75 protein-coding genes (1 of these 75 only partly in view) are annotated in these 97,153 nt (G+C 74.2%); 33 read left to right on the top strand and 42 right to left on the bottom strand.

The features are described 5' to 3' along the window. Both IE329_RS03465 and IE329_RS41990 read right to left on the bottom strand, forming a co-directional pair. A protein-coding gene (locus tag IE329_RS03465; protein ID WP_190209259.1) for a nitrite/sulfite reductase crosses the window boundary here: on the bottom strand, nucleotides 1-312 show its 5' end (the start). The gene continues 1,413 nt to the left of window position 1, outside the view; 312 of the gene's 1,725 nt are visible here — the first part of the coding sequence; its start codon is at nucleotides 310-312; its stop codon lies off the left edge, out of view. Nucleotides 313-520: 208 nt separating this feature from the next. Then, nucleotides 521-604 (bottom strand): putative leader peptide, encoded by an 84-nt coding sequence (locus tag IE329_RS41990; RefSeq protein WP_310593185.1) that lies wholly within the window; start codon nucleotides 602-604, stop codon nucleotides 521-523. Between the two features lie 308 nt (nucleotides 605-912). Between IE329_RS41990 and IE329_RS03470 the strand changes: the two genes are divergently transcribed. After that, nucleotides 913-2,250 (top strand): YihY/virulence factor BrkB family protein, encoded by a 1,338-nt coding sequence (locus IE329_RS03470; protein WP_190209260.1) that lies wholly within the window; start codon nucleotides 913-915, stop codon nucleotides 2,248-2,250. A gap of 28 nt (nucleotides 2,251-2,278) precedes the next feature. Here IE329_RS03470 and IE329_RS03475 read toward each other — a convergent pair whose 3' ends face one another. Further along, complete coding sequence (locus IE329_RS03475) at nucleotides 2,279-3,145, bottom strand: AraC family transcriptional regulator (protein WP_190209261.1); 867 nt, start codon at nucleotides 3,143-3,145, stop codon at nucleotides 2,279-2,281. Nucleotides 3,146-3,319: 174 nt separating this feature from the next. Further along, nucleotides 3,320-3,946 carry a TetR/AcrR family transcriptional regulator gene (locus IE329_RS03480; protein ID WP_190209262.1) on the bottom strand — a complete coding sequence of 209 codons (627 nt, stop codon included), beginning with the start codon at nucleotides 3,944-3,946 and terminating at the stop codon, nucleotides 3,320-3,322. A 75-nt stretch (nucleotides 3,947-4,021) separates the two neighbouring features. On the opposite strand from IE329_RS03480, the gene IE329_RS03485 reads away from it, so the two are divergent. Further along, nucleotides 4,022-5,464, top strand: a complete 1,443-nt coding sequence (locus tag IE329_RS03485) for an MFS transporter (RefSeq protein WP_190209263.1) — start codon at nucleotides 4,022-4,024, stop codon at nucleotides 5,462-5,464. Between the two features lie 388 nt (nucleotides 5,465-5,852). After that, nucleotides 5,853-6,998 (top strand): ribosome small subunit-dependent GTPase A, encoded by a 1,146-nt coding sequence (rsgA, locus tag IE329_RS03490; protein WP_229927133.1) that lies wholly within the window; start codon nucleotides 5,853-5,855, stop codon nucleotides 6,996-6,998. A 96-nt stretch (nucleotides 6,999-7,094) separates the two neighbouring features. Here the strand turns inward: rsgA and IE329_RS03495 are convergent, their stop codons facing one another. From IE329_RS03495 to IE329_RS03510, 4 genes are all read right to left on the bottom strand, one after another. Continuing rightward, the gene (locus IE329_RS03495) at nucleotides 7,095-8,558 is read right to left on the bottom strand and encodes a GH1 family beta-glucosidase (protein WP_190209265.1); all 1,464 of its coding nucleotides are present in this window, start codon (nucleotides 8,556-8,558) and stop codon (nucleotides 7,095-7,097) included. A gap of 190 nt (nucleotides 8,559-8,748) precedes the next feature. Next, complete coding sequence (locus tag IE329_RS03500; protein WP_190209266.1) at nucleotides 8,749-9,624, bottom strand: carbohydrate ABC transporter permease; 876 nt, start codon at nucleotides 9,622-9,624, stop codon at nucleotides 8,749-8,751. 5 nt (nucleotides 9,625-9,629) lie between these two features. After that, nucleotides 9,630-10,583: a carbohydrate ABC transporter permease gene (locus tag IE329_RS03505; protein ID WP_190209267.1), complete on the bottom strand. Its 954-nt coding sequence runs from the start codon at nucleotides 10,581-10,583 to the stop codon at nucleotides 9,630-9,632. A gap of 62 nt (nucleotides 10,584-10,645) precedes the next feature. Then, nucleotides 10,646-11,953 (bottom strand): ABC transporter substrate-binding protein, encoded by a 1,308-nt coding sequence (locus IE329_RS03510; RefSeq protein ID WP_190209268.1) that lies wholly within the window; start codon nucleotides 11,951-11,953, stop codon nucleotides 10,646-10,648. A 329-nt stretch (nucleotides 11,954-12,282) separates the two neighbouring features. Here IE329_RS03510 and IE329_RS03515 point away from each other — a divergent pair, with 329 nt between their 5' ends. Further along, nucleotides 12,283-15,198 carry a glycosyl hydrolase gene (locus IE329_RS03515; RefSeq protein ID WP_190209269.1) on the top strand — a complete coding sequence of 972 codons (2,916 nt, stop codon included), beginning with the start codon at nucleotides 12,283-12,285 and terminating at the stop codon, nucleotides 15,196-15,198. A 210-nt stretch (nucleotides 15,199-15,408) separates the two neighbouring features. Here the strand turns inward: IE329_RS03515 and IE329_RS03520 are convergent, their stop codons facing one another. Beyond that, nucleotides 15,409-16,452, bottom strand: a complete 1,044-nt coding sequence (locus IE329_RS03520; RefSeq protein ID WP_190209270.1) for a LacI family DNA-binding transcriptional regulator — start codon at nucleotides 16,450-16,452, stop codon at nucleotides 15,409-15,411. A 175-nt stretch (nucleotides 16,453-16,627) separates the two neighbouring features. Here IE329_RS03520 and IE329_RS03525 point away from each other — a divergent pair, with 175 nt between their 5' ends. Beyond that, entirely contained in the window at nucleotides 16,628-18,247 is a 1,620-nt protein-coding gene (locus tag IE329_RS03525) for a DNA-3-methyladenine glycosylase 2 family protein (protein WP_190209271.1), read from the top strand. Next, complete coding sequence (locus IE329_RS03530) at nucleotides 18,244-18,747, top strand: methylated-DNA--[protein]-cysteine S-methyltransferase (RefSeq protein WP_190209272.1); 504 nt, start codon at nucleotides 18,244-18,246, stop codon at nucleotides 18,745-18,747. Before IE329_RS03525 ends, IE329_RS03530 begins: the two co-directional genes overlap by 4 nt. 929 nt (nucleotides 18,748-19,676) lie before the next feature. On the opposite strand, the gene IE329_RS03535 is transcribed toward IE329_RS03530, so the two are convergent. The 3 genes from IE329_RS03535 to IE329_RS41775 form a co-directional block, all read right to left on the bottom strand. Then, nucleotides 19,677-28,103: a DNRLRE domain-containing protein gene (locus IE329_RS03535; protein WP_190209273.1), complete on the bottom strand. Its 8,427-nt coding sequence runs from the start codon at nucleotides 28,101-28,103 to the stop codon at nucleotides 19,677-19,679. A 578-nt stretch (nucleotides 28,104-28,681) separates the two neighbouring features. Then, a complete protein-coding gene (locus IE329_RS03540; RefSeq protein ID WP_190209359.1) occupies nucleotides 28,682-29,611 on the bottom strand; it encodes an aminoglycoside phosphotransferase family protein in 930 nt (309 codons plus the stop codon). 61 nt (nucleotides 29,612-29,672) lie between these two features. After that, nucleotides 29,673-30,401 carry a MarR family winged helix-turn-helix transcriptional regulator gene (locus IE329_RS41775; protein WP_308438327.1) on the bottom strand — a complete coding sequence of 243 codons (729 nt, stop codon included), beginning with the start codon at nucleotides 30,399-30,401 and terminating at the stop codon, nucleotides 29,673-29,675. A 137-nt stretch (nucleotides 30,402-30,538) separates the two neighbouring features. Here IE329_RS41775 and IE329_RS03550 point away from each other — a divergent pair, with 137 nt between their 5' ends. Further along, nucleotides 30,539-32,062 (top strand): MFS transporter, encoded by a 1,524-nt coding sequence (locus tag IE329_RS03550; protein WP_190209274.1) that lies wholly within the window; start codon nucleotides 30,539-30,541, stop codon nucleotides 32,060-32,062. Between the two features lie 137 nt (nucleotides 32,063-32,199). Here the strand turns inward: IE329_RS03550 and IE329_RS03555 are convergent, their stop codons facing one another. The 3 genes from IE329_RS03555 to IE329_RS03565 all read right to left on the bottom strand — a co-directional run bounded on the left by IE329_RS03555 (nucleotide 32,200) and on the right by IE329_RS03565 (nucleotide 34,324). Next, nucleotides 32,200-32,820, bottom strand: a complete 621-nt coding sequence (locus tag IE329_RS03555; protein WP_380357995.1) for a DUF305 domain-containing protein — start codon at nucleotides 32,818-32,820, stop codon at nucleotides 32,200-32,202. A gap of 113 nt (nucleotides 32,821-32,933) precedes the next feature. Continuing rightward, nucleotides 32,934-33,617 (bottom strand): DUF3105 domain-containing protein, encoded by a 684-nt coding sequence (locus tag IE329_RS03560; protein ID WP_190209275.1) that lies wholly within the window; start codon nucleotides 33,615-33,617, stop codon nucleotides 32,934-32,936. A 116-nt stretch (nucleotides 33,618-33,733) separates the two neighbouring features. Beyond that, on the bottom strand, nucleotides 33,734-34,324 hold the full coding sequence (locus IE329_RS03565; protein ID WP_190209276.1) for a hypothetical protein: 591 nt from the start codon (nucleotides 34,322-34,324) through the stop codon (nucleotides 33,734-33,736). A gap of 1,649 nt (nucleotides 34,325-35,973) precedes the next feature. Here IE329_RS03565 and IE329_RS03570 point away from each other — a divergent pair. After that, a complete protein-coding gene (locus tag IE329_RS03570; protein WP_190209277.1) occupies nucleotides 35,974-36,927 on the top strand; it encodes a protein phosphatase 2C domain-containing protein in 954 nt (317 codons plus the stop codon). 102 nt (nucleotides 36,928-37,029) lie between these two features. On the opposite strand, the gene IE329_RS03575 is transcribed toward IE329_RS03570, so the two are convergent. After that, nucleotides 37,030-37,632 carry a TetR/AcrR family transcriptional regulator gene (locus IE329_RS03575; RefSeq protein ID WP_190209278.1) on the bottom strand — a complete coding sequence of 201 codons (603 nt, stop codon included), beginning with the start codon at nucleotides 37,630-37,632 and terminating at the stop codon, nucleotides 37,030-37,032. Nucleotides 37,633-37,792: 160 nt separating this feature from the next. On the opposite strand from IE329_RS03575, the gene IE329_RS03580 reads away from it, so the two are divergent. Together IE329_RS03580 and IE329_RS03585 are read left to right on the top strand one after the other, a co-directional pair. Next, nucleotides 37,793-38,017 carry a hypothetical protein gene (locus IE329_RS03580; protein WP_190209279.1) on the top strand — a complete coding sequence of 75 codons (225 nt, stop codon included), beginning with the start codon at nucleotides 37,793-37,795 and terminating at the stop codon, nucleotides 38,015-38,017. Nucleotides 38,018-38,162: 145 nt separating this feature from the next. Further along, nucleotides 38,163-38,345, top strand: a complete 183-nt coding sequence (locus tag IE329_RS03585; RefSeq protein ID WP_190209280.1) for a hypothetical protein — start codon at nucleotides 38,163-38,165, stop codon at nucleotides 38,343-38,345. 146 nt (nucleotides 38,346-38,491) lie between these two features. Here IE329_RS03585 and IE329_RS03590 read toward each other — a convergent pair whose 3' ends face one another. Next, nucleotides 38,492-39,112, bottom strand: a complete 621-nt coding sequence (locus IE329_RS03590) for a flavoprotein (RefSeq protein WP_190209281.1) — start codon at nucleotides 39,110-39,112, stop codon at nucleotides 38,492-38,494. 293 nt (nucleotides 39,113-39,405) lie between these two features. Between IE329_RS03590 and IE329_RS40295 the strand changes: the two genes are divergently transcribed. Further along, on the top strand, nucleotides 39,406-40,761 hold the full coding sequence (locus tag IE329_RS40295) for a glycosyl hydrolase family 28-related protein (protein WP_308438328.1): 1,356 nt from the start codon (nucleotides 39,406-39,408) through the stop codon (nucleotides 40,759-40,761). A 58-nt stretch (nucleotides 40,762-40,819) separates the two neighbouring features. Here the strand turns inward: IE329_RS40295 and IE329_RS03600 are convergent, their stop codons facing one another. From IE329_RS03600 to IE329_RS03620, 5 genes are all read right to left on the bottom strand, one after another. Then, nucleotides 40,820-41,455 carry a hypothetical protein gene (locus IE329_RS03600; protein WP_190209282.1) on the bottom strand — a complete coding sequence of 212 codons (636 nt, stop codon included), beginning with the start codon at nucleotides 41,453-41,455 and terminating at the stop codon, nucleotides 40,820-40,822. 458 nt (nucleotides 41,456-41,913) lie between these two features. Beyond that, nucleotides 41,914-42,390 carry a hypothetical protein gene (locus IE329_RS03605; RefSeq protein WP_190209283.1) on the bottom strand — a complete coding sequence of 159 codons (477 nt, stop codon included), beginning with the start codon at nucleotides 42,388-42,390 and terminating at the stop codon, nucleotides 41,914-41,916. 621 nt (nucleotides 42,391-43,011) lie between these two features. Further along, the gene (locus IE329_RS03610) at nucleotides 43,012-44,049 is read right to left on the bottom strand and encodes an agmatine deiminase family protein (protein WP_190209284.1); all 1,038 of its coding nucleotides are present in this window, start codon (nucleotides 44,047-44,049) and stop codon (nucleotides 43,012-43,014) included. A 154-nt stretch (nucleotides 44,050-44,203) separates the two neighbouring features. Next, nucleotides 44,204-45,925 carry an urease subunit alpha gene (locus IE329_RS03615; protein WP_373311053.1) on the bottom strand — a complete coding sequence of 574 codons (1,722 nt, stop codon included), beginning with the start codon at nucleotides 45,923-45,925 and terminating at the stop codon, nucleotides 44,204-44,206. Beyond that, a complete protein-coding gene (locus IE329_RS03620; RefSeq protein ID WP_190209285.1) occupies nucleotides 45,922-46,632 on the bottom strand; it encodes an urease subunit gamma in 711 nt (236 codons plus the stop codon). The genes IE329_RS03615 and IE329_RS03620 overlap by 4 nt, the downstream gene beginning before the upstream one ends. Before the next feature lie 885 nt (nucleotides 46,633-47,517). Between IE329_RS03620 and IE329_RS03625 the strand changes: the two genes are divergently transcribed. Further along, entirely contained in the window at nucleotides 47,518-47,982 is a 465-nt protein-coding gene (locus IE329_RS03625; protein ID WP_308438329.1) for an ATP-binding protein, read from the top strand. Nucleotides 47,983-48,421: 439 nt separating this feature from the next. Then, nucleotides 48,422-50,515: a SpoIIE family protein phosphatase gene (locus tag IE329_RS03630; protein ID WP_190209286.1), complete on the top strand. Its 2,094-nt coding sequence runs from the start codon at nucleotides 48,422-48,424 to the stop codon at nucleotides 50,513-50,515. A 126-nt stretch (nucleotides 50,516-50,641) separates the two neighbouring features. Here the strand turns inward: IE329_RS03630 and IE329_RS03635 are convergent, their stop codons facing one another. The 4 genes from IE329_RS03635 to IE329_RS03650 form a co-directional block, all read right to left on the bottom strand. Then, nucleotides 50,642-51,703: a DUF2637 domain-containing protein gene (locus IE329_RS03635; protein ID WP_190209287.1), complete on the bottom strand. Its 1,062-nt coding sequence runs from the start codon at nucleotides 51,701-51,703 to the stop codon at nucleotides 50,642-50,644. Nucleotides 51,704-51,892: 189 nt separating this feature from the next. Next, a complete protein-coding gene (locus tag IE329_RS03640) occupies nucleotides 51,893-52,750 on the bottom strand; it encodes a (2Fe-2S)-binding protein (RefSeq protein ID WP_190209288.1) in 858 nt (285 codons plus the stop codon). 99 nt (nucleotides 52,751-52,849) lie between these two features. After that, on the bottom strand, nucleotides 52,850-53,668 hold the full coding sequence (locus tag IE329_RS03645) for a hypothetical protein (RefSeq protein ID WP_190209364.1): 819 nt from the start codon (nucleotides 53,666-53,668) through the stop codon (nucleotides 52,850-52,852). Between the two features lie 211 nt (nucleotides 53,669-53,879). Next, nucleotides 53,880-54,728 carry a hypothetical protein gene (locus IE329_RS03650; protein ID WP_229927134.1) on the bottom strand — a complete coding sequence of 283 codons (849 nt, stop codon included), beginning with the start codon at nucleotides 54,726-54,728 and terminating at the stop codon, nucleotides 53,880-53,882. 358 nt (nucleotides 54,729-55,086) lie between these two features. On the opposite strand from IE329_RS03650, the gene IE329_RS03655 reads away from it, so the two are divergent. Then, nucleotides 55,087-56,715, top strand: a complete 1,629-nt coding sequence (locus IE329_RS03655) for a sigma-70 family RNA polymerase sigma factor (RefSeq protein ID WP_190209289.1) — start codon at nucleotides 55,087-55,089, stop codon at nucleotides 56,713-56,715. A 123-nt stretch (nucleotides 56,716-56,838) separates the two neighbouring features. On the opposite strand, the gene IE329_RS03660 is transcribed toward IE329_RS03655, so the two are convergent. The 3 genes from IE329_RS03660 to IE329_RS03670 all read right to left on the bottom strand — a co-directional run bounded on the left by IE329_RS03660 (nucleotide 56,839) and on the right by IE329_RS03670 (nucleotide 59,317). Next, complete coding sequence (locus IE329_RS03660; protein WP_190209290.1) at nucleotides 56,839-57,729, bottom strand: CAP domain-containing protein; 891 nt, start codon at nucleotides 57,727-57,729, stop codon at nucleotides 56,839-56,841. Nucleotides 57,730-57,930: 201 nt separating this feature from the next. Continuing rightward, nucleotides 57,931-58,338, bottom strand: a complete 408-nt coding sequence (locus IE329_RS03665) for an NUDIX hydrolase (protein ID WP_190209291.1) — start codon at nucleotides 58,336-58,338, stop codon at nucleotides 57,931-57,933. A gap of 370 nt (nucleotides 58,339-58,708) precedes the next feature. After that, nucleotides 58,709-59,317 (bottom strand): nucleotidyltransferase family protein, encoded by a 609-nt coding sequence (locus IE329_RS03670; RefSeq protein WP_190209292.1) that lies wholly within the window; start codon nucleotides 59,315-59,317, stop codon nucleotides 58,709-58,711. A gap of 129 nt (nucleotides 59,318-59,446) precedes the next feature. Here IE329_RS03670 and moaA point away from each other — a divergent pair, with 129 nt between their 5' ends. Then, entirely contained in the window at nucleotides 59,447-60,442 is a 996-nt protein-coding gene (moaA, locus tag IE329_RS03675) for a GTP 3',8-cyclase MoaA (RefSeq protein WP_190209293.1), read from the top strand. 138 nt (nucleotides 60,443-60,580) lie between these two features. Here the strand turns inward: moaA and IE329_RS03680 are convergent, their stop codons facing one another. After that, the gene (locus IE329_RS03680; RefSeq protein ID WP_190209294.1) at nucleotides 60,581-61,534 is read right to left on the bottom strand and encodes a GlxA family transcriptional regulator; all 954 of its coding nucleotides are present in this window, start codon (nucleotides 61,532-61,534) and stop codon (nucleotides 60,581-60,583) included. 196 nt (nucleotides 61,535-61,730) lie between these two features. Here IE329_RS03680 and IE329_RS03685 point away from each other — a divergent pair, with 196 nt between their 5' ends. Continuing rightward, nucleotides 61,731-62,663, top strand: coding sequence for an NAD-dependent epimerase/dehydratase family protein (locus IE329_RS03685; RefSeq protein WP_190209295.1), 933 nt, complete (start codon nucleotides 61,731-61,733; stop codon nucleotides 62,661-62,663). Between the two features lie 221 nt (nucleotides 62,664-62,884). Then, nucleotides 62,885-63,634 carry an HNH endonuclease family protein gene (locus IE329_RS03690; protein ID WP_190209296.1) on the top strand — a complete coding sequence of 250 codons (750 nt, stop codon included), beginning with the start codon at nucleotides 62,885-62,887 and terminating at the stop codon, nucleotides 63,632-63,634. A gap of 42 nt (nucleotides 63,635-63,676) precedes the next feature. Here the strand turns inward: IE329_RS03690 and IE329_RS03695 are convergent, their stop codons facing one another. The 3 genes from IE329_RS03695 to IE329_RS03705 form a co-directional block, all read right to left on the bottom strand. Further along, nucleotides 63,677-64,513, bottom strand: coding sequence for a pentapeptide repeat-containing protein (locus IE329_RS03695; RefSeq protein ID WP_190209297.1), 837 nt, complete (start codon nucleotides 64,511-64,513; stop codon nucleotides 63,677-63,679). Nucleotides 64,514-64,661: 148 nt separating this feature from the next. After that, a complete protein-coding gene (locus IE329_RS03700) occupies nucleotides 64,662-67,076 on the bottom strand; it encodes an ArnT family glycosyltransferase (protein ID WP_190209298.1) in 2,415 nt (804 codons plus the stop codon). 198 nt (nucleotides 67,077-67,274) lie between these two features. Then, nucleotides 67,275-68,399: an alpha/beta hydrolase gene (locus IE329_RS03705; protein WP_229927135.1), complete on the bottom strand. Its 1,125-nt coding sequence runs from the start codon at nucleotides 68,397-68,399 to the stop codon at nucleotides 67,275-67,277. 167 nt (nucleotides 68,400-68,566) lie between these two features. Between IE329_RS03705 and IE329_RS03710 the strand changes: the two genes are divergently transcribed. After that, nucleotides 68,567-69,643: a hypothetical protein gene (locus IE329_RS03710; RefSeq protein WP_190209299.1), complete on the top strand. Its 1,077-nt coding sequence runs from the start codon at nucleotides 68,567-68,569 to the stop codon at nucleotides 69,641-69,643. 113 nt (nucleotides 69,644-69,756) lie between these two features. Here the strand turns inward: IE329_RS03710 and IE329_RS03715 are convergent, their stop codons facing one another. From IE329_RS03715 to IE329_RS03725, 3 genes are all read right to left on the bottom strand, one after another. Next, entirely contained in the window at nucleotides 69,757-71,808 is a 2,052-nt protein-coding gene (locus IE329_RS03715) for a CocE/NonD family hydrolase (RefSeq protein WP_190209300.1), read from the bottom strand. A gap of 240 nt (nucleotides 71,809-72,048) precedes the next feature. Beyond that, on the bottom strand, nucleotides 72,049-73,515 hold the full coding sequence (gene rox / locus IE329_RS03720) for a rifampin monooxygenase (RefSeq protein WP_190209301.1): 1,467 nt from the start codon (nucleotides 73,513-73,515) through the stop codon (nucleotides 72,049-72,051). A gap of 287 nt (nucleotides 73,516-73,802) precedes the next feature. Further along, nucleotides 73,803-74,786 (bottom strand): hydrolase, encoded by a 984-nt coding sequence (locus IE329_RS03725; protein WP_373311055.1) that lies wholly within the window; start codon nucleotides 74,784-74,786, stop codon nucleotides 73,803-73,805. A 258-nt stretch (nucleotides 74,787-75,044) separates the two neighbouring features. On the opposite strand from IE329_RS03725, the gene nicT reads away from it, so the two are divergent. The 3 genes from nicT (at nucleotide 75,045) to IE329_RS03740 (ending at nucleotide 79,750) form a co-directional block, all read left to right on the top strand. Then, nucleotides 75,045-76,178: a Nickel transporter NicT gene (nicT, locus tag IE329_RS03730; protein WP_190209302.1), complete on the top strand. Its 1,134-nt coding sequence runs from the start codon at nucleotides 75,045-75,047 to the stop codon at nucleotides 76,176-76,178. A 403-nt stretch (nucleotides 76,179-76,581) separates the two neighbouring features. After that, a complete protein-coding gene (locus tag IE329_RS03735) occupies nucleotides 76,582-76,887 on the top strand; it encodes a hypothetical protein (RefSeq protein WP_190209303.1) in 306 nt (101 codons plus the stop codon). A gap of 427 nt (nucleotides 76,888-77,314) precedes the next feature. Next, the gene (locus tag IE329_RS03740) at nucleotides 77,315-79,750 is read left to right on the top strand and encodes a lamin tail domain-containing protein (protein ID WP_190209304.1); all 2,436 of its coding nucleotides are present in this window, start codon (nucleotides 77,315-77,317) and stop codon (nucleotides 79,748-79,750) included. Nucleotides 79,751-79,822: 72 nt separating this feature from the next. Here the strand turns inward: IE329_RS03740 and IE329_RS03745 are convergent, their stop codons facing one another. Further along, on the bottom strand, nucleotides 79,823-80,740 hold the full coding sequence (locus tag IE329_RS03745) for an SGNH/GDSL hydrolase family protein (protein ID WP_190209305.1): 918 nt from the start codon (nucleotides 80,738-80,740) through the stop codon (nucleotides 79,823-79,825). Nucleotides 80,741-81,118: 378 nt separating this feature from the next. Between IE329_RS03745 and IE329_RS03750 the strand changes: the two genes are divergently transcribed. The 4 genes from IE329_RS03750 (at nucleotide 81,119) to IE329_RS03765 (ending at nucleotide 85,158) form a co-directional block, all read left to right on the top strand. After that, nucleotides 81,119-82,774, top strand: coding sequence for an FAD-binding dehydrogenase (locus IE329_RS03750; RefSeq protein WP_190209306.1), 1,656 nt, complete (start codon nucleotides 81,119-81,121; stop codon nucleotides 82,772-82,774). A 137-nt stretch (nucleotides 82,775-82,911) separates the two neighbouring features. Beyond that, complete coding sequence (locus IE329_RS03755; RefSeq protein ID WP_190209307.1) at nucleotides 82,912-83,229, top strand: type VII secretion target; 318 nt, start codon at nucleotides 82,912-82,914, stop codon at nucleotides 83,227-83,229. Further along, a complete protein-coding gene (locus tag IE329_RS03760; protein ID WP_190209308.1) occupies nucleotides 83,229-84,557 on the top strand; it encodes a hypothetical protein in 1,329 nt (442 codons plus the stop codon). Before IE329_RS03755 ends, IE329_RS03760 begins: the two co-directional genes overlap by 1 nt. A 4-nt stretch (nucleotides 84,558-84,561) precedes the next feature. Beyond that, nucleotides 84,562-85,158 (top strand): hypothetical protein, encoded by a 597-nt coding sequence (locus IE329_RS03765; RefSeq protein WP_190209309.1) that lies wholly within the window; start codon nucleotides 84,562-84,564, stop codon nucleotides 85,156-85,158. Nucleotides 85,159-85,219: 61 nt separating this feature from the next. Here the strand turns inward: IE329_RS03765 and IE329_RS03770 are convergent, their stop codons facing one another. Further along, nucleotides 85,220-85,795: a GNAT family N-acetyltransferase gene (locus IE329_RS03770; RefSeq protein ID WP_229927136.1), complete on the bottom strand. Its 576-nt coding sequence runs from the start codon at nucleotides 85,793-85,795 to the stop codon at nucleotides 85,220-85,222. A gap of 182 nt (nucleotides 85,796-85,977) precedes the next feature. Between IE329_RS03770 and IE329_RS03775 the strand changes: the two genes are divergently transcribed. Further along, the gene (locus tag IE329_RS03775) at nucleotides 85,978-87,162 is read left to right on the top strand and encodes a serine hydrolase domain-containing protein (protein WP_190209310.1); all 1,185 of its coding nucleotides are present in this window, start codon (nucleotides 85,978-85,980) and stop codon (nucleotides 87,160-87,162) included. A 71-nt stretch (nucleotides 87,163-87,233) separates the two neighbouring features. On the opposite strand, the gene IE329_RS03780 is transcribed toward IE329_RS03775, so the two are convergent. Then, nucleotides 87,234-88,181, bottom strand: a complete 948-nt coding sequence (locus IE329_RS03780) for a LysR family transcriptional regulator (protein ID WP_190209311.1) — start codon at nucleotides 88,179-88,181, stop codon at nucleotides 87,234-87,236. 88 nt (nucleotides 88,182-88,269) lie between these two features. Here IE329_RS03780 and IE329_RS03785 point away from each other — a divergent pair, with 88 nt between their 5' ends. Further along, entirely contained in the window at nucleotides 88,270-88,641 is a 372-nt protein-coding gene (locus IE329_RS03785) for a YybH family protein (protein ID WP_190209312.1), read from the top strand. A 213-nt stretch (nucleotides 88,642-88,854) separates the two neighbouring features. Here IE329_RS03785 and IE329_RS03790 read toward each other — a convergent pair whose 3' ends face one another. After that, on the bottom strand, nucleotides 88,855-89,223 hold the full coding sequence (locus IE329_RS03790) for an ArsR/SmtB family transcription factor (RefSeq protein WP_190209313.1): 369 nt from the start codon (nucleotides 89,221-89,223) through the stop codon (nucleotides 88,855-88,857). 105 nt (nucleotides 89,224-89,328) lie between these two features. Between IE329_RS03790 and IE329_RS03795 the strand changes: the two genes are divergently transcribed. The 3 genes from IE329_RS03795 (at nucleotide 89,329) to IE329_RS03805 (ending at nucleotide 92,320) form a co-directional block, all read left to right on the top strand. Further along, nucleotides 89,329-91,476, top strand: a complete 2,148-nt coding sequence (locus IE329_RS03795; protein WP_190209314.1) for a heavy metal translocating P-type ATPase — start codon at nucleotides 89,329-89,331, stop codon at nucleotides 91,474-91,476. Continuing rightward, on the top strand, nucleotides 91,473-91,877 hold the full coding sequence (locus tag IE329_RS03800) for a (2Fe-2S) ferredoxin domain-containing protein (RefSeq protein WP_190209315.1): 405 nt from the start codon (nucleotides 91,473-91,475) through the stop codon (nucleotides 91,875-91,877). Before IE329_RS03795 ends, IE329_RS03800 begins: the two co-directional genes overlap by 4 nt. 185 nt (nucleotides 91,878-92,062) lie before the next feature. After that, entirely contained in the window at nucleotides 92,063-92,320 is a 258-nt protein-coding gene (locus IE329_RS03805) for a hypothetical protein (protein ID WP_190209316.1), read from the top strand. A 95-nt stretch (nucleotides 92,321-92,415) separates the two neighbouring features. On the opposite strand, the gene IE329_RS03810 is transcribed toward IE329_RS03805, so the two are convergent. Both IE329_RS03810 and IE329_RS03815 read right to left on the bottom strand, forming a co-directional pair. Continuing rightward, on the bottom strand, nucleotides 92,416-92,949 hold the full coding sequence (locus tag IE329_RS03810; protein ID WP_190209317.1) for a hypothetical protein: 534 nt from the start codon (nucleotides 92,947-92,949) through the stop codon (nucleotides 92,416-92,418). 147 nt (nucleotides 92,950-93,096) lie between these two features. Next, nucleotides 93,097-93,858: an SDR family NAD(P)-dependent oxidoreductase gene (locus tag IE329_RS03815; protein ID WP_190209318.1), complete on the bottom strand. Its 762-nt coding sequence runs from the start codon at nucleotides 93,856-93,858 to the stop codon at nucleotides 93,097-93,099. A 224-nt stretch (nucleotides 93,859-94,082) separates the two neighbouring features. Here IE329_RS03815 and IE329_RS03820 point away from each other — a divergent pair, with 224 nt between their 5' ends. The 3 genes from IE329_RS03820 (at nucleotide 94,083) to IE329_RS03830 (ending at nucleotide 97,098) form a co-directional block, all read left to right on the top strand. Continuing rightward, nucleotides 94,083-94,658, top strand: a complete 576-nt coding sequence (locus tag IE329_RS03820; protein WP_190209319.1) for a TetR/AcrR family transcriptional regulator — start codon at nucleotides 94,083-94,085, stop codon at nucleotides 94,656-94,658. A 76-nt stretch (nucleotides 94,659-94,734) separates the two neighbouring features. After that, entirely contained in the window at nucleotides 94,735-95,184 is a 450-nt protein-coding gene (locus tag IE329_RS03825) for a VOC family protein (protein ID WP_190209320.1), read from the top strand. Between the two features lie 255 nt (nucleotides 95,185-95,439). Further along, nucleotides 95,440-97,098, top strand: a complete 1,659-nt coding sequence (locus IE329_RS03830) for a purple acid phosphatase family protein (protein WP_190209321.1) — start codon at nucleotides 95,440-95,442, stop codon at nucleotides 97,096-97,098. Nucleotides 97,099-97,153: the final 55 nt, after the last annotated feature.

Consider the following 97,153-nt stretch of genomic DNA (forward strand, 5'->3'; position numbering starts at 1 on the left):
GAGGATCGCGGTCTTGCCGCCGTCGATGCCCTCCTTGCGCTGGGTGTACAGACCCCACCAGCGCATCCGGCCCCGCAGGTCGGCCGGGTCGATCGAGTCGAAGCCCCGCTTGGCGTAGATCGTCTCAATGCGTGTCCGCACGTTGAGACCGTCGTCGTCCTTCTTGAACTGCTCGTTGGCGTTCAGCGGGGTGAAGTGCCCCATGGCCCACTGACCCTCGCCACGGTGGCGGGTCACCTTGCGGGCGGCGGCGGGGCGGGGCGCGGGGGCGCTCGCTTCCTGGGGCTCGACCGGGTCGGGAGTGGTGGCCATGGTGAAGTCCTTACGGGCAGGTGGCTCTGACGCTGGGGGGAGGCGCTGGGCGTTGCTCCGGTGCGGCGCTGCTGTGACCTGCGGTCCTGCACGTGGTGACGTGCCGGATCAGGAACAGTGACCGAGGCCGGGGTGGGCGCCCGCGCATCCGCTTCAGCGAGGATGACGAGGAGGTGGCGCCGGGTGCGGTGGTGGCGGCGGGGTGGGCTCAGGTCACCGGACAGATGGCGCTGGACACACGAAGGAGATCGACGTGGAGTCGACCAACCAGGGTGGTTCCGGCGCTAGGCATGGCAAGAGATTCGCACGCCCGGCGGTTCTCGGTCCACTAACGTCCAAATAATGGACGTAATGGTTTCGCCATGTGAGACGCCGGGGACTTTCCCACGCTCGGAAGGTTACCGCCCTGCGAACCGCCGCGACCCTACCCGCGCTCCGAGCCGCTCGGGAGCCCCCCGTGGGCCCCCCGGAACCCGCCCGGAGGCGTCCCCCGGCTCTCCCGGACGGCCCGCGCCGGGACCACCGCCGACGGCCGGGGGCCCGTAGATCCACCCCGGGCGCCCGGCCCGATACCGTAGAGCTGTGCAACCAGCAGGCGAGATGACGAGACCGAACCCCGAGCGCCCCTCGCGGCGGCGGGGCAAGGGCTCCCGACGCGCGGTCAAGCGGGCCACCTGGCGCAGTACGGCCTGGGCGCTGATCAAGGACACCACCAACACCTGCGTCGAGTACCGGGTCACCGGCCTCGCCGCCGAGGCGGCCTTCTTCACCCTGCTGTCGATCCCGCCGCTGCTGCTCTGCCTGGCCGGCACGCTCGGCTACCTCGACGAGTTCCTCGGCGCCGGCACCATCGACAAGCTGAAACAGGACATCGTCTCAGCCGCTGGGACGGTGCTCTCGCAGTCGTCCGTCCACCAGATCGTCGAACCGCTATTGCACGGCGTCTTCGACGACAAACGGCCCGACCTGATCTCGATCGGCTTCCTGCTCTCCCTGTGGTCCGGCTCCCGGGCGCTCTACATCTTCATCGACACCATCACCGTCATGTACGGCCTCGACGGCAAGCGCGGCATCGTCAAGACCCGCCTGATGTCGCTCGGCCTCTACCTCGGCGCCCTGGTGATCGGCTCCCTGGTGCTGCCCCTGCTGGTGGCCGGCCCCGGACTGGTGGTGGCCGCGTTGCCGAACGCCGCCGGACTGGTCAGCGCGCTCTACTGGCCGGTGGCGATCCTGCTCCTGGTGGTCTTCCTCACCACGCTCTACCACCTGGCCGTGCCCGTCTCCACGCCCTGGCGCGAGGACATCCCCGGCGCCCTGGTCGCCCTGGTCGTCCTGGTGGTCTGCAGCGTGCTGCTCCGGGTCTACCTGGTCAGCTCCGTCGAGGGCCCCTCGGTGTACGGGTCGCTGGCGGCGCCGGTGGCCGTCCTGCTCTGGATCGGCGTGGTCGCGCTCGCGGTGCTGATCGGCGCCGCGATGAACGCCGCCATAGACCGGCGCTGGCCCACCCTGGAGACCGCCGACGCCCGCGCGGAGAACGAGCGTGCCAGCGAGGAGGCGGCCGCGGCCGTCGTCCGCGAGGTCGCCGCCCGGCGGGCCGTGGAGCGCGCCCGGCGGGCCCGCGAGCTGGGCCTGGCCGAGGGCGTCGAGGAGGAGTACGAGGGCGAGGAGGGCGACGACGGCGACGTGCCGTCCGAGTACCCCGAGCGCTGGGCCGACTTCCTGCCCCCGGAGAACCTCAAGGGCCGGCTGGCCGCCCGCGGCCCCCACCACCGTCCCGTCCCGCCCCCGCCGGACAGCGACCGGCCCCTCGGCCCGCCGCCCGGCGCCGAGCCGGAGCAGGAGGGCGGCCCGGACTACGGGCCCGACTTCGGCGACCACCGCTTCCCCGGGGCGCAGCTCCCCGGGCGCCCGCCCCGCCCGCCCTGGGAGCAGGGCTGACCGGACGGGCGCCCGGGCGCCGCCCGGGTCAGGCCGCGCCGCGCTCCACCGGGATCCACAGCTGCGCGTCGGCCTGCGACCCGTCCGGCGACGGCCGGACGCCGAGGATCTCCGGCCCCGGCCTGCTGCGGTAGGGGTTGGACGGGAACCACTGGGTGTAGACGTCCCGCCACAGGTACTGCAGGGCCTGCGGGAACGGCCCGCTGTTCTCGAAGACCGCCCACGTCCCGGCCGGGACGAGCAGCGCGTCCAGGTCCTCCGGCGGGTCGGCCCGGGTCAGCGCCGCGTGCCAGTAGTCGAGCCCGGTGCCCTCGGCCCGGCTCTCGTCCAGGTTGTCGGTCACCGAGACGATGCCGGCCGGCTCCTGGTCCGACAGCCGCGCGATCCGCCGGCTCGTCTCCGGCCCGACGGACCGGATGAACTCCGCGATGGCCGGATTGACCCCTTCGTGCACGAGCGGGACCCGGGCCATGCGCCCCACCACCCGGAACTCCGCCCGCTCCACGATCCGGTACCTCATGCTGCTGCTCCCTTCGACGACGAGCCGGAAGGACATCCGGGGCTGGGAGCGCAGTGCCGCGCCCGTCCGCCTGGCCTCGCCGGGCCCGACGCCGTGCATCGCGCGGAACGCGCGGGCGAACGCCTCGCCCGAGGCGTAGCCGTAGCGGACCGCGATCTCCAGCAGCGTCCCCGGGCCGGCCAGCACCTCGGCGCCCGCGACGGTCAGCCGCCGGCGCCGGACGTACTCCGACAGCGGCATCCCCGCCAGGGCCGAGAACATCCGCCGGAGGTGGTACTCCGACGTCGTCGCGATCCTGGCCAGCTCGGCCACGTCGATCTGCCCGTCCAGCCGGGACTCGATGTGGTCCATGGCCTGATTCAGCCGCTCCAGCACCCCGGTCCCCTTCCTTTTTCCTTGCCCTCACCGTAGGAAGGGGCCGGCCTGCCCCACCCGACATCCTGTGCCCGTTCCGGTCGGGTCCCGGGGACGGTGCCGCGCGGCCCGTCCGGCCCGGGCCCGGCCGCCGGGGAGCGCCGCTGACGCGCCCGCCGCTGACGCGCCCGCCGGTCAGCGCGCCCCGTCGGGCAGCACCAGACCCTCCAGCACCAGCGCGAGGAACCGCGGGCCGCCGTCGCGGCCGGGCCCGGCGTTCTCCCGCACCCAGGCGGCGCCGCTGAGCAGGTCGAACAGCTCGTCCGTGGTGAGGTCGGCGCGGACCCGTCCGGCGCGCTGGGCGGCGCCGAGCAGCTCGGCGCCGCCGCGGTGCATGGCTGCGCACATGGCGTGGGAGGGCGTCCCCTCGTCGTACATGCTCCTGGCCAGGATGCCGACCAGGCCGCGGAAGGTGCTGAAGTGTCGGACGGCCTGACCCATCCACTCCGTCAGGGTCTCCAGGGCGTCCTCGCCGTCGGCCGGCCGCTCCGCCAGGGCGACGAGTTCGGACAGTCCGTCCCTGGTGGCGGCCTCGACCAGGGCGGCCCGGGTGGGGAAGTGCCGGTAGAGCGTCCCGATGGCGACGCCGGCCCGGCCGGCGACGTCCTCCAGGGAGGCGTCGGAGCCGTCGGCCTCGAAGGCCCTGCGGGCGGCCGCCAGGATCGCGTCGTAGTTGCGCTGCCCGTCGGCCCGCTTGGGGCGCTGCGCGATGTAGGGCCCGGTGTCCGCCAATGAATCCTCCTGCTTGACTACCTGAGGCATCCTCAGGTTAACTCTGCCGCACCTAACCTGAGGCTGTCTCACCATAATACTCCGGCTGCTGCCGTGGAGGATCCCATGAGCGTTGACGCTGTTCCCGACGAAGTCCCGGCCCGGGCCGCCGGGTCGCGGGCCCGGGCCCGGGGCCTGACGCTGACGGCGATCGTCGGCGCCGAGTTCATGCTCCAGCTGGACGGCACCGTCGTGAACGTCGCCCTGCCCGCCCTGCAGTCCGACCTGGGCCTCTCGGCGGCCGCCGGGTCGTGGGTGCCGAACGCCTTCCTGCTGGCCTTCGGCGGCCTGCTCCTCCTCGCCGGCCGGCTCGGCGACGCCTTCGGCCACCGCCGGGTCTTCGTCGGCGGCCTCGGCCTGGTCGTGCTGGCCTCCCTGCTGGCCGGCCTGGCCCCCGGCGTCGAGCTGCTGCTGGCCGGCCGGCTGCTCCAGGGCGCCGGCGCCGCCCTCGCCGGACCCAACGGCCTGGCCCTGCTCGCGGTGGTCTTCGAGGGCGAGCGGCGGCAGCGGGCCTTCGGCCTCTACTCGACCGTCACCGGCCTCGGCGCCTCGGCCGGCATGGTGCTGGGCGGCGTGCTCACCTGGGCGGGGGACTGGCGGTGGAGCCTGCTGGTGAACGTCCCGGTGGGCCTGCTGATCATCGTCCTGTCGCTGACGACGCCCGGCCTCGCCGGCGCTGGCACCCGCTCCCGCCCGCTCGGCCTGCTCAGCGCGGCCCTGGTCACCGCGGCCGTCGGCACCGCCGTGTACGGGCTGGTGCACGCCGCCGAGCAGGGCTGGGGGGACGCCGGCACCCTGGTGCCGCTGGCCGGCTCGGCGGCGCTCTGGGTGCTGCTCGCGGTGGTCGACCCGCGCACCTCGGAGCCCCTGCTGCCGGCCGCCGTCCTCGCCGGCCGCGAGCGTGCCGGTGCCTTCGTCGACCTGCTGCTGCTGGCCGCCGTGCTCACCGGCTTCCTGGTCTACCTGGTGCAGTACCTGCGGGGCGTGCTGCACTTCAACGCCCTGCAGAGCGGCCTCGCCGTCCTGCCGTTCGGCCTGGCGCTGCTGCTCTCCACCCAGGTGCTCACCCCGTACGTCTCCGGTGTCGGGCTGAAGACCCGCGCCCTGCTCGGCCTGGGCGTGGTCCTGGCCGGGGTGGCCTGGCTGGCCCGGCTCGACGCGGACAGCTCGTACCTCACCGGGGTGCTCCCGCAGATCGTCCTCGTCGGCCTCGGCGTCGGGGTGGCGATCGTCCCGTTCAACATGATCATCCTCAGCGCGGCCCCGCCCGAGCACGCGGGCGTGGCCGCCGGGGTGCTGCAGACGGCGCTGACCGTGGGCGGCTCGCTCGGCCTGGCCGTCCTGCTGATCCCGTTCACCGGCGGGGACGGCGAGATCGCCGGCACCATCTCGACGGTGTTCCTCTGGGCCGCCGGGGCCACCGTCCTGGCCCTGCTGGTCTCCGTGCTGCTCTGGTACGGGCCGGGCGCCCGGAGGGCCGCCCCGCCGGAGCGGGCGGCCGAGGCCTGACCGCCGGCCCGGGCGGGCCTTCCCGCCCGGGCCGGGCGGGGCCGGGCGGGTCTTCCCGCCGGGCCGGACGGCTCAGGGGGCGGCGGCCGGCGGGCCGGGTGCTCGGACGGTCCGCGAAAAATGACTGGCCCTGCCTGCCGCCCTTGGCTACCGTGGGAGTCGTCCGGAACGGCCCGTCGTGGGCTGTAACCGTCGAAGCCGTGTTTTCTACCGGGAGGTGAGGATCGTGACGACTGTCGCCGCTGTGGGCGCCGTCCGCGTCCAGAAGGTCATCACTCACACCCCCCTGGTCTCCGGCTGACCCGACGTCACCCCTGCGGGACGTCCGTACCTTCCTGTCGCGCCGATCGCGCGCAGCCGGGGCCACCCCTTGAAGGGTCACCCCGTCTTGTCCTCCTTCTCCACCTTTCCCACCTTCTCCACCTCCGACGCCCACCCGCTGTCCGGCTACGGCTGGGACGAGGCGTGGGCCCGCTCCTTCTCCCTGCACACCGCCGTCGGCCTGCTCGCGGGCCGGGTCGTGCGGGTCGACCGGGGCCTGTGCAGCGTCGTCGTCGCCGACGGTGACGCGGTGCGGGTCCTGCGGGCCGACATGGCCGACGTGTCCACACCGGACCCGATGCGCTACGTCTGCACCGGCGACTGGGTCGCCGTCGACGAGATCCCCGGCGGGCGGCCCGCGGTACGGGCCCTGATGCCCCGCCGCACCGCGCTGGTGCGCTCGACCAACTCCAAGCGGTCCGAGGCACAGGTGCTCGCGACCAACGTCGACCAGATCGCGATCTGCGTCTCGCTCGCCTCCGAGGTCGACCTCGGCCGGATCGAGCGCTTCCTCGCCCTGGCCGCCTCCAGCGGCGAGGGCGAGGCCCTGCTGGGCGGCGCCCGGCGGGCCCCCGCCGAGCCGCTGGTCGTCCTCACCAAGGCCGACCTGGTCTCCGACGCCGAGCACATCCGTGCCGACGTCGAGGGCATCGCCCCCGGCGTCACGGTGCTGGTGGTCAGCGCCGAGACCGGCGAGGGGATGGACGTGCTGCGCGCCTGCACCCCCGGCAGCACCGCGCTGATCGGGCAGTCCGGCGCCGGCAAGTCCACCCTCACCAACATGCTGGCCGAGGCCGAGGTGATGACGGTCCAGCAGACCCGCTCGGTCGACGAGAAGGGCCGGCACACCACCACCGCGCGCGAGCTGGTGCCGATGGCGCACGGCGGCGTCCTGATCGACACGCCCGGCCTGCGCGAGGTCGGCCTCTTCGGCGGCGAGGGCCTGGCCCAGGCCTTCTCCGAGGTCGGGGAGCTCGCCGAGGAGTGCCGGTTCCACGACTGCGGCCACCACACCGAGCCCGGCTGCGCCGTCCGGGCGGCACTGGAGGACGGCAGCCTCTCGCAGCGCCGCTGGGAGAGCTACCTCAAGCTGCAGCGCGAGAACGCGTGGATCGCCTCCCGCACGGACGCCCGGCTCGCCGCCGAGCGCCTGAAGAAGTGGAAGTCGATCACCATGTCGCACCGGAACTCGGGCCTGCCGGTCAAGCGCTGACCGGCACCCGGCCGGCGCGCCGGTGAACCGTACGGCCGCCCCGGGGTGTCAGATCCCCGGGGCGGCCGCGGGCCTTTCGGCGGGCACCCGGCGTCCTCAGCGGGCGGGCAGCTGCCCGGTGCGGATCACCTCGGCGTACCAGCGGGCGCTGTCCTTCGGGGTCCGGCGCTGGCTGGCGAAGTCCACGTGCACGATGCCGAACCGCTTGCTGTAGCCGTAGGCCCACTCGAAGTTGTCCAGCAGCGACCAGAGGAAGTAGCCGCGCACCTCGGCGCCGTCGGCCACCGCCCGCCGCACCGCGTCCAGGTGGCCGTGCAGGTAGGCGACCCGCTCGGGGTCGTGCACCGCCCCGGACGGGTCGCTGTAGTCCTCGTACGCCGCGCCGTTCTCGGTGACCAGCAGCGGCACGCCCGGCAGGTCGTCGCGCAGCCGGGTCAGCAGCTCGTACAGGCCGTCGGCGTCCACCGGCCAGTCCATCGCGGTACGGCTGCCCTCGGCGGGAAGGAAGCGGACGCCCCGGTCGGCCGGCCACGGCGAGAGCGAGCTGGCGTGGCCGTCCAGGCGCGGGGCGGGCGCGGCCGGGTCGTCCGCGGCGACCACCGTCGGCGTGTAGTAGTTGATGCCCAGCGAGTCGATCGGGCGGGAGATCTCGGCCAGGTCGCCGTCCCGGACGAAGGACCAGTCGGTGACCTCCGCGGTGTCGGCCAGCACGTCCGCCGGGTAGCTGCCGTGGAACACCGGGTCGAGGAAGATCCGGTTGGCCAGGCCGTCGATCCGGCGGGCCGCGTCCAGGTCGCCGGGCGCCTCCGAGAGCGGGCGCACGGCCGCCAGGTTGAGGGTCAGCGAGACCTGCGCGGTGGCGGGCAGCTCGGCGCGCAGCGCCCCGGTGCCCAGGCCGTGGGCCAGCAGCAGGTGGTGGTGCGCGGTGAGGGCCGCCGCCGGGTCGGTCCGGCCGGGGGCGTGGATGCCGGCGCCGTAGCCGAGGAAGGCGCTGCACCACGGCTCGTTGAGGGTGGTCCAGGCGGGGATCCGGTCGCCCAGCCGGCGGGCGGCCAGCGCCGCGTACTCGGCGAAGCGGTACGCGGTGTCACGCTCGGTCCAGCCGCCCCGGTCCTCCAGGGTCTGCGGGAGGTCCCAGTGGTAGAGCGTGGCGACCGGCGTGATCCCGTGGGCGAGCAGCTCGTCCACCAGCCGGTCGTAGAAGTCCAGGCCCTCCCCGTTCGCCGGGCCCTCGCCGGCCGGCTGGATCCGCGGCCAGGCGAGGGAGAACCGGTAGGCACCCAGGCCGAGTTCGGACATCAGCGCGACGTCGTCGCGGTAGCGGTGGTAGTGGTCCGCCGCGATGTCCCCGGTGTCTCCGTTGCGGACCTTGCCGGGGGTCCGGCTGAAGGTGTCCCAGATCGACGGGCTGCGGCCGCCCTCGCTCGCGGCGCCCTCGATCTGGTAGGCGGCGGTGGCCGCGCCCCAGAGGAAGCCGGGCGGGAAGGCCGGGCCGGCCGGCTGCGCGGCGCCGGTCGCGGGCCGGGCCTGGGCGGGTGTGGGCAGGGCTTCGACGGACATGTCGCCTTCCAGAGATGAGAGTTGGGACGGGGATCGGCGCAGGGCCGCTCGGCCGCGGGGTACCGGCCGCGCGGGCACGGAGGGCCGGGAGTACCGCCTGCCGGGGCACGGACCGCCGGCGGCGGTGGCCGGCCGGGGCCGGGCGGCCCCGGCCGCGGACGCCGGAGCCGGGGCGCCCGGCCGGGGACGCTCAGCCCTTGACGGCGCCCTGCATGATGCCGCCGACGATCTGGCGGCCGAGCAGGGCGAAGACCACCAGCACCGGGAGGGTGCCGATCAGGGTGCCGGCCATCACGATCGACTGGTCCTGGACGTAGCCCTGGCCCAGCGACCGCAGCGCGACCTGCACCGTCGGGTTCTGCGAACTCAGCGCCACGATCGGCCAGAAGAAGTCGTTCCAGGTGGCCATGAAGGTCAGCATCCCGAGCACCGCCATGCCCGGGCGGGCCACCGGCAGCACGATCGACCAGAAGATCCGCAGGGACGAGGCGCCGTCCACCCGGGCGGCCTCGATGAGCTCGTCCGGCAGCGCCTGGATCAGGAACTGCCGCATGAAGAACACCCCGAAGGCGGACACCAGCGAGGGCAGGATCACCGACGGGAGCTTGTTCTGCAGGTCCATCTTCACGATCACCATGAACAGCGGGATGACCCCCAGCTGCGGCGGGATCATCATGGTGCCGACCGTCACGGCCAGCAGCAGGCTGCGGCCCCGGAAGCGCAGTTTCGCGAAGGCGAAGCCGGCCAGCGTGGAGGAGAGCACCACGCCCAGCGTCACGGTGCAGGCCACGATCAGCGAGTTCACCAGCGCGGTGCCGATGGCGGCCTGCTGCAGCGCCTCGCCGATGTTGTGGAAGAGGTTCGGGCCGGGGGTGAGCGCCGGACTGGCCGAGCTCATCTCCGCGTTGGTGCGGCTGGCGCCGACCAGGGTCCAGTAGAACGGGAAGACGAACAGCACGGTGGCGCCGATCAGGACGGCGTACGCGAGCGGGCCGCCCTCCAGCGGCGAGCGCCGGCCCGTCCCCGGGCGGCGTCGCCCCGGCCGCGGAAGCTGAATGGTCGTCATGTCGGTCACCGGTCCGTACGGTTGCGCCGGGCGGCGATCGCCGCGTTGGCCAGGGCCAGCAGCACGATCAGCAGGAACATCACCCAGGCGACCGCGGCCGCCCGGCCGAGGTGGAAGAAGCTCCAGCCCTGCTCGTACATGTAGAGGCCGAGGGTCTGGTACTGGTGCGAGATCCCGCCGCCGGCGTTGCCCTCGTAGAGCAGCGGTTCACCGAACAGCTGGGTCGCGCCGATGGTGGAGACCACCACCGTGAAGATGATGGTGGGCCGCAGGCCGGGGACGGTCACGTGCAGGAACTGCTTCCAGCGCGAGGCGCCGTCCATCGCCGCGGACTCGTACAGCTCGTGCGGGATGGCCTGCATGCCGGCCAGGTAGATCAGCGCGTTGTAGCCCGTCCAGCGCCAGGTGACGACGGCCGAGACGCCGATCTGCGAGGCCCAGGTGTCCGCCTGCCAGTCCACCGGGTTCAGCCCGACGCTGCTCAGCGCCCAGTTCAGCAGCCCGTAGTCGCGGCCGAAGAGCTGCGCGAAGACCAGGGTGGCGGCGGCCACCGAGGTCGCGTACGGCATCAGCATCGCGACCCGGAAGAAGGTGCGCCCGCGCAGCTTGTAGTTCAGCAGGTGGGCCAGGCCGAGCGCCATCACGAGCTGCGGGACGGTGGAGAGCACCCCGATGGTGAAGGTGTTGCGCAGCGCGTTCCAGAAGAACGGGTCCTCCAGCAGGCGGGTGTAGTTCTGGAAACCCACCCAGTCCATCTGCTGGGAGGTCTGCAGTTCCACCCGGTGCAGCGACACGTACGCCGTGTACAGCAGCGGGAAGAGGCCGAAGGCCGCGAACAGGACGAAGAACGGCGCCAGGTAGCCGTACGGCGCGGCGCGGGAGGCCCGGCGGGCGCGGGGCCGGCGCTCGGCCGCGGGGGCGGCCGGACGGGGGCTTCGGGTGGTGGTGGTGATGGCCATGATGGTCCTTCGGTGAGCCGGGCGGCCCGGCCGGTGGGGCCGGGCCGCCCGGTGGTCCGGCGTCAGTTCCCGCTGGCCTTCTTGATGTTGTCCATCGCGTGCTGCCAGGCGGCGTCCGGCGCGGTGCCGGTGCGCTCCACCTCGCCGAGGGCGTCGGTGAACGCCTTGCCGATCACGCCGTCCTCGGTGCCGAGCACCTGCGCGGGCATCGCGCCGGCCGACTCGCTGAAGATCTGGCCGATCGGCGCGTTGTTGAAGTACGGGTCCTGCAGGGCCTTGATCTCACCCTGCGCGGCGGTGCTGGAGGGGAACGAGCCCTGCTTGGTGAAGAGCTTGACCTGCTGCTCCTTCGCGGTCAGCCAGCTGATCAGCTCGGCGGCCTCCTTCTGGTGCTTGGAGGTCTTCGGGATCGCCAGGTAGGAGCCGCCCCAGTTGCCGGTCTTGCCGGGGCCGGCCGCGATGTCCCACTTGCCGGCGAACGCGTCGCCCGCCTGGCCCTTGATGTAGCCGATCATCCAGGCCGGGCAGCTCAGGGTGGCGAACTTGCCGGTGGTGAAGGCCTTGTTCCACTCCGGGGTCCACTGCGGCAGCTTGGCGGACAGGCCGTCGGCGACCAGCTTGGCGGAGTCGGCCCAGGCGCTCTTCACCGCCGGGTTGCTGTCGTAGACCGGCTTGCCGGACTCGTCGGCGTAGCGCACCTTCTGCTGGCCGACCTCGGCGGTGAACATGCCGGCCGCGCTGTCCGTCCAGACGTTGCCGGGCTGCGCCTTGGCGACGTACTCCTTGCCCAGCGCCAGGTAGCCCTCCCAGCTGGACCACTTGGCGGCCAGCTCGGTGCGGTCGGTGGGCAGGCCGGCGGCCTTGAAGAGGTCGGTCCGGTAGCAGATCGCCTCCGGGCCGATGTCGGTGCCGGCGGCCAGCACCTTGCCGTCGGCGCTCTTGACGGCGGCGGCCTTCCACGGCACCAGGCCGTCGTTGACGGCGCCGGCGCCGACGGTCTTGAGGTCGACGAACTTGTCGGCCTGCTTCTGCATCACGCTGGCGACCCGCCCGACCTCCAGGCCCTGGATGTCGGCGAGGCCGCCGCCGCCGGCCAGCTTGGTCTGCAGGGCCTGCCAGTACTGGCCCTCGTCCTGGGTGTCGCTCTGCTTGATCGTGACGTTGGGGTGCGTCTTGCTGTACTCGTCGTAGAGGCCGGTCTCCTTGAACCCGAAGGTGCCGAAGAGGTCCACGGTGAGCGTGACCTTGCCGTCGGCGGCGTCGGCGGAGCCGCCTGAGGAGCCCGAGCTGCAGGCGGTGAGGAGAAGCATGGCGGCGAGGGCTGCGGTGCCGAGGGAGGTGGCGGTGCGGCGGGCTCTGAAGGTGGGCATGGAAGCCTCCTGGCTTCGTCCGGTTCATCGGCGCTGGGTGGGGCATCGTGAGAGCGCTCTCGTTTGAGAGCGCTCTCACGCGCTGCTTCAGGAGATTGCCGGGCCGTGCCGCCCGCCGTCAAGGGCTCGAAATCCGACCGTGACCTTGGGCCTGTGACGGAATCGAGAAGCCTGCGCCGGATTTCCTGCGGGTTTCGGGTCGGTCGCGTCCAGGTCATTGACGGTGTCGCGGCCGCCCGCTACCTTCCGGTTTTTGAGAGCGCTCTCACGCTTGACGCTCCATCACCCCACCGTCCCGGCCTCACCCCCACCCCATGAGGTGCCTCCGAATGAAGCCGCTACGCCAGCTCCGCCGGCCCACCGCCGCGGTGGCCGCGCTCACCCTGGCCGCAGCCGCCGCGCTGACCGCCACCGTCGCCACCGGCAGCGCCTCCGCCGCGACCGTCCCGGTCGGCCTCGGCGGATACCGCGACGCCCGCCCGGCCGGCACCGTCGGCCCGAGCAACTCCGACGGCGCGCCCGTGACCCCCAAGGTCACCGCGAGAATGGCCGGAAAGGCCGCCCCCACCAACGACTGGTGGTCCTCGCTGATCTACCAGCGCTACGCCGGCAACCCGTACAGCGAGAACCTCTACGCCAACCCGTACACCTTCAAGGCGGTCGCCTCCGGGCTGGAGGTCGGCTACCCCACCAACCCGACCGTCACCTCCGACGGCCGGCAGTACGACTTCACCCACACCAAGGACCTCACCCTCGGCGTCGCCGGCCTCAACTCGCCCGACACCAAGGTCGACGGCTGGAGCGACTGGACCGTCACCCCCTACTGGGCGGACGGCGCCCACACCTTCAGCGCCACCATCGGCCACGGCCTGCCCTACGTCTACGCCCACGCCACCGGCGGCGCCGCCCAGATCACCGCGGCCTCCGCCCCCGCCGTCTGGTCCAACCAGGGCAACGTGCTCGGCATCACGGTGGCCGGCCACACCTACGCGCTGTTCGCCCCCACCGGCGTGAACTGGAGCGTCAACGGCAGCACCATCAGCGCCAACCTCGGCGCCAAGGACTACTACTCGGTCGCCGTCCTGCCCAGCCAGGCCGACCTCGCCACCTACAGGACCTACGCCTACAGCTTCGTCACCGACACCAAGGTCGGCTGGGACTACCAGCCCGCGGCCGGGACGCTGCGCACCACCTACACCGCCACCACCACCCCGCAGGAGGGCACCCAGACGGGCACCCTGCAGGCGCTCTACCGGCACCAGTGGCTGACCACCACCGACCCGCTGACCGCGCTCACCTACACCTCGCCCGAGGGCCAGATGAAGGTCCGCGAGGGCGCCTCCTTCAGCACCACGCAGACGGTCAACGGCATCCTCCCCTCACTGCCGGACGCCGGCTCCTACGACCGCGCCAAGCTGGGCGGCTACCTGCGCGACGTGGCCAACCTGCCCGACCCGTTCATGGGCTACAGCGACACCTACTGGGTCGGCAAGGCCCTCGGACAGCTCTCCCAGCTCATCCCGATCGCCGACCAGCTCGGTGACACCGCCACCCGGGACAAGCTGATCGGCCTGGTCAAGGGCAAGCTGCAGACCTGGTTCACCGGCACCAACGCCTCCTCCTTCGCGTACGACAACGTGTGGAAGACCCTGATCGGCTACCCGGCCTCCTACGGCACCGACGCCGAACTCAACGACCACCACTTCCACTACGCGTACTTCATCCAGGCCGCCGCCACCGTCGCGCGCTACGACGCCGCCTGGGCCGCCGACTCGGCCTGGGGCGGCATGGTGAAGATCCTCGCCAAGGACGCCGCCAACGCCGACCGCGCCGACGCGCGCTTCCCGCTGCTGCGCAACTTCGACCCGTACGCGGGCCACGGCTGGGCCTCCGGCCACGCCGGATTCGCGGCCGGCAACAACGAGGAGTCCTCCTCGGAGTCGATGAACTTCTCCTCCGCGCTGGTGCTCTACGGCTCGGCGACGGGGGACACCGCGATGCGCGACCTCGGCGTCTACCTCTACACCACCGAGGCCAAGACGATCGAGCAGTACTGGTTCAACGCGGACAAGCAGGTCTTCCCGGCCGCCTTCCAGCACGGCACGGCCGGCATGGTCTGGGGCAGCGGCGCCGCCTACTCCACCTGGTGGACCGCCGCGCCCGGCATGATCCACGGCATCAACGTCCTCCCGGTCACGGGCGGTTCGCTCTACCTCGGCCGCCGCCAGGACGCCGTCAAGGCCAACCTGGCCGAGCTCAAGGCCAACAACGGCGGCCAGTTCACCGACTGGCGCGACCTGCTCTGGGAGTTCGAGGCCCTCGCCGACCCGGCGGCCGCCAAGGCCGACTGGGACGCGGGCAACGCCGGATACACCCCGGAGGAGGGCGAGTCCAAGGCCCACACCTACCACTGGATCTACAACCTCGCCACGCTCGGCACCCTCGACCCGGCCACCACCGCCGACAGCCCGACGGCCGCCGTCTTCGTCAACGGCTCGACCCGGACCCACGTGGCGCACAACTACACCACCGCGGCCCGCACCGTCCGCTTCTCGGACGGCTTCACCCTGACCGTCCCGGCCAGGTCCACCGCCAGCGAGCGCGGCTCCTTCACCGACGGCGGCACCGGCGGGGTCACCCCGAGCCCGTCCGCCTCCCCGACGGCCACCGCCTCGCCGACCGCGACGGCCTCGCCGACGGCCACCGCCAGCCCGACCGCCAGCCCCACCGCCACGGTTCCGGCCACCACCGGCAGCACCTTCTACCTGCAGCCGGCCGGGTCGCTGACCACCACCACCGGCACGGCCGCGACCACCGCGACCATCGCCGCCGGGGGCGGCGCCAACCACGACGGCACGCCGTACCAGCCGCTGGTGTACCAGGTCGCCAACGTCACCGGCACCCTGAAGTCCGGCGCCGCGACCGACTTCGACCTGTTCGTCGACGCGGCCGGCAGCGTCGGCCTGGCGCAGCAGGTCCGGGTCTCCTACGACCTGACCGGCGACGGCAGCTTCGACCGGGTCGAGACCTTCCGCTACTTCGCCAGCGACCCGGTGACCGGCTGGGAGCGCTACTCGGGCGCCACCGCCGGACTCCAGTCCGCCACCGGCACCCTCGGCAACCTCGCCAAGGGCACCGTGCGGGTCGAGGTCTGGCCCGCCCTGGGCAACGCCACCGCCCAGCTCCGGGTCGGCGCGAGCCAGGCCCAGGGGAGCGTGTCGGTCCTGCGGATCCCGTTCGGCTGACGCCGCCGGCCGACTGGTCCGGCCGCAGGGTCAGGCCACCAGGTCAGGCCGTTCAGGGAGGCGGGCCCGGAGTCGACGACTCCGGGCCCGCCTCCGGCGTGTCCGGGCCGGCCGGTGGTGTCCGCGCGTGGCCCGGTCACGGTCGGTGCGGCGGACTCCCTCGGATCCGGCCGGTCCCGCGGCCTCCGGCGGGCGGCCGGCCCGGGCCGGTCAGGCCGAGGCCCGCCGGACCAGCGTGGTCGGGATGATGATCGAGGTCGGGCCGGGCCCGCCCGTGCCGGCCAGCCGGCGGAGCAGGAGGCGGGCCATCAGCCGGCCCATCTCCTCGATGTCCTGGCGGACGGTGGTGAGCGGCGGGTCGGTCCAGGCGGCGATCGACTCGACGTCGTCGAACCCGACCATCGCGACGTCCTCGGGGACCCGGCGGCCGTGCTCCCGGAGCACCCGCAGGGCGCCGGAGGCCATCGCGTCGGAGGCGGCGAAGACGGCGTCCAGGGTGGGGCGGCGGGCCAGCAGCCGGGCCATCGCGCGGCCGCCGCCGTCGGCGGTGAAGTCGCCCTCGGCGATCAGCTCGGGGTCGCCGTCCGGGAGCAGGTCCCGGTAGCCGTCGAGACGGTCGATCGAGGAGGTCTGGTCGAGCGGGCCGGTGATGGTGGCGATCCGGGCGCGGCCGAGCGAACGCAGGTGCTGGACGGCGAGCCGGGCGCCGCCCCGGTTGTCGCTGTCGACGTAGAGCAGATCGCGGTCGGCCTCGGCGCCCGGCCAGCCGGGGCGTCCGCCGATCACGGTGCGCAGGCCGACCCGGCGGGCCATCTCGGGCAGCGGATCGCTGTGGTGCAGGGAGAAGAGCAGGGCGCCGTCGACGTGGCCGCCGGCCAGGTAGCGGCCGACCCGCTCGTAGTCGTGCTGGTCCTCGACGAGCAGCAGCACCATCTGGTTGTCGGCGGCCGACAGCTCGCGGCTGATCCCGCGCAGGTGCTGGGCGAAGAAGGGGTCGGAGAAGAGCCGGCTCTCCGGCTCCGCCACGACGACCGCGACCGCGCCGTTGCGGCGGGTCACCAGGGTGCGGGCGGCGAGGTTGGGGACGTAGCCGAGTTCGTCCACGGCCTGCTGGACCTTGGCCCGCAGGGACTCGCGGACGCCCTCGCCCCCGTTCACCACGCGTGAGGCGGTGGCCCTGGAGACTCCGGCGCGCTCGGCGACGGACTCCAGGGTGGGGCGCGGCAGTGCGCCGACGGGCTGCTGCTCGGTCACCGGTGGGTCCTCTCGCGTTCCACTGTCCTGAGGATCAGGGTATCCGGTGCGGCGGGTTTTTTGAGAGCGCTCCCAATTACTGCCCCGGACCGTCCCGGCACCGGCCCGCCGGGCTGGGACGGCCACGTCCGATTTCCGCCGGTCCCGAGGCCGGCGGTGCCGCAGACTGGACTGCGTGATTGACGACGACATGCGCTACCGGGCCGTGGACAGCCGGGACTCCCGCTTCGACGGGGTCTTCTTCACGGCCGTCACCACGACCGGCATCTACTGCCGGCCGAGCTGCCCGGCCGTGACGCCGAAACGGGTCAACTGCACCTTCTACCCGACCGCCGCCGCCGCCCAGGGCGCCGGGTTCCGGGCCTGCCGGCGCTGCCGCCCGGACTCCGTGCCCGGCTCGCCGGAGTGGAACCACCGGGCCGACCTGGTCGGCCGGGCCATGCGGCTGATCGGCGACGGGGTGGTCGACCGCGACGGCGTCGCCGGCCTCGCCGGCCGGCTCGGGTACAGCTCCCGCCAGCTCCAGCGCCAGCTCACCGCCGAACTCGGCGCCGGCCCGATCGCGCTGGCCCGGGCCCGCCGCGCGCAGACCGCACGGCTGCTGCTCCAGACCACCGACCTGCCGGTGACCGAGGTCGCCTTCGCGTCCGGCTTCGCCTCCGTCCGGCAGTTCAACGACACCGTGCGCGAGGTCTACGACCGCACCCCCAGCGGACTGCGCGAGGAGGTGGCGGCCGGCCGCCGCACCACCGGACCGGCCGGCGGCCTCACCCTGCGGCTGGCCTACCGGGGCGCGCTCGACAGCGACCACCTGATCGACTTCCTGGCGCTGCGGGCCGTCCCCGGCGTGGAGGAGGTCGTCCCCGGCGGGCGCCCCGGCGTCCGCACCTACCGCCGCACGCTCGCGCTCCCGTACGGGCACGGCATCGCCGAGGTGGACGGGCTCGCCACCGCCGACCCCCGGACCAGGGGCTGGCTCGACTGCCGGCTGCGGCTCACCGACCTGCGGGACCTCACCACCGCCGTCCACCGGCTGCGCGCCCTGTTCGACCTGGACGCCGACCCCGACACGGTGGACGAGCAGCTCGGCGAGGACCCCCTGCTCGGCGCCCACGTCCGGGCCCGGCCGGGCCTGCGCTCGCCCGGCCACGTCGACCCGCACGAGCTGGCCGTCCGGGCCGTGCTCGGCCAGCAGGTCACCGCCGTCGCGGCCCGCACCCTGGCGGCCCGGCTGGCCGCGAAGTACGGCGCCGCGCTGCCCGGACCGAGCGGCGGCCTGGACCGCCTCTTCCCCACGGCCGCCGCCCTCGCGGCCGCCGACCCGGCCGACCTCGCCATGCCCGCCGCCCGCAAGCGCGCCCTCACCGGCCTCTGCGCGGCCCTGGCCGAGGGCACCGTCCGGCTGGACGGCGGCGTCGACCGCGAACAGGCCGCCGCCGAACTGCTGGCCCTGCCCGGCATCGGCCCCTGGACGGTCGGCTACCTGCGGATGCGGGCCCTCGCCGACCCCGACGTCTTCCTGCCCGGCGACGCCGGTGTCCGGCACGGCCTGCTGAGGCTCGGCGCCGCCGGCGACCCGAAGAGCGCCGCGACGATCGCCCAGGCCTGGGCCCCCTGGCGCTCCTACGCCGTGCACCGGCTGTGGGCCGCCTCCTCCGGCGAGGGCACCGCCGGTGCCCCGGACGCCGGCACCGACCCGGGGCGGACGGGCGTTACGAGTAACAGGGCCGGAACGGGCGCGCCGGGTGGCGCGGACCGACCGGCGGCCGAGAAAGCGGAGCGTGAGACGGCATGACCACGGTATTCACCATGATGGACAGCCCCCTGGGCCGGCTGCTGCTCAGCGGCGTCCGGGACGGCGACGGCCCGGCGGCCCTGGCCGCGGTGACCGCCCCCGGCCAGAAGGGCGCCCAGGCCGAGCCCGCCGACGACTGGGAGTACGACCCGGACGCGCTGGCCCCCGCCGTCGACCAGCTCACCGCCTACTTCGCGGGCGAGCGGACCACCTTCGACCTGCCGCTGGCCCCGGTCGGCACCGACTTCCGCCAACGGATCTGGAAGGCCCTCGACGACATCCCGTACGGCACCACGATCACGTACGGACAGCTGGCCGCCGCCGCGGGGGAGTCGCCGCGGGCGGTCCGCGCGGTCGGCGGCGCCGTCGGCGCCAACCCGCTGCTGATCATCCGCCCCTGCCACCGGGTGATGGGCGCGAGCGGCGCCCTGACGGGTTTCGCGGCGGGCGTGGAGCGCAAGCGGTGGCTGCTGGACCTGGAGGGCGGGGCGCTGTTCTGAGACTGCCGGGGCACGGGCCCCCACGGCAGCGCCGGGCTTCAGCCGGCTGCCGCGGAGACCCGTGCCAGGCGCGGGCCGCGTCCCGCGGTGCGGTTCGGAGCAGTTCCTTGAACGGGTGACCCGGTCCGGTCCGGGAGATCACCGCAAGCGCACAGGCCCGCGCGGCATCCTCTGCTGCGACGGCGTCCGCCGGATCGGGGTTGCGATCCTCCATCAGGGGGCGTGTCGCTCCAGCGCGGCTGTGTCGTTTCTCAGATCTCACGCGTCCTGCGCCATCACACTGACCTCAAGACCGGCACCGGCCGCCGACGACCCAGCAGCCCGATCGCGGACCTGAGCTCACCACAGGCATCGCCCCAGCGACTGGGCCAACTCGCCTGGTCAGGGTGGACCATCGAAACCGGCTCGACGTTGTCCGCGACACCACCTTCGTAGCCGAGGAAGCATCGCGAGTACCGAAAGGTCAGCGGCTGTCAAGGTCGCCTCAGTAACCCCCGAACCCAATTCTTAGATCACGGTCCGCGCGACACAGCAGCCCCCATTTCAGCAGGATTGAAATAACCCTCAGTTCGGCTTCATCCAGGCCATGGAGATCGATTCGCTCAATCTCTCTCACCATGGAATCAACCGCCTCCGACTTTAGCTTCTGGCTTCGGTAGGGTTCGAGTCCAGCCAGAGTCGGGAGGCGATGAGGTCCAACCCGCTGGATGGCAGAACTCAACTCGCCTTCATCGACATAGCGTTCAAGCATGCCCACCTTGGGCTGCGCGCCAGGAGCTCTTCCTGTACGAGCCTTGGGCTGACCTCGCCTCAATTCGATTATGAACCCCATTTTTACTCCGATCGATTGATTCGCGATGTTCGTCCGCATGTCCGGGCCGGGGCGGCTGACGCCAGTCAGCCGCCCCGGCCCGGGTCGGTAAGCCTTCCTACGGCACTACCTTGCCGGCGATGCGAATGGGATAGGCAGATACCACCCGCCGCCGATGGACTGTGACCTTCAGTGCAGTTGCCTCCTTGCCGTGCCTGTCAACCCCAATCACCCGACCAAAGTCGTGAATGTGAGTATGCCCAGGTCGGCCTTCGGTATTGGCCGCCCGCTTGCCGTTTTTGAGAGTCGTATTGATGAGCTTCCTTGCAGTGGTAACACTGCTGGTACGGAATTTGCTCACCCCGCCCCACCGCCCGATGGGGAAGTGTCGGCTAACGATGTGATGCCAATCTATTCCCGGGACGTGCCCACTGCAGTTGTGGACGACGTAATCGGTGCCCTCACTGCTTACGACACTGAATGTGTGAAGATCTCCTACATTGAGGTTGACGACCATCTGTTCCGGAACATTACCCAGATCGGTAACCGAGGACACTACAGACGTCTGGTGGGAACTGGAGAGGAGCAGGTCGCCCACCTTGATCTGGCCTGCATCCGTCCAACCCTTGCCCACAACCCAGAACGGGTGGTTGAAGGTCGCTGCCACAGCAGTCGCAGACGGGTTGGAACCGACGCCGACCTCAACGAGGTGCCGAGTGCCGTAGCCGGTGATGACGTCAAGAACCGGCTCCAACGCGGTCTCGCCCGTCCCGGGATCGGTGGCCAGCACCTGGTCACCCACCTGCACGGTGCCAATCGAGGCGTATGTCCCGTCTGCCATCAGCACCTGCGTATCGGGGGTGAAGGAGTTCCCAATCGTGCAGGCGGCTGGTGCCGCTGCTCGGAAGACGCTCTTGCCGACCGAGGCGACCTTGCCGACGCGCGATGACGCGCGGACCGTTTTGACGACCGCAGCTGCGGCCTTGACGACTGGTCCGGCGCCTACCAGGGCGGCGGCGACGGTGATGGTCATTTCTGCGGCTTTGGCCCAGTTGCCGGTGGCGGCGTAGGAGACGGCGGAGACGCCGGCTGCGATGGATCCGATCGGTCCGGGGATGTTGGAGGCGATTTCTGCGACGACCGCGACGACGTTGAGGATCTTCTTGAAGGAGAAGCCCCAGTTGCCGTCGAGGTCGGTGCAGTTGACGGGGTCGCCGGTGCAGTAGTCGTAGGGGCTGGCGTTGCCGCCGGGGACGGGGTCGATCTGGAGGAAGCGGCCGAGGGCGGGGCTGTAGAGGCGGGCACCCATGAGGATGTCGCCGTCCTGGGCCTCGGCGGAGCGTTGCTTGCCGCCGAGCCAGCCGTAGCGGACCTGGGCCTGGCCGTCCTGGGGGATGCCGAACTCGTCGAAGTCGAGGACGACGGGGGTGGTGAGGGCGGTGTCGGTGGTGATGACGACCGACCCGAAGAGGTTGGTGAGCTGGAGCTGGATGTCTCCCGTTTTGCTGGTGGTGGCGGCGAGGTCGGCGTCGGGGCCCGAGACGTTGCGGGTCAGGGTGCCCTGGGTGGTGTCCTCGACGGTCCAGCGGACCTCGTCGGAGTCGTCGCCGTAGTGGTTGAGCTTGGAGGTGGCGTTCGCCCAGGTGCCGTCGGCCTGCTTCTTGGCGGTGGTGAACGCGGTCAGGCGGTGGGCGGCGTCGACGGCCCACTGCTGCTGGGTGTCGCCCTTCTCCTGGGCGGCGACGCGGTCGTTGGCCCAGTAGGTGTTGGTGGCGCCGGTCGCGGTCCTGGTGGTGCGCCCGAAGGCGTCGTAGGTGTAGCCGGTGTCGGTGAGCCGGTCGGCGCTGTCGTAGGTGTGGGACTCGGTGACGGGCGCGTCGGTGCTGCAGGTGCCGCCGGCGCCCTGCTGGGAGGTGGACTTGGCGGTGCGGTTGGAGTGGGCGTCGTAGGTGTACTGGCGGGTGACGCAGCCGGCGGCGACGGTCGTCTGCTCGGCCTTGGTGAGGTGTCCGAGGCGGTCGTAGGTGTAGGAGCGGGTGGCCGTGGAGCTGGTGTCCTTGGCGACCGCGCCCTGGGTGGAGACGTCGACCGTCTGCGCCCATACGACCTTGTTGTCGGAGGTGCGGGTGTAGGTGCGGCCGGTGGCTTCGCCGACGGCGTTGGTGGTGTCCTTGCGGACGATGCCGCCGGGGTAGGTCTGTTCGGTGAGCTGGCCGTCCGGGCCGTACTTGGCGGTGAACTCGCCCGCCAGGCTGTCGTTGACGGAGGTGACCATGCCGCGGGGTTCCTTGGCGCGGTCGTAGCCGTAGGTGGTGGACCCGGTGGGGTCGCTGACCTTGACCGGCTTGCCGTAGCTGTCGAACTCCGAGGTGGTGGTGCCGCCGTCGGCGTCGGTGTAGGAGATCAGCCGGCCCAGGGCGTCGATCACGCGGGTGAGGGACTTGCCGCCCGCGGTGGTCTTCACGATGTCGCCGGTGGCGGTGTCGTACTCGGTGGTGACCTTCGGCAGTGCCTGGCCCTCGTCCGAGGTGATCTCGGTGGACAGGATCCGGTCGGCGCCGTCGTAGGTGGTGACGGTCTTGCGGGACTTGCCCGCGTTGGTCTCCGTGGTCTCCTCCGGCTCGCCGAACGGCGAGTAGCGGGTGATCCGCTTGACCGGCAGGGTGGCGGGCATCCGCGACGTGTCCGCGTTCGGGACTCCGCCGCCGAAGGACGTGACACAGGGAAGACCGGCCCACTCCGGGCGGTTGCCGCAGGCGGCGTCGTCGGAGTTGGGCCCGGCGAGGTAGAACACCGACTTGACGGTGGTCGCGTCGGTGCCGGAGGAGCCCGGCCTGCGGGACTCCAGTGCGTGCCCGGAGGCGTCGTAGCGGACGGTGGCCGTCAGGTTGGCGCCGCCCGGGACGGCGTCGGTGGTCACCGAGGTCGCCGTCTTCAGCGTCCACCCCAAGGTGCCGCCGATCGGGGCGTCGTAGCCGGTCCTGGTGACGCGCTGCTCGACGTCGGCGGCGTAGCCGTCGATGCGGGCGCCGTCGGTGCTGGTGGTGACCAGGTGGTAGGCCAGGCCGTTCGGCTTGCCCTCGTCGTAGGTGTTGGTGTTGTGGTCACGGGCGAGCACCGGGGTGCCGGCCGCGAGGGACGGGTTGAGGGTGTTCTTCGTCAGCGTGACGGTGTCGAGCCCGGCGTGGTACCGCTGGCCGCCGGTGGCGGCGTTGGTGTCGGTGACGGTGACCCTGAGCTCGTGGTCGCCGCGGGCGAGGTGGATCGCCTGCCCCACGCTGAACGGCGCCACGGCGCCGGCGGCGTCGTAGGTGTCCATCGGCGAGCCGAGGTTCTGGCCGTCGACGGCCCACTGGATGACGCCGTGGTCGCTGTACTTGGTCAGCTGGCCGCTGAGGACGTAGTCGCCGTCCTCGGGCACGGTGACCCGCATCGAGTCGAAGGCGCCCGCCTGGGTGCCCCGGATGCTCAGCTGGGCGCCGCCCGACCAGGTGAGGCCGCAGCAGTTGTTGTCGATCTGGATCGGCGCGGACGCACCGAGCTGCGGCAGCTTCTCGGCCTCCGTGGTCACGGTGACCGGGGTGCTCTGCCCGGCGACCGGCTCGGAGAGCGTGGCGCGGTAGAGCGGGCCGAGGGTCTCGGTGATGTCGAGGCCGTCGGGGGTGTAGGTGGTGCGGGAGTCGAGCAGCCGGGCCCGGGCGGCGGATTCCGCCGGCAGGTTCAGCTCCGAGGCGAAGCGGGCCGCGTCGGGGTGGGTGCCCAGGGCGATGGAGCGGTTGGTGGCCTGCAGGGTTCGCACGGCGTGGCCGTAGCGGTCGTACTCGGTGGTGTCGATGTCACCCTGGTCGGTCACCGACGGGGTGGCGGTGTTGACCTCGTTGCCGGAGGCGTTGAGGTAGTGGACGGTGGCGGGCTTGAAGCCGTCCTTGCCCGGGGTGGCCGCGCCGGCGGTGTTGGTGCCGGGTTCGTCCTCGGGGCCGAAGACGGCGGTGGCGTCGGTGGGGGCGTCGGTCTGCGCCCACCTGCCCACCTCCGCACCGGACATCTCGTAGGGGCCGCCGGCGCCGCGGGTCAGCGGGACGCTGTAGACGACCTTGGTGCCGATCTCGCCGTTGACCTGGTTCTTGCTGCCCGCGGCGAGGGTCGCGCGGCGGACCTTCAGCAGCCGGCCCGGGTCCAGGTCGGAGCCTGCCGGACCGAAGTCGAAGTCCCAGGGGAGCTCGCCCGCGGCCGCGATCCGGGTGACCCGGCCCGTGCTGTCGTAGGTGTAGGAGGTCTTCAGCGGGGTGGCCAGGCGCGGGTCCCAGACCTGGACGAGCCGCCCGAGGCTGTCGTACGCGTAGTGCGTGACCTCGACGGCCTCCTCCTTGGAGGTGGCCGGGTTCCAGGACCAGACCTTCACCGAGCGGACCCGGTCCAGGAAGTCGCCCGGCACCGTCGCCGTGGCCGTGGTGGCCTTGGCGTAGTCGTACTCCGACACCTCGCAGCCGCGCGGCAGCGGACTGACCGTGCAGTGGTTGACGTCGTCCACGCCCGGCTCGACGGCGGGGATGACCCGCTTGACCAGCGAGCGGCCCTCGGTGGTGTCGTACTGGTAGCGGGTGGTCGAGGCGTCCTCGGGGCCGGTCTCGCTGACCACCTGGTAGATCGACGAGCCGGCCTGGCGGGTGAACAGCGTCGAGCTGCCGTCCAGGCCGGACAGGGTGTAGGTGGTGCCGGCGGTCTGCACGTCCCAGACCTGGTTCGCGCCGCCCCAGCAGGTCCAGATCTTCGCCCCGCCGTAGGCGTCCAGGCACTTGCCCGACTGGCGGTTCATCACCGAACCGTCGGTGCGGATCTCCCACTGCTGGTTCGGGCTGCCCGAACCGCAGCTCCACAGCGTCATGTCCGAGCCGTCGGCCGTGACGCCCCAGGGGTTGTCCAGGCACATGCCCAGGACCTTCAGCGACAGGTCCTCACCACGGCTCCACTGCTGGTTCGCCGCGCCGCTGCACGCCGCACCCTGGAGGTGGGCGCCGTTGAAGGCACTGCCGCCGGGGACCTCCAGGCACTGGCCCGAGGCGTTGACCAGCGCGCCCGAGGTGCCGGGAGCGGCCTTCAGGGTCAGCGACTCTGCGCCGGGCTCGGGGAAGAACGTCCCGTCGGCGCCCTTGGCGAAGGTCAGCACCGAGTCGTCGTTGCCCTTGATCTCGACCAGGTCGGACTGCGGGAACGACAGCGAGCGGTAGTCGGAGCCGGTGCCCGCGTCGGGGCCGCCGGCCCACTGCGGACCGAACGGCGCGACGATCTCCTTCAACGACAGGTCGTCGAAGAACACCTCCTTGCCCGAACCCGCCGCGAAGCCGTTGTAGAGCCGGAACCAGGCCTCGGTGGCGTCCTTCGGCACGGTCAGGTCCAGCGTCAGCTGCTGCCAGCCGTCGGTGAATCCGGCCTTCGCCGAGGGCACCTCGCCGTAGCCGGCCGGGGTCCGGTAGACGCCGACCATCCGCAGGCCGCGGTTGGGCAGGGCGGAGGTGTCCAGTCCCGAGGCGCCCGGTACGTAGATCCAGCCGGTGAGGCGGTAGGTCTTGCCCGCCTGCATGCCCTGGGCGAGGGCGTACTCCGGGCCGAGCGCGGCGTAGGAGTCCCAGCCGCTCGCCGCCGGCTTGACCAGGATCGAGTCGGTGGAGCTGTCGTGCCCGCGCACGGTGGAGCGGGAGATGTCGGCCTGCCCCGCGCCGAAGCCGGTCAGGTCGGTGCCGACCTGGCGCTGGTTGAGCGTCAGACGCTCGCCCTGCGGCTGCCAGCCACGGTCCGTGCCCCGCGAGGAGGACGTCCGGGCCACCGACATGCCGAACTCGTCGGCGTCCGTGACGTCCGTGGAGTAGTCACCGGTGAGCAGGTTCACCGAACCCGGGCCCACCGAGGTGCCCGCCGCGCCGTCGGCGTTGCGGTCCACCGTCATGGTGTTCCACACCGTCGCGTAGCCGGCGCCGGACCCGTCCTCGGGGAACAGCAGCGCGCGCACCTGCACCACGCCGCCGATCTGGCCCAGCGTGTCCAGCACGTTCCAGTTGGCGTGCGGTCCGAGGTCCGCGAGGCGCGGCTTGTCCTCGCCCACCGCCGTGTTGTCGGCCTTGGTCAGGTTGGCACGCGGCACGTTGTACTCGGTCGCGCCCGGACCACGCCGGTACTGGTAGACCACCCGCTTGTACTGCGCCTGCGCGTCCACGGCCAGCTTCACGCGCTTGGCGGCCTGCGTGCCGTTCACCGGCGAGCTGATGCCCGCCTGTCCCACCGAGAACGCGTAGGTCACCGGGTCGGAGAGGTTGCCCGCGCGGTCCTTGGCCTGCACCTTCAGCACCCGGTGACCATCGGTCGCCGGGGTGACGGTGGTGGTCACGGCGGCGGTCGCGGCGACGTCGACGTTGGTGCCGCCGTCCAGCGAGTAGCTGTAGCCGACGAGGTCGTCGGTGCCGGCGGGCGGGGTGAAGGTGAACGCGCCGCCCTGGTTCGCGGCCCCGTGCCACAGGCCGTCCGACGGGTAGTCCGCCGAGGTCACGAACGGTGCACCGGGTTTCACGGTGTCGGCCACCACGTTGGTGCCGGTCCAGCCGGAGCGGGACTTCCCGTCGTCCGTCATCGCCCAGATCGAGTACTGCACGCCCTCGTCGAGCCTGGCGAGACCGTAGTCCGTCGGACGGACCTGCGCCACCATGCCGTTGGGGACGTCCCGCACCACGGTCTTGATGAACGTGCCGCCACGCCACAGGTCCAGGTAGACCTTGAGCTGGTCACCGTCGGGGTCGACCGCCGGGGCGCTGAAGACCGGGTTGCCGTCCCGGGTGTAGCGCGGGTTGCCCTGCTGGGCCGAACTCACCTCCACCGAGGCGGGAGTGGGCGGCACGGTGTTGTACGTGACGGACAGGTACGGCGGCGCGGCACCCTCGGAGGAGTAGAAGCGCTTCCAGCCGTTGCTGTTCGACTCGTTGTCGGCCTTGATGCCCAGGGCGTTGACGGCCCTGCCGCTGCCGGCCCACTCGCCGACCAGCCCGGTGATGTCGGCCGAGACCCACCCGCTGCCGTCACTGTTGGTGCACTGGTGGTTGTCCGCGTCGGTGTCACGGGTGTCCGTGGTCCAGGCCCGCTCGTTGCCCCAGTACGGCTGGGAGCCCCAGCGCGTTCCGGTGCCCGCGTAGTCGGTGTCGTGCACCTCCCACTCCGTGGCCGTGCAGGAGAAGGAGTGGTAGTTGTACAGGTTCAGGCTCGCACCCAGGATCTGCTTCCCGGCGTACGGGCCGGTCGGGAAGTGCAGGAACGAGCGGGCCACCGTGGTGCCACCGTCGTAGGTGCCGAGCTTGAGGTCGGTCGACGACGACTGGTCGGTGGTCACGCCCTTCTGCACGAAGGTGTCGAACGACGCGCCCAGCTCCACCGTCGGGTCGACGGTCACCGGGAACTGCGTGCCCGCGTCCGCCAGGAACGCCGCGTCCGGGGTGAACACCAGCTCGGTGTCCGCTCCCTGGCCGCGCAGCTCCATCGTCACCGGCGCCCGGTGCAGGTGCTCCTGGGAGGCCTCGTCGAGCGCGGCGTCCCACATCACCGGGGCGGGGATGTTGACGGCCGCCTTGCCCGCGGCGTCCAGCAGCTGGATCGAACCGTCCGGCTGTGGTGCGACGGTCATCCCGGTGGTGTCGAGCGGCAGCGTCAGCGTCCCGGCCTGGGAGACCGCGGAGCGGTCCTTGACGACCAGGAACTGCTCGAAACCGGTACGGGTGGCCTGCAGGACCAGGTCCACGCCCGGGCGGGCGTCGACATAGGTGGCCTTGCTCCCCTCCAGCTTCGGCCTGGGCAGCTTGCCCAGCCAGCCGAACTTCACCTCCTGCCCGGCCGATCCGACCTTCACCAGCTCACGCTCCACCGGAGCGGCCGGCTCGGCGGCGGGAGAGGAAGGAGCCGCGGCCCGGGCGGCGCCGCGCGAGGCGCGGGAGGCCTCCGCAGGGGCGGCCGGGCTCGTGGCGCTCGGCGCGCCCGAGGAGCCGGCGGCCGAGGGGCTCGCGGACGTGGGGGTGGCGGACGTGGGCGCGGAGGCCGGCGTGCCGCTCGGCGTCGCGCCGGGTACGGCGGCCGGCGCGGAGGTGCCTGCGGTGGGCGAGGACGGTACCGGGCTCGCGGTGGCCGGTACCGGGATGGGGACGGCCGCGGTGCCGGGAAGCTTGTCGCCGACCGTGACCCCGGCGTCCCCGCCGCCGAAGACCAGACCCTCCGGGTGCGCCTTCGGGGCGACGTTCCCGTCCGGGGTCTGCACGAGCGTGGTGTCCACCGGGACCCACGCCTCGCCGACCTTCATCCGCACCGGGCCGGTCGCCTGGATCTGGGTCAGGGTCCCGTCCGGGTTCGCCCACAGGGTGAGGGTGGGTGTGCGGGCACCGGTCACCTCGACCTTGTGCCCCTGCAGTCGCGCCGACAGCAGCGCGGACGCCTCGTCCGGCGCCTCCACCGAGGAGGCCGGTGCAGCGGCCGGCGCGGCGGCGGCGGTGGGCGCGGTCAGTGCGTCCACCACCACGCCGGCCTGAACCAGTAGACCCAGTGTCAGGAGTGCGGACAGTGGCCGCACCCTGGGTATGGAGAAAGCCCCACCCGCGAACGCGGACGAGGCCGAAGACCGTCTGGACATCGAGCTTCTTTCAAGAGGCCAAAAAATAAGGGCCCGTGCAGGCCCGAGTGACAATCTTTCATCCCAGGTCTCTCACAGGGTTGTCACAGGATCGCAAATCAATAACAAAGCATGTGCTTTTCTGTCACATTGCTGACGGATCATCAATATGGGTGTAGATGTGATGAAAGGGGCGTAGATGATCTTCCGGGGCGTTGCGGCCCGAGGTGTGCGAGGTCGTCATGGGCGACGCGCCGGATCCTTGAGTGTCGCCCCGGCCCGATTCCGGGGCCCCGGTACGCGACGGACGCCGGCCGTCCGGTGGAAGCGTTCCGGCTAGGTGGATTCCGGGGAATCCACAAGCTCTCTGTTGGGCCTGTTCGTCCGGAATCGTGCTGGCGGCCTTTGCCGAGGGCGGTGCCGAGGATTCCCGCCGTACCGACGCCTGCCGGCGGGCGGCGCCACGTCGGGGGGCTTTCCGGCCGGCCCTATCGGCCGGTGAGGACCTCCGCCAGGTGGTCCGCGAACGCGGTGAGCCGGTCGCGTCGAGGGCCGCTGCGGGCGATCCGGAATCCGCGCCGGCGGCCGGAGAACGCGGCCTGGACGGCGTGCAGTTGGGCCCAGCGGCGGACGCGTTCGCGGTCGAGTCCGGCGGCTTCGGAGAAGACGTCCAGGATGCGGTGGGCGGCGGTGCGCAGGTCGTCCGCGTCGAGGAGGGCGGGTGCGCTCGACCTGAGCGGGACGCCCCCGTCGTAGGCCGGGTCCCCCGCGTACCCCTGGGGGTCGACGGCCGGCCAGGGCTCGCGGTCGGCCCGCAGGATGTTCCGGGCGTGCAGGTCGCCGTGGACGAGCAGGTCCGGCTGCCGGTGGCCCGGTTCGCGGACGGTGGCCACGGCGGCGTCCACCACCTGCTGCGGCAGGGTGTGCGCCAAGTCCATGGAATCCCTGCGGAGTTGATCATCCCAGGCGCCGGTCTGCTCCTGCAGCCGGGGCAGCCCGGGCGGTGCGGGGACGGCCAGCCGGCGGCAGACGCGCCCCGCCACGCTCGCCACCTGATCGTGCTCCTCGACCGCCGCCAGGGTCGAGGTCCGCACCCGTTCGAGCAGCATCGCGAAGCGTGGGTCGTCGCGCTCGTGCAGCAGGACGGCGCCGCGTCCGCCCCAGGCGGCCAGCGCGTCCGGTTCGTGGACGTTGCCGGGATGCGGGAAGGACACCTTCAGCACGGCGTCCCCTGCGGAGCGTCGTCGGACCGGGACGACCAGCCCGACGCCCCCGTGACCGGCCTCGCCGTCCGGCACGCACTCCCAGTGCTCCGTCGGTTCGGCCACGATCCCGGGCGGTCCGGCGAGCCAGGCCGCTCCGGGGGCTCCCTCGCGTTCGACGGTGCCGCGCGCGAAGGCCGCCGGGATCCCGTTCAGCCGGGCAACCCGTCCGTCGGCCCGGCGCGGCCGCGGGGTCGGGCCGGCGCCGGGCGGGTCGTCAGCGGTCGCCCGTGGCCGGCCGGGCCGGGCGCTCCTCCGGGGCGGGGCCGGCCAGGGCCCTGGCGAGGGACTCCAGGCCGGGGAGCGCGGCCATCACCGCGGTGCGGTCCGCCGGGGTGAGGCTGCCCAGGGCGTCGGCGATGCGGCGCTCGTGGGCGTACTGCCAGTCCGCCAGCTGCCGGTGGCCGGCATCGGTGAGGGCGATCCGGGCCGTGCGGCGGTCGCCGGGATCGGGCTGGCGGTCGACGAATCCGGCGTCCAGCAGTTTGCTGACCAGCCCGCTGACGGTGTTCGGGGCCAGCCGCTGGCGGGCCGCCAGCTCGCCGACCCGCAGCGGGGCGGCGGCCAGCGTCTGCAGGAGTTCGATCTGCGCCATCGGCAGCGACTCCCAGGGGTAGTCGGTGCGGATGCTGCTGCGCAGGGCGCGGCGCAGCCGGGTCACGACATCGGTCAGCAGTCGGGCGTGCTCGACGGCCGGCGGGCTCTGCTGCTGGTGGCCGGGAGCGGCGTCGGGGCCGTCGTCCGGGGCCTCGTCCCCCGCCTCGTCCCGTTCTCCGGCCGGTGCCTTGCCCGTCGTCCCGCCCGTCGTCCCGGCCTGGGTCCCGCCGGGCGCCCCGGCCTGCGCCCCGGTCCGTGGGTCCGTCCCGGTCCGGGCGGCGGGCGCGGCGGCGGGGGCACGGCCGGACGCTCGGGGGCCGGTCGGGTCGGGGGTGGGCTGTGACGGCATGGCGGACAGCGTATCTCCTCCCCGGTGGGGGCTCGGGGGCCGAGCAGATCCGGAGCGGAACGGCTCGGTCGCAGAGAGTCTCCCTCAGGAACAAGCTCGTTGGCCGAATACATCTGCATCCGATATATATTCGACTCATGACCACCGAACACCCGGCAGTCCGGCCGCCCTCGCTCGGGGGCAGGCTGCTCGGCAGCCGGCTGTTCGCCGAACACCCCAGGCCACGCGGGGTGGCCGGCTGGCGGTACGCGCACTGGCTCGCCGTCGGCACGGTCTGTCTCGGCGCCTTCCTCGGGCAGCTGACCGCCAGCATCACCGCGCTGGTGTTCCCGGCCCTGGAGCGGCACTTCGACGCCGGGCCCGCCACCGTCGAGTGGGTGGCGCTGGCGTACCTGCTCGTCCTGGTGGCGCTGCTGGCGCCGGTAGGCCGGCTGTCCGACCTGGTCGGCCGCAAGACCATGTACCTCTGGGGGTTCGCGGTGTTCGCCGCCGCCTCGCTCGGCGCGGGGCTGGCCGGAGGCCTGTGGGTCCTGGTCGGGTGCCGGGCGGTCCAGGCGCTCGGCGGCGCGTTGATGCAGGCCAACAGCGTGGCGTTGGTGGCCCGCGGTGTCCCGGAGCGGGCGATGCGCGGCGCGCTGGGCGTCCAGGCGGCCGCCCAGGGGCTGGGACTCGCGCTCGGGCCGACCCTCGGCGGACTGCTGGTGCAGCACGCCTCCTGGCGCTGGGCGTTCTGGATCAACGTACCGATCGGCCTGCTCGGCATCGTGGCCGGCTGGTTCCTGCTGCCCCGGACCCACCCCGACGGGCGCCCCGCGGCGGCCGGACCGCTGCCGGACCGGACCCCGCGCCCGGCCGTCGGCGGGCGGTGGGCCGCCCTCGGGCGGGTCCGCGAGGGCGGGTTCGACCTGGCCGGGCTGCTGCTCCTGGCCGGCGCCTCGGGCGCGCTGCTGCTCGCCCTGTCCAGCGCCTCGGGGCTCCCGTTGCCGGGCTGGGCGCCGCCGGTCCTGCTGCTCACGGCGGCGGGCCTGGCCGTGGCGCTGGCCCGGCAGGAGCAGCGGGCCGAGCGGCCGATCATCGCCCCCGGGCTGGTCAACACCCCGGGCGTGCGGCCCGGACTCGCGGTCGCCCTGCTCGGCTACCTGCTGCTGTTCTGCCCACTGGTGCTGGGCCCGATGATGCTGACGGCGGCGGGTGTGCCGATCGCGCGGGCCGGACTGGTGATCACCCTGCTGCCCGCCGCCTTCGCCCTCGCCGCGGCGGCCGGCGGCCGGCTGCTGCCGGCGTCCTGGCCGGACGGCGCGCGCTGCCGCTGGGGCGCCGGTACGGCGGGCGGTGGGCTGGCACTGCTGGCCGTGCTGCCGGCCGGGGCGGGCGCTGCGGCGGTGGCGCTGCCGGTGGTGGGGTTCGGGCTGGGCCTGCTGCTGCCGGCCAACAACGCGCTGGTGATGCGGGCCGTCCCGGCCGAGTGCTCGGCGGTGGGCGGCGGCATGGTCAACATGGTCCGCAGCCTGGGGACGGCCTTCGGCACCGCGCTGCCCGTGCTCGGGGTGCACCTGGCGGGGCCGGCGACCGGCGGCCGGGCGGTGCTGGTCACCCTGGTGGCCCTGGCCGGCCTGGCGGTGCTCCTCGGCGGACACGACGCCGGGGTGCGGAGGACGTGACGCCGGGGTGCGGCGGGCACGACACCGGCATGGGGAGGACGTGACGCCGGGGTGCGGCGGACGCAGGGCCGTCGGGCCCGGTCCGTCGCACCCCGGCGGTCAGCGGTCGAGCGGGGTCGAGGAGGGAGAGGCGGGGATCAGGAGGCAGGCTTGGCGCCGCGCTCCGCGAGCATGTCCGTGATCAGCTGGATCTCGGAGGTCTGCCCGACCACCATCGACTGCGCGAGCCGCTTCTCGGACTCGTTCACCGCCACGTCGACGTACCCCTGCGCCATCGCCACGCCGCCCTTGTGGTGCTCCAGCATCAGCTGCAGGTACCAGATCTCGGCGTCCCGCCCGCTGAGCCCGCGCAGCTTGTCGAGATCGGCCTTGGTGGCCATGCCCGGCATCAGCGAGCCGTCGTGCGGCTGGTAGGCGTGGTCCATCTTCATCCAGGCCATCGGCTTCGCCTGCGAGGACTGCGTGAGCCCCCACTGGTCCAGCCAGCCCATCATCATGCCCCGCTGGTTGGCCTGGGTGTTGATGATGTCGAACGCCAGGTTGCGCACCGGGACGTCGGCGGTGCGGTCGCGGACGATGAAGGACAGGTCGACCGCCTGCTGGTGGTGGACGGCCATGTCCCGGGCGAAGCCGGCCTCCGGCGAGTCCGTGGCCGGGGTCGCCGAGACGGTGCCGGAGGCGCTGGTCCCGCTCGCCACCAGGGCCGGCACGCCCAGGCAGAGCGCCAGGGAGGCGGCCAGCGCGGCCGGCCACCACAGCTTGCGGCGCCCGGTGGAGCGGCCCGGCGCCGCGGACTCCTCGGACAGGCCGTTCTCGACGCCGTCCTCCTCGGGGCTCGTCGCGTCCTGCGCGCCCACCGCGCGGTCGCCGCTCACTGCGGGCCCGTGCAGGAGGCGCCGGGCTCCTGGGTCTGCTTGCCCTGGACGTACTTGTCGAAGAAGGTGCCGACCCGCGGGTCGGTGGCGCTGTCCACCACCAGCTGGGTGCCCCAGGCGTTCAGGGTGATGGTGCCCTCCTCGTCCGGGTACGGGCTCATCAGCGTGTACGGGGTGGCCGTCACCTTGGCGGACAGCGCCTTGATGTCGTCGGTGGTGGCCTTGGCGTTGTAGGTGACCCAGACGGCGCCGTGCTCCAGCGAGTGGACGGCGCGCTCGTTCTCGACCGGCTGGTCGTAGACGTGGCCCATGCAGTCCAGCCAGACCGGGTTGTGGTCGCCGCCGACCGGCGGGGTCTGCGCGTAGGTGACCTTCGTCTGGACGTGGTTGCGGGTCAGGTTGTCGAAGGTCTTCACGCCGTCGATGGTGGCGTTGGCGGCGGCCTCCGCGGCGGCCCGCTTGGCGTTCTTCTTGTTGTTGGCGTCGACCACGATCCAGGTGCCGGTGGCTATCGCGCCGATCACCAGCGCCCCCGCCACGCCGCCGGCGATCAGCTTGTTGCGGCGGTCACGGCGCTGCTCCTCGGCGCGGAGCTCGGCGATCCGGGCGCGGCGGTCGAGACCGGCCTGCTTGCCGGACGGCTTGTTCGACTTGCTGGACTGCTTGGAGGCGGAACCCATCGGAGATGTCCTTGTCCCCGCCGTGCGCTTCGGGCACGGCGGCATGAGAGATGGCAGAAGGCGCGGAGCCGTCGGGCCCTCCCGTCAGTGCGGGCGGGGCCGGCGGTGGGTTCCGCTCAGGACCGCTGGATCTGCAGTTCGTGCAGGTCGGGGGCGAGGTGGTGCGCCGCCGGGGCGCTCACCGGCAGGCTCGGCGGCAGGGCGCCGAGGGTGACCAGCCTGGGCAGTGCGGCCGGTACGGGCTGCGGGGGAGCGTTCGGCAGTTGGGAGTCCTGCGCGCAGAACGGGTGCCGGGAGCAGCCGTTGCCGCCGTGCGGGAGGCCGTCGACGGCCGAGCAGAGGGCGTGGTCCGGTCCGTCCGCGCCGGGTCGGCCGGCGTCGTGCCGCGTCGGAGCCTGGCCGGTACTGCCGTGACCGCCGTGACCGCCGTACGAGGCGCGGAGCGCCGGCCGGCGGGTCGGGTCCGGTGCGGCGTCCCGCGAGGTGACGGGTGCGGTGTCCGGCGTGGTGTCCAAGGCCGGGGCAGCGGTACCGGTGCCGGTGCGGGCCGGGTCGCCGGATGCGTCCGCCCCGCCGTGCCCGGGACCGGTCGGCCCGGCGAGCGGGGCGAGCAGGGAGCCGGCCTCGGCGGTCACGGCCCGGGCGTTGCCCGCGCACGGAAGCATGGTCAGCAGCCCCACCAGCAGCAGCGACCACAGAGCGCCCACCGGGCGGCCCGCCGCAGCGACCCTCCCCGGTCGAGCTGCTCTGGGCGCCGACGCGGTCATGCGCACATATTAATCAGCCGAACGAGTGAAGCGATGCCCCTCCGGGGTCCCCACTTTCGGGCTCACCCCGTCCGACCAGCCCCGGAATCGGTACCGCCCGGGCAACTCCGGCACAGCGGGACGCATCGGATACCGCACGGTCCGCCCGCCCCGCCGGCCCGCTTCGTCCGGACCGTCGCCGGCCTGCCCTGTCCGGACCGTCGCGAGCCCGTCCCACCCGGACCGTCGCCGGCCCGCTGCGCCCACTCGTCCTGACATCCCCCGATCGGTGCGGAGTTGTCCCCGAAACCCGGACACCGTCCGTTCGCACGGGGAGAATGACGTTGAGTCCGGGACGCCTCCGGGCCTCGGCCGGGGGACCTCGCAGCCTTCGGCCCGGGCCGGGGCGACCCGCTCGGCAGAGCCCCCGCGCCCCGCCGGGGGACGGCAACAGGACCAGGAGCCGCCAGATGACCAACCAGGGCGCAACCGCGCGGCACCGGCCGGAGGACGGCTGGTGGGACGCGGTGTACGAGGGGCCGGCGGGCACCCTCCCGGACACCCCGGGCGCCGTGGCGGGGGAGGGCAGCGTGGACGACTGGTTCGCCACGGCCGCCGGGATGATCGGCCCCCAGCGCACCGGGTCGGAGCCGGGGCAGGCGACTCCCGGGCGTGCAGCGGGGACGGCGGACGGGCCGGCCGGCTCGGGCGATGCTGCCCCCGAGGTGCTGTCGGGGCCCCCGGCCGGCGAGGGCCCCGGCGCGGCGGCGCTGCGCCGGGCGGCGAAGGCGACGGACAATCCGACGGACGGGCCGGGGGACGGGCCGGCAGACGATCCGGCGGACAGGCCTACGGCCGGGCCGACGGGGAGACCGGCGGAGCAGCCGGCGGGGACGGGAGAGGTGGCGAAGCCGGGCCGGCCGGAGGACCACAGCCTCGACGACTGGTTCGACACCGCCGTCGGCGTGATCGGCGCCCAGCGGGAGTCCGACATCGCCCCTGGGCCTGCCCCGATCCCGGTTCCAGCTCCAGCTCCGGCTCCGATCCCGACGCCTGCCCCGGTCCGGCGGCCCGAGCCTGCTCCCGTGGTACCCGAGCCCGTCCGTGCGGAGCCCGCTCCCGTCGTATCCGGGCCCGTCCATGGGGAACCTGCTCCCGCGGCACCCGGGCCCGTTCCTGCCGAGGCCGACGCGACGCACCGGTTCCCTGCCCCTCGGTGGGCGGCCGACGTCGCGTCGGCCCGGGCAACCGGACCAGCCGCCGGCTCCACCGCTCCGGCCGAGGACCGCTCGACCGGCACCCCGGCGGGACCCGTCCGGCCCGAACCCGCGCCCGCGCCCCAGCCCGAGCCGGAGCCGGAGCCCGCAGCCGTCCCCGTGGCCGGGGCGCTCCCTGATCCCGTGCCTGATCCCGAGCCCGCACCCGGGCCGGGGCCTGTGCCCGCGCCCGACGCAGCTCCCGTTCCGGAGCCCGTCCTCGTCCCCGAGCCCGCTCCCGTTCCGGAGCCCGTCCCCGTTCCGGAGCCCGTTCCCGTCCCCGAGCCCGACGCCGCACCGCCCCTCGTCGGCCGTTCGTCGGCTCGCGCCGCGTTCGCCGAGCCGGACCCGCCCGTGCCGCACGTCGGCGAGCGCCCGCCGACGTACGGTCCCGAGCCCACCGCCGTCCCGCCGGCCGATCCGCAGGAGCTGGGACCGATCGTCCCTGACACGGCGTTGGAGGGCGCCCAGTACGGGGCGTCGACGCTGCGGGCGGTGTCCGTCCGGGGCGACTCGGCCCGGTACCGGGGCGAGCCGCGCCGGGACTCGCTGCTGGTGACCCGGTTCGGGGACGGTCCGGACGGGCTGCTGCTGGCCGCGCTCGGCGGGTTCGGCCGGGTCGACGGGCACCCGGCGCCGCCGGCGCGGGAGATCACCGCCGCCACCGCCGAGGCCTGCCGCCACCTGGCCGCCGCGATCGGCCGCAGCCGCGCCGAACTCGCCGCCGACCTCCGGGACGGTGCCCGGGACCGGCTCCGCTACGGCCTCCAGCGCCTGGCCACCAGCGCGTCCGCGCCGCTGCGCGCCGTCGCCGGCCCGGCGGCCGCGCCCCTCCCGGAGCGGGAGGACCCGGCAGCCTCCGCCCCGGACGGCGAGGCCCCCGACCCGGCCCAGCCCGGCTCGCTGCACTGCCTGCTGATCTCGCTCGACCCGGAGGCCTCGTACCGGGCGGCGTTCGGGATCGGCCCGGGCGGGCTCTACCTGCTGCGCTCCGGCCACTGGATCGACGCGTACGCGGCCCGGCTGCTGCACCACCCGGACGGGCGGCCCTCCGTCCCTGAGGCGCCGGTGCCCGACCCGCGTCCGTTCCGGTTCCGCCTGGTCCCGGCGACCCCCGGCGACATCCTGCTGCTCTGCACCCCGGGGCTGGCCGGGCCGATCGCGGAGGAGCCGGCCGTCGCGCACTTCCTCGCCTCGCACTGGGCCCACCCGCACCCGCCCGGCACGGTGGACTTCCTGCGGCAGGTGCAGGTCCGGGCGAAGGGCTACGCGGACGATCGCACGGCGGCGGCCGTCTGGACGGAGTAGGCGGTGCAACGGGCGGCTCGACGGTCGGCAGCTGACGGCTGACGACCGGCTTCCGAGGGCTTGACGGCGAGGGCGGCCGCCGGCACCGGCGGCCGCCCTCGCTCAGCGCCTGCCCAGCAGGGCGGCCGCGCCCGCCGACGTCTGGGCCAGGGCCTCGGCCCGCCGGACGCCCGGCAGCCCGATCGCCAGCGGTACGGCGAAGCCGTCCAGCAGCGCGCGGAGCTGCACGGCCCGGTCGTTCGCCGGCCCGGGGGCGAACACGCCGGAGGCCGCGCCCTCCTCGATCAGGGCGACCAGGTCGGCCTGCCAGGGGGCCTCGATCTCCAACTGGCCCTGGCGGATCTCCGCGCTGGCCGGGGAGCGCCCCCAGACCTCCACCCAGAGCACCCAGCGCGGGTCACCGGGGCCTTCCGGCAGGTAGAGCCCGGTGTACGCCGTGAGGCGGTCCCAGACGTCGTCCTCGGTACGGGCCAGCGCGGCGCGGCGCCGGCTGCCGAGCTGCTCCTCGCTCCAGCGCAGGGTCTCCAGCAGCAGCTGGTCCTTGCTGCCGAAGTAGTAGAGCAGGTGCCCCGCGCTCATCTGGAGCTGCTTGCCGAGCCCCGCCATGGTGAGCCGGGCGAGCCCGTGCTCCGCGATCGCGGCCCGGGCGACGGCGAACACCTCCTCACGGGGGCGTGCCGGGCGGCGCGGCCGGGGGTCCGCCATCTGCTGCTCTCCTCCTGAGGGGCCGGGTCGGTCCCTCACGATACGTGGCCGCCGGACCGGGTCGGGCGGGTGCCGGCGCGGGGCGGTGGTCGTGCCGCCCGGTTCGGCGGGCCGGTGCGGCGGGTACTCAACGGGTGACGGACAACCCGAGGGGGACGCCGTGCTCACTGTGATCATTTTCCTTGCGGCCCTGGGCGCCCTGACCGCCGGGCTGGCCGGCTACCTGGCCGCCCGCCGGACCGGCAGCACCGAGAACGTCGACGGCCTGCTTGCCGAACAGGAGCGAAGCGCCCAGGCCCGTGCCGCCCGCGCCTCGTTCAGCTCGATCGCGATGCACAGTACGCACGGGCTGACGACCGATCTGCTGGGCAAGTACGACAAGTAGGCACGGAGAGTGCGTTCACGACCCAAGTACGCCGGTCGTGAGCCCCCGGCGCGGCCGGGACGGTTCACCCGGCTCCGGCTCGCCTCCCCCCGAGGATGCGCCGATACCTGCCACGGAACCCGCACTCGTCCCCGAGAGGCCAACCGTGACCTGGCTCCGCATCCTCACCGCCGCCGCCATCCTCCTGGGCGCCGCCAGCGTGGTGGCGGTCTTCGCACTCTGCACGTCCGCCGCCAGGGGTGACCGCAGCGCCCTGCCCGAGCCCGACACCGAGACCGCCGCGCGGGAGAGCGGCCTGTTCGCCGGCCCCGAGGACCAGCACCCCTGACCCGGGCCCCCTCCGGACCACGCCCCGCCCGTCCCGACCCGCCCTTCCGTGCCTTCCCCGCCGTCCCTTTCGGTGCCCGGCGCTGTTCCCCCGTCCCCGCCGTCCCTTTCGGTGCCCGGCGCTGTTCCCCCGTCCGCGCCGGCCGGTCAGCCGTTTCCCCGCCGGCCCGGCGCCACGGCGCGCTCCACGGCGGCGAGGGCCGCCGCCCACGGGAAGCCGGCGTTCCCCGCCCCGGACGGCGCCGGAGCGAGGCCGTCCACCGGGAGCCCGTCCGCCGGGAGCCCGTCCGCCGGTAGTCCGTCCGCCGGGAGTCCGTCCGCGTTGGTGAGTACGTCGACCCCGGCCGCCCGCAGGGTCGCCAGGCTCCGGCCGAACTGCGGATGTGCGGCCAGCGCGCTGTTCACGCGCGGCACCGCGACCAGCGGCACACCCGTGCCGATCGCCTCCGCCGCGTGGCCGACCACCCAGTTGTCGGTGATCCCCAGGGCCCAGCGGTTCAGGGTGTTGAAGGTCGCCGGGGCGACCAGCACGGCATCGGCGGCCGGCCAGGTCTCAGGGTCCCCCGGGCGCCGGAAGCGGCTCTTCACCGGGTGACCGGTCAGCTCCGCCAGCCCGTCGAGATCGTCGCGCAGCCAGTCGGCGGCGGTCGGGGTGAGACCCAGGCAGACGTCCCAGCCCCGCGCCCGGGCCTGCCCGACCGCCACCCGGACGCCCAGCACCGGCTCCGCGGCGGAACCCAGCAGATGGAGCACGCGATCACTCGGCATGGGCCCATGCAACAGCCCCCGCGCCCGCCCGCGCAAGGCATCACCCGGGACGGGTCGGCCGGCGCGGGGCCTCCACGACCGGTGCCCGCCCTCCCACGATCGGGACCGGGCGTCCCGTCCCGGCCCGGCCCGGCCTCCGCGCCGGGACGGGCCGGCAAGGGCCGGTCCGCTCCTGGTGACCTCATCGCTGAAGCGGAGAAAGCGGCTTGACGGCCGTTCACCGACGCTGCGATCTTGTCGCGAGCCGAGTGGCAGCCACGCCACGAGGCCGCACGGCAACGGGAGGAACAGCAGTGATCACATCGGGGACCTCGGGGGACAGCACACGGCGGCGGGCCCTGCTCGCCGGCGCCGTCGCGGGGCTGACAGGCGTCGCGATGGCAGCGGGGACGCAGCCGGCCTCGGCGGCCACCGGCTCGCCGGACTGGTTCGACGTGAAGCAGTACGGCGCGGTCGGCAACGGCTCGACCGACGACACGGCCGCGGTCCAGGCGGCTATAACCGCCGCCGCGACGGCCGGTGGCGGCACGGTCTACTTCCCCGGCGGGAAGTACCTGGTGACGCCGTCCGGCGGCAGTCCGGCGCTGACCGTCGGCGGCAACGGGGTCCGGCTGGTCGGCGCGAGCAGCAAGGCCGCGACGCTGGTCAAGGGCGGCAACGGCATCCTGCTGCGGATGTCCGGGACGGGCCCCGACCCGAGCGGGGCCTCGCACCGGCGCTACTGCGCGATCGAGGACCTCGGCTTCAACGGCAACCACCGCACCGGCCTGCTGCTGGAGCTCTACTACAACGACAACTGCTACTTCCGCGACCTCTACATGTCGAGCAACGACGACCTGTGCATCGACGGCGTGGAGTTCTGGGACTCCCGCTTCTACAACCTGGTCGTCGAGTCCTGCACCGGCCCGGCCGGCAGCACCACCCAGCCCAACGTCTGGCTGCGCAACAACTCGGCCGCCGGCGGCTGGGGTTCCAGCACCGACAACGTCAACCAGATCCACTTCGTCGGCTGCCGCTTCGAGGCCTTCGGCACCGGCGCGCTCTGGGTCACCCAGGGGCCGGTGGCGGGCAACAACCCCAACGGCATCTACATCACCGACTGCAAGTTCGAGACCTCCCAGATGCAGGGCGGCCCGCACCTGAAGACCGACGCCTCCTGCAAGCACGTCTACGCCACCAACGTCTACGCCTTCGCGGGCGGTTTCGCGGCCGGCTGGACCACCCCGCAGAACATCATCGCCTGGGCCGCCATGAGCAGCGCCCTGGAGAACGTCCTGATCGCCAACCGCACGACGGCGACGATCAATTCAGGTGTCGACCTGTATGCGGGGCCCGGCACGACCGCCGTCCTGCGCAATGTGGTCGGCGCCTACATGACCAACCCCACCGGCAGCCACATCTACTACGAGAGCTCCAGCGCCGGCGATTTCCGGGTGGAGAACAGCTACGGCAACAGCGGCAGCCAGCAGGGCGGCACCATTCCCACCAAGCACCAGCCGAACCCGCCGCTGCGCCTGGTCGCCGGCCCCGTCACCGACGCGTCCTTCACCCGTCCGCCGGCCGACGGGACCCTCGCGGTGGACAGTGTCAACAAGCGCCTGTACGTCCGGGTCGGCGGCGCCTGGACCTGGACGGCGCTCAACCCCTGACCCTCCCGGCCGGGTTGTGCGCAGGGCCGCGATGCCCCTTGCCCTGCGCACGACCGGCTCAGGCGATCGCGCGCCCGTACGCGGACGCCTGCTCGGTCGTCAGGAGGTGCGACACCCGCACCACCACCGTCCCGTTGCGGAAGATGTAGTCGGGTGTCAGCAGTGAGCCCATCGCCTGCTGCCCCTGGTCGATGTAGTCGGCCCAGGCCCGCGCGTCCTCGGGCGTGGCGAAGATCTCGACGGTGCCGCCGTAGGAGATGGAGTCGCGGCGACCACGCGACTCGTCCTCCTTGGCCTTCGGGAGGCCACTGACCCGGGTGTCGTCGAACGCGCTCTTGCTGACGTACTGGTGGGGCCGTCCGAGCTTGCCGTTGGGGTCGGTGGTGCCGTCGTAGGTGACGGTCAGCTTCACGCTGGGGATCACCCTGATCAGTTGCTGGGTCACGGCGGCGGCGTCCAGTGCCGCCAAGGGTCTACTGGTGCCGGAGGCGGAGCCGGCCAGGCTGTTCACGGCCACCGGCGCGGGCGGCGCCGCGGCGGGCGGGGCCGACGAGCAGGCCGCCGCCGCCACCGACAGCAGGACGGTGACCGTCGGGAGGGTGAGAGCGCGGAGGGTGAGCGTACGGAGGGTGAGCGTACGGAGGGTGCCGGGCCGGGTGGTGCTGGCGTGGGTGGCGCTGGCCTGGATGGGCATGAGGGTCCCCTGGTGTGGTCGTCGGGGTGCGGAGGGCTGTCCTGGCGGCGTTCTGCGGGTGCGGGTGCGGGTGCGGGTGCGGGTGCGGGTGCGCCGGGTGCGGTCCCGGACGCGGGCTGGGGGGCGGGGTGGGCTCGGGGCGGGGACACATATGTAGACCGATCGGTCTATTCATGCGCGAGCTGGCTGAATATGACGACCGGTCGGTCCACATGGGCCGGGGTCGGCCGAATATGACGACCAGTCGGTCTGTTCATGCCCCGGGCCGGACGGAGCAATATGAAGACTGATCGGTCCATTCGTGCTCGGGTCAACCGAATATGACGACTGGTCGGTCCAAGAATTCTTGGCCGCCGAAGAGACTCGCCGGCCGTTGTCCGGCCGTCTGCGGGTTTCCCTCGGCCGGACCGGAGGCGCTGCGCCCCGGTCCGGCCGAGGGGCGCGGTGCCGTGGCGAGGTCAGTACGTCGGGCAGAGGCTGGCGTGGACGACGTCCAGGATGCGCGACGTCTTGGCGGCCCCGAAACCGTCCGGGTGCTTCGAGGAGGTGAAGCGCTGCTCGGTGAGGTCGAGCAGCCGCTGGCGGTCGTTGGGCCAGGTGCCGATCGAGGTGCACTGGTCACGGCCGCGACTGACGGCGCGGTCCGGTTTGTTGTCGACGATCTCAGGGTCGATCGCGGTCAGTGCGGCGATGTACTTCGCGGTGGTGGCCGCGTCCGGAGTGGGCGGGATGCCGCCGGGAACGGGCGCGGGTGCGCCGGGGGTCTGCGGCGCTGCCGCCGATGGTGCCGCTGCGGGCGTTCTGGTGACCGCCGGTGTGACGGGCGCGGGCTCGGCCACGGGGGCCGCCGGTGCACCGCTCGCACAAGCGGTCGCGCCCAGGGCGAGTACGGCGGTGATGGTGAGGCTGGTGAGGGTGGTGGTGCGGGTCTGCATGATCCCCCTTGAGGCGGGTGGTGGGCGAGGGGGACGGTATCGCCCGACCGGCCGCCCGGACGGGCGAGTTGCCGAGCCGTGACCGAGCCTTGCTGAAACCGACCTCTGACCCGGGCCTCCGCCGCCGACCTGCCACGCCGCCCCGAGTGCCCTTCGCCCCGCTTCGGTTCGGTCGGCAGGCCCTGTGCCGCGCTGCCTGCGGACGGGCGGTTCCGCCTGCTGACGGGGACCTCGCAGCGGGGCGTCCCCCCGGGTGCGCAAGGGAGTTCACCACACGTCGAAGCCCGTCCGGCCGCCGTGGAGGCGTTGCGGCCGCCGTGGATGCGATGCGCGCCCGAGGTGGCAGGACAGCGCGGCACGTGACGGCCGGTCGGGAATCTCGCCGGTGGTGAGTGGTGGGGAGCCTCACCAGGGCCCCTCGAACGCGAACGGCCGGAGCCGAGCCGTACCCGGGCACTTCAGGGAAGTGCCCGGCGGCTCGGCTCCGGCTCGATTCAAGATCAAATGGGAGCGGAACGGGAGACGATCTTCGACAGCACCTGCTGGGTCGCTTCGGCTGTCACGTTCTCACGGGTCGCAAGGCGGCGAACTCCCACGTCGGCCAACCGGCCTGAGGAGGCATCAGGCCTTGGGCTGCTGCTGCGTGATGCAGTGGATGCCGCCGCCGTTGGCGAAGATCTCGCGGGCGTCGACGAGTTCCACGGTGCGGCCGGGGTAGGCCTCGGCCAGGATGTCGGCGGCCTCCTGGTCGCGGGGGTCGCCGAAGGCGCAGAGCACGACGGCGCCGTTGGCGACGTAGTGGTTGATGTAGGAGTAGTCGACCGGCTCGCCGTCCTCGTCCAGCAGGACGGTGGGGGCGGGAAGTTCGATGACCTTGAGCGGGCGGCCGGCGGCGTCGGTGGAGGTGCGCAGGATCGTCACCAGCTCCTTGCAGACCTCGTGGTCCGGGTGGGCGGGGTCGGGCTGCACGTGGGCCACCACGACGCCGGGGCGGACGAACGAGGCCACGATGTCGATGTGGCCGCGGGTGCCGAACTCGTCGTAGTCGCGGGTGAGTCCGCGCGGCAGCCAGACGGCCTTGGTGGTGCCCAGCTGCGCGTGCAGCTCGGCCTCCACCTCCTCCTTGGTCCAGTCGGAGTTGCGGCCCTCGCCGAGCTGCACGGTCTCGGTGACCAGGACGGTGCCCTCGCCGTCGACGTGGATGCCGCCGCCCTCGTTGATCAGGCGGGAGGCGAAGCGCTGCACGCCGGTCAGGCCGGTGATGGCCTCGGCGATGTGCTGGTCCTTGTCCCAGCTGGCCCAGGACTGCGCGCCCCAGCCGTTGAACACCCAGTCGGTGGCGGCGATCCCGCCCTTGCCGTCGGTGAGGAAGGTGGGGCCGATGTCGCGCATCCAGGCGTCGTCCAGCGGACGTTCGACCAGCTCGACCTGCTCGGAGACGTACTTCCGCGCGTCCTCGCTCTCGCCGGTGTTGACGATCAGCGTCACCGGCTCGTAGCGGACGATGGTGTTGGCGACCTCGGCCCAGGCGAGGCGGGCGGCGTGCAGGTGCTCGGCGCTGTCGAAGGTCTGGTTGGCGGTGGGGAAGGCCATCCAGGTGCGGTCGTGCGGGGCCCATTCCGCGGGCATCCGGTAGCCGAGCGAGGCGGGAGTGGTCATGAGGGTGAAGTCCTAAGCGGTGGGGGAGGGTCGCGGCGGCCCGGGGACGGGCCGCCGGGGTCGGCGGTGCCGGCTCGGAGCCGGCTTGCGGGAGGCCGGGGTCTGCAGGAGAACCGGGAGGCCGGGGTCCGCAGGAGATCCGGGAGACAGGGGTCTACAGGAAGTACAGGCGGCTGAGCGAGACGCTGTCGGCGGGTTCGGAGCGGATGGGGGAGCCGTCCAGCGAGACCAGGCCGGTCTCGGCGACCTGGACGTTGCCGAGGCGGGCGTTGCGCACCATGTCGCGCGGCCCGATGCCGCGGGTGCCGCGGACGCCGACGCGGCGGCGCCGGGTGGGCATGGCGTCGGCGGCCTTGCCGAGGTAGGCGCCGTCGGCCGCGGCCTGGGCGACGAAGGCGACCGAGAGGTCGGCGGCGGTCGCGCCGTGGGCGCCGAACTGCGGTCCCAGGACGAGGGGTTCGCAGCGGTCGGTGGAGGCGTTGGGATCGCCGGTGACGCCGTAGGCGGGGAACCCGGACTTGAGGACGAGCTGGGGCTTGGCGCCGAAGTGGTCGGGGCGCCAGAGGACGATGTCGGCGAGCTTGCCGACCTCGATCGAGCCGACCTCGTGGGCGAGGCCGTGGGCGATGGCGGGGTTGATGGTGAGCTTGGCGATGTAGCGCAGGACCCGCTCGTTGTCGTCCCCGCCCTCGGCGGTGCCGTAGGAGCCGGCACCGTCCAGGGGGCCGAGTTCGGCCTTCATCTTGCCGGCCATGGCGAAGGTGCGGCGTACGGTCTCGCCGGCGCGGCCCATGCCCTGGGCGTCGGAGGAGGTGATGCCGATGACGCCGAGGTCGTGCAGGACGTCCTCGGCGCCCATCGTGCCCGCGCGGATCCGGTCGCGGGCCATCGCGGCGTCGCCGGGCAGGTCGACCTTGAGGTCGTGGGCGGAGACGATCATCCCGAAGTGCTCGCCCAGCGCGTCCCGGCCGAAGGGCAGGGTGGGGTTGGTGGAGGAGCCGATGACGTTGGGGACGCCGGCCATCTTCAGCACGTTGGGCACGTGCCCGCCGCCGCAGCCCTCGATGTGGAAGGCGTGGATGGTGCGGCCCTCCAGCACGGCGAGGGTGTCCTCGACCGAGAGGCACTCGTTGAGGCCGTCGGTGTGCAGGGCGACCTGGACGTCGTACTCCTCGGCGACCCGCAGCGCGGTGTCCAGGGCCCGGGTGTGGGCGCCCATGTCCTCGTGCACCTTGAAGCCGGACGCCCCGCCCTCGGCGAGCGCCTCGACCAGCGGCGCCGGGTCGGAGGAGGAGCCCCGGCCGAGGAAGCCGATGTTGACCGGCCAGGCGTCGAAGGCGTTGAAGGCGTGCCGCAGCGCCCAGGGGGAGTTCACCCCGACGCCCCAGACCGGGCCGAACTCCTGGCCGATGATGGTGGTGACGCCGGAGGCCAGCGAGGCCTCCATGATCCGCGGCGACAGCAGGTGGACGTGGGTGTCGATGGCGCCGGCGGTGGCGATCATGCCCTCGCCGGAGACGATGGTGGTGCCGGTGCCGACGACCACGTCGACACCGTCCAGGGTGTCGGGGTTGCCGGCCCGGCCGATCGAGGCGATCCGGCCGTCGATCAGGCCGATCGAGGTCTTCCGGATGCCCTGGACGGCGTCGATCACCAGGACGTTGCTGATCACCACGTCGCAGGTGTCGCGGACGGCGGCGGCCTTGAGGTGCAGGCCGTCGCGCGCGGTCTTGCCGAAGCCGGCCAGGAACTCCTCGCCGGGCTCCTGCGAGTCGGACTCCACCCGGACGATCAGGCCGCTGTCGCCGAGCCTGATCCGGTCGCCGGCCCGCGGGCCGTGCACCGCGATGTAGTCGTGCGGGGTGATGGCGGTCACGACTCGACCTCCGTGTCGTCGAAGTTGGTCAGGTACCCGGTCGCGCGGGCCTTGGCCAGGGCGGCCTCCTTGGCGCCGGGCGCGTCCAGCGGACCGTCGACCAGGCCGGCGAAGCCGATCGCGACCCGCGCGCCGCCGACCGGCACCAGGCCGACCTCGACGGTGGCGCCCGGGTCGAAGCGCACCGAGGAGCCGGCCGGGACGGCCAGGTGGGTGCCGTAGGCGGCGGCCCGGTCGAAGGCGAGGCGGGGGTTGGCCTCGAAGAAGTGGAAGTGCGAGGTGACCGAGATCGGTACGGCGGAGGTGTTGTGGACGGGCAGCACGACCGTCTCCTCGACCGGGTCGTAGCCCTCGCCGGACCCGATCAGCGCGCCGCCGGGGGCGTCGTCGCCGAGCGAGCCGCCGCCCTTGAAGGGGTCGTTGACGACGGCGAGGCGGGTGCCGTCCTCGAAGACCGCCTCCACCTGGATCACGGTGACCACGTCGGGGACGCCGGGCAGCACGTCGTCGGCGGTGAGGACGCTGCGGCCGGCCTCGATCGCCTCGGCGAGCCGGCGGCCGTCCCGGGCGGCCTCGCAGACGGTGTCCGCGATCAGGGCGTGCGCCTCGGGGACGTTGAGGCGTACACCCCTGGCGCGGCGGGCGCGGGCCAGTTCGGCCGCTGTGAAGATCAGCAGCCGGTCCCGCTCGGTGGGGGTCAGTCGCACGGTTCCTCGCTCGCGGTCGCCGGCGTGCCGGGGTGGTGGTCGGTGTCTCTGGGTGGGGCGGGTGGTCGGGCGGGTGGTCGGGCGGGTGGCCGGTCCGCTGCCCGGCCGGTCCGCCGGGCGGTGCCGGGCCGGGGGTGGCCGGGCACCGGTGGCGGTGCCAGGTCCCGTCCGGCGAAGTTAGAACGACGTTCAAACTTCTCCCTGTCATTGAACCCGGCCGGGGCCGCCCTGTCCAGCCTCGCCCGGAGCGGGCGCCGGCCCGGGCCCGGCCGGTCCGCCCCGTGGGCGGTTCGCCCGGTGTCGATGTCCGCCCGGCATCGCGTTCCGGTCCGCCCGGCGTCGCGGTCCGGTCCGCCCGGCGTCGCGGTCCGCCCGGCGTTCCGGTCCGTCCGTCCGGCGGCGCCCGGGCCGCCGGCCCGGCCGGGCCTTGCGCTACCAGCGTTGCCCGCCCGGCGCCCGGGGGCACCGGCGCCGCGCCGAAGGGGTCCGCCCGGTCCGCCCTGGACGGGCCCGGCCGGCACTCGTTTGCCGTAGTGGGCGCCTGCCCGGCCAAGGGTGCCGACGGTCGTCCGCAGCCGCCGGGCAGCGCCTGCGAGGGGGCTCCGGGGGCTCGTCCGCGTCGCAAACCTGTCCGAGGCCGGTGGTTGGATCACGGCAACCCGTTCGAGCCCCTTTCACCCCATGTGATCGGACGCACACTGTTGCAAAGCGCCTCAGCTGGGCATGAGGATGAGTGTCGGCAACCAGGGCGGCCCGCCCGGCGGGGGATCCGGTGCGGGCGTTCGACGAAGGCGGGGGCGTGTGGTGATGGACGGTCAGGCGCGATTTCCGCGACAGCGGACCGGTTCGGGGTCGTGGCAGGGCCCCGGTGAAGCCCTCGGGTACGTGGCCCCCGGCGGCGGACCGGGCGGGCGCGCGCAGCCGGCCAGGCCGGCCGAGCAGGGGGTGCCGGCGCCCGGCTGCGCCCTGCACCGCCGGCTGCACCTGGCGCTGGACGCGGCCGACCTGGTCGCGGTGGGCGCCGTGCGCCGCCGGCTGCGGGCCGCGCTCGACCAGTGGGGCGTTCCCGAGCTCGCGGACACCGCCGAACTGCTGACCTCGGAGCTGGTCACCAACGCGCTGCTGCACACGGGGCAGGGCGCGGTGTTCGACGCCGTGCTCACCGCGGACCTGCGGCTGCGGATCGAGGTCCAGGACGGCACCGCCCGGCTGCCCCGCCGCCGGGAGCCGGTCGCCGAGTACGCCACCTCCGGCCGCGGGCTGCTGCTCGTCGAGGCGCTCGCCGACGACTGGGGCGTGCAGCTGCGCGGCGACGGCAAGGTCACCTGGTTCGAGTTGGCATATTCCTGAGCGGTTCGGGCGCGCCCAGGGGCGGGCGGCCGTTTCGGCTGTTCGGGCAGTTCCGGGAGCCTCCGTACACCCCCGGCCATTCGATGCCGTTCGCTGTCGAACGAAATATTCCCGGGCCGTCGGCATTGCCGCTCTGCCGAACATTAGACAGGATAGTGGGAACGTGTGCCCGGGTACGGCACCCGGCGGGGAGATCGAACCTCGACCGTCCGCCGTCCGCCCGGGCCACCTCCTTCAGTACGACCACCACCACACGGTCATGCGGCCCGTCCGGACGGGACGGCATGGCAGCGGCAGGAGCAGCATGGCCACAGAGCCCGAGCCACAGGGGCCGGGGCTTCCCCCCGCTCCGTCCGCGGCCGGGTCCGGTCGCGGACGCCCGCCCGCCCAGGCGGTCCGCAGGCATGCCCTGCGCAGCGCGCCGGGCCGGCTCGCGCCGATGGTGTCCGCCGGCCTGCCCAGCGCCTCCGGGGACTCCACCCCGGACTGGCTGGAGCCGGCGATGGCGGCCAACGGCATCGGCTCCTTCGACTGGGACATCCGCCGGGACGTCCTGGAGGGCGACCACCGGGCCTGCGCGATCATCGGCGTGGAGAAGGGCCGGTTCGACAGCACCTCGGCCTCCTTTCTGAGCCTGCTGCACCCCGAGGACGCGCCCGTGGTGCGCCGCCGGGTCGAGCGGGCCGTCGCCGAGCTGGGCCAGTGCGGCGCCTACTACCGCACGGTCGGCCCGAACGGCAGCATGCGCGCCGTCCGGTTCCGCGGCCGGGTGCTGGCCGACGCCTTCGGCCGGGCCTCGCGGATGGTCGGCTTCGTCTGGGACGCCACCGTCGAGCTGCACAAGCGCGACCGGGCCGACCGGATGGCGCTGCTGCGCGAGGAGCGCTCGCGGTTCATCAAGGAGGCCGCCCGGGCGCTGTCCGAGGCGGTCACCGTCCGGGACGTCGCCCGGGTCTTCACCGAACTGCCGCTGCCGGGCCTGCCGCCGGACGGCCTGGTGCTGGCCGCCCAGGAGGCCGGCCGGGTGCAGATCCTCGGCGCCAGCGGCTACCGCCCCGACGAGATGGCCGTCTACGACCGCTCGCTGCTGCCCGCCGGGCACCCCGCCGCCGAGGCGATCCGGCTGCGCGCGCCGGTCTTCATCGCCAGCCGCGAGGAGTACCGCGAGCGCTACCCCGAGACCTGGGGCCCGGTCAGCGGCAGCAGCCGCTGCGCCTGGGCGTTCCTGCCGCTGGTGGCCAGCGGCCGCGCGATCGGTGTTTGCCTGGTCAGCTTCGACGACGACCGGGAGCTGGACGCGGACGAGCGCACCCTGCTCTCGACCCTGGGCGGTCTGGTCGCCCAGTCGCTGGCCAGGGCCCGTCTGCACGACGCCGAGCACGAGCTGGCGGCGGGCCTGCAGCGGGTGATGCTGCCGCGGACCGTCCCGTCGATCCCCGGGGTCTCCACCGCGGTGCGCTACCTGGCGGCCGGTTCGGGCCTGCAGATCGGCGGCGACTGGTACGACGTGGTGCCGCTGCCCGGCGGGCACGTCGGCCTGGTGATCGGCGACGTCCAGGGCCACGACGTGCACGCCGCCGGGATCATGGGGCAGCTGCGGATCGCGCTGCGGGCCTACGCGGCCGAGGGCCACCCGCCGGCCGCCGTGATGGCCCGGGCCTCACGCTTCCTCGCGGACCTGGACACCGACCACTTCGCGACCTGCACCTATGCCGAGGTGAACGTCGACTACGGCGTGGTCTACGCGGTGCGGGCCGGCCACCTGGACCCGGTGGTCCGGCGGGCCGACGGCTCGACCGCCGTCCAGCCGGTCGCGGGCGGGCTGCCGCTCGGGATCGCGCCGGACGAGGAGTACCGGGTCACCCGCTTCAGCCTCGACCCGGGCGAGACGGTGCTGCTCTGCACGGACGGCCTGGTGGAGTCCCGCACGATGGACCTGGACACCGGGTTCGCCCGGCTCTGCCACGTGCTGTCGGGCGAGGTCCCGGCCCGTGGCGAGTCGGCCCGGGACCCGCTGGAGGACCTCGCCGACCGGGTCGCCTCGCAGTCCGCCGACTCCAGCGAGCGCGAGGACGACATAGCGCTGCTGCTGCTGCGCTGGGACGGCCCGGAGGGCGGGCTGGCGGCCCAGCAGCTGCGCCGCCGGATCGGCCAGGCGGACCTGGCCCGGATCGCCGAGGTGCGCGCCGAACTGCGCGACGCCCTGCGGCGCTGGGGCGTCGCCGACCTGGTGGACACCGCCGAGCTGCTCGCCTCCGAGCTGGTCACCAACGCCATCCGGCACACCGACCGGGACGCGATGTTCACCGCCCGGCTCTACCGGGAGTCGGACACCGACCGGGCCCGGCTGCGGGTCGAGGTGGAGGACGAGTCGGACCTCTGGCCGACCCGCCGCACGCCGGGGGAGCAGGCCTCCTCCGGCCGCGGTCTGATGCTGGTCGAGGCCCTGTCGGACGCCTGGGGCGTGGAGCCCCGGGGCACCGGCAAGCGGATGTGGTTCGAGCTCTGCGCGGCGGGCCCGGACGCGGCCTGATCCGCCGTCGGCCGGTCGGTCGGCCTCGCCGGCCCGGACGCGCCTCGATCCGCGCCCGGCCGGCCAGGCCGCCGTACCCGGCCGGCCGACGGCGGCGACGTGGCCGGCCCCGGCCAGGTGGCACCGTCAGCCGAACTGCTGCTCAAGGTCCTTGAGCTTCTGCTCCAGCGAGTCGAGCCGGGGCAGGGTCACGGTGTCCTCGTCGGCGGTGAGGTCGATGGTCCGCCGGCCGGGCCGCACCGGCAGGCCCGGCTGGAGCACGGTGCCGTCCGCCGCCGGGCCGGGCCGTCCGTCCGCCGGCCCGTCCGGCAGCGCCGGCGGGCCCGGCACCGCCTCCGGCCCCGCTATCGCGGACTCCGATCCGGACCCGGACTCCAACTGCCGGGCCGCGCCGCGCGGGCGCCAGACGCTGTGCGTCCGGTTGATGGCCCTGATCTCGGCGCGCTCGCGCCGGCTGGCCAGTCGCTGCCGCTCCCGGTTGGCGGCCGCCTCCCGCTTGTCGTCCCGGACTTCCTCGACCGCCTCGTCCAGGCTGCGCACCCCCTCCAGCAGCATCAGCGACCAGGCCGCGTACGTCTCGCGCGGGGCCCGCAGCCAGCGGACGATCCGGATCTGCGGCAGCGGACGGGGCACCAGGCCCTGCTCGCGCAGGGCTGCCACCCGGGTCTGCTTCAGGGCCCGGTCGAAGAGCACGGCCGCCGAGAGCGACATCCCCGCGAAGAACTGCGGGGCGCCGGCGTGCCCGAAGCCGCGCGGGGCGTGCACCCAGTTGAACCAGGCGGACGCGCCCGCGAACAGCCAGACCAGCAGTCGCGAGCCGAGTGCGGCGTCGCCGTGGCTGGCCTCGCGCACCGCCAGCACCGAGCAGAACATCGCCGCGCCGTCCAGGCCGAACGGCACCAGGTACTCCCAGCCCCCGGAGAGGTTGAGGTTCTGCACGCCGAAGCCGACCAGGCCGTGGAAGGAGAGCGCCGCCGCGACGGCGGCGCAGCAGAACAGCAGGGTGTAGGAGGCGGCGCCGTAGAGCGATTCCTTGCGTCGCCGCCGCTCCTCGGAACGCTCCCAGGAATCGCCGCCGACCGTGCCGGCGGAGCCCCTGCTGCGAGCGAAAGCCACCAGCACAGCGCTGATCACGAGCGCTGCCACGCCGCTGACGGCCCAGCCCAGTGGTATGTCGGACAGTTTCATCGCCTGAACCAGCCTCGCTTTCCTGCGTAGTGACGGCGGGGACCATCATCGCGGATTGCGGGGTGCGGTACGGCTGATTTGCTGTCAATGCGCTGAGGAGGGGGATTTCTGACGGGAAATAAACAGCATCGTATTATTAATGAAGTGCGGTATTTCCCGGAATTCCGCCCCTCGGGCCGGTTCCGGACGTCAACCTCGTGCGACCCGGGGGCAGCCCGTGCACGAATCCGCCGGGCGGACGGTGTAGAGCAGGCAGCAGCCGGCCCGGGTCCGGGTCCGGACCGGGGCCGACCCGTCGCGCTCCTCGAACCCGAAGCCCGTCCCCGCGAGCAGGGGCGCCGTCCGCGCTCCGGCGTGCTCCGGCAGCAGCGCGCGGAGCGCGCCCACCGCGCGCTCCTCCTCGCCGAGCAGCGCGGACACCTGCCACAGGCCCTCCACCACGGCGTCCGTCACGCAGGCCCAGAGCGTGCGCGGGCCCCGCCGCACCTCCGGGCGGAACACCGCCAGGACGGGGGTGAAGTGCTCGGTCAGCGCCGCCAGCAGGCGCTCCCGCAGCGCCGCCTCGTCCGGGACCACCAGCGCGCCGGGCAGGCCTGCCGCCGGATCCTGCGGCAGGCAGAAGAACGCGCCCGGCTCCGCGGTCAGCTCCCCGGTGGCGCGCCGCAGCGAGAGTGCCTCGGCCGGCAGCAGCGGCACCCGGCGCTCCAGCAGCCAGGGCAGGGTGAACAGCAGTCCGACCGGCCAGCTGTAGCGGTGCAGGCAGAACCCCGCCGCGACGTCCGGGCGCAGGGCGGTGCCGTAGCGGTCCAGGCCGTCGCGCGCGTCGAAGTCGATCAGCTCGCGCAGCCCCTGCGGGTCGTGCAGCAGCTGCGCGCCGCTCACCCAGCCGTCGCCGGTCCGGGGCGGCCCGTGGTGCACCCGCAGGGCCGGGAACGCCTGGCCCAGCCTGGCGTGGGCGACCGTGCACGGCGCGGCGGCGTGGTCCGGTACGGCCCGGTCGGGTCCGGCGGGCGGTGACGGGCACGGCTCGATGCTGCTCACGGTCATGGGCGGGCCCTATCGGGTCGACCGGAGCTCGGGGGAGCCCGGGAACGGCAAGGCTGACCCGGCCGGGGCGCTGCTCCCCCCGGCCAGGTTAGGCTCACCTTAGCTGATGGCATCCCCCGCTTCCTGCCCGATACGGCCGTCCGGGGGAGCACCCGGCGCGGGCACCGCGCTCAGCTGGCGCGCGAGCCACACCGGTACGCCCCCGAGCGCCTGGACCAGGCGTGCCGCCTCCGCCCGCAGCCGGGCCGCCTCGGCGGGCTCCGACACCTCGGCCAGCGCGGCCAGCGCCGGCGCCACCCCGACCGTGAAGCCGAGCTGCTCGCGCAGCTCCAGCGAGGCGGCGAACCCCTCCCGGGCGCGCGAGGTGTCCCCGCCCGCCAGGGCCAGCGCGGCCAGGTGCCGCCAGGTGTACGAGGTCAGCAGCTCGTCACCGTGGGCCCGCGCGCCGTCGTGCGCCCGGCGGTAGGCGATCCAGGCCGCCGTCGGGTCGCGCAGCAGGTTCTCCGCCACCAGCCCCCGGCGGAAGTCCAGTAACGGACGCCCGGGGGCGTCCGGCGGCAGCAGGGCGGACGTCCGGCCCAACGCGGCCTGCGCCTCGTCCAGCCGGTCCCGCGGGCCCAGCACACTGGCCACGTACGCGAGGAACCCCCGCGCGCAGGAGGCCGCCGCGCGCTGCTCCGCGGTGGCCACACCCGCCTCGGCCAGCCGCAGGGCCTGCTCGGCCTGCTGCCAGTGCGCGGCGGTGAACATGCACTGCTCGATGAGGAGTTCGGCCATTTCGAGGGCCACGGTGGGATCGTGCTCGGCGGCCGGGCGCAACAGTTCCGCGGCCTCCTGCCAGCAGGCCCTTGAGCGCAGCCGCCACACGGTGCCCCCCGGCTCCTGCGGAGCCCGTCCCCCTCTGTCCCAGCCCCCCAGGGCCCTTCCGTGCTCCGACAACGCCACCTCCTTGTGTGCGCCATCCAGACAAGCCGGACTGTCAGCAGCCGGGGCTGCTGTGGCGGCAATTCAACACGGGGGTGAGCTTGTGCACCAGATCACGAGCGTCATTGATTTGGACCGGCCTGCCGCGCCCGGCCGTACGCCGGTGCACCGCCGGGGGCGCGCAGGGTGCCGGGCCGCGCCCGGGTCAGGACGTCCAGCCGGTCTCCATCAGCGACTCCGCCGCGCCGTTCGCGGGCTGGGGGACACCCGCCGGGTCCAGGCTGAACAGGGCCACCAGCAACTGCTCGCCGCGGACCGTCGCCTGGTGGGAGTACCCGGCCATGGTGAACATCGCCGCCGCCATCTCCTCCGCGTGCAGGGTCTGCAGCCAGAGGCACTCGACGCACTTCACGTCGGCCGGCTCCGTCCAGACGTCCACCTGGGCGACCATCCGCCGGCCCAGCAGGGTCACGCCGTCGCGCTCCTGGGCCTCCGTCAGCTCCAGATCGTCGAAGCCCAGCCACTCCAGGTACCGCGCCGCGGTGAAGACGGCGTCCTGCGACGTGTGCACCGGCTGCGGGTGGAAGGGCGCCCGCTGCTGCCAGTGCCCCTGCGGCGGGACCTGCGGCGCGGTGGGCGGCACGGGCACGGGGGCGCTGTACGGGCGGGCCGACTGCGGGCGGGTGCCCTGCGGGCCGGTGCCGGCGGCGCCCGGCAGACGGGTCGCCCGGTCGACCGGGAGCCGCACGGTGGCGCCGCAGTTGCAGGTGAACTCGGGCTGGGGCCACTGGTCGGAGCGGCCGCAGTGCGGGCAGCGCATGCTCAGCCAGGAGTCCTCCCAGGACCGGAACCGGACCTGCACCGGCACCCCGCCGCGCAGCAGCGGCACCTTCAGCGTCGCCCCGCACGGGCAGGGCAGCGACGGGGGCTCGTACAGGTGCTCGCGGCGGCAGGCCGGGCAGCGGATCGCCTGCGCGCCGCCGCCACCGCCGCCGTGGCCGTGCGGCGCCGGGTCGCGGCCGGTGAAGTCGTCGGGCAGTGACAGTCCGGACATGGCGGGCACCGTCCGTTCGGTTCGGCATGGAAGTCCCCCCGGCCGGAGACCGGGGGAAGGTCGCCTCCCATGCTCCCCGATCCACCCCGGTCCTGGCACGGAATGACGCAATCCTCAGGGAGAGATCAGGGGTACACGCTCGGTGACGTACGCGGCTGGGACGACGCCGGGCGGGAGCGGCTCCGTCCGTGGAGGGACGACCCCGGCCCGGCCCGGCCCCACCCGTTCCGCCGCGGCCGTGGGGGACCCCCGCGGCGGGTCCGCGCACGGCTGTGCGGTTTCCTGTTATCCGACCGGGTGGCCGGGGTCTCCGAGGGGTGCGGGGGTGTCAGGGTTCGGAGAGCTGAGGACGGTGCTGATGCAGGCGCGAACGGGGACACGGGCGCAGCAGGGCGGCGACGCGGTCGGGACGGCGGTGGTCGTCGCGGCGCAGGCCGGTGACGAGCGCGCCAGGGAGCGGCTGGTCGCCGCCTACCTGCCGCTGGTCTACAACGTGGTGGGCCGGGCGCTGGACGGCCACGCGGACGTGGACGACGTGGTGCAGGAGACCATGGTCCGGGTGATCGGCCGGCTCGACGGGCTGCGCGACCCGGCCGCCTTCCGGTCCTGGCTGGTGGCCGTCGCGATGAACGAGGTCCGCCGGCGCTGGTCGGCCCGCCAGCAGGCCGGCCTGACCGGGCTGGACGCCGCCGAGGAGGTGCCGGACCCGGGCGCGGACTTCGTGGACCTCACCATCCTGCGGCTCGGCCTGTCCGGCCAGCGCCGCGAGGTCGCCGAGGCGACCCGGTGGCTGGACGACCGCGACCGCGACCTGCTCGCCCTGTGGTGGCTGGAGACGGCCGGTGAACTCACCCGCGCCGAGCTGGCCGAGGCCCTGGAACTCTCCCCCCAGCACGCGGCCGTCCGGGTCCAGCGGATGCGCGAGCAGCTGGAGGCCGCCCGGGTGGTGGTGCGGGCCCTCGCCGCCGAACCGCGCTGCGCGGAGCTCGACGCGCTCACCGAGGCCTGGGACGGGAACCCCGCCGCCCTGTGGCGCAAGCGGATCGCCCGGCACGCCCGCGCCTGCGCCGCCTGCGCGGGGCACCGGCGCGGCCTGATGCCCGCCGAAGGCCTGCTGGCCGGCCTCGGCCTGCTGCCGCTGCCGCACCACCCGGCCGGGTACCTGCCGACGGCCGCGCAGTCCGGCGCGCCGGGCGGGGACGGCTCCGGCGGGGACGCCGGAGGGAGCGGCGGGGACGCGGGCCCGGGTGGCACGGGCGACGGCGGCCCTGGAACCGGTACGGGCGACGGCACGGGTGGTTCTCCCTCGGGCGGTCACGACGCGCAGGGCGGCCACGGCGGCCACGGGCCCGCCCGGCGGCGGCGCCGGACCGGCCGCGCGGTCGGCTCGGCGGTCGTGGTGCTCGCCCTCGGCGCCGCCGTCCTGGGCGCCCTGCGCGCGGCCCCCGAGCCGGACGCCGCACCGCCGCCGGTGGCCGCCGCGCCGCCCTCGCCCTCGTCCGCACCGGTGACCGAGACCGCCTCCCCGCAGCCCGTCGAACCCGTCCCGGTGGTCGTGCCCCCGGTCACGGCGACGCCGAGCCCCACCCCGAGCCCCACCGCGAGGACCGCCGAGCAGCAGATGGCGGACCGGATCAACGCCACCCGCGCCAAGCGCGGCTGCCCCGCCCTGAAGATCGACCCGCGGCTGCACAGCGCGGCGCAGAAGCACTCCGAGGACATGGCGGCCCGCAACTACTACGACCACGTCGACCCGGACGGCGGCCGGGCCGACAGCCGGATCACCGCCAGCGGCTACCGGTGGAGCCTCTGGGGCGAGAACATCGACCGCGGCCGCAAGGGCCCGGACGCGGTGGTGGACGACTGGATGGACGGTGCCATCCACCAGGACAACATGCTCGACTGCCGGTACACCGCGATGGGGCTGGGCACGGCGCCGAGCCCGGCCGGCACCCTGTGGACGCTGGACCTCGGCGCCTCCCGCTGATCCGGCGGGCCGTTCGTCCTTCGTCCGTCCCGTCCCGCTCCGCCGTTCACCGCCGTACCGCCCGCGCCTCCCGGCCGGGCGGTACCGGGGAGAAGGCGCGGGCGGCACGGCGGCGGGGCCCGATCAGCCGGCGGTGGCGAACACCTGGGTCCACCACGGGCCGCCGGAGCCCAGGGTGACCCCGACGCCGATCTCCTTGAAGTCGCAGTTGAGGATGTTGGCCCGGTGGCCGGGGCTGTTCATCCAGGCCTCCATCACGGCGGCGGCGTCCTGCTGGCCACGGGCGATGTTCTCGCCCCAGCGGCTCCACTTGTAGCCGGTCGCGTTGATCCGGGTGTCCGCGTGGTGGCCCTCGGGGTCGGCGTGGTCGAAGTAGTCGCGGGCGGCCATGTCGTCCGAGTGCACCTGCGCCGCGGACTGCAGCTTGGCGTTGACGGCCACCGGCGCGCAGCCGTGGTTGGCCCGTTCGGTGTTGACCAGCGCGGCGACCTGGTCGATGAACTGCGCGGCCTTGCCACCGGCCGGCGCGCCCGCGGCGGGGGAGGACTTGGCGGGGACCGGCGTCGCGGAGGCGGTGGCGGTCGGCCGGGCGGCCGCGCCGGTCGCCGGCGCGGCCTGCGGGGTCCCGGCCGTGGCGGTGGGCGAGGGGGCGGGCGCGGCCGTGCTCGGTGCGGCGCTGGGGGACGGCGCGGCGGACGGCTGTCCGGCGGCCGGGGCCGGTGAGCCGCCCGGTGAGCCGGTCGGGGCGGCAGGCGCCTGCGGTTCGGCGAGCTGGGCGGCCAGCAGCTTGTCGGGGGCGCTGGCGGCGGTCGGCCGTGCGCCCGAGCCGGCCGGTGGCGCCACCGTCGCGTACCAGCTCGCCACGCCGCCCAGGGCCACCGACCCGGCCAGCACCGCGAACAGCCTCGGCGCGGCGGAAGGTTTCTTCCGCCGGCCGCGCCGGCGTCCGTGCCGACTGACGGCGGTGCGGTCCTCGGCCCGGGCGTGACCGGTCACGGGGTGATCGCTGTTCATTCGGGTCCACGTCCTCTGCCTCAGGTGTTCTTGCGACACCTGGGAGACCCGGGGACGGCGGTCCGACAACGGAAATCCGCGGGAAAGATCCGGACGCCCGCGATTGCCGTCCGGCCGGGGCCGCAGCAGGCGGGCGGGACGACGTCTGCCGCCCGGTGCCGCCGCCGGCGCGAGCGCCTCGCCCCGAGGTCCTGCTCCTTCTCAGGGCAGTCGGCCCGAGGAATGAAGCATGTCGAACACCAGCTGGTCCACCGGGGAGACCCGGGCCCGATCGCCGTAGCCGAACCAGTCCGCCTCCGCGATCTCCCCCGAGGCCGCCAACGGACCGGTGTGCTCGGCGGTGTAACAGATCATCCGGAACTCGGCGCGTCCGTCGGAACTCCTCCGCGTCTCGAAGGTGCCGACGTGCACCATCGTGGCCGGGTCGACCCGGGACCGGAGCTCCTCGGTGATCTCGCGTGCCAGGGTCTCGGCGTCGGACTCACCCGGCTCCCTCATTCCGCCGGGGAGGTAGAAGACCTCCACGCCGCGGTCGCGCGTCACCAGCACCCGCCCGTCGCGCACCAGGACCCAGGCCACCTTCTCCGGAACGACCTCGATGTTCCCCATGCCCGGACCCTACCCACCCGCACCGGCCCGACAGCCTCGGCCGGTTGGTCCCCTGCCACCGCACCGCACCGCGGGGTACGGGGCTCACCACCGGTTCCTGTGCTCCGGGCGGTGCGGCGGCGCGGCCCGCCGCACTCTCCCGACTCGCCTCCTGGCGTGGCGGAGTGGGCGGTGCGGCCGCTGAACTCCCGGGCCGGGAGTGGGCCGGAGGACCGCTGCAGGGGAGCCGAAGGGAACGACGCCGGACGCACCCAGGACGAGCCGCCCGACGGGAGGTAACCCGCAGCAGCTCACGCAGCCACGCAGCCGACGCAGCCGACGCGGCCCACTCGGCCCACGCGGCGCCGGGCGCGGCGGCTCCGGACGGGTGTCAGCGGGCGGACGTCCAGCGGGCGAGGTCCGCCGGGGTGTCGAGGTCGTCGGGGACGGCGACGTCGGCGCACTCGACCAGGGTGACGGCGGCCGCGTGCGCGGCCAGCAGCGCCCGGGCGCCGGCGTCACCGGTGGCGCCGGCGGCTGCCTCGGCGAAGTGCCGGGCGCCGATCAGCACCGGGTGCCCGCGGCGGCCCTGGTACCCGGCGGCCGCGAGTTCGGCGCCGGCGCGGTGGGCGGCGAGCAGCCGGGCCACGGCGGCCGGGGTGACGCCGGGGGTGTCCACCAGCATCACCAGGACGGCGGAGGTGCCCGGGTCCAGCGCGGCCAGTCCGGCCCGCAGTGAGGAGCCCATGCCGCTCTCCCAGTCCGGATTGTCGACAAGGCGGCAGTCCGGCAGCCGGGCCTCGGCCCTGACCTGCTCGCGCGCCGCCCCCAGCACCACCGTCACCGGGCCGCAGCCGCCCGCCCGGACCACCCCGACCGCGTGCTCGACCAGCGGCCGGTCCCGGTGGCGGAGCAGTGCCTTCGGCCGGCCGCCGAGCCGGCGGCCGCCCCCGGCGGCCAGCACCAGGGCGGCGACGGCCCGCTGCGGCTGATCTTCCATGCGCCCAGCTTGCCCGCCCGGCCGGGCCGGTGCAGTTGTACGAATGCACAACACGATCCCGCAGGTCGCGGCGGCACCCAGGGTCTTCCGCCGCTGGATCTTCCGGGGTGCTGCGCCTGTACTGGGTCGATGGACACCGCACCTCCCCCGCTGGTCGACCGCTTCGGCCGGGTCCACACCGACCTGCGGGTATCCCTCACCGACCGCTGCAACCTGCGCTGCACGTACTGCATGCCGGCCGAGGGCCTCAACTGGCTTCCCAAGGCCGAGGTGCTCAGCGACGACGAGGTCGTCCGGCTGGTGCGGATCGCGGTGCGGCGCCTCGGCATCACCTCCGTCCGGCTGACCGGCGGCGAGCCGCTGCTGCGGCGCGGGCTGCCCGCCCTGGTGGCCCGGCTGACCGAACTGGGCCCCGAGGTCTCGCTCACCACCAACGGGATCGGCCTGGCCCGGACGGCGGCCGCGCTCCAGCAGGCCGGCCTGCACCGGGTGAACGTCAGCCTCGACACCCTGCGGGCCGACCGGTACGCCGAGATCACCCGCCGGGACCGGATCGCCGACGTGCTGGCCGGCCTGGCCGCCGCGCAGGCCGCCGGACTGGCCCCGGTCAAGGTGAACGCCGTTCCGGTGCGCGGGGTCAACGACGACGAGATCGTCGGCCTGGTCGAGTTCGCCGCCCGCCACGGCTACCGGATGCGCTTCATCGAGTCGATGCCGCTGGACGCCCAGGGCGCCTGGGACCGCGACAAGATGATCACCGCGGACGAACTGCTGGAGATCCTCGGCGCCCGTTGGGACCTCGTCCCGGTCGGCCGGCACGGCAACGCCCCGGCCGAGGAGTGGCGGATCGCCGGCACCGACACGGTGATCGGCGTGATCGCCTCGGTCACCCGGCCGTTCTGCGGCGGCTGCGACCGGGTCCGCCTCACCGCCGACGGCCAACTGCGCAACTGCCTGTTCGCGACCACCGAGTCCGACCTGCGGGCGCTGCTGCGCGGCGCGGCCGAGGACTCCGCGATCGAGGCGGCCTGGCGCCGCACCATCGCCCGCAAGGGCCCCGGACACGACATCAACTCCGCGGACTTCGTCCAGCCGGACCGCCCGATGTCGGCCATCGGCGGCTGACCGCGGGCCGGCTGCCCGGGGCCGGCCGGCCACGGGCAGGCTGCGCCGCCGGCCGACCGGCCGGCGGCCGCGCGGTGCTTCGCCGACGGCCGGCAGGCCGGTCCGCCTCAGCTGCGGCGGCTGCAACTCCCGTCCGCCTCAGGGGCGTCGGCCGGGCCTGGCGAACTTGGCCCGGTAGGCGCGCGGCGTCAGCCCGACCCGTTGCACCAGGTGCCGCCGCAGCGAGTCCGCCCCGCCCAGGCCGCTCCGCCCGGCGACCTGTTCCACCGACAGGTCCGTCGACTCCAGCAGCTCCCTGGCCCGCTCGATCCGCTGGGTCAGCAGCCACTGCAGCGGACTGACGCCCGCCTCGGCCAGGAACCGCCGGTGCAGGGTGCGGACGCTGACCCCGGCGTGCGCGGCCAGCTCCGCCGAGGACAGCGGCCGGTCCAGGCGGTCCAGCGCCCAGCCCCTGGTCGCCGCCAGCGAACGGCCGTCGGCCGCCGCCACCGGCCGGCCCACCGACTGCTCCTGCCCGCCGTGCCGCACCGCCGAGACGACCGTCAGCCGGGCCACCGCGTTGGCCACCGAGGCGCCGTGGTCCGCGCGGACCATGTGCAGGCAGAGGTCGATCCCCGCGGTCAGCCCGGCGGAGGTCAGCACCGGGCCGTCCTCGACGAACAGGACGTCCGGCAGGACGCGCACCGACGGGAACCGGTGGCCGAGGGCCCCCGCCTGCACCCAGTACGTGGTGGCGCTGCGCCCGTCCAGCAGCCCCGCCTGGGCGAGGACGAAAGCACCGGTGCAGATCGAGGCGATCCGGGCGCCCCGCCCGGCCGCCGCCCGGAGGGCGGCCAGCACCCGGGGGTCGGCCTCGGCCCGCGAGCCCGATCCGGTCACCATCACGGTGTCCGCGCCGGCCAGCACCTCCAGCCCGTGCGGGACGACCACCCGCAGGCTTCCCGTGGTCTCCACCGGCCCGGGCTCCGGGGCGCACACCAGTACCTCGTACGCCGGGCCGCCCGCCACCTCGGCCGCGCCGAAGACGAGTTCGGGGATGGACAGGTCGAAGGCGGTGACCGGGGCGACGGCCACCACGGCGATCCGATGCATGGCCAGAACCTCCGGATCCGTGGCAGCCCGGCCACTGTTTCACACCGGCGCGCGGGCACAGAGTGGAGCTGTTCCCGAGCGCCCGGCGCACGGCCGCGCTCCCCGCCACGGCCGGGGCCGGAAGTCCGCGCGGGACCCCGACCCGGGCCCGTCCCGCGCACAACTCCGCCGCCGTACCACCCTCTTGGAGAGAGCCATGTCCCGCTACGTCGTCCTCGGCGCCGGATCGACCGGCACCGCCACCGCCCGCCTGCTCGCCGACGAGGGGGAGAGCGTCCGGCTGATCACCCGGGGCGGTTCGGGGCCGGTCCACCCCGGGATCGAGCGGGTCGCCGCCGACGCCACCGACCCGGACCGCCTCACCGCGCTGGTCGAGGGCGCCACCGCCCTGGTCAACTGCGCGGCGCCGCCGTACGACCGCTGGAAGCAGGAGTTCCCGCCGCTGGCCGCGTCGCTGCTCACCGCCGCCACGCGGACCGGGGCCGGGTACGTGATGCTCGGCAACGTCTACGCCTACGGGCCGGTGGACGGGCCGGTCACCGAGTCGCGGCCGCCGGCGCCGGCCGGCGTCAAGGGCGAGCTGCGGGCCGCGATGTGGGCGGACGCGCTGGCCGCGCACCGGGCCGGCCGGGTGCGGGCGACCGAGGTCCGGGCGGGCAGTTACTTCGGGCCCGGCGCCCAGTCGCTGTTCCTGCTGATGGCCGGCCGGCAGCTGGCCGCCGGCGAGCCCGCCGCCTACTACGCGGACCTGGACGCGCCGCACAGCTGGGCCGCCCCGGTGGACGTGGCCCGCACCCTGGTCGCGGTGGCCCGGGCCGGCACCGGCTGGGGCGAGGTCTGGCACGTGCCCAGCTTCGCCACGCTCTCCGCCCGCGAGCTGGCCGCCCGGCTGGCCGCCGCGGCCGGCGCCCCGGCGCCCCGGCTGACCGCGACCAGTGACCGGGAGCTGGCCGAACTCGCCCTGGACGCACCCGTCCTGGGCGAGGTCGCCGAGATGCGGTACCTCACCCACCGGCCGTTCGTGCTGGACTCCACCCGGACCGAGCGGGTGTTCGGCGTCCGGGCCACGCCGGCGGCGGAGGTGGTGGCCGCGGTCGCCGCCGAACTCACCGCCGAACCCGCCGCCTGACTCGCCGGGGGCCTCGCCGCGGACCTCGCGGGGGCCGGCGGCGGGCCGCGGCGGCCGGACCGGGGCAGCCGGGCCGGCGGATCGTGGGGCGGTCCGCCCGGCGAACCGGAATGTGAGGTTCGACATGACCGCGGCGCGCCTCGTCCCGAACGCTTGACCGGGCGTGGGGCGGCTGGTCTGCTGGTGCGCCGTCACCCGCCGACCCGACCCGGGAGTCCACCGTGCCCGCCCGCCGCCGCGCCCTGTCCACGACCGCCGCCCTGCTGCTCTCCGCCCTGGCGCTGGCGGGGTGCACCGGCGACCCGGTGACCTCCGGCGACAGCGCCCCGTCCGGCGGTCGCGGCACCAGCCCGCTGCAGAACCCGGACGGCACCAAGCCCGGTCTGGCGCCGATCACTTCGGCGGCGGACCTGAGTGCGGCCCGCGACCTGATAGCCAAGGTCCGGACGGCGGCGGCCGGTCCCAAGGACGGCTACGACCGCGACCAGTTCGGGCCCGCCTGGACGGACAACGTCGACGGGGTCGCCCTCGGGCACAACAAGTGCGACACCCGCAACGACCTGCTGGCCCGGGACGGCCGGTCGGTCGAGCGCAAGGACGGGTCGGACTGCACGGTGACCGCGATGACCATCTACGACCCGTACACCGGCAAGACCGTGAAGTGGTCCAAGACGCAGGCGTCGAGGATCCAGATAGACCATGTGATGCCGCTGTCCTACGACTGGCAGATGGGCGCCGCCAAGTGGGACAAGGCGAAGCGGGTGCAGATAGCCAACGACCCGCTCAACCTCGTCCCGGCCGACGGGCAGCAGAACGCGTCGAAGGGCGACTCGGGGCCGTCCGTCTGGCTGCCCGCCGCCACGGCCGTCCGGTGCTCGTACGTCGTCCGCTTCGCGCAGGTCTCGCTGAAGTACGCCCTGCCCGTCACCGAGGCGGACAAGAAGGCGATGCTCCAGCAGTGCGGGGGCTGACGGCCCCCGGCGTCGGACCGGGCGCCGGACCGGCCGTCGTTGTCAGGACCAGTGCGCCGGGCGGGTCAGCGCGGCCGGCAGCCGGGTGGCGGCGTCGCCCTTCGCGGCGTTCAGCTGGGCCTGGGTCAGGAAGATGCTGCCGGTGAGGTCGGCGCCGCCGATCCTGGCGTCCCGGAAGTCGGCACCGATCAGGTCGGCGCCGCGCAGGTCGGCGCCGGTGAGGTCGGCGGCGATCAGGTAGGCGCCGCGCAGGTTGGCGCCCCGCAGGTCGGCCTTGCGGAGCCGGGCGCCGATCAGGTCGGCGCCGCGGTGGTCCTTGGCCTTGCGTCCGGCGGTGGCGCGGTGGAGTTCGCTGGTGCGCAGCAGCAGTTCGTTGACGCGCCCGCGGTGGGCGGCGACGTCCAGCCCGGCGAGGTCGTCGGCGCTCTGCCGGGTGAGCCGCTCGGTGTCGTCGAGCGCGCCGCGCAGGTCGGCGTGCACCGGACGGGCGGCCGGCAGGGTGAGCGCCTCGGTCAGGTACCAGAGCAGTTCGTGGAGCTGCCGGACGACCGGGAACACCTCGAACATCTGCCGCGAGGTCTCCGGGGCCTGCCGCCAGTCGCGCCCGCCGAAGGTCACCTGGGAGACCTGCTGCCCGGCGCCGAAGCAGTCGTACACCGTGCAGCCCTGGAAGCCCTCCTGGCGCAGCCGGGTGTGGATGCCGCAGCGGAAGTCGGCCTGGAGGTTCTTGCAGGGCTTGCCCGCCTCCTTGCCGACGGCGAAGTCCGCCGAGGCGGCGAAGGGCAGGGCCACGCAGCAGAGCCCGAAGCAGTTCGAGCAGTCGGCCCGCAGGTCGGGGCGGCTCTCGGCGGGTGGTGCGGCGGTGCGGTCCTCGGACACTGCGTGGGGGTCCCTCGTGCGTGGATCGGTGGTGCTGTCTGGTCCGGATCGTACCGCGCACGAGGGTGGGGCGGTCCGCTGTCGCGGTCCGCCCCACCTTCGTCCCGTCCCGCCGTTCCCGGCCGGCCGTCCCGTCGCGCGGGGCCGGTCAGCCGGTGGGGGCCGTCAGGTCGTAGATCGTCGCGTTGCCGACGGTCTTGGCGGTGAAGTGCGACGCCACCCAGGTGGCGATCTCCGAGGACTCGGACGAACCGCCCATGCCGCCGCCCGTGCCGCCCGGCATCCCGCCGCCGGTGGTACCTGCCGCGCCGGTGGTACCTGCCGCGCCGGTGGCACCCGCCGTGCCGGCGGCCCCGTTCTCGGCGCCGGCCGCGGCGGTGGTGCGGCCGCCCGTCCCGCCGCCCATGCCGCCGCCGATGAAGTAGTGGATCTTCCCCTCGTTCACGTACTGCTGGAAGGCGCTCAGGGTCAGCGAGGGGTCGGTGCCGTTGAAGCCGCCGAGCGCCATCACGGGCTCGCCGGTGGCCAGCTGGTAGCTGGCCTGGTTCTGCGAGCCGACCGCCGCCGCGACCCAGGTGTACCGGCCGGCGTCCTGCTTCAGCAGGTTCGCGAGTTCACTGCCGACCTGGGCACCGTTGAGCAGGCCGCCCATGCCGCCGCCCGTGCCGCCGCCCCGGCCGCCGAAGCCGCCCTGCGGCATCCCCGGGAAGCCGTTCTGACCGCCCGGCAGCGTCTGGCCGTTCTGACCCTGGCCGTTCTGGCCCTGGCCGTTCTGGCCCTGGCCGGGCAGGCCCTGGGCGTTCTGCCCCTGCGGCATCCCGGGGAAGCCGTTCTGGCCCTGGCCGAGCTGCCCCTGGCGCTGGCCCGTGCCCGGGAACTCCATGGCGCCCCCGCGCCCGCCGAAGCCGCCGCGCCCGCCGCCGGGGCCGAAGCCCCCGCCCTGCACCTGCGGTCCGGCCGTCACGATCGACCCCGAGTGCCCGGTGGACACCGTGTCCACGGCGTACGCCGCCGGGCCGCCCAGCGCCGCCGCCAGGCCGACCAGCCCGGTCACCGCGGCCAGCCGGGCCGTCAGCCGGCCCGCCAGCAGCAGGGCCGCGGCCGCGGCGAGTCCGCCGGTCAGCACCGCCCAGCGCAGCCAGGGCAGGAAGTCCGCGCTGCGCCCGAGCAGGACGTACGACCAGACCGCGGTGACGGCGAGGGTCGCGCTCAGCACCGCCGCGTACGGCAGCCGGTGCCGGACCCGCCAGAGGCCGTCCACGCCCATGCCCACCAGCGCGGCGACCGCGGGGACGAGGGCCACCGTGTAGTACTGGTGGAAGATCCCCGACATGAAGCTGAAGGTCAGCGCGGTGCAGACCAGCCAGCCGCCCCAGACCAGGAAGGCCGCCCGGGCGCTGTCGGTCCGCGGGAAGCGCCGGGTCGCCCAGAGGCCGAGGACCAGCAGGATCAGCGCGGCCGGCATCAGCCAGGCGATCTGGCCGCCGATGTCGCCGTCGAAGAGCCGGGTGATGCCGGTGCTGCCCCACATGCCGCCACCGCCGCCCGCACCGCCGCCGCCACCGCCGACGCTGCCGGTCTCGTTGCCGGTGATCCGGCCGAAGCCGTTGTAGCCGAAGGTCACCGACAGGAAGCTGTTGTCCTGCGAGCCGCCGATGTACGGCCGGTCGGCCGCCGGGACGAGCTGCACGACCGCCACCCACCAGCCGGCCGAGACGACCGTCGCCAGCGCGCCGAGGAGCAGCTGCCGCACCCGCCGGCCGAGGCCGGCCGGCGCCACCACCAGGTAGATCAGGGCGAAGGCCGGCAGCACCAGGAAGGCCTGGAGGGTCTTGGTGAGGAAGCCGAAGCCGAACATCACGCCGGTGAAGAGCATCCAGCGGGTGCTCGCCGTCTCGGTGGCCCGCAGCACGCCGTAGGCGGCCAGGGTGAGCAGCAGCACCAGCAGCGCGTCCGGGTTGTTGAACCGGAACATCAGCGCCGCGACCGGGGTGAGGGCCAGCGCGCCGCCGGCCACCAGGCCGCCCAGCGGCGAGAAGCGCCGGCGCACCGCCGCGTACACGGTGCCGACGGTGGCGACCGCCATCAGGACCTGCGGGGCCAGGATCGCCCACGAGCTCAGGCCGAAGATCCGCACCGAGAGGGCCATCGGCCAGAGCGACATCGGCGGCTTGTCGACGGTGATGAAGTTCGCCGCGTCCGAGGAGCCGTAGAAGAAGGCCTTCCAGCTCTGGCTGCCGGCCTGGACGGCGGCGGAGTAGAAGGAGTTCGCCCAGCCGGAGGCGCTCAGGTTCCAGAAGTAGAGGACGGCCGTCGCCGCCAGCAGGCCGAGGAAGGCCGGCCGGGCCCACCGCGGGTCGTCCGCGCGGCCGCGCCAGGTGCGGGCCGGCAGGGTGCGCAGGCGCCCGCCCCAGGACGCCGGACCCTTCGGGCCGCGCGGCGGCAGGGCGGCGGGCGGGAAGATCGGGTCGACCGTGGCGCGCGCCGGGGCCTGCGGCGGCGGGTAGTTCGCAGCCTCGGGCCACGGGTCGCTGGTCGGAGGGAAGGAACTGGTCGTGGTCATGGGAATACGCTCGGCCGGGTGGCTGAGAGCATCATGAGACCCGGCTATGAGTGGCCTGTGATCTTGCCAGGATCATCCGGCGGGGGTGACCTGAGCCCGCCGGGAGCCCGCCGGGAGCCCGCCGGGCCTTCGCCGGACCGGCCGGCCGGGGCGCGTCCCGGCCCACCGCCCGGCCTGCGCCCGGGGCCGGTCCGCCGGTCAGGCCGGGGCCCCCTGGGGGACCGTCAGGTGCTTGCCGAGCCACTCCAGGGCGGGCGGGATCTCCCGGGTCCAGGTGTGGAAGTTGTGGCCGCCGGTGTCCAGGGTGATGGTGGACAGCACGGTGGGGGCCTTGAAGGCGCCCACCATGGCCTGGGTCTCCTGGTAGTTGTTCTCGTCGTAGCTGGTGGCCAGCAGCAGGGCGACCGGGGCGGCCGGCTTGTTCCGGAGCCGCCAGACCAGGTCGTTCTCCTGCTTGAGCCGGTCGTCCCCCGCGAACAGGTCGCCGGTGGTCTGGTCGATCGGCGCCGTGTAGTAGCCGGACAGCGAGATCGCCGAGCGGTACGCGTCGGGCTTGCGCAGGGCGAACTTCAACGCGCAGTACCCGCCGGTGGAGTTGCCGATCACGGCCCGCGCGCCGGGGTCGTCGGCGATCCGGTAGGTGGTGGCGAGCGCCTTCGGCAGGTCGGCGGTGAAGAAGGTCTCGACCTGCGGGCCGCCGGGCACGTCCATGCACTCGGTGTCCCGGTTTCCGGCGATCGTCGGGCGCATCAGCACCAGGACGGTCGGCGGGAGCTTCTTCTGCTCGATGGCCTGCAGCGTGGACGCCGGGTAGTGCATCAGCGAGATGAGCTTCTCGGCCGAACCGGGGTAGCCGGCCAGCACCAGGGCCATCGGGAAGGCGTGCTTGGCGTACTGGGGCTGGAAGTACTGCGGCGGCAGGTAGACGTACGCCTCGCTGCGCAGGCCGCTGGCGGCCCCGTTCACGTCGATCCTCTGGATCAGGCCCGAGCGTTCCCGCACCGATCCCTGGGCGGAGTAGACCCGCTGTTCACCCATCACGGCCACCGCGGCGTTGGGCCGGTGGTCGACCACGGTGCCGGGCCCGCCGTCGGAGCCGAGCAGGTCGCTCCAGGAGCTGTAGAAGCCGAAGTAGCCGTTGGCGATGAGGCCCATCGCGACCAGGACGGCCAGCTGGGTGGCGAGGAAGGCCCCGATCCGGCCGAGCCAGTCCTTCCAGGTCCGGCCGCCGAATCTCGGCCAGAGCCACATGGTGGCGGCGAACACGGCGATCGCCACGAGGACGGCGATGATCTGCAACGGGAGTCCGGTGAGCCTGAACACTCCCTGATCGTAGTGGACCGGCAGGTGCGCCCCTGTGCGCGCCCCTTGCGCGCCCTGTGCTGCTCCCGGCCGCCCCGCGGGCCCGCCCGAATCGAGTTGACCGGTTCCGCGCGGCCCGGGACCATCATGACGGGGACCAGCACCAACAAGGCAACGGGGGGCCTGTCTTGGCCGAAGCACGCGGGACGTCGGACAGCACGTCGGACACCGTCACGAGGACCGCACGGGGCACGGCCGCGGACGGCGGCCCTGGCACCATCACGACCGCCGCGCCGGTCCGTACCCGGAGCACCCGGCGCGCGCTGGCCGCCGCGTCCCTGCTGGCCGCCGGCGCCCTGGTGCTGGCCGGGTGCAGCGGTGGTTCGACGGGGTCCGGCCCCGGTGCCGGGCGGACGGCCGCCGCGCCGCCCGTCTCCACCCCGCCGCCCGTCCCGACGCCGACCCCGACCCCGTACGGGCCGGTGCTGGCCAAGTGGATCGGGCCGCTGGACGCCGAGCTCGCGAAACTGCCGCAGGCCGCCGACCTGATCGCGCTGGGGGCCGCGCTGAAGGAGGTCGGCTCCAAGGCCGTGCTGGCGGGCGCCGGTCTGAAGCTGGCCACCGAGCCGGCGGCCGCCTCCGCCGCGCACCGGCAACTGCTGGTCGCGCTGGACGCGCTCAGCGACCACATCGACACCGTCCAGGACGAGATCCACAGCGGCAAGTACTGTGCGACCGGCTCCGCCCTGGCGCGCTTCGGCCAGGCCGAGGCGCTGACGACCATTCCGGCCGCGCTGGCGGCCCTCGCCGCGGCCGGCTACCCGGCGACCCTGACCGTGCCGGCGACCGGCCAGCTCCAGCAGCGGGCGCTCGACAACGGCACCATGGTGCGCGAGGGCAGTCTCGACGGCCGGGGTGAGCTGAGCATCGAGAACGGCGGCAGCGGCGACGCGGTGCTCTCGCTCGCGAAGGACGGCAAGTCGGTCCACTCGGTCTACGTCGGCAAGGGCCAGACCGCCAAGTTCAAGGGCATCGAGGACGGCACCTACGAGGTCTTCTTCGCGGGCGGCTCCGACTGGGACCCGGCCACCAAGGCGTTCACCCAGGGTTGCGACTTCAGCAAGTTCGACGAGCCGTTGGAGTTCAAGACCACCCGGACGTCCTCCGAGATCCGCTGGAGCACCTGGACGCTCAGCCTGCAGGCGGTGGTCGGCGGCAACGCCAGGACCACTGACGTACCGGCAGGCTCCTACCCGCAGCCGTGACGGCGGGGCGGGCCGGCCCGTACGCGCCGGCCCGCCCGTCCGCCGGCGATCCGTCCGTCCGCCGCGGGTGCCGGACCGTCAGCCCCGGCGGCCCCCACACAGGTCGGCCGCCGTCAGGGCGTCTCGCGCGGGATCCGGCGTTCCCAGGCGCGGCTGAACACCACCGAGCCGGCCTCCAGCGCGCTCACCCGGCTGCGGGCGGTGATGTGGGTGGCGTCGCAGTCGAGCTCCGAGCGGGTCCGGACGGTGACGTCCCAGCCGATGTCCGGGCGCTCCAGGCGGACGGTCCGGTCGGTGCGGGCGGAGGCGCTCAGCGGGTCGCCGGAGAGGATCCGGTACGCCTCGACGGTCCGTTCCTCGTGGACGAGTCCGTCGGGAAGGATCCACGGGCCGCCGGATCCCGGGTCCACCTCCAGGCGCCACTCGCCGGCGGCGACGTCCCTGATCACCACGCGTCCGGGCCGGCCGGTCAGCGGTTCGGGGCGGCGGACGTCCAGCGGCGCGGCCTGCTCCGGCGGGCCGAAGCCGATCGGCGCGCTGCCCGCGTCGGCGGCCAGGTGGCGGACGGGGAGGGTCAGGGTGCTGCGGGACGGGTCCAGGTCGAAGCCCTCGTCCTGCGGCTGCGGCCAGACCCACGGCCAGTACGCGGAGGACAGCGCCAGCCGGAGCCGGTGGCCGGGCGGCAGGGCGTACCCGGTGCCGGCCAGCTCGACGGTGACGTCCACCGTGGCGTCCTGGGCGCCGCCGGCCGGCCCCCCGGTCGCCGGCCCGTCCTGCGGGCGGGTGACGAGTGCGAGCACGCCGCGGGTGATCAGGGCGGAGGAGCCGTCGGGCGCGACGTCGCAGAGCCGGGCGGCCACCTGTCCGCGGGGGCCCCGGCCGCGCAGCCGCAGCCGCAGCGCGGGCCGGCCGAGGATCTCCACCGGCTCGGGGAGCGGCGTGGAGTCGAAGCAGACCGAGCGGCCGTCCTCCTCCCGCTGGTCGGGCGGCAGGTCGGCGGCGCGGCCGGCCGGGTGCGGGCTGCCGGCGTCCACCCCGGTGTGCTGCGGCGAGCGGACATGGACGAAGCGGTCGTCGGAGGGGGTGCCGGCGGTGCGCAGCGCGGTGTCCAGGCCGTAGTGGATCTCGCGGACGTCGGGGGAGGGCCAGGACTCCTCGCCGCACCAGCGGCCCGGCCGGTCCCCGTCCTCGCCGGCCGGCCCGGACCCGTCGATCCAGCTGCGCAGCGCCGGCTCGGCGAGTACCCCGGTGTCGGCGCCCTTGAGCCAGTGGTCCCACCAGCGCAGGCTCTCCTGGAGGAATCCGACCGCTGGGCCGGGCGGCAGGCCCTGGTCGGGGTACTGCTGCGACCAGGGGCCGAGCAGGCCGCGGACGGGCGCGGTCAGGTGCTCGACCAGCCGGAGCACGGTGTCCCGGCCGGGGGCCGCCCAGCCGCCGACGGCCAGTACGGCGGCCCTGATCGCGCGGTACTCCTCGGCCTCCCGGCCTGAGCGCCCTTCCCCGGCCCCGGCCCGGTGGGTGAGCCAGGGGTGGACGGGCGGTTCGAGGGCGGCCAGCCGGTCCAGCCAGATCCGGCGCCAGTCGTCGCCGACGTACCGCGGGTCGGGCGGGCAGGCGGCGAGGGACAGCAGGCCGGCGGACCGGGCGTGGGTGCCGGCGGCGAGCAGCGCGCCGCCCAGGTGGTGGGCGTCGCCGTCGCGGTGGTCGTCGTCGGCGCAGACGGCGACCACCGCCTTGAGCGCGGGGGGTGCGAGCGCGGCGATCCGCAGGGCGGTGGTGCCGCCCCGGGCCAGCCCGAACATCCCGACGTTCCCGCTGCACCAGGGCCGGGCGGCCAGCCACCCGACGACGGCGACGCCGTCCGCGAGCTCCTGCGCCGAGTACTCCTCGCCGGGCAGCCCGCCCGAGTTGCCGTGGCCCCGGACGTCCACCCGGACGGAGGCGTAGCCGTGCCCGGCGTACCAGGGGTGGCGCTCGGTGTCGCGGGCCGCCGTCCCGTCGGCGAGCCGGCCGGGCAGGTACTCCAGCAGGGCGGGCACGGCCTCCTCGGTCACCGGGCGCCAGATCCTGGCGTGCAGTTCGACCCCGTCCGCCAGCGGGACGCGCACGTCCTCCCGGACGGTCCGGTACGCGTAGGACGCCGGGTGCTGCGCGGTCTGCGGCATGGCCCCTCCTCGGTGTCACGGCCCAGATCACCGTGCGGGCGGGCCGGCCCGGGGCCGCCCGCCCACCGGGTGGTCAATCAGAATCAGACAATAGTGGAGGGTATGTCCGATTTCCTGATGGCCCGTGGCGCCGGGGGCGGGGCTGCGGCCCTCCGGTGGCCAGTGCCCTGTCCCGGGCCGGTCCCCGCGGGGCCGGGGCTGCGCGGCGCGCGCCCGCGCGCCTGCGCACCCGCCCGGCGCTCAGCCGGCCGGGGCGCCGAACCACTTCGGCAGCCGGTCCAGCAGCTCCTGCTGGTCGTCGCCGGCCCAGGCCACGTGGCCGTCCGGCCGCAGCAGCACCGCGGGCACGTCCAGCTCCTCGCTGACGTCCACGACGTGGTCGACCCGGTCCGCCCAGCCCTCGACCGACAGCCGGCCGGTCTGGTCGAGCAGCAGCCCGCGGCCGGCGTGCATCTGCCCGTAGAGACGCCCCCGCTTCAGGCCGATGTCCCGCATCCGGCGGCCGAGCAGCTCGTGCCCCTCGCCGAGGTCGTAGCGGACCGCGATCGCGGTGATCTTCTCGATCAGGTGGTGGTTGACCTCCTCGATGTCCATCAGCTCGGCCAGCAGCCGGCGTACCGCCCGGGGGCCCGGCTCGGTCGACATCAGCTGGATCTGCGCGCGGGTGTTGTCCAGCACCTCGGCGGCCACCGGGTGCCGTTCGGCGTGGTAGCTGTCCAGCAGCCCCTCCGGCGCCCAGCCGTTGATCTCGGCGGCCAGCTTCCAGCCGAGGTTGAAGGCGTCCTGCACCCCCAGGTTGAGCCCCTGCCCGCCGGTCGGCGGGTGGATGTGCGCCGCGTCGCCGGCCAGCAGCACCCGGTCGACCCGGTAGCGCTCGGCCAGCCGGGTGGCGTCGCCGAAGCGGGAGAGCCAGCGCGGTGAGTGCACCCCGAAGTCGGTGCCCGCGTGGGCCCGCAGCTGCTGCCGGAACTCCTCCAGGTCCGGCGCGACGGTACGGTCCTCGGCCACTCCCTCGGCGGGCACCACCACCCGGTACAGCCCGTCGCCCATCGGCATGGCGCCGAACCGCAGCTGGGTCTTGCGGACCTCGGCCACGGTGGCGGCCACCGCCTCCGGCGACGCGGCCGCCTCCATCACGCCCAGCAGCGTCTCGACCCTGGAGGGCTCACCGGGGAAGCCGACGCCGAGCAGTTTGCGCACCGTGCTCCGGCCGCCGTCGCAGCCGACCACGTAGCGCGCCCGCAACCGGGTGCGTCCCCCGCCGGCGGCGCCCGTGCCGGCGCCGGTGCCCGCGTCGGCGAGCTCGACGGTCACCCCGTCCTCGTCCTGGCTCAGCCCGACCAGTTCGCAGCCGCGCCGGATCTCCACGCCCACCTCGGTGGCGTGCTCGGCCAGCAGCCGCTCGGTGATCTCCTGCGGGATGGCCAGGACGTACGAGTGCGCGGTGTCCAGCCGCTCGGGCCAGGCGGTGCCGAGGCCGGCGAAGAAGCCGCCGACCGTGAACTTCCTGCCCAGCGGGAGGAAACTCTCCAGCAGGCCGCGCTGGTCCATCACCTCGACGCTGCGCGCGTGCAGCCCCTGCGCCCGGGACTGCTTGGTCGGCTCGGCCTCCTTGTCGACCACGAGCACCCGCACGCCGTGCAGCCGCAGCTCGCCGGCCAGCATCAGGCCGGTCGGTCCACTGCCGACCACGATCACGTCCATCATCACAACCGCCCCGTTTCCCACATCGTCCGTCCGCCGCTCGCACCGCCCGGCGCGGTGGCGGGCACGGCCCGCGCCGGCCCGGGGCCGCGCGTCGTGCCCGCCGTCGCGCCGAAGGGACCCGTACCCGGGCAAAAGCACCCGAACGTGGCGAATCCCTGATTTCGGTGATTTCTGGCTTCGATCGGAGATTGTGCAGCACGACGGGGGCCTTGCCGCAAGGCCCCCGGTGGGATATATGTTGAGAGTGGCAAGGAGTGCGAGTGCTCCTTGCCTTCGTCGTTCCCCGCTCAGCTCGCCCGGCTCAGCCAGGCGGTGGCGTTGAGGGCGAGCGCGGCGTTGGTGCCGGCCGGGTCGTTCCAGCCGTCGTAGAGGGTGTTCCCGGACTGGCCGGTGCCGTCGTCGGCGGGGGAGCTGTCGCCCCAGACCGCCACCCGGCCGCTGCCGAAGGTGCTGGTGACGAAGAAGGCGCCGGTGGTGCCGCTGTACCCCGTCCGGTAGAGCAGGCCCTTGACCGACGGGTTGTCGGCGGGCTTGAGGGTGAAGGTGGTGCCCGAGCGCAGGATCGAGCCGGTGACGGTGCCGAAGGCGCCGTGCAGCACCGGGTCGGCGGCGTCGGTGACGGCGCGCGGGTTGTCGGTGGAGATGTTCAGGACGTCCACCGAGAAGCCGAACGGGTCGGTCGGGTCGACGCTGTTGGTGGTCAGCAGGTCGTTGATGACCCGGGGGGAGTCCCAGCCGTCGTTGTTGCGGTCGCTGGCGTTGTGGTCGGAGATCAGGAAGAGACCGCCGCCGTTCTGCACGAACGTCATGATCGCGGTCTTCTCCGCGGTGCTGAATCTCGTGTTGGGCTCGTCGATCACGAACGTGTCGAAGTTGGCGAGGTCGAGCGCGGCCCCGGTGCCGTAGCCGATGGTGCTGCCCGCCGGCAGGGTCTTCAGGCTGTAGGCGCCGGTCCGTTGCAGGGCCACGCCCCAGGCGGAGAGGGCGCCCGTCCAGCTCTTCTCGGTGGTGGGGTTCGCGTTCTGGGCGAGCGGGTCCGGGATCGCGCTGCTGATGATCCAGTCGGCGTTGCCGGCCGTCTCGGCCTTGCTGTTGTCGAAGAGCACCCGGTGCTGGACGGCGGCTCCGGCGGGGGCGGCCGGGGTGGCGGCGCCGGCGGCGGTGGTGCCGGCGGCGGTGGAGGCGGGCGCGGCCAGGCCGGTGAGGGCGGCGGCGAGCAGGGCGGCGGCGGCCAGGGCCACCTTCGGGCGGGTGTGCTGACGAGAGGTCATCTGCCGTTTCTCCGTGGGGAGTCGGGAATTCGGCGGCGAGGGTATCCGCGCGTAGAACCCGAGTATCCGCCGGTGGCGGAGGCTTCGAAAGCCTCCGGAGGTTACGGGGATTTGTACGGTGCATGACCAGTCCTGGACATTCTCCGGAGTGGATGCCCGGTCCGATTAATTGCACATGACTTGCAAGTACTTCCCTTGAGAGGGAAAACTGGTCCAGCTCTTCCCTGCCCTCACCCGTTCCCCCGAGAGGACGCCGCCATGACCAGCGCGCCCCCAGTCACCCAGGTGGCCCCCGCGACCAGATGGCGCGACCGGCTCACCCGCGACGAGTGGATACGCCTGGCGGGGATGGGCGGCTTCGTCCTCGCCCTGCACGTGATCGGCTGGTTCACCCTGCTCGCCGTCATCGCGCCCAAGCACTACGACGTCGGCGGCCAGGTCTTCGGCGTCGGGATGGGCCTCACCGCCTACACCCTCGGGATGCGGCACGCCTTCGACGCCGACCACATCGCCGCCATCGACAACACCACCCGCAAGCTGATGGGCCAGGGCAAGCGCCCGCTCTCGGTGGGCTTCTGGTTCTCGCTTGGCCACTCGTCGATCGTCTTCGGGCTCTGCGCGCTGCTCGCCTTCGGCATCCAGTCCCTGGCCGGCCAGGTCGAGTCCGACGACTCCGCCCTGCACACCGCCACCGGCCTGATCGGCGTCACCGTCTCCGGTGTTTTCCTGGTGCTGATCGGCCTGATCAACCTCGGCGCCTTCAACGGCATCCTCAAGGTCTTCCGCAAGATGCGCCAGGGCGAGTTCGACGAGGCGGAGCTGGAGCGCCAGCTCGACAAGCGCGGCTTCATGAACCGCATCCTCGGCCGCGTCACCAGGGCCGTCACCAAGCCCTGGCACATGTACCCCGTCGGCCTGCTCTTCGGCCTCGGCTTCGACACCGCCACCGAGGTCTCGCTGCTGGTGCTGGCCGGCGGCGCCGCGGCCTTCTCGCTGCCCTGGTACGCGCTGCTGGTGCTGCCCGTCCTGTTCGCCGCCGGGATGAGCCTGCTGGACACCATCGACGGCTCGTTCATGAACTTCGCGTACGAGTGGGCCTTCTCCAAGCCCGTCCGCAAGATCTACTACAACCTCACCGTCACCGGCCTGTCCGTGATCGTCGCCCTGGTCATCGGCGTGATCGAGCTGGTCGGGCTGCTCGGCGAGAAGCTCGACATCACCAGCGGCCCGGTCGCCTGGATCGGCGAGCTGGACCTCAACCTGGTGGGCTACGCCATCGTCGGCCTGTTCGTCCTCACCTGGGCCGGGGCGCTGGCGTTCTGGAAGTTCGGCAAGGTCGAGGAGAAGTGGTCGGCCGGCCTGGACAAGGCGGCGGCCGCCGCCACCGACTGACGCCCGTACGCTCCGCCGCCGGCCCCCGCCGTCCCTCGTGACGGCGGGGGCCGCGGCGTTCGGCATGCCGGCCCGATGCCCCAGGACGAACCCGCCGCCGCCCTCGACCGGATCAGCGGATCGATCCGCTCGCGCGGTGATCCGGCGGCCGTGGCCCGGCTGGTCCGGGAGCTGCTGCCGGGGCTGTCCCCGGCCGAGGCGGCCCGGCTGGAGCCGGCCGCCGGCTCGCGGTGGCGGGCGCGCTCTTCGGCACCGTCGGGGAGGCGGCCGCGGCCGGCTCGCCCGAGCGGCTCGCGCGGGCCGTCCGGCTCGGCGGGCGGGAGACCGGGGGCCGGGCCGGTGCGGCGGACTTCCGCGACGGGCGGCTGAACCGGGCGGCCCGGGCGGCGGCGGGGCTCGGGGAGTGGTGTGGCTGGACGTGATCGAGCCGGCGTCCTGGCGGGAGTGGGTGGGCGGCCGGAGGCTCCGCGAGATCGAGGTGTGGGCCGGGCTGCCGCTGCCCTGGCGGGTGCTGGCCGGCGCCGAGGACTGCCCGGCGGAGCTGGTGGAGCGGGTGTGCCGGCGGTACGGGGTGGATCCGGTGAGGACCGGCTGGACGACGGGGCGGGCGCGGTGGGCCGCCCCCGCCGGCCCGCTGACGGCCGCGTTCGTGGACGGCGTGGCCGAAGCAAATCCGGTGCTGGCGCGTGCCCTGCGCGCGCGGGCTTGACCGGTGCCGCCGTCCGGCGGCAGGCTGCCGGGTACTCCCCGGGTGTAGCTCAGCGGCAGAGCGCCTGTCAGCAAAGCGGGTGGCCGTAGGTTCGAGCCCTGCCTCCTGGGGGCGAGGGGCCCGCCGGTCCGGATCCGTCCGGGCGGCGGGCCCCTCGGCGCGTCGGTCCGGCCGGTGAGGGTGGATCAGGCGCCTTGGCGGACCGGTACCAAGAGTTAACCGCAGAGGGCTTGTCGCGTCATTTTCTACGCGCGTATCTTGAGCGCTGCGGCGTCGCTCCACGGCGTCGCGTCTACGCGGGTAGTGCGCCGAGCGCACCACCTGAACCACCCTCACGTCCCGGCGCCCCCACGGCAGCCGGGGCATCGTGCTGCACCCGGACGCCGCGTCATGGCAATGACCCGGCAGCTTAAGGAGTCCTGCCCCGGTGACCACGCCCACCGCTCCCCGCCCCCGCTCCCGCAGGGCGCTGCTGCGCGCGACCCTCCTCCCGGCCGGCCTGGCCGCCTCGCTCGTGCTCGTCCCGCTGCCGTCCGCCTTCGCCGCGCCGTCCGCCGACGCGGTGATCGCCGAGGTCTACGGCGGTGGCGGCAACTCCGGCGCCACGCTGAAGAACGACTTCATCGAGCTGGCCAACAAGGGCGGCGCGGCCTTCGGCCTCACCGGCTGGAGCGTCCAGTACATCTCGGCCTCGCCGGGCGCGAACTCGCAGTGGTCCGTGACCCCGCTGACCGGCTCGATAGCCCCCGGCGGGCGCTACCTGGTCGCCGAGGCGGCCGGCGCGGGCGGCACCGTCGCCCTGCCGACGCCGGACGCCACCGGCAGCCTGGCGCTCTCCGGCACCGCGGGCACCGTCGCCCTCGTCCAGGGCACCGACCCGCTGACCTGCAAGACCGCCGCCGACTGCGCCGCCGACCCGCGGGTGCGCGACCTGGTCGGCTTCGGCACCGCCGTCGTCCGCGAGGGCGCCCCGGTGACCGGCGCGAGCAACACCGCCTCGGTCGCCCGCCGCGCGAACCTCGCCGACACCGACGACAACTCCGCCGACCTGGCGGCCGGCGACCCGACCCCGGTCAACAGCTACGGCGAGTCCGCCGAGGGCACCACGCCCGGCGGCCCGGCCGGCCCGACCGAGCCCGGCCCGCTGCGCATCCACGACATCCAGGGCACCACCCGCGTCTCGCCGCAGCTCGGCAACACCGTCCCGGGCGTGCCCGGCATCGTCACCGGCGTGCGCGGCTACGGCTCCAAGGGCTTCTGGATCCAGGACCCGAACCCCGACGCCGACCCGGCGACCAGCGAGGGCCTGTTCGTCTACACCGGCAGCAAGGTCCCGACCGTGAAGGCCGGCGACTCGGTGCTGGTGACCGGCAAGGTCGCCGAGTACTACCCCAACTACGCCGGCGGCTCGCAGTCGCTGACCCAGCTGACCGCCCCGCTGATCACGGTGCTCTCCTCCGACAACGCCGTCCCGGCGCCGGTCGTGGTCAGCACCCGCAACATCCCCGGCACCTACACCCAGGACGCGGCCGGCGGCTCCGTCGAGGGCCTGCCGCTGCTGCCGGAGAAGTACACCCTGGACTTCTACGAGTCCCTGGAGGGCATGAACGTCCAGGTCAAGGACGTCCGGGTGATCCAGGCGACCGACAAGTACAACGAGCTCTGGGTCGCCGCCGACGCGCAGGACCAGAAGAGCAAGCGCGGCGGCGTGCTGTACGAGTCGTACCGCGAGCCCAACGTCGGCCGCCTGATGGTCCAGCAGCTGGCGCCGGTGGCCCAGCAGCCGTTCCCGGTCGCCAACGTGGGCGACCTGCTCACCGGCACCACCACCGGTCCGCTGGACTACAACTCCTTCGGCGGCTACACGCTGGCCGCCACCTCGGTCGGCGCCGTCCAGGACAACCACCTGGAGCGCGAGGTGACCGCCCCGGCCGCCGACCGCGAGGCCACCGTCGCCACGTACAACGTGGAGAACCTGGCCCCCGGCAACCCGGACAGCAAGTTCGCCGAGCTGGCCCAGGCGGTCGTCACCAACCTGCGCTCGCCCGACGTCATCGCCCTGGAGGAGATCCAGGACAACAACGGCGCCACCAGCAACGGCACGGTCGACGCGAGCGTCACCGTCGCCAAGTTCATCGCCGCCATCCAGGCGGCCGGCGGCCCGGCCTACGACTGGCGCTCCGTCAACCCGGTGGACGGCAAGGACGGCGGCGAGCCCGGCGGCAACATCCGCCAGGTGTTCCTGTTCAACCCGCAGCGGATCTCCTTCACGGACGTCCCCGCCGCCGACCCCACCAACACCCCGGTGGACGTGACGGGCACCGGCGCCGCCGCCTCGCTGACCGCCTCGCCCGGCCGGATCGACCCGGCCAACGAGGCGTGGGCCAACAGCCGCAAGCCGCTGATCGGCCAGTTCAGCTTCCGCGGCAAGAAGCTCTTCGTGATCGCCAACCACTTCAACAGCAAGGGCGGCGACCAGGGCATCGACAGCCGCTTCCAGGCTCCGGCCCGCAGCTCCGAGGTGCAGCGGGTCAAGCAGGCCGTCGTCGAGCAGGCCTTCGTGGCCAAGCTGCTCGCCGCCGACCCCACCGCGAAGATCGTCTCGGTCGGCGACTTCAACGACTACCAGTTCTCCCCGGCGCTGGCCGCGCTCACCCAGGGCGGCGTGCTGCGCGACCTGGTGAACGAGCTGCCCGAGAAGGAGCAGTACTCGTACGTCTACCAGGGCAACTCGCAGGTGCTGGACCACATCCTGGTCAGCCCCGAGGTCGGCTACGCCAAGTACGACGTGGTGCACATCAACAGTGAGTTCGCCCAGCAGGCGAGCGACCACGACCCGCAGATCGTGCGCGTCAAGCCCTGACCCGGGGCAGGGCGGCGGGGCGTGACCGGGATCCCGGTCACGCCCCGCCGGCGTTCCGCGCCGGGGCGCGGCCTACTTCAGCGCGGCCAGCACGGCCTGCGCCATCACCTGCTCGCCCTTGGCGTTCGGGTGGAACGGGACGGCCGGGGAGCCCGGCAGCGCCCCCTCGATCCAGGGGGAGGAGGAGCAGGCGTCGTGGCCGCGGGTCGGGCCCGCGGTGTCCACGTAGCGGGCTCCGTTCGCGGCGGCCGTGGCGGCGAGCATCGAGTTCAGCCGGCCGAGCACGCCGTGCAGGTACGTGACGTCGCCGGTGGTGACGGGCTGGCGGCCCAGGCAGTCGGAGGAGTTCTCCGGCAGCACCGACGGGTAGCCGACCACCAGCACCCTGGCGCCGGGGGACTTGGCGTGGATCCGCGCCAGCACGTCGGCCAGCTGCGGGGCGGCGCCGGCGATCCGGTCGGCCAGGTCGTCGTTGCCGTACTCCCAGGACCAGCTGCTCCAGCTCCAGTGGCCGTGGTTGTAGACGTCCCGGCAGGGGGTGCCGAAGGGGTTCACCACGGCGCCCGCGATGCAGGTGGCGATGATCTCGCCGACGCCGAGGTCGCCGACGCCCAGGTCGTTGCCGCCGATGCCGATGGTCACCAGGTCGGTGTCGGCGCGCAGCGCGTCCAGCTGCGGGTCGTTGACCCGGATGAAGGCGTCGTACTGGGCCGAGGTCATGGCCTTCACCTTGGCGGCCGAACAGGTGACGTCCGTGTACGAGGTGGAATGCAGCGCGGCGGCCACCAGCCGGCCGTAATTGCGGTCGGAGCGCAGGCACAGGCCGGCCGACTGGCCGGGGACTCCGGCGCCCGCGGCGTAGGAGTCGCCGAGCGCGACGTAGTGCGAGCCGGTGGCGGCGCTCGCGCCGGAGGCGGTCAGGGCGAGCGCGAGCACCAGGGTGAGGCTGGTGACCAGCAGGGACACGAGTTTCCGGGCAGGGCTGAGCACGGTTCCTCCTGGGGGAGAGAAACGAGGGTGGGTGGGGGTGTACGGATGCCGGGCCACAGCTTCTACTGCTCGGTAAGTTACTGCCAGGTTTCGTACCCGTCCACAGTATTGGCGCGGATTTCTGAAAAAGAGTCAGAAGGAATTCCCGGAATTACGCTCCGACGCGTAGCGCTTTACCGGCGGGCCGCCCGTTCCCGGAATTCTGCTCCACGGTGGAGCGAAATTCGGGGCGGGCTTGTTACCGACCGGTTGACTGGGTGATCGCCAACCCGCAGTATCGGAGCCACCCACCGGCGGGCCCCCGTCCGCCGGGCGCTCCACGGGCACCGCCCGCCCCGGCGCCCCCACCCGGCCCAGCCGCTCTCGGAGGACCCCCGCATGGCATTCGACGCCGACGTCATCGTCATCGGAGCCGGCCTGGCCGGCCTGGTCGCCACCGCGGAACTGGCGGACGCCGGACGCAAGGTCATCCTGCTCGACCAGGAGCCGGCCGCCTCCCTCGGCGGCCAGGCGCACTGGTCCTTCGGCGGGCTCTTCCTGGTCGACTCGCCCGAGCAGCGCCGGCTGCGCATCCGCGACTCGCACGACCTCGCCTGGCAGGACTGGCAGGGCACGGCCGGCTTCGACCGCCCGGAGGACCACTGGCCGCGCCGCTGGGCCGAGGCCTACGTGGACTTCGCGGCCGGCGAGAAGTGCTCCTGGCTGCACGCCCAGGGCGTCCGCTTCTTCCCCGTGGTGGGCTGGGCCGAGCGCGGCGGACTCCTCGCCACCGGCCCCGGCAACTCCGTCCCGCGGTTCCACATCACCTGGGGCACCGGCCCCGGCATCGTCGAACCCTTCGCCCGCCGGGTGGCGGCCGCCGCCGCGCGCGGCCTGGTCGACCTGCGCTTCCGGCACCGGGTCACCGGCCTGGCCGCCACCGGCGGCGTCACCGACACCGTGACCGGTGAGATCCTGGTGCCCAGCGACGTCGAGCGGGGCGTCGCCACCTCGCGGGAGGCCGCCGGCGCCTTCGAACTGCGGGCGCAGGCCGTGATCGTCACCTCCGGCGGCATCGGCGGCAACCACGAGCTGGTCCGCAAGGCCTGGCCCGCCCGGCTCGGCACCCCGCCGGCCCGGATGCTCTCCGGCGTCCCCGCCCATGTCGACGGCCTGATGCTCGGCATCGCGGAGCGGGCCGGCGGCAACCTGATCAACGGCGACCGGATGTGGCACTACACCGAGGGCATCGAGAACTGGGACCCGATCTGGGCCCGGCACGGCATCCGGATCCTGCCCGGCCCGTCCTCGCTCTGGCTGGACGCCCTCGGCAACCGGCTGCCGGTGCCGCTCTTCCCCGGCTTCGACACCCTCGGCACGCTCGAACACATCATGACCACCGGCCACGACCACACCTGGTTCGTCCTCACTCAGAAGATCATCGAGAAGGAGTTCGCCCTCTCCGGCTCCGAGCAGAACCCCGACCTGACCGGTCGCAGCATCCGCCAGGTCCTCGGCCGCGCGCTGCCCGGCGCCACCGCGCCCGTCGAGGCGTTCAAGCGGCACGGCGCCGACTTCGTGGTGGCGGGCAACCTCGCCGACCTGGTCCAGGGCATGAACGCCAAGACCCCGCAGGCCCTGATCGACCGGGACGCGCTGCGCCGCGAGATCGAGGCCCGCGACCGCGAGCTCGCCAACCCGTTCAGCAAGGACCTCCAGGTCACCGCCATCCACGGGGCCCGCCGCTACCTCGGTGACAAGCTGATCCGCACCGCCACGCCGCACCGCATCCTCGACCCCGCGGCCGCGCCGCTGATCGCGGTCAAGCTCAACATCCTCACCCGCAAGTCCCTCGGCGGACTGCAGACCGACCTCTCGTCCCGGGTGCTGCGGGCCGACGGCAGCGTCCTGGACGGCCTGTACGCGGCGGGCGAGGCGGCCGGGTTCGGCGGCGGCGGGGTGCACGGCTACCGCTCGCTGGAGGGCACCTTCCTCGGGGGCTGCATCTTCTCCGGCCGGGCCGCCGGCCGCGCGGCGGCGGCCGCCACGGCCTGACGCCGACCGGGCCCGGGACGCGCCCGGACGCTCCCGGACCGCGCGGGCGGACGGGAATCGATCCCCGCCGGAACCCGGAGCCCCGGAACGGTCGTCCCTCACCGTGGGACGACCGTCCCGCACATGGGGGTGTGGAAGTGAGCGGATACATCTCGGAGCCCGAACGGTTCCCGGTGGCTGCCAACAAGCTGGACGAGGGCGCGGGCAGGCTCGCCCGCGCCGACGGCGGGTTCGGCGAGTCGGACGCCGCCGCCCGCCGGCACGGGTCCTGGGCCGTCGGCGAGGCGCTCGGGGCCTGCGCCGGCCGCTGGGAGGGCGAGACCAGGCGGACCGTCGACGCCATGAAGCAGCTCGCCGAGGGCCTGCGTGCCACCGCGGCCAACTACGGCCGCCAGGAGGACGCGGTGGCCGATCAACTGCGGCGCGCCGCCACGCTGCTGGAGGGGAACGGCTGATGCCCACGGACAACGGACCCGACCCGGACGGCCGGTTCCGGCCGGGCACCGAGGACCACGAACGGCGCTTCGACGCGCCCGTGACGGTGCCCCAGCTGCGCGAGGCCGACCCGGCCGCCCTGCGCCGGGCCGCCGAGGAGTGGGCGAAGATCTCCACGGCCGCGGCCGAGGCCCGCTTCGACGCCACCGACGTGCTCTCCACCCTCCAGGAGGGCTGGAGCGGCGAGGCCGCGCAGCTGGGCCGCCGCACGCTGGCCGACCTGATCGACGAACTGTCCGTCGCGGAGCAGGAGACGGAGGCCGCGAAGCTCACCCTCGACAGTGCCGCCGACGGCCTGACCCTGGCCCGGCGCTGGTTGGCCGAGGCGGACGACCTGGCGAAGGCCAACGGCCTCACCGTCCAGGACGACGGCGGCGTGCGGTTCCCGTCCGTACCCGGGCAGCACAACGATCCGGACGCCCAGGCCGAGTCGCGCCGGCTGGCGGGCGTCGCGGGGGACGTCCGGAACCTGGTCACGGCCGCGCTCACGTACGCCGCCGACGTCAGCGACACCGCCGGCAACGAACTCGACCGGATCAAGGCGTCCGTCGACTACGACCGGCTCGACGCCTGGACCGAGCGGGTGGTCGGCGAGGACCTCTCCGGCGCCCGCGACCTGGGCAAGGTGTTCGGCGGCTCGGGCGGTGTGCTGCTGCCCCCGGACCCCTACGACCGAGGCGCCGGCACGTTCGACTCGGAGGAACCGAACGACCGCGACCGCAAGCTCGCCAACACCCTGGGCGCCGGCATCGTCGGCATGCCGTTCAAGGCCGGTGACGTCAACGCCAGCGCCAACATGGCGCACTACCTCTCCGGCAGCGGGGAGCCGCTCGGCCTCGACGTCGAGGACATGCTGAAGGACATCCCCGACTTCCAGGAGAGCGTCAACACGACCCTGGACGGCAACCTGCCCGGCTGGCAGGCCCAGGCCCTGGCCGAGTACAACCGGACCGGCAAGCCGGTGGCGCTGGTCAAGGACACCGGCTGGCAGCCGATGTCCGCCACCGACGGGAGCAGCTCGGACTGGTACTACGCGGTCGGCTCGTTCCACTACAACACCCAGGCGAAGATCGAGGTCAAGCCCGCCGCGCCCGGAGCGCCGCCGGAGGTCACGGTCACCTACCAGACCCACGTCCGGGACCGGTACAACTGGGACCACGGCAAGCAGACCTACGTGCCGGGGATGGGCATCGTGACCGACCAGGACATCCAGCGCCTGCACCGGACGGGGCTGGCCCAGGAGTTCGACATGGGCGGCAACAGCGACATGCGGACGAGGAAGGTCTGACGCCGTGGCATCCCGCGTGACGGGCGGCAGCACCCCGGGCAGCGGCACCCCGGATGGGGGGCGGGCCGGCTCCGGCGGCGCGCTCGCCGACGCCTGGCCCTCGCTGCGCGGGCGGCCGGTGCTGAGGCGCTCGGTCGGGGCCGTCCTGGCGCTCTGCGCGGTGTTCACCATGGCGGTGGCCGGGTGGGGGGTGTTCGCGCTGACCCGGGACCACACCCCGCCCGAGACCGACCTGACCCGCGCCGAGCGGCTGGCCGGTCTGCACCCCTCCCAGCACCCGGGCAAGGGCCGCTACTACGTCCCGGACGACGCGGTGCTCGGCCGGGCCGCCGACGGCACGCCGACCGGCTACCTGCACTACCGGCTGGACGGCGGACCGGACGTCAACCTGGACGACTTCCTGCGCACCTACGGCCTGCCCGCGCCGGAAGCCCCGGCCCCGCTGCCGTCCGACCTGGTGACGGCCCTGCCGGGGGAGGAGCCGGCCACGGCGCCCGCACTGCCGGCCACCGCGGGCGCCGACGGTCGCAGGCAGGTGTTCGTGGCCCCGGCCGGCGGCCTGGCCGGAGCGGCGGACGTCTACGTACGGGCCATCGGCTGACCGGCCCCGGCCTGGCCCGGCCCCGGCGTGCCCGGTCCCGGGCCGCCGGGGCCGGGGCGGCTCAGGCCAGCCGCAGGTCGACGTAGGGCACGGTGTCGCCCGGCAGCAGGTACGTCTCCACCTCGACGAAGCCGTGGGCCAGCGCGAACCGCAGCCCGTCCGGGTTGGAGGCCAGCACGACCGTCTCGATCACCTCGGCGCCGAGCCCGCGCGCGGTCGCCAGTCCGTGCTCGTAGAGGGCGCCGCCGATCCCCTGCCCGCGGTGGGCGGCCAGCACGCGGGCGATGACGGTCGCCGCCGCCCTCCCACCGGCGGGCGGGTGCGCCGCGGGCGGACGCACCGTGGAACAGCCGACCAGGACGTCGCCCAGGTACGCCACCACCAGGCGGTTGCGCCCGGCGCGCTCGCGGACCTCGTCCGGCGAGAGCGGGTCGGTCGGGATGATCACGTTGTGGACGTGCCGCCAGTCCCGGAGCAGGGCCTCGCCGCCGACCGGCTCGAACCGCAGCACGGCCGGGGCGCCGGCCCGGGGCCCGGCGGGGGTCGCGGCTCGCGGACCGGTCTCCGGTGCGGCGGCCGGCCGGCGGTGGGGGTCGGCCGGGGAGTCGGCCGGGGGATCGGTCGGGGGATGGGTCACCCGTGCAGGAAACCGTCCGGGTCGCGGGGCGTCAACCGGGTTTGGGTCCGCCGGCCGCCGCGGCCCGTCCGCCGCCGCTGCCCGCCCGCCGTCCGAAGGGCGCCGGCCGCGCGTCGCCGTGAGGAATCCGGACCGTGACGGCAGGCTGGGTCGTACGGCACCACCCCCGGGAAGGCGGACCCATGACCGAGCTGCGCGACATCCTGGCCAGGCACGTCGGTCGCGGACCGCTCCCGGGGGCGGTCGGCCTGCTCGCCGTCCGTGACCGGGTCGAGGTGGCCGCCGTCGGGTCGGCGGACATCGGGGGCACCGTCCCGATGGCCCGGGACTCGATCTTCCGGATCGCCTCGCTCACCAAGCCGGTCGTCGCCGCGGCCGTGATGATACTGGTCGACGACGGCCGGATCGCGCTGGCCGACCCGGTCGCCCACTGGCTGCCGGAGCTGGCCTCGCCGTCCGTCGTCCGGACCCCGGCCGGGCCGGTCGCCGACGTGGTGCCGGCCGCCCGGCCGATCACCGTGTTCGACCTGCTCACCTCGCGCGCCGGGGTCGGCTTCCCGGCCGACTTCTCGCTGCCCGCGGTCGGGCTGCTGTTCAGCGAGCTGCGGCAGGGGCCGCCGCAGCCGCAGCTGGTCGCGCCGCCCGACGAGTGGATGGCCGCGCTGGCCGGCATCCCGCTGCTGCACCAGCCCGGCGAGGCCTGGCTCTACAACACCTGCTCCGACATCCAGGGCGTGCTGGTCGCGAGGGCCTCGGGCCGTCCGCTGCCGGAGTTCCTGGCGGAGCGGCTGTTCGAGCCGCTCGGCATGGCCGACACCGGGTTCGAGGTGCCGGCCGGCAAGCTCGGCCGGTTCACCGGCTACTACCGGACCGGTCCGGCCGGCGGCGCGGAGCTGGTCGACACCCCCGACGGGCAGTGGAGCAGCCGGCCGGCCTTCCCCTCCGGCGCCGGCGGGCTGGTCTCCACCGTGGACGACTGGCTGGCCTTCGCCCGGCTGCTGCTCGCCGACGGTGTGGTGCCGAGCGCGTCCGGTCCGGCGCCCGGAGGTGCGGCGGGCGGGCGCCGGCTGCTGTCGGAGGAGTCCGTCCGGCAGATGACCACCGATCACCTGACCGAGCGGCAGCGGGCCGCCGGGGAGCTGTTCCTGGAGGGGCAGGGCTGGGGGTTCGGCGGCTCGGTCGACGTGGAGGCGATCGATCCCTGGAACGTGCCGGGACGGTACGGGTGGGTCGGCGGCACCGGGACGGCGGCGCACCTGACACCGTCCACCGGCGTGGTCAGCATCCTGCTCACCCAGCTGGAGATGGCCGGCCCGACCCCGCCCGCGCTGATGCGCGACGTCTGGCGGTACGCGGCCGGCGCCTGAGGACGGGCCGCCGGCGCCGCGCGGGGCGGTGGTCGCCGCCTTCCGCCCGCCGCGTCCGCCCGCCGCGTCCGCTACGGGACCGGCGGCCCGTCCGGGTCCGCATTCCCGTCCGGGCCTGCGTCCCCGTCCAGGCCCGCGCCCCCGCCCAGCGTGCGGCGCGCCCGCCGGACCAGGGCGCGCCCGGCCGGGCCGGAGGGGCCTCCGGCGCGCCAGGCCAGGACCAGGCGGCCGCGCAGGGCCGGCCGGTCGACGGTGATCACGTGCAACTGCTCCGCGCGGGCGGCCGCGAACGCGCCGGGCAGGATCGCCGCGCCCAGGCCGCGGGCGGCCAGCTGGGCCAGCAGCCCGGGGTCGCTCGCCTCGAAGGCGATCCGGGGCGTGAAGCCGGCCGCCGCGCAGGCCTCGTCGAGCCGGGCCCGCAGGCCGGTGCCGCGCGGCAGGCTGATCAGCGGCCGGCCGCGCAGGGTGTCGATCGCGACGACCCGGTGGACGGCGAGTTCGTGGTCGTGGCCGACGGCCGCCACGATCGGCTGGTCCTCCAGGACCAGCACCCCGAGACCCTCCGGGTCGCCGCTGCCGACGCTGACGATCGCCGCGTCCAGCCGTCCGGTCCGCAGATCGTCGAGGAGCCGGTCGGAGGTGGCCTCGGAGAGGGTGATCTCCACCGCCGGGTGCTCGTCGTGGAAGTCCGCCAGCAGCCCGGGCAGGTCGACGTTGTGCGAGGTCACCGTCCCGACCGAGACGTGCCCCCGGAGCAGCCCGGTCAGTTCGTCGACGGCGAGCCGGACGCCCCGTACCGCCGCGAGCGCCGCCCGGGCGTACGGGAGGACGGCCGCGCCGACCTCGGTCGGGCGCACCGAGCGGCCGGAGCGGTCCAGCAGCTGCTGGCCCAGTTCGCGCTCCAGGCGCCTGATCTGGGCGCTCACCCCGGGCTGGGCGACGTGCAGCTTCTCGGCGGCGCGGGTGAAGTTGCGTTCCTCGGCCACCGTCACGAGGTATTCGAGCTGCCGCAGTTCCATAACCGATCATGCTAGCTCTCAGACTTTCCAGCTCTTGGACTTCTGGCCGGCCGGGCGCCAGCCTGGTGGTGAGCGAAAGGAAGCGACCATGACCGAGAACCGCACCCGAGCCACCACCCCCGAGGACCTGGCCCGCCTCTTCGTGGAGCGGGCCAACGCCCGCGACGCCGAGGGGCTGGCGGAGCTCTACGCCCCCGACGCCGTGCTCGCCTACCCGGCGGGGGCCTCGACGGTCGGCCGCGAGGCGATCCGCGCCGTCTGCGAGCGGATGCTGGAGCACGCGCCGCTGCCCTTCCCGGTGGAGGAGCCGCTGCCGACGGTCCGTTACGGCGACCTCGCCCTCACCTCCACCCGTGACGCGGACGGCACCGGCGGCCGGGTCCAGGTCGCGCGCCGGCAGCCGGACGGGAGCTGGCTGCGGATCATCGACCGTCCCGAGGTGCCCGCCGCCACCGGGTGACCTGCCGTCGCCCGCCCGGCTTCGTTCGTCCGGCGAGGTTCGTCCGGCGAGGTCCGTCCGCCGAAGTTCGCCCGGCGCCGCCGGTGGCCGACGAGCCGTCAGGCCGGGGGCAGGCGCCGGGTGCCGTCCGGGGTGTGCGGCGGACGGCGGGATCAGGACGATTCGCGGGCCGGCCCGGCCGGGAGTCGCCGGGCGGCCCCGGCGGCCGGGCGGTCAGGCCCGGTCGGGCTGGTCCGGGTCGTCGGTGAGACCGAGCCGGAGGTGGTCCACGTGGTAGACGGCCTGGTCGAGCAGGGCCGCGACGTGCGCGTCGTAGAGCGAGTAGACCACCGAGCGGCCCCGGCGCTCGCCCACCACCAGGCCCAGGTTGCGCAGCAGCCGCAGCTGGTGCGAGCAGGCGGACTGCTCCATGCCGACGGCGTGGGCGAGTTCGGTCGCGGCCCGCGGCCCTTCGCGGAGCTGGGCGAGTATCAGCAGGCGGGAGGGGGTGGCGAGGGCCTGCAGGGTGGTGGCCACCTTGGCCGCGTTGGATGCGTCCAGCCGCATCTGCGGCACCGGGCTGTCGGTGGCTGCGTGTCCCATGAGGGCATCCTATGGCCGTGGCCATAAATGAATACCTCTTCATGTGTTCCTGTATGGTGAGCCCGCCAGGCCTGCCCGGCCCCGCCGTGCCCGAAGGAATCCGTGATGCCCGACACCCTGCTCGCCGGCCCCGCCCAGGACCTCGGCCGGCCGTCCGCCCCGACCGGCCCGCCCCGGCGCCGGACCGCGGCGCTCGCCCTGCCCGAGGCCCGCTGGGCGGCCCTCTCGACGCTGGCCTTCCTCGCCGCCCTCGCCGTCCAGCTGCCCGGCGGCCCGGGCTGGGCGTACGGCCCGCTCTACGCGCTCGCCTACCTGAGCGGCGGCTGGGAGCCGGCCAGGGACGCCCTGCTGCTGCTGCGGGAGCGCACCCTCGACGTCGACCTGCTGATGGTGGTCGCGGCACTCGGCGCCGCCGCCGTCGGCCAGGTGCTGGACGGCGCCCTGCTGATCGTGATCTTCGCGACCTCCGGCGCCCTGGAGGCGCTCGCCACCGCCCGCACCGCCGATTCCGTCCGCGGACTGCTCGACCTCGCGCCCGCCACCGCCTGCCGGCTGGCCGCCGACGGCCGGGAGGAGACCGTCCCGACCGCCGAACTCGCGGTCGGCGACACGGTGCTGGTCCGGCCGGGCGAGCGGATCGGCGCGGACGGCCTGGTGCTCGACGGGCTGAGCGAGGCCGACCAGTCCTCCGTCACCGGCGAGCCGCTGCCCGCCGCCAAACGGCCCGGCGACGAGGTCTTCGCCGGCACCCTCAACGGCGCTGGGGCCCTGCGGGTCCGGGTCGGGCGCGACGCCGCCGACAGCGTGATCGCCCGGATCGTGGCGATGGTCGAGGAGGCCGCCGCCACCAAGGCACCCACCCAGCTGTTCATCGAGAAGGTCGAACAGCGCTACGCCGCAGGGCTGGTGGCCGCCACCCTGGTCCTGCTGGCCGTCCCGCTCGCGCTCGGCTCCGGTCTCACCCCGGCGCTGCTCCGGGCGATGACCTTCATGATCGTCGCCTCGCCGTGCGCGGTCGTGCTGGCCACCATGCCCCCGCTGCTCAGCGCCGTCGCCAACGCCGGACGGCACGGCGTCCTGGTCAAGTCGGCGGTCGTGATGGAGCGGCTGGGCCAGGTGGACGCCGTCGCGCTGGACAAGACCGGCACCCTCACCGAGGGCACCCCCCGCCTCACCGACATCCGCCCGCTCCCGGCCGGCCCCTCCGGGGCCGTGCTCTCCCCGGACGCCCTGCTCGCCCTGGCGGCCGCCGCCGAGCACCCCAGCGAGCATCCGCTGGCCCGCGCGGTGGTCGACGCGGCCCGCGCCCGCGGCCTGGCCCTCGCCCCCGCGAGCGGCTTCGCCTCCACCCCGGGCGTCGGCGTGCGGGCGGTGGTCGACGGCGTGGTGACGGAGGTCGGCGCCCCGGCCCGGGCCGGGGCGGCCGCGTCCGGTACCGGCCCGGACAGTGCGTCCACCGGCCCGGCCAGCGCGTCCATCGGCCCGGCCACCGTCCCGGCGGAGCCGGCCGGCGCCGTCGCGGAGCTGGAGGCGGCCGGCCGCACCGTCGTGGTGGTCCGGCGCGGCGGTGTGGTGGTCGGCGTGCTCGGCCTCGCCGACCGTCCGCGCGGGCAGGCGGCGGCCGTCGTCGCGGCCCTGGCCGCGCTGACCGCCCGCCCGCCCGTGCTGCTCAGCGGCGACAACCCGAGGGCCACCGCCCGACTGGCCGCCGAGGTCGGGCTCACCGACGCCCGGGGCGGGCTGCTGCCGCAGGAGAAGGCGGCCGCCGTCCGCGACCTCGCCTCGGCCGGACACCGGGTGCTGTTCGTCGGGGACGGCGTCAACGACGCGCCCGCGCTCGCCGCCGCGCACACCGGCGTCGCGATGGGCCGGGCCGGCTCCGACCTCGCCCTGGAGACCGCCGACGCGGTGGTCGTCCGGGACGAACTGGCGGCCGTGCCCGCCGTGGTGGCCCTCTCCCGGCGGGCCCGGCGGCTGGTGGTGCAGAATCTTGTGATCGCGGGGGTGTTCATCACCGTGCTCGTGACCTGGGACTTGGCCGGCGACCTGCCGTTGCCGCTCGGGGTCGCCGGGCACGAGGGCTCCACCGTGATCGTCGGCCTGAACGGCCTGCGGCTGCTGCGCGAAAGGGCGTGGCAGCGGGCCGAGCGGAGCGGCCGGGGCCGGGCGGACGGTCACCCGGCGGTGTCCCGCCGGCCTCCGCGGACCGGCCCCGGACACCGACCGGACCACAACGAGCAGGGAGCCCCATGAGTCGTCGAAACCGCACGGAGAAGGCGGCGCCGCCGTCCCCGGTGACCGTCACCGTCTGCCGGGGCTGCTGCTGCGGCACCGAGACCAAGCACCCGGGCGTCGACCACGCGGCGCAGCTGGAGCGGCTGCGCGAGGGCGTCGGCGGCAGCGGGCAGGTCCGGGCGGTGAAGTGCCTGGACGCCTGCGCGCACTCCAACGTGGTGGTGGTGAGCCCCTCCGCCGAGGGCCGGCGGGCCGGCGGCCGTCCGGTCTGGCTCGGCTGGGTGCTGGCGGACGACATGCTGGACGAGATAACCGACTGGGTCCGGGCCGGCGGCCCCGGTCTCGCGGACCCGCCGGGGACGCTTGACCTCCAGGAGTTCGCGGTCTCCCGCCGGCTCCGGGAGGGCCTGCCCGGCTGAAGCAGCCGGGACCGCCCGGGCGGTGCGGGCCCGCCCGCGGCGCGCCCCCGGTCCGCCGCCCGGTCCGCCGACTTCGGTGCGGGGCCGGGCGTCGCGGGACTACGCTGGCCGGTGGTGCCGGACGACGGAGGGATCACCATGGCCACGACCACGCGGGACGCCGCCCACCCCGCCGGGGTGCCGCAGTGACCACGGTCTGCCGGATCTGCGCCGGCACCGGACGGACGGCCGGCCTCAGCTGCCGCACCTGCCAGGGCACCGGCACCACCGAGGTCGGCGGCGGTGGCGGCAACTGCTTCCTCTGCGACGGCACCGGTATCTACGTCCGCTACCGCGTCGACGCCAGCGGCGCCAAGCACGCCTACCGCGAAGAGGTCTGCCGCACCTGCGACGGCACCGGCAACCGCGCGCCCAGCAGTTGGGACGAGACGATCTCGACCTAGGGCCTGCCCGGCGGATCCTGCCGGGACCCGCCGGGCGGCCCCGGGCGGATCAGGGGCCGGCGCGCCGCGTGCCTGCGGCCGGCCGTCGGCCGGTGTCAGGCGGCGCCGGCCACGACCGCCGCCAGCTCCTCGGCCGACCCGGAGGTCAGCCGGTAGAAGCCCTGGAGGCTGACCGAGTGCTCCAGGCGGCCGTCCACCACGTACTTCAGGCCGCGGGTCCGGCCCCGGCGGTTCTGCCAGGTCAGCCGTCCCAGCAGATCGCCGGGGACGGGCCGGTCGAGGCGGACGGGCGTCGCGTCCACGTGCACGGCCACGGCGCCGCAGCCGCCGGAGCCCAGCATCGACCAGTCCTCGTGCCCGGGGAACGCCGGGTCCTGCCAGGTCGCGGGGGCGGTGCCGCAGCAGTCCCGCCGGTCGGTGCCGACCACCCGCATCCGGCTCACCACGTACACGGCGCACCGGTTGACGTGCAGGGCGTACACCTCGTCACCGGCGCCGGCACCGGACCAGGCGGGCAGGGAGCCGTGGACCCCGCTGAAGGCGACCGGGGGCCGTTCGCCCACCCGGCCGGCCTTGCGCAGCGCACGGCAGGTGTCTTGGGTCCACAGGACGGTGAAGGCATCGGGCATGCCGTGATCCTAGGAAGGAGCACTGACGGTCCAGCCTCCGCGCGGGCCGCCCGCAGGTGGCCGGGCCGGGCCGGGGGAGGTGCCGGGTGCGCCGGGCGGGGCGCCGCCACGGGTGGCCGGCGCAGCGGGTGTGCGGCCGACGGCCGGTCAGACCTGGGCCATGCCGCCGTCCACGAAGAGTTCGACGCCGGTGACGAAGGCGGCGGCGTCGCTGGACAGGAAGACCGCGGCGGTGCCCATCTCGCGGGGGTCCGCGATCCGGCCGGTCGGATTGCCCTCGCCCATCGTCCGGACGGCGGCCGGGACGGCGTCGGCACCCTGCGCCATGGCGAGGGCGCTCCGCAGGGACTCGGTGTCCACCGCTCCCGGGCTCAGGACGTTGATCCGCACCCCCGAGCCCTTGATGTCCTGGATCCAGCCGCGGACGCAGGCGCGGACGGCGGCCTTGGACGCGCCGTACAGACTCATCCCGGCCGGGGGCCGGATCGAGGCGGTGGAGCCGATGACCACGACGGTGCCGCCGGGCCCCAGCAGCGGCAGCGCCGGTTGCACGGTGAACAGGACGCCCTTCACGTTGACGGCGAAGGTCCGGTCGAACTCCTCCTCGGTGATCCGGTGCAGCGGGGCGTGGGCGCCGATGCCGGCGTTGGCCACGACCGCGTCCAGGCGTCCGTGCCGCGCGATCACCTCGGCGTAGGCGGCCTCCATGTCGGCGAGCTTCGTGACGTCCGCGACGACGCCCGAGCACCGCGGCCCGATCGCGGCGACCGCCTCGTCCAGTCGCGTCCGGCCGAGGTCGGTGATGACGACGTGGGCGCCGTTCGCCACGAACTCCTTGGCGACGGCCAGTCCGACGCCGGACGCTCCGCCGGTGACGACGGCGGTCTTTCCTTCGAGCAGGCGGCTCATGTGGTTCTCCTGTGACGGTTCGTCGGTGCCCGTCGGCCGGTGGGCCGGGGTCGTGGGGGAGTGGCGGCGGCCGTGCCGGCGGCGCTGCTCCGGGCAGGCCGCGGGCGCCCCTCGGCCGAGGGGCGGGGCATGGCCTAGAGTGAATACGGAGGCGCCTCCGCTTCGCCCTCACGGTAAGCGGAGGCGCCTCCGGTAAGCAAGCGCGGACGACAGGAGACCCGGCCATGGCCACCGACGCAGGGCGCCCGCTGCGGGCGGACGCGCAGCGCAACCGCGACAAGATCCTCGCCGCCGCGGCGCGCGTCTTCGCCGAGCAGGGCCTGGACGCGCACCTCGAACGCATCGCCAAGGAGGCGGGCGTGGGCACCGGCACCCTCTACCGGAACTTCCCCACCCGGGAACTCCTGATCGAGGCTGCCTACCGCAACGAGTTGAGCCGGCTGTGCGACGCCGTCCCCGGGCTGCTGGCGACCCTGCCGCCGCAGGACGCCCTGCGGGACTGGGCGGGGCGCTTCCTCGACTACGCGAGTGCCAAGCTCGGCATGGCCGAGGCACTGCGCGCCGTCGTCGCGTCCGGTGTCGATCCCTACGACCACAGCCGCCGGATGATGCTCGAAGCACTCACCTCGCTGATGGACGCCGCGCTGGCGGCCGGCGTCGTCCGGCCGGACATCGACGCGTCCGACATGTTCGCGGCCCTCAGCGGCATCGCCCTCGCCGCCGGCCGGCCGGAGCAGCGCGCGCAGGCCGAACGCCTCCTCGGCCTCACCCTGGACGGACTGAGCGCACACCGGGCCTGACGGCTGTCGCGGGCCGCCGCATCCGCCCGGTGGGGGCGGCTGGCCGTCCGGGCGCCGCTGTTGTTGGCTGTCCGGCATGAGACCCAGGCTTCAACTGACCGTCGACTGCGCGGATCCCGAGCGGCTCGCCGCCTTCTGGGCCGCCGCCCTCGGGTACCGGGTCGAGCCCGCGCCCGAGCCCTTCCCGACCTGGCGGGCCTACTGGCTCGACCAGGGCGTCCCCGAGGAGGAGCTCGGGACGGGGGACTGCAGCGACTCGATCGTCGACCCGGACGGCGCCGGCCCGCGGATCTGGTTCCAGCAGGTGCCCGAGCCCAAGGCCGTCAAGAACCGCCTGCACCCCGACCTCGGGGTCGGCGGCGGCCGCGGCGTGCCGTTCGAGACCCGCCGGGAGCGGGTCCGGGCCGAGGCGGCCCGGCTGGAGCGGCTCGGTGCGACGCGGCTGCGGACCGAGGACTCGCCCGGCACGGGTTCCTGCAGCGTCGTCATGCGGGACCCGGAGGGCAACGAGTTCTGCGTGCACTGAGCCGGGCCGTGCGCCGCGACCCGCCGGCCGATGCCCGTCACCGGACGAGCGGTGAGCCGCCGTCCGGTGCGCGGGCTGAGCCGGCGTGAGAACCCCTCCGCCGGCGCCCGGTCGGGCCCGGTGACCTGGTACGCCGTGCGGCGGGAGCATTTTGCCAGGGCATGGTCGAACATTGGAGTTCGAATGGGCGGCGCGCCGGTGCCCGTTCACCGGATGTCCGCGTCCGGGCAATCCGCCACTGCCAGAGTCCGGGCCATGGATATCCCACGCATGGGCGTGCCCGAGAAGCTCGCCGACCGCATGAGCATGGCGGAGCAGCACGAGTACCTCCGCAGCCGCTTCTCCCGCCGCCGGATGCTGCGCACCGGCGCCATCACCGTCGGCGCGCTCGCGGTCGGCGGCTCGCTCGGCACCGGCAGCGCCTCGGCCGCCCCGCAGCCGGCGCCGGTCTCCACCACGGACGGCATCGACGGCTCGCTGGTCGCCCCGATCGGCCGTCACCTCTCCTTCGGGCCCGAGCCGGACACCCAGTTCCGGATCTCCTGGCAGGTGCCCGCGCCGGTCAAGAAGCCCTTCCTGCGCTTCGGCAAGCAGCCGTGGGACCTCAGCCACAAGGTCGCCGCCGAGGTGCGCGCCCTGCACACGCCGGCCCTCGTGCAGACCGGTGCGCCGGTCGACCAGTACTACCTGCACGTCGCGCTGGAGGACCTGCAGCCCGACACCACGTACTACTACGGCGTCGGCCACCAGGGCTTCGACCCCGCCTCGCAGCAGGCCGTCTCGACCCTGAGCACCTTCCGCACCGCGCCGGCCCGCGAGCACATGTGGGGCAAGGTCTACGAGCCGTTCACCTTCACCGCCTTCGGCGACCAGGGCGTCAGCGCCCACGCGGCCGGCAACGACCACATCATCCTGGCCCAGAACCCGGCCTTCCACCTGCACGCCGGCGACATCTGCTACGCCGACGCGGCCGGCGCGGGCCAGGACTCGGACAAGGCCGCGTTCAACGCCACCACCTGGGACGCCTTCCTCGCGCAGACCGAGACGGTCGCCTCGAAGGTCCCGTGGATGGTCTCCTACGGCAACCACGACATGGAGGCCTGGTACTCGGCCAACGGCTACGGCGGCGAGAACCACCGCTTCTTCCTGCCGGACAACGGGCCCGACCCGCGGACCGTCCCCGGGGTCTACAGCTTCCGCTACAAGAACGTCGGCGTCATCTCGCTGGACGCCAACGACGTCTCCTACGAGATCCCGGCCAACCTCGGCATCTCGGCGGGCAAGCAGACCAAGTGGCTGGAGCGCCGGCTCAAGGACCTGCGCAGCGACGAGACGATCGACTTCATCGTCATCTTCTTCCACCACTGCGCCTTCTCCACCACCCACCAGCACGCCTCCGAGGGCGGGGTCCGCGAGGCCTGGGTGCCGCTGTTCGAGAAGTACCGGGTGGACCTGGTGATCAACGGTCACAACCACGTCTACGAGCGGACCGACGCGATCCTCGGCAACAAGGTCTCCAAGGCGGTGCCGAGCGGCGCCACCGTCGAGCCCGCCAAGGACGGCGTGGTGTACGTGACGGCGGGGGCGGCCGGCCGCAGCCTGTACAGCTTCGACGCCCCCGACACCTACGAGGGCCACGAGAACCACCAGGACTCGGTGAACACCTACCACTTCGCCCAGGGCGGCGTGAAGGTCACCGAGACCGTCGAGTGGTCGCGGGTGCGCTACACGGGCTACTCCTTCATCAAGGTCGACGTCACCCCGGCGCACCTGGGCCGGAAGTCCGAGATGAAGGTCACCGCGCTGGCCGAGAACGGCACCCAGGTCGACCACTACACCATCCTCCGCAAGGTGGGCGAGGGCTGGGACAGCAAGACCGACGACGACGGCGAGGGCGGCGGCTGGGGCTGGTAGCCCTGCCGTCCGGGAGGCCGGACGGCGCCGGGCCCGGGGGAGCGGCTCCCCCGGG

Source organism: Kitasatospora indigofera, assembly GCF_014655955.1.
In the GTDB taxonomy this organism is placed as follows: Bacteria; Actinomycetota; Actinomycetes; order Streptomycetales; family Streptomycetaceae; genus Kitasatospora; species Kitasatospora indigofera.

Excerpts from the sequence above, each read along its gene's own strand:
- IE329_RS41990 (WP_310593185.1), bottom strand. The coding sequence starts at position 604 with ATGCCTAGCGCCGGAACCACCCTGGTTGGTCGACTCCACGTCGATCTC.
- IE329_RS03470 (WP_190209260.1), top strand. The coding sequence starts at position 913 with ATGACGAGACCGAACCCCGAGCGCCCCTCGCGGCGGCGGGGCAAGGGC.
- IE329_RS03480 (WP_190209262.1), bottom strand. The coding sequence starts at position 3,946 with ATGCCTCAGGTAGTCAAGCAGGAGGATTCATTGGCGGACACCGGGCCC.
- IE329_RS03485 (WP_190209263.1), top strand. The coding sequence starts at position 4,022 with ATGAGCGTTGACGCTGTTCCCGACGAAGTCCCGGCCCGGGCCGCCGGG.
- IE329_RS03495 (WP_190209265.1), bottom strand. The coding sequence starts at position 8,558 with ATGTCCGTCGAAGCCCTGCCCACACCCGCCCAGGCCCGGCCCGCGACC.
- IE329_RS03500 (WP_190209266.1), bottom strand. The coding sequence starts at position 9,624 with ATGACGACCATTCAGCTTCCGCGGCCGGGGCGACGCCGCCCGGGGACG.
- IE329_RS03505 (WP_190209267.1), bottom strand. The coding sequence starts at position 10,583 with ATGGCCATCACCACCACCACCCGAAGCCCCCGTCCGGCCGCCCCCGCG.
- IE329_RS03510 (WP_190209268.1), bottom strand. The coding sequence starts at position 11,953 with ATGCCCACCTTCAGAGCCCGCCGCACCGCCACCTCCCTCGGCACCGCA.
- IE329_RS03515 (WP_190209269.1), top strand. The coding sequence starts at position 12,283 with ATGAAGCCGCTACGCCAGCTCCGCCGGCCCACCGCCGCGGTGGCCGCG.
- IE329_RS03530 (WP_190209272.1), top strand. The coding sequence starts at position 18,244 with ATGACCACGGTATTCACCATGATGGACAGCCCCCTGGGCCGGCTGCTG.
- IE329_RS41775 (WP_308438327.1), bottom strand. The coding sequence starts at position 30,401 with ATGCCGTCACAGCCCACCCCCGACCCGACCGGCCCCCGAGCGTCCGGC.
- IE329_RS03550 (WP_190209274.1), top strand. The coding sequence starts at position 30,539 with ATGACCACCGAACACCCGGCAGTCCGGCCGCCCTCGCTCGGGGGCAGG.
- IE329_RS03560 (WP_190209275.1), bottom strand. The coding sequence starts at position 33,617 with ATGGGTTCCGCCTCCAAGCAGTCCAGCAAGTCGAACAAGCCGTCCGGC.
- IE329_RS03575 (WP_190209278.1), bottom strand. The coding sequence starts at position 37,632 with ATGGCGGACCCCCGGCCGCGCCGCCCGGCACGCCCCCGTGAGGAGGTG.
- IE329_RS03590 (WP_190209281.1), bottom strand. The coding sequence starts at position 39,112 with ATGCCGAGTGATCGCGTGCTCCATCTGCTGGGTTCCGCCGCGGAGCCG.
- IE329_RS03600 (WP_190209282.1), bottom strand. The coding sequence starts at position 41,455 with ATGCCCATCCAGGCCAGCGCCACCCACGCCAGCACCACCCGGCCCGGC.
- IE329_RS03605 (WP_190209283.1), bottom strand. The coding sequence starts at position 42,390 with ATGCAGACCCGCACCACCACCCTCACCAGCCTCACCATCACCGCCGTA.
- IE329_RS03610 (WP_190209284.1), bottom strand. The coding sequence starts at position 44,049 with ATGACCACTCCCGCCTCGCTCGGCTACCGGATGCCCGCGGAATGGGCC.
- IE329_RS03630 (WP_190209286.1), top strand. The coding sequence starts at position 48,422 with ATGGTGTCCGCCGGCCTGCCCAGCGCCTCCGGGGACTCCACCCCGGAC.
- IE329_RS03635 (WP_190209287.1), bottom strand. The coding sequence starts at position 51,703 with ATGAAACTGTCCGACATACCACTGGGCTGGGCCGTCAGCGGCGTGGCA.
- IE329_RS03640 (WP_190209288.1), bottom strand. The coding sequence starts at position 52,750 with ATGACCGTGAGCAGCATCGAGCCGTGCCCGTCACCGCCCGCCGGACCC.
- IE329_RS03650 (WP_229927134.1), bottom strand. The coding sequence starts at position 54,728 with ATGTCCGGACTGTCACTGCCCGACGACTTCACCGGCCGCGACCCGGCG.
- IE329_RS03655 (WP_190209289.1), top strand. The coding sequence starts at position 55,087 with ATGCAGGCGCGAACGGGGACACGGGCGCAGCAGGGCGGCGACGCGGTC.
- IE329_RS03660 (WP_190209290.1), bottom strand. The coding sequence starts at position 57,729 with ATGAACAGCGATCACCCCGTGACCGGTCACGCCCGGGCCGAGGACCGC.
- IE329_RS03665 (WP_190209291.1), bottom strand. The coding sequence starts at position 58,338 with ATGGGGAACATCGAGGTCGTTCCGGAGAAGGTGGCCTGGGTCCTGGTG.
- IE329_RS03670 (WP_190209292.1), bottom strand. The coding sequence starts at position 59,317 with ATGGAAGATCAGCCGCAGCGGGCCGTCGCCGCCCTGGTGCTGGCCGCC.
- moaA (WP_190209293.1), top strand. The coding sequence starts at position 59,447 with ATGGACACCGCACCTCCCCCGCTGGTCGACCGCTTCGGCCGGGTCCAC.
- IE329_RS03680 (WP_190209294.1), bottom strand. The coding sequence starts at position 61,534 with ATGCATCGGATCGCCGTGGTGGCCGTCGCCCCGGTCACCGCCTTCGAC.
- IE329_RS03685 (WP_190209295.1), top strand. The coding sequence starts at position 61,731 with ATGTCCCGCTACGTCGTCCTCGGCGCCGGATCGACCGGCACCGCCACC.
- IE329_RS03700 (WP_190209298.1), bottom strand. The coding sequence starts at position 67,076 with ATGACCACGACCAGTTCCTTCCCTCCGACCAGCGACCCGTGGCCCGAG.
- IE329_RS03715 (WP_190209300.1), bottom strand. The coding sequence starts at position 71,808 with ATGCCGCAGACCGCGCAGCACCCGGCGTCCTACGCGTACCGGACCGTC.
- rox (WP_190209301.1), bottom strand. The coding sequence starts at position 73,515 with ATGATGGACGTGATCGTGGTCGGCAGTGGACCGACCGGCCTGATGCTG.
- IE329_RS03725 (WP_373311055.1), bottom strand. The coding sequence starts at position 74,786 with ATGACCTCTCGTCAGCACACCCGCCCGAAGGTGGCCCTGGCCGCCGCC.
- nicT (WP_190209302.1), top strand. The coding sequence starts at position 75,045 with ATGACCAGCGCGCCCCCAGTCACCCAGGTGGCCCCCGCGACCAGATGG.
- IE329_RS03750 (WP_190209306.1), top strand. The coding sequence starts at position 81,119 with ATGGCATTCGACGCCGACGTCATCGTCATCGGAGCCGGCCTGGCCGGC.
- IE329_RS03760 (WP_190209308.1), top strand. The coding sequence starts at position 83,229 with ATGCCCACGGACAACGGACCCGACCCGGACGGCCGGTTCCGGCCGGGC.
- IE329_RS03775 (WP_190209310.1), top strand. The coding sequence starts at position 85,978 with ATGACCGAGCTGCGCGACATCCTGGCCAGGCACGTCGGTCGCGGACCG.
- IE329_RS03780 (WP_190209311.1), bottom strand. The coding sequence starts at position 88,181 with ATGGAACTGCGGCAGCTCGAATACCTCGTGACGGTGGCCGAGGAACGC.
- IE329_RS03785 (WP_190209312.1), top strand. The coding sequence starts at position 88,270 with ATGACCGAGAACCGCACCCGAGCCACCACCCCCGAGGACCTGGCCCGC.
- IE329_RS03790 (WP_190209313.1), bottom strand. The coding sequence starts at position 89,223 with ATGGGACACGCAGCCACCGACAGCCCGGTGCCGCAGATGCGGCTGGAC.
- IE329_RS03795 (WP_190209314.1), top strand. The coding sequence starts at position 89,329 with ATGCCCGACACCCTGCTCGCCGGCCCCGCCCAGGACCTCGGCCGGCCG.
- IE329_RS03800 (WP_190209315.1), top strand. The coding sequence starts at position 91,473 with ATGAGTCGTCGAAACCGCACGGAGAAGGCGGCGCCGCCGTCCCCGGTG.
- IE329_RS03810 (WP_190209317.1), bottom strand. The coding sequence starts at position 92,949 with ATGCCCGATGCCTTCACCGTCCTGTGGACCCAAGACACCTGCCGTGCG.
- IE329_RS03815 (WP_190209318.1), bottom strand. The coding sequence starts at position 93,858 with ATGAGCCGCCTGCTCGAAGGAAAGACCGCCGTCGTCACCGGCGGAGCG.
- IE329_RS03820 (WP_190209319.1), top strand. The coding sequence starts at position 94,083 with ATGGCCACCGACGCAGGGCGCCCGCTGCGGGCGGACGCGCAGCGCAAC.
- IE329_RS03825 (WP_190209320.1), top strand. The coding sequence starts at position 94,735 with ATGAGACCCAGGCTTCAACTGACCGTCGACTGCGCGGATCCCGAGCGG.
- IE329_RS03830 (WP_190209321.1), top strand. The coding sequence starts at position 95,440 with ATGGATATCCCACGCATGGGCGTGCCCGAGAAGCTCGCCGACCGCATG.